Source organism: Corynebacterium sp. HMSC075F02 (genome assembly GCF_001838335.1).
In the GTDB taxonomy this organism is placed as follows: Bacteria; Actinomycetota; Actinomycetes; order Mycobacteriales; family Mycobacteriaceae; genus Corynebacterium; species Corynebacterium jeikeium_D.
The window spans coordinates 68,172-150,014 of sequence record NZ_KV836314.1 but is presented as its reverse complement, the minus strand read 5'-3'; the positions used below and the strand labels follow the sequence as shown (position 1 = coordinate 150,014).

The 81,843-nt window shown below is 58.8% G+C and carries 69 protein-coding genes (1 of these 69 cut by a window edge); 19 read left to right on the top strand and 50 right to left on the bottom strand.

Features of this window, described 5'->3' with window-relative positions; translation table 11 throughout:
• Positions 1-304: 304 nt before the first annotated feature.
• Positions 305-1,717, top strand: a complete 1,413-nt coding sequence (locus HMPREF2920_RS08300) for a hypothetical protein (RefSeq protein ID WP_246816311.1) — start codon at positions 305-307, stop codon at positions 1,715-1,717.
• On the opposite strand, the gene gltX is transcribed toward HMPREF2920_RS08300, so the two are convergent.
• Positions 1,701-3,188, bottom strand: a complete 1,488-nt coding sequence (gene gltX, locus HMPREF2920_RS08295) for a glutamate--tRNA ligase (RefSeq protein ID WP_070546718.1) — start codon at positions 3,186-3,188, stop codon at positions 1,701-1,703. The two genes, HMPREF2920_RS08300 and gltX, sit on opposite strands and share 17 nt — an antisense overlap.
• A gap of 57 nt (positions 3,189-3,245) precedes the next feature.
• Positions 3,246-3,959 (bottom strand): TIM barrel protein, encoded by a 714-nt coding sequence (locus HMPREF2920_RS08290; RefSeq protein ID WP_246815975.1) that lies wholly within the window; start codon positions 3,957-3,959, stop codon positions 3,246-3,248.
• On the opposite strand from HMPREF2920_RS08290, the gene HMPREF2920_RS08285 reads away from it, so the two are divergent.
• A complete protein-coding gene (locus HMPREF2920_RS08285) occupies positions 3,958-4,680 on the top strand; it encodes an SDR family oxidoreductase (protein WP_070601553.1) in 723 nt (240 codons plus the stop codon). The two genes, HMPREF2920_RS08290 and HMPREF2920_RS08285, sit on opposite strands and share 2 nt — an antisense overlap.
• A gap of 56 nt (positions 4,681-4,736) precedes the next feature.
• Entirely contained in the window at positions 4,737-5,969 is a 1,233-nt protein-coding gene (locus HMPREF2920_RS08280; RefSeq protein ID WP_070601554.1) for an isochorismate synthase, read from the top strand.
• A 12-nt stretch (positions 5,970-5,981) separates the two neighbouring features.
• Here the strand turns inward: HMPREF2920_RS08280 and HMPREF2920_RS08275 are convergent, their stop codons facing one another.
• From HMPREF2920_RS08275 to HMPREF2920_RS08265, 3 genes are all read right to left on the bottom strand, one after another.
• Entirely contained in the window at positions 5,982-6,770 is a 789-nt protein-coding gene (locus HMPREF2920_RS08275) for a fumarylacetoacetate hydrolase family protein (RefSeq protein ID WP_048735367.1), read from the bottom strand.
• Between the two features lie 65 nt (positions 6,771-6,835).
• Positions 6,836-7,390 carry a 3'-5' exonuclease gene (locus HMPREF2920_RS08270; RefSeq protein ID WP_246821108.1) on the bottom strand — a complete coding sequence of 185 codons (555 nt, stop codon included), beginning with the start codon at positions 7,388-7,390 and terminating at the stop codon, positions 6,836-6,838.
• Between the two features lie 40 nt (positions 7,391-7,430).
• Positions 7,431-9,305: a DUF294 nucleotidyltransferase-like domain-containing protein gene (locus tag HMPREF2920_RS08265; RefSeq protein WP_049172113.1), complete on the bottom strand. Its 1,875-nt coding sequence runs from the start codon at positions 9,303-9,305 to the stop codon at positions 7,431-7,433.
• A gap of 61 nt (positions 9,306-9,366) precedes the next feature.
• Between HMPREF2920_RS08265 and HMPREF2920_RS08260 the strand changes: the two genes are divergently transcribed.
• A complete protein-coding gene (locus HMPREF2920_RS08260) occupies positions 9,367-10,020 on the top strand; it encodes a mycothiol transferase (protein WP_070601555.1) in 654 nt (217 codons plus the stop codon).
• A gap of 29 nt (positions 10,021-10,049) precedes the next feature.
• On the opposite strand, the gene HMPREF2920_RS08255 is transcribed toward HMPREF2920_RS08260, so the two are convergent.
• The 3 genes from HMPREF2920_RS08255 to HMPREF2920_RS08245 all read right to left on the bottom strand — a co-directional run bounded on the left by HMPREF2920_RS08255 (position 10,050) and on the right by HMPREF2920_RS08245 (position 14,380).
• On the bottom strand, positions 10,050-11,066 hold the full coding sequence (locus HMPREF2920_RS08255) for a 3-isopropylmalate dehydrogenase (RefSeq protein WP_101687711.1): 1,017 nt from the start codon (positions 11,064-11,066) through the stop codon (positions 10,050-10,052).
• A gap of 68 nt (positions 11,067-11,134) precedes the next feature.
• On the bottom strand, positions 11,135-12,664 hold the full coding sequence (locus HMPREF2920_RS08250) for an HNH endonuclease signature motif containing protein (protein WP_070601556.1): 1,530 nt from the start codon (positions 12,662-12,664) through the stop codon (positions 11,135-11,137).
• Between the two features lie 201 nt (positions 12,665-12,865).
• Complete coding sequence (locus tag HMPREF2920_RS08245; RefSeq protein ID WP_070429316.1) at positions 12,866-14,380, bottom strand: acetyl-CoA hydrolase/transferase family protein; 1,515 nt, start codon at positions 14,378-14,380, stop codon at positions 12,866-12,868.
• A 289-nt stretch (positions 14,381-14,669) separates the two neighbouring features.
• On the opposite strand from HMPREF2920_RS08245, the gene HMPREF2920_RS08240 reads away from it, so the two are divergent.
• Positions 14,670-15,746, top strand: a complete 1,077-nt coding sequence (locus tag HMPREF2920_RS08240) for a GTP-binding protein (RefSeq protein WP_070601557.1) — start codon at positions 14,670-14,672, stop codon at positions 15,744-15,746.
• A gap of 151 nt (positions 15,747-15,897) precedes the next feature.
• On the top strand, positions 15,898-17,400 hold the full coding sequence (locus HMPREF2920_RS08235; RefSeq protein ID WP_048735346.1) for an acetyl-CoA hydrolase/transferase family protein: 1,503 nt from the start codon (positions 15,898-15,900) through the stop codon (positions 17,398-17,400).
• 122 nt (positions 17,401-17,522) lie between these two features.
• On the opposite strand, the gene serA is transcribed toward HMPREF2920_RS08235, so the two are convergent.
• The 5 genes from serA to HMPREF2920_RS08210 all read right to left on the bottom strand — a co-directional run bounded on the left by serA (position 17,523) and on the right by HMPREF2920_RS08210 (position 24,881).
• Positions 17,523-19,118, bottom strand: coding sequence for a phosphoglycerate dehydrogenase (gene serA / locus HMPREF2920_RS08230; RefSeq protein ID WP_049190146.1), 1,596 nt, complete (start codon positions 19,116-19,118; stop codon positions 17,523-17,525).
• A gap of 238 nt (positions 19,119-19,356) precedes the next feature.
• Positions 19,357-21,081, bottom strand: coding sequence for a hypothetical protein (locus HMPREF2920_RS08225; protein ID WP_049194074.1), 1,725 nt, complete (start codon positions 21,079-21,081; stop codon positions 19,357-19,359).
• A 281-nt stretch (positions 21,082-21,362) separates the two neighbouring features.
• On the bottom strand, positions 21,363-22,379 hold the full coding sequence (gene ilvC / locus HMPREF2920_RS08220; RefSeq protein WP_038628558.1) for a ketol-acid reductoisomerase: 1,017 nt from the start codon (positions 22,377-22,379) through the stop codon (positions 21,363-21,365).
• A 53-nt stretch (positions 22,380-22,432) separates the two neighbouring features.
• Positions 22,433-22,936, bottom strand: coding sequence for an acetolactate synthase small subunit (gene ilvN / locus HMPREF2920_RS08215; protein WP_048735338.1), 504 nt, complete (start codon positions 22,934-22,936; stop codon positions 22,433-22,435).
• A 34-nt stretch (positions 22,937-22,970) separates the two neighbouring features.
• A complete protein-coding gene (locus tag HMPREF2920_RS08210) occupies positions 22,971-24,881 on the bottom strand; it encodes an acetolactate synthase large subunit (RefSeq protein ID WP_070854142.1) in 1,911 nt (636 codons plus the stop codon).
• Positions 24,882-25,241: 360 nt separating this feature from the next.
• Between HMPREF2920_RS08210 and HMPREF2920_RS08205 the strand changes: the two genes are divergently transcribed.
• The 3 genes from HMPREF2920_RS08205 (at position 25,242) to ilvD (ending at position 29,482) form a co-directional block, all read left to right on the top strand.
• Positions 25,242-26,897, top strand: a complete 1,656-nt coding sequence (locus HMPREF2920_RS08205; protein ID WP_070601605.1) for a mechanosensitive ion channel family protein — start codon at positions 25,242-25,244, stop codon at positions 26,895-26,897.
• Positions 26,898-26,954: 57 nt separating this feature from the next.
• On the top strand, positions 26,955-27,503 hold the full coding sequence (locus tag HMPREF2920_RS08200; RefSeq protein WP_070437865.1) for a PH domain-containing protein: 549 nt from the start codon (positions 26,955-26,957) through the stop codon (positions 27,501-27,503).
• Between the two features lie 134 nt (positions 27,504-27,637).
• Positions 27,638-29,482 (top strand): dihydroxy-acid dehydratase, encoded by a 1,845-nt coding sequence (gene ilvD / locus HMPREF2920_RS08195; RefSeq protein WP_070601558.1) that lies wholly within the window; start codon positions 27,638-27,640, stop codon positions 29,480-29,482.
• 15 nt (positions 29,483-29,497) lie between these two features.
• Here the strand turns inward: ilvD and HMPREF2920_RS08190 are convergent, their stop codons facing one another.
• The gene (locus HMPREF2920_RS08190; protein ID WP_246816313.1) at positions 29,498-30,382 is read right to left on the bottom strand and encodes a hypothetical protein; all 885 of its coding nucleotides are present in this window, start codon (positions 30,380-30,382) and stop codon (positions 29,498-29,500) included.
• Between the two features lie 75 nt (positions 30,383-30,457).
• Positions 30,458-31,852, bottom strand: coding sequence for a DoxX family membrane protein (locus tag HMPREF2920_RS08185; protein ID WP_239271930.1), 1,395 nt, complete (start codon positions 31,850-31,852; stop codon positions 30,458-30,460).
• Between the two features lie 76 nt (positions 31,853-31,928).
• Here HMPREF2920_RS08185 and HMPREF2920_RS08180 point away from each other — a divergent pair, with 76 nt between their 5' ends.
• Entirely contained in the window at positions 31,929-33,005 is a 1,077-nt protein-coding gene (locus HMPREF2920_RS08180) for a glucose dehydrogenase (RefSeq protein ID WP_224783716.1), read from the top strand.
• A 12-nt stretch (positions 33,006-33,017) separates the two neighbouring features.
• Here the strand turns inward: HMPREF2920_RS08180 and gatB are convergent, their stop codons facing one another.
• Positions 33,018-34,526, bottom strand: coding sequence for an Asp-tRNA(Asn)/Glu-tRNA(Gln) amidotransferase subunit GatB (gene gatB, locus HMPREF2920_RS08175; protein WP_016422487.1), 1,509 nt, complete (start codon positions 34,524-34,526; stop codon positions 33,018-33,020).
• A 53-nt stretch (positions 34,527-34,579) separates the two neighbouring features.
• On the opposite strand from gatB, the gene HMPREF2920_RS08170 reads away from it, so the two are divergent.
• The gene (locus tag HMPREF2920_RS08170) at positions 34,580-35,413 is read left to right on the top strand and encodes a class I SAM-dependent methyltransferase (RefSeq protein WP_049194081.1); all 834 of its coding nucleotides are present in this window, start codon (positions 34,580-34,582) and stop codon (positions 35,411-35,413) included.
• 26 nt (positions 35,414-35,439) lie between these two features.
• Here the strand turns inward: HMPREF2920_RS08170 and HMPREF2920_RS08165 are convergent, their stop codons facing one another.
• The 7 genes from HMPREF2920_RS08165 to gatC form a co-directional block, all read right to left on the bottom strand.
• The gene (locus tag HMPREF2920_RS08165; RefSeq protein ID WP_049172094.1) at positions 35,440-36,903 is read right to left on the bottom strand and encodes a membrane protein; all 1,464 of its coding nucleotides are present in this window, start codon (positions 36,901-36,903) and stop codon (positions 35,440-35,442) included.
• 157 nt (positions 36,904-37,060) lie between these two features.
• Positions 37,061-38,092, bottom strand: a complete 1,032-nt coding sequence (locus HMPREF2920_RS08160) for an ATP-dependent 6-phosphofructokinase (RefSeq protein WP_038628534.1) — start codon at positions 38,090-38,092, stop codon at positions 37,061-37,063.
• A 53-nt stretch (positions 38,093-38,145) separates the two neighbouring features.
• Positions 38,146-39,270 (bottom strand): ABC transporter substrate-binding protein, encoded by a 1,125-nt coding sequence (locus HMPREF2920_RS08155; RefSeq protein ID WP_049172092.1) that lies wholly within the window; start codon positions 39,268-39,270, stop codon positions 38,146-38,148.
• Positions 39,271-39,280: 10 nt separating this feature from the next.
• Positions 39,281-40,081: an ABC transporter ATP-binding protein gene (locus tag HMPREF2920_RS08150; protein WP_049172090.1), complete on the bottom strand. Its 801-nt coding sequence runs from the start codon at positions 40,079-40,081 to the stop codon at positions 39,281-39,283.
• The gene (locus HMPREF2920_RS08145; protein WP_370449368.1) at positions 40,082-41,149 is read right to left on the bottom strand and encodes a FecCD family ABC transporter permease; all 1,068 of its coding nucleotides are present in this window, start codon (positions 41,147-41,149) and stop codon (positions 40,082-40,084) included.
• Between the two features lie 115 nt (positions 41,150-41,264).
• A complete protein-coding gene (gene gatA, locus HMPREF2920_RS08140) occupies positions 41,265-42,779 on the bottom strand; it encodes an Asp-tRNA(Asn)/Glu-tRNA(Gln) amidotransferase subunit GatA (protein WP_049172086.1) in 1,515 nt (504 codons plus the stop codon).
• Positions 42,780-42,794: 15 nt separating this feature from the next.
• Positions 42,795-43,088 carry an Asp-tRNA(Asn)/Glu-tRNA(Gln) amidotransferase subunit GatC gene (gatC, locus tag HMPREF2920_RS08135; RefSeq protein WP_005509328.1) on the bottom strand — a complete coding sequence of 98 codons (294 nt, stop codon included), beginning with the start codon at positions 43,086-43,088 and terminating at the stop codon, positions 42,795-42,797.
• A gap of 227 nt (positions 43,089-43,315) precedes the next feature.
• Here gatC and HMPREF2920_RS08130 point away from each other — a divergent pair, with 227 nt between their 5' ends.
• Together HMPREF2920_RS08130 and HMPREF2920_RS08125 are read left to right on the top strand one after the other, a co-directional pair.
• Positions 43,316-43,981, top strand: coding sequence for an ACT domain-containing protein (locus HMPREF2920_RS08130; protein ID WP_048735304.1), 666 nt, complete (start codon positions 43,316-43,318; stop codon positions 43,979-43,981).
• 144 nt (positions 43,982-44,125) lie between these two features.
• Complete coding sequence (locus HMPREF2920_RS08125; protein ID WP_049172083.1) at positions 44,126-46,492, top strand: glycogen/starch/alpha-glucan phosphorylase; 2,367 nt, start codon at positions 44,126-44,128, stop codon at positions 46,490-46,492.
• 39 nt (positions 46,493-46,531) lie between these two features.
• Here HMPREF2920_RS08125 and ligA read toward each other — a convergent pair whose 3' ends face one another.
• Entirely contained in the window at positions 46,532-48,652 is a 2,121-nt protein-coding gene (gene ligA / locus HMPREF2920_RS08120) for an NAD-dependent DNA ligase LigA (RefSeq protein ID WP_141750516.1), read from the bottom strand.
• 96 nt (positions 48,653-48,748) lie between these two features.
• Between ligA and HMPREF2920_RS08115 the strand changes: the two genes are divergently transcribed.
• On the top strand, positions 48,749-49,417 hold the full coding sequence (locus HMPREF2920_RS08115) for a 3'-5' exonuclease (protein ID WP_048735295.1): 669 nt from the start codon (positions 48,749-48,751) through the stop codon (positions 49,415-49,417).
• Positions 49,418-49,557: 140 nt separating this feature from the next.
• Positions 49,558-50,718 (top strand): ATP-binding protein, encoded by a 1,161-nt coding sequence (locus HMPREF2920_RS08110; protein WP_070549670.1) that lies wholly within the window; start codon positions 49,558-49,560, stop codon positions 50,716-50,718.
• Between the two features lie 5 nt (positions 50,719-50,723).
• Here the strand turns inward: HMPREF2920_RS08110 and HMPREF2920_RS08105 are convergent, their stop codons facing one another.
• The 8 genes from HMPREF2920_RS08105 to HMPREF2920_RS08070 all read right to left on the bottom strand — a co-directional run bounded on the left by HMPREF2920_RS08105 (position 50,724) and on the right by HMPREF2920_RS08070 (position 59,424).
• Positions 50,724-51,776 (bottom strand): uroporphyrinogen decarboxylase/cobalamine-independent methonine synthase family protein, encoded by a 1,053-nt coding sequence (locus tag HMPREF2920_RS08105; protein WP_070549671.1) that lies wholly within the window; start codon positions 51,774-51,776, stop codon positions 50,724-50,726.
• On the bottom strand, positions 51,773-52,912 hold the full coding sequence (gene mnmA, locus HMPREF2920_RS08100; RefSeq protein ID WP_049190095.1) for a tRNA 2-thiouridine(34) synthase MnmA: 1,140 nt from the start codon (positions 52,910-52,912) through the stop codon (positions 51,773-51,775). Before mnmA ends, HMPREF2920_RS08105 begins: the two co-directional genes overlap by 4 nt.
• A 63-nt stretch (positions 52,913-52,975) precedes the next feature.
• Positions 52,976-54,127: a cysteine desulfurase family protein gene (locus HMPREF2920_RS08095; protein WP_049190139.1), complete on the bottom strand. Its 1,152-nt coding sequence runs from the start codon at positions 54,125-54,127 to the stop codon at positions 52,976-52,978.
• 253 nt (positions 54,128-54,380) lie between these two features.
• Positions 54,381-55,325 (bottom strand): electron transfer flavoprotein subunit alpha/FixB family protein, encoded by a 945-nt coding sequence (locus HMPREF2920_RS08090; RefSeq protein WP_016422471.1) that lies wholly within the window; start codon positions 55,323-55,325, stop codon positions 54,381-54,383.
• 54 nt (positions 55,326-55,379) lie between these two features.
• Positions 55,380-56,165 carry an electron transfer flavoprotein subunit beta/FixA family protein gene (locus tag HMPREF2920_RS08085; RefSeq protein ID WP_049172072.1) on the bottom strand — a complete coding sequence of 262 codons (786 nt, stop codon included), beginning with the start codon at positions 56,163-56,165 and terminating at the stop codon, positions 55,380-55,382.
• Between the two features lie 337 nt (positions 56,166-56,502).
• Positions 56,503-57,687, bottom strand: a complete 1,185-nt coding sequence (locus HMPREF2920_RS08080) for a THUMP-like domain-containing protein (protein ID WP_049172070.1) — start codon at positions 57,685-57,687, stop codon at positions 56,503-56,505.
• A gap of 54 nt (positions 57,688-57,741) precedes the next feature.
• A complete protein-coding gene (locus HMPREF2920_RS08075) occupies positions 57,742-58,581 on the bottom strand; it encodes an NUDIX hydrolase (protein ID WP_049172068.1) in 840 nt (279 codons plus the stop codon).
• Between the two features lie 6 nt (positions 58,582-58,587).
• A complete protein-coding gene (locus tag HMPREF2920_RS08070; protein WP_048735276.1) occupies positions 58,588-59,424 on the bottom strand; it encodes an ABC transporter ATP-binding protein in 837 nt (278 codons plus the stop codon).
• 140 nt (positions 59,425-59,564) lie between these two features.
• Between HMPREF2920_RS08070 and HMPREF2920_RS08065 the strand changes: the two genes are divergently transcribed.
• A complete protein-coding gene (locus tag HMPREF2920_RS08065) occupies positions 59,565-61,595 on the top strand; it encodes an alpha-1,4-glucan--maltose-1-phosphate maltosyltransferase (RefSeq protein ID WP_049172064.1) in 2,031 nt (676 codons plus the stop codon).
• A gap of 180 nt (positions 61,596-61,775) precedes the next feature.
• Complete coding sequence (gene glgB / locus HMPREF2920_RS08060) at positions 61,776-63,971, top strand: 1,4-alpha-glucan branching protein GlgB (protein ID WP_049190093.1); 2,196 nt, start codon at positions 61,776-61,778, stop codon at positions 63,969-63,971.
• 128 nt (positions 63,972-64,099) lie between these two features.
• Here glgB and HMPREF2920_RS08055 read toward each other — a convergent pair whose 3' ends face one another.
• On the bottom strand, positions 64,100-65,272 hold the full coding sequence (locus HMPREF2920_RS08055) for a serine hydrolase (RefSeq protein ID WP_049190092.1): 1,173 nt from the start codon (positions 65,270-65,272) through the stop codon (positions 64,100-64,102).
• Between the two features lie 333 nt (positions 65,273-65,605).
• On the opposite strand from HMPREF2920_RS08055, the gene HMPREF2920_RS08050 reads away from it, so the two are divergent.
• A complete protein-coding gene (locus HMPREF2920_RS08050) occupies positions 65,606-66,001 on the top strand; it encodes a TIGR02611 family protein (protein ID WP_016422463.1) in 396 nt (131 codons plus the stop codon).
• Positions 66,002-66,052: 51 nt separating this feature from the next.
• On the opposite strand, the gene HMPREF2920_RS08045 is transcribed toward HMPREF2920_RS08050, so the two are convergent.
• Positions 66,053-67,102 carry a co-chaperone YbbN gene (locus HMPREF2920_RS08045; RefSeq protein ID WP_049172058.1) on the bottom strand — a complete coding sequence of 350 codons (1,050 nt, stop codon included), beginning with the start codon at positions 67,100-67,102 and terminating at the stop codon, positions 66,053-66,055.
• Between the two features lie 84 nt (positions 67,103-67,186).
• The gene (locus tag HMPREF2920_RS08040; RefSeq protein ID WP_049172056.1) at positions 67,187-67,492 is read right to left on the bottom strand and encodes a thiamine-binding protein; all 306 of its coding nucleotides are present in this window, start codon (positions 67,490-67,492) and stop codon (positions 67,187-67,189) included.
• A 31-nt stretch (positions 67,493-67,523) separates the two neighbouring features.
• Between HMPREF2920_RS08040 and mce the strand changes: the two genes are divergently transcribed.
• Positions 67,524-67,976, top strand: a complete 453-nt coding sequence (gene mce / locus HMPREF2920_RS08035; protein ID WP_005509354.1) for a methylmalonyl-CoA epimerase — start codon at positions 67,524-67,526, stop codon at positions 67,974-67,976.
• 364 nt (positions 67,977-68,340) lie between these two features.
• Here mce and nucS read toward each other — a convergent pair whose 3' ends face one another.
• The 15 genes from nucS to prfA form a co-directional block, all read right to left on the bottom strand.
• Positions 68,341-69,033, bottom strand: a complete 693-nt coding sequence (nucS, locus tag HMPREF2920_RS08030) for an endonuclease NucS (RefSeq protein ID WP_005509457.1) — start codon at positions 69,031-69,033, stop codon at positions 68,341-68,343.
• Between the two features lie 77 nt (positions 69,034-69,110).
• Entirely contained in the window at positions 69,111-69,614 is a 504-nt protein-coding gene (locus HMPREF2920_RS08025) for a DUF2550 domain-containing protein (RefSeq protein WP_016422460.1), read from the bottom strand.
• 217 nt (positions 69,615-69,831) lie between these two features.
• Positions 69,832-70,203, bottom strand: coding sequence for a F0F1 ATP synthase subunit epsilon (locus HMPREF2920_RS08020; protein WP_049172054.1), 372 nt, complete (start codon positions 70,201-70,203; stop codon positions 69,832-69,834).
• Between the two features lie 11 nt (positions 70,204-70,214).
• Positions 70,215-71,654 carry a F0F1 ATP synthase subunit beta gene (gene atpD, locus HMPREF2920_RS08015; RefSeq protein ID WP_005509621.1) on the bottom strand — a complete coding sequence of 480 codons (1,440 nt, stop codon included), beginning with the start codon at positions 71,652-71,654 and terminating at the stop codon, positions 70,215-70,217.
• A gap of 2 nt (positions 71,655-71,656) precedes the next feature.
• Positions 71,657-72,637, bottom strand: a complete 981-nt coding sequence (locus HMPREF2920_RS08010) for a F0F1 ATP synthase subunit gamma (RefSeq protein WP_005509705.1) — start codon at positions 72,635-72,637, stop codon at positions 71,657-71,659.
• A 53-nt stretch (positions 72,638-72,690) separates the two neighbouring features.
• Complete coding sequence (gene atpA / locus HMPREF2920_RS08005) at positions 72,691-74,334, bottom strand: F0F1 ATP synthase subunit alpha (protein ID WP_005509387.1); 1,644 nt, start codon at positions 74,332-74,334, stop codon at positions 72,691-72,693.
• 54 nt (positions 74,335-74,388) lie between these two features.
• Positions 74,389-75,207 (bottom strand): F0F1 ATP synthase subunit delta, encoded by an 819-nt coding sequence (locus tag HMPREF2920_RS08000; protein ID WP_048735245.1) that lies wholly within the window; start codon positions 75,205-75,207, stop codon positions 74,389-74,391.
• 5 nt (positions 75,208-75,212) lie between these two features.
• Positions 75,213-75,776, bottom strand: a complete 564-nt coding sequence (locus HMPREF2920_RS07995; protein ID WP_005509352.1) for a F0F1 ATP synthase subunit B — start codon at positions 75,774-75,776, stop codon at positions 75,213-75,215.
• A 32-nt stretch (positions 75,777-75,808) separates the two neighbouring features.
• Positions 75,809-76,060, bottom strand: coding sequence for an ATP synthase F0 subunit C (locus HMPREF2920_RS07990; protein WP_016422456.1), 252 nt, complete (start codon positions 76,058-76,060; stop codon positions 75,809-75,811).
• A gap of 141 nt (positions 76,061-76,201) precedes the next feature.
• Positions 76,202-76,996, bottom strand: coding sequence for a F0F1 ATP synthase subunit A (gene atpB, locus HMPREF2920_RS07985; RefSeq protein ID WP_016422455.1), 795 nt, complete (start codon positions 76,994-76,996; stop codon positions 76,202-76,204).
• A 390-nt stretch (positions 76,997-77,386) separates the two neighbouring features.
• Positions 77,387-77,836: a Cg1360 family ATP-synthase-associated protein gene (locus tag HMPREF2920_RS07980; protein ID WP_005509564.1), complete on the bottom strand. Its 450-nt coding sequence runs from the start codon at positions 77,834-77,836 to the stop codon at positions 77,387-77,389.
• Entirely contained in the window at positions 77,833-79,065 is a 1,233-nt protein-coding gene (locus HMPREF2920_RS07975) for a glycosyltransferase family 4 protein (RefSeq protein ID WP_224783720.1), read from the bottom strand. Before HMPREF2920_RS07975 ends, HMPREF2920_RS07980 begins: the two co-directional genes overlap by 4 nt.
• Positions 79,066-79,147: 82 nt before the next feature.
• On the bottom strand, positions 79,148-79,804 hold the full coding sequence (locus HMPREF2920_RS07970; RefSeq protein ID WP_005509411.1) for an L-threonylcarbamoyladenylate synthase: 657 nt from the start codon (positions 79,802-79,804) through the stop codon (positions 79,148-79,150).
• Between the two features lie 37 nt (positions 79,805-79,841).
• Positions 79,842-80,786, bottom strand: a complete 945-nt coding sequence (prmC, locus tag HMPREF2920_RS07965; RefSeq protein ID WP_049172049.1) for a peptide chain release factor N(5)-glutamine methyltransferase — start codon at positions 80,784-80,786, stop codon at positions 79,842-79,844.
• Positions 80,773-81,843: the 3' portion of a peptide chain release factor 1 gene (gene prfA / locus HMPREF2920_RS07960; protein ID WP_005509382.1), read on the bottom strand. The gene runs 3 nt beyond the window's last position; only the last 1,071 of its 1,074 coding nucleotides appear in the window; its start codon lies beyond the right edge, outside the window; it ends in the stop codon at positions 80,773-80,775. Before prfA ends, prmC begins: the two co-directional genes overlap by 14 nt.

Sequence of the window (81,843 nt, the reverse complement as noted above, 5' to 3'; positions counted from 1 at the left end):
GAAACCGTAGTGTTGCCAATTACACCATAGGCCATCGCTGCTGAACGCAACGAGGAATAATATAGCCAATTCGCGCTAACAAGAGCAAATCACCTGGTCAAAGGCTCGTTTAAATTCGCGAGTTCCCCACAGCCCACCTCAGCAGTGCGCATAACCAATGCAGTGCATCTAACTAACGCAGTCCCGGATCGAAAGCCCATTCGATCGCAGCTCAAAGCCGATCCGCCCTTCAGGAGACACTTCGTGGTGAAGCGGCCAGCAAACAGCCGCCGAACATCAAAAACAGACCTGAAAGGCAATCATCATGACTTCCCTCACAACAACGACAACAGCAGCCGCCCCCGTCACGCTCGAGCTGGAGTTCTCCGACATCACGGAGCAAATGAACGGCACCATCGGTCGTGTCATCGGCACTGTCACTATCCGTCAGTTCGCGAAAATCATCTCGGCCCTTAACCTCGACGCCAACCCACGCGTGTCCCGCACCGGCCGCATCACCGATGCCATCATGGAAACCATCGACACCACACCGGAGCTCTTCGCCTACAAATCCAAGGGTGTGCTCCTGGCCTCCACTCAGTTCACCAGTGAAGACAATCTCTACCGCTTCACCTTCAGCAACCGTCGCATCGAAGGCATCCTCGACGGCGGTCACAACTCGCTGGCTATCGCACTGTTCGTTCTGGGCAAGCTCACTCCACCACCTAGCCGCAAAATCAAGACGTGGTCCGAAATGAAGGAGGTCTGGTCGGAGCGTACGGAAGAAATTGAGGAATTGCTTGCCGACGAAAGCCTCACCGAGCTCGATGCCCGTGTTCCGGTAGAGGTACTCGTGCCCGGCGCTCGGGACGAGGACACTGTGCAGGACTTCTCCGATGCACTGCTCGATATCTGTGCCGCCCGCAACAACAATGCGGAGCTCAAGGCGGAAGCAAAGCTCAATCGCGCCGGCTACTTTGACGATCTGAAGCATGCCCTGCCTCAGGGAATTAGCGACAACGTGCAGTGGCGCACCAACGATACTGGTCGACTAAAGGTGGGCGATGTCATCGCTATGGCGTGGATTCCGCTGTCTTGTATTGACCTGCCGAAGGATGCCGACGGGAAGCAGATTGAAGCACCGACCCCCACCAGCCTCTACTCCGGCAAGGCCAAGCTGCTTGACCGCTTCGAGGATGTCATGAGCTCACCGGAGGTCACTAAGCCCAGCACTGAAAGCATCAATGAGCGCACCGAAGAGGTCGTTCTCTACAACGAGAAGGTCCGCAGTGCCTTGAACCTCACGCGTGACTTCATCGATATTTTCGAGCGCATCAACGCGGAGCTACCCGATCTCTACAACAAGAGTGGCGGCAAATTCGGCGGCATTGATGCTGTTGACAAGGCCAACAAGAAGAATCCGCGGACTGGCAAAACTCCACAGAAGTACTCGAAGTTCTACCGCCAGCCCATCGGCTACGCGATTCCGGACGGGTTCATCTACCCACTCGTGTACGCCTTTGCCGCACTGCTCAAGCAAAACGAAGACGGCACGGTCTACTGGGGAACCGACTGGCACGAGTTCTTCAATAACCACATGGGGTCGCTGGTCAAGGACTACCGCGAAACCTCCATGAACATGCTGAACCGCGACCCGCAGAAGGTGGGCAAGGAAGCGGGCTCTTACACGAACCTGCTTCGCTCAGCCCAGCTCGCACTCTTTACTGAGCAGCAGTAAAAGGAGTGACCTCGAGAGCCTTGCGCAGTCGGCTCAGGCTGCGGCTGCGGCCAAGCAGCTCCATGGACTCGAACAGCGGCGGCGATACCTGAGCACCAGTTACAGCCACGCGCACCGGGCCGAAGGCCTTGCGTGGCTTCAGCTCCAGGTCCTCGATGAGGGCCTTCTGAAGTGCAGCTTCGAGCTTCTCGGTGATGAAGTCCTCTTCGCTGAGCGGCTCCACAGCTGCAATGGTGGCCTCCAGGACAGCAACAGCGTCTTCCTTGAAGTTACGGCGTGCCGAGCGCTCATCGAAGGTGAACTCGTCCTCTTCCACAACCAGGAACTTCGAGAGGTCCCAGGCGTCGGAAAGCGTCTTCACACGAGTCTGCAGCAGCGTTGCCAGGAAAGCGAACTTATCCGCCGGGTAGTCGGACGGGAAGTCAAAGTGGCTTTCCAAATACGTGCGCAGACGCTGTTCGAAGTCCTTCGGATCGAGCATGCGGATGTGGTCGGCGTTGATAGCGTCGGCCTTCTTCTGGTCGAAGCGGGCCGGGTTGGACAGCACATCGTGGATATCGAAGGCCTTAACCATCTCGTCCATGGTGAAGATGTCCTGATCGCCGTCCATAGACCAACCCAGCAGAGCCAGGTAGTTCAGCAGACCCTCGCGGATGAAACCGTTATCGCGGTGGATGAAGAGGTTGGACTGTGGGTCGCGCTTGGACAGCTTCTTATTGCCCTCGCCCATAACGAACGGCAGGTGACCGAACTCCGGGGTGAACTTGGCGACACCGATACGCTTCAGCGACTCGTAGAGAGCAATCTGGCGCGGGGTCGATGGCAGCAAATCCTCACCACGCAGGACGTGAGTAATCTCCATCAGAGCGTCATCGACCGGGTTAACCAGGGTGTAGAGCGGTTCACCGTTGGAGCGGGCGATGACAAAGTCCGGAACCAGGCCGGCCTTGAACTCAATGCGACCGCGAACGAGGTCCTCGAAGACAATGTCCTCGTCCGGCATGCGCAGGCGGATCACCGGCTTGCGACCCTCTGCACGGAAGGCTTCCTTCTGCTCCTCGGTCAGGTTGCGGTCGTAGTTGTCGTAGCCCAGCTTCGGGTCACGGCCGGCGGCCTTGTGGCGCTCCTCAACCTCTTCAGCGGTGGAAAAGGCCTCGTACGCTTCACCGGCGTCAATGAGGCGCTGCAACACATCGGCGTAGATGTCCTTGCGCTGCGACTGGCGGTACGGGCCGTGCGGACCACCGACATCGATGCCCTCGTCCCAGTCAATACCGAGCCAATTCAGGGCCTCGATGATTGCCTGATAGGACTCTTCGGAGTCGCGAGCGGCATCGGTATCTTCGATGCGGAAGACCAGCTTGCCACCAGTGTGACGGGCATATGCCCAGTTGAACAGGGCGGTGCGGATGAGGCCAACGTGCGGGGTACCGGTTGGCGACGGGCAAAAGCGTACGCGAACATCTGACATGCTTTCCCACGATACCCGCCCTCCCACCTGCAGGCATGCATAGGGTTTTACATAGGGTTACAGAGTCCATTCCCCAGTCACTTCACCGGCGTATCCAGCGGCGCGCAGCCGCTCAACCCAGCTGCGCAGTGGCGCCTCACCGGTGCCCGGCACGCCGCGGCCTGGGAAATCGGCAATCTGGACGTGCGCCGGCAGGCTCACTCTTCCGGCCTCCACATCGGTGAGCCAGGCATCCACGTCCACGCCATTGGCCGCAAAGTGGTAGAAGTCGGCGAGCACGCCAGCACCAGTCTGTTGCGCTAACTCCTCGGCCTGCCAAGGATCGGTAATGGGGTAATCGTCCATCCCGGACAGCGGCTCAATCAACGCGCGGACACCGCTGAGCTCCAGCTGGGCAGTGATCTCAGTCAGTCGGTGCACTTGCAGGTCCGCCAGTTCCCCAGACCGCCCCAGCAGCACGTTAGAGCATTTCAGCCCCGTGGCTCGCGCGATCTGGCTCACTGCTTCCAGGTGCCCCGTGGGCAGCCCGTCTGTATCGAGCACTCCTCGCTGCCCCGCTGTCATGTCCCCTCCCCACAGGTTCATGGCATAAAGACCAAGGCTGTCGTCAAAGAGGTCACAAAAGGCGGAAACCTCATCGGGTGCGGGCACTGCGAGGTCAAATGGCCACCAGAATTCCACGGCCGCGTAGCCGTCGTCACGCGCGGCGTTGACAGCATCGTGCGGGGACATGTGTGCGTAGACCGTAGAACAGTTAATAATGGTGCTCATGACCAAAACGGTAGTAGTAACTGGTGGCGGCGCGGGCATTGGTCGCGAAATTGCTCTGGCTTTCGCCGCCGATGGCTGGCACGTGCATATCTGCGGCAGGCGTATCGACGCGCTCGAGACTGTTGCCGCCGAAGCGGACAACATCACCTACTCCAGGTGTGACATCACCGACCCCGAACAGGTCCGTGCGATGTTTGAGAACGCGCAGGTGGCTACGGGAACCATCGATGTTGCAGTGCTCAATGCGGGGCTGCCCGGCACGCCCGCGGAGTTCGGAGAGACCGGCATTGAAGACTTCCGGGCGGTCATCGATACGAATGTGGTCGGCTCGTACCTGTGTGCACGCGAGGCTTTTTCGCGGATGAAGGCGGGGTGCGAGGGGAAGACAGAGCAAGCGGGCGGCCGAATCCTGGTCAACTGCTCTATCGCGGCGCAGGTGCCGAGAGCCCATACGGCGGCGTACGCGACGTCGAAAAGCGCGCTTGCCGGAATGACCCATGTGCTTGCCCTGGACGGACGCGAGTATGGCATTACGGCAACGCGCATTGACATTGGCAATGCGCAGACTGACCTGTTGGGGACGTTCACAGGCAGCGAGCCAATGTTCGATGCCAAGCAGGCTGCGGAGACCTTCCTCTACGCCGCGAATCTGCCGGCGAGTGCAGTCATTGATCAGCTGACGATTACCGCTGCGGGTATGCCCTTTTTGGGCAGGGGTTAGCCTGCCCCTTAAACTGGAGCACAACTGGGTTTAGATTGAGGAGGCGGGTTAGGGCTATGTCCATGGAAAACCACCCCTCTCTGGGCGGCGGAAACGAAGAAGAGAAGCCGGAGAATTCTCACCCGTCGAACGACCCTGCAGCGACTCCGAAGCGTTCGACGCGCTGGGATACGTCCCGCCCGACCACCGCTCCGGACTTTTTGCTCTCCCGGGCACACGGCTCCATCCGCACGCAAGGTATTGAAGAGCAGCTTTCCGACCCCTGGCTCGCGGCCGAGGGACTGCACTCGGGCATTCACAAGATGGTGGTCGGCGCATTGCCCTTCGACTTGGACAAGCCCGCCGCCCTGACCGTTCCCCGGGAAGTCATCCGCTCCTCGCAGCCGCTGGAGCCACCCGCGCACTACCGTTGGAACGCACCGAAGCCCCACGCCAACATCGTCGCTTACGATCCCCCGCTCGACGAGCACGCTGAGCGCATCGCCGCAGCCATCCGCACCATCGAGTACTCGGCGCTGGAAAAGGTCGTGCTCGCGCGCGCTGTGGAACTCGAAATCGATCCCCCGATTGACCCGCTCCTACTCGCATCGCGGCTTATCGACGGATCCCCCAACCGCGATGGCTTTGTCGTGGATCTCTCCCCCGCCGGTTCCGATTATGAGGGCAAGTTGCTCATCGGTTCCTCCCCGGAGATGCTGGTCCGCCGTACGGGCGACATCGTTGAGGCATTTCCCTTGGCCGGGTCGCTGCCGAGGTCCCGGAATGAAGAGGTGGACCGAGCGTCCGCTCGTCGTTTAGCGGACTCGCGCAAGAACCTGGACGAGCATGCCTTCGTCGTCGACGACATCGCCGACAACTTGGCGCCACTGTGCAGTTCGCTGGATGTTCCGGACAGCCCCGAGCTGATGAGCACTGCCGAGATGTGGCACTTGGCCACGCATATCCGCGGTCGATTGAAGGATCCGTCGCTGTCCGCGCTGGATTTGGCACTGGTGGTGCACCCAACACCAGCCATTTGTGGCACGCCGACGGAATCCGCCTTCGGCGTCATTCAGGCCGTAGAGACTGACCGCGGCTTCTACTCCGGCGCTGTCGGCTGGTGCGATGAGAATGGCGATGGTGAGTTCGTGGTCTCCATTCGCTGTGCCGAAATCGACACTGAGGGGTCCGTGGCACGACTATGGGCCGGAGGCGGCATTGTGTCGCACTCCGCCCCAGAAGAAGAAGTCACGGAAACCAGCGCCAAAATGGGCACTGTGCTCCGCGCTTTTGGAGTTAAGGGCGCTTAAGCCCCTAGCGGCTTAAGCCCGCTCCACCGGGTTGGCCAGCTTGCCAATACCCGGAATCTCGATTTCGATGCGGTCGCCCGGGAACATCGCAGCGGTACCGGCCGGGGAGCCGGTGCAGATGACGTCACCCGGCAGCAGCGTAATCGAGGCGGTGATGAACTCGATGACCTCCGGGATGGACATAATCATCTGGTTGGAGTTGGAGTCCTGCTTAGTCTCGGTAACACCCTCGTGAGTCAGGTGCGCCTTGATTGGAAGCTCGTTGTAGTCCAGCTCCGTCTGGATCCACGGGCCCAGCGGGCAGAAGGTATCGATGCCCTTTGCGCGCGCCCACTGACCGTCGGCGAACTGCAGGTCACGGGAAGAAACATCATTGACGATGGTGTATCCGAAGATCACATCGTGAGCGTTTTCCTTCTTGACGTTCTTGCACGGCTTACCAATAACCAGTGCCAGCTCGCCCTCAAACTCGACGTTAGTGGCGAAATCCGGAATGCGAATCGGCGCTTCCGGACCAATAACGGCCGTCGGCGGCTTAATGAACATCGTCGGCGGCAGCGATTCTGCCGACTTCTTGAACACCTCGGCGACGTGGTCAGCGTAGTTACGACCAATAGCGATGACCTTCGACGGCAGCATCGGGGCAAGCAGACGTACGTCGGCAAGCGGCCAGGAACGACCAGTCTTATTCAGCTGACCGAAAGGGTGCCCTTCGATCTCGTGCAAAGTAACTTCATTGCCTTCGCCCTCGACGAGCGCGAAGCACATGCCCTCTGGGTGGGCGATTCGAGCAATACGCATAAAAATAGGGTACACGTCACATTGCAATAACTATGCAATGACCCCCACTCTCAAACATGTACGATTTAAACTCCGCGCGATTCCTGCGCAAGCCACACCAACGCACAAGCCAGCGCATCGTTGAACGCATGATGGGCCTTAAAACGGGGAATGCCGTACTTGTCGCACAGTGACCACAACCGCAGCTCATCACGGACCGGCTCGCGGTTGGCTCGCAGAATTGCGTCGTACTCGCGTGTCATCGTGTCCGCCACCGGCACATCAAAGCGCGCATCAAAGTACTTCCGGCACAACGGATCCAGGAAACCAACTTCCATCCGCGCGTAGTGCGCCAGCAGCTTCCGTCCCCGTAGAGCTTCTAACAGCTTGCCGACGGCCACCTCTGCCTCTACCCCGGTTGCGACCATGTCGTCGGTAAGCCCATGCACCGTCGCCGACTCGCCGACGCTCACCTCCTCGCGCTCTGGGCGAATGAGAAGGTGACCCGACTCTTCCAGCACGATGTCGCGGCCTTCGACGGCAACCCAACCGATGGAAAGCAACTGATCTTTGGAGGGATCCAGACCGGTGGTTTCCACATCGACCGCGAGCCAAGCATTGTCGCGGATAGGTGCGTCCAAGAGTTTCTTGCGGGGTTTGAAAAACTTCAACATTGCGCGCTCACGACATCGCCCGGATGGGATACTTCGCCCCGAGGCTCTGCTGCAACTTGCGGATAACACCAAACGCATCGCGCAGGTGCTCGCGTTCCAGGCTGGAGAGACGCTTCGGGTAGATGTGGTTATTCGGCTGCTCGCCAGCGTTGAACTGGGCCTGCTGGTGATGAAGCTGCACCGTGCACAGGAACTCGAACGCATCCGCCAGATCCTGCGCACCCTGACGGCTCACGCTTCCGGCACCCGCACTCGCCGCCAAGCGTTCACGCGTCGACAGCTGTGGCAGGCCGGCCGCCACAGTAAATAGACGCGCCATCTGCACCACAGCAGCAGTTCCCCCCTTTTTGATGTCCAGGGTCTCTGCGTGATCGCCGCCCTTTTCCAGCACTAGGCCCCGGAAGAAGCCGAGCGGCGGCTCCCGCCAGGCCGCGAGCTTGGCCAAGTGCGCATGCAGGCGCTGCGACCCCTGAGCCAGCGGCAGGTAGGCCGCACGAAGGCTCTCTACCAGTTGCACGTCGCCCGCTACCCCACGCATGTCGAAGAAGGTCTGTGCATGTAACAGGGCCTCTGCCTCCGGTGCCGTAATCCACCCGTGGAACGTGCGCAGCCACTGCGACTTGGTCATCCTCCACGCAGGATTGCTGGCCATCATGTCCCCTGGACAGAGCGGATAACCGACTCGGTCGAGGTTGGTGCAAATCTCGTCGCTAAGCGCGGCGAAATAGTCAGCATGAGCGTCGGCGTCGTAGTCGTCGGCGAGAACAAGCGCATTGTCCTGATCGGACGCGAGCCCCATCTCCCCGCGCCCATGCGAACCCAGTACCGCAAAGGCGTAGCTGACTGGTGGCGGCCCAAGCTTTTCCTCCGCCAGCGCAACCAGGCGTCGGGTGACAGCATCGGCCACGGCAGTCAGCAGCTTGGCGACCTCCTCCCCCGAATCACCTCGGTCAATAAACCGGCCGACAATCCGCCGCGCGTTCTGAGCAATCTCCGCAATCTCCGAGATATCGCTCTTCCGCGCCAGCGTCGCCGTCGCGTACACGGGATCGGTGTGCAGACTGCGCAGCAGGTCACCAATGACAATCATGCCGACCACTCTCGTCCCGTCGTGCACCGGCAGATGATGGTAACCGCGCTCAGCCATCAGCAGCATGGCCTCAAAAACCAGCAGGTCGGGACTGATGGTTTCCGGGTTCCCGGTCATCACTTCGCTTACAAGCGTCGCCGCGGGCTTCGCCTCTGCCAGCACTCGACGACGGAGGTCACGGTCAGTGATGATGCCGACGAGCGGGCTCTGGTTGGCGCCTGCAGACTCCATTACGAGCAAACTGGAGACATTCCGCTCCGTCATAATCTGCGCCGCCTCTTGTACTGTCGCATCAGCACTGCAGGTCACCAGCGATGTTTCCATCAGATCCGCAACCCGTGTGCGCAATGACTCCGATGCCGCAGTACTCCGCAGCTTCGATGCCACTGCGCGAATGCGCGCGTTCTCACCGCCGTAATAGCGCCGGACCTCTACGAACTGCTCATTGAGCTGGTCAAAAACCTCCTTGGAGATCACTAGGAATACGCAGTCCTCCACTGCCGTCATCGTGTATAGCGAAGGGTCACTGCTCAGCAGCGTCGAATAGCCGAAATGATCTCCCACATCGCGCCTGTCCAACAGCGTGCCAGCTGGGTCAAAGAGATCCACCATGCCGGAGCGAATAATGAAACAGCTGTTGTTATCCGCACCCGCCCGGATAATCTCCGTTCCACGACGGGCATAGCGCATGGTCAAAAGCGGTGGGATAGTCGCGCGCTCTTCATCGTTGAGGTCCGAAAAGGGGCGAGTATGGCTGAGGAAGTCTGCGATTTCCGCAAGCTCGACGGTCATGGGGTCAATTATCCCCTATTTTTGCTCCCAATAGGACTGATTTGCGGGAATACTCGACCTTATGACCAATTCCACACACAGCGCTTCAATAAATCCCGAATGGCCGCTCGACGCCCACATCCTCGGCAGGATGGACAAGCTCGCGGCACTCGTCGCGACGCTTGACGACGACACCTTCAACGCAACCCTCCCCATCCCAGCCATTAACTCCCTGGCCGTGCTGTTACGACATGTGACCGGATCCGCGAGGTACTGGCTCGAGCGCGTCTGCCTTGGGCGTGATTATGTCCGTGATCGCGATGGGGAGTTTTCTGCTCATTGCAGTGTTTCGGAAGGGCTGGAGATTTACCACCGTGACCGCGCGGCCATTGAATCCGCGCTGGTGGAGTTGCAAGGCGTGGACCGCGCTGGTGCTCCTGCTGTTATTCCTACCGATAAGGACCGTTGGTGGTGCGGCAGCATCGAAGGCGTGATTGTGCATGTCTTCCACGAGGCGGCTCAGCACCTGGGACATGCGGAGATTACGAGGGATGCGCTAGTGGCAGGACTGGGAGGGGATGATTCCGATAACGGCACAGGAAGCTCATCCCCATACCCCCTTGACACCATCATCGATGTACTTCGCCAGGTCGGACATGCGTCGGACTTCATCGAGCACACCGCCGACGGTAAGACTCACATCACTACCGTCGATGGCAAAACTGTGATTGCCTAGCCCTCTCCCCCCCCCTATTTTTTACTGCGCTACTTCAAAGCAGCAGCAATGCGGTCGCCAACCTCAGCGGTCTTGATCGGGCCACTACCGCGAGTAGCCATGTCAGCTTCCACAGCAGCCTCGATGCGCTGAGCGTCTTCCTCACGACCCAGGTGGCGCAGCATCATGGCACCCGACAGAATGGCTGCGGTCGGGTCGGCGATCCCCTTGCCAGCAATGTCGGGAGCGGAGCCGTGAACGGGCTCAAACATGGACGGGTTGGTATTAGAGGCGTCAATGTTGCCGGACGCCGCCAGGCCGATACCGCCCGACACTGCACCAGCCTCATCAGTAATGATGTCGCCGAAGAGGTTGTCGGTGACGATGACGTCGAAACGCGAAGGATTAGTGACGAGGTAGATTGTCGCAGCGTCGATGTGCGAGTAATCGACATCTACCTCTGGGTATTCCTTAGCGACCTCATCGACCGTGCGCTGCCACATACCGCCACCGTGCACCAACACATTGGTCTTGTGGACAAGGGTCAGCTTCTTACGACGGGTCATAGCCAGCTCGAAGGCGTAGCGAACAACGCGCTCAGCACCGAAGCGGGTATTGACGGAGGTCTCGTTGGCAACCTCGTGTGGCGTGCCGACGCGAATCGCACCGCCGTTACCGGTGTAAGCACCTTCGGTTCCCTCGCGGACGACCACGAAATCAATTTCGCCCGGGTTCTTCAGCGGTGACTCGACACCCGGGAAGAGCTTGGAAGGACGCAGGTTGACGTGGTGATCCAGCGCGAAGCGCATCTTCAGCAACAGGCCGCGCTCGAGAACACCCGGAGGAACGTTCGCCGGGTCACCGATAGCACCGAGCAGAATAGCGTCGTGCTCACGCAGGGAGTCGAGATCGGCGTCGGTAAGCAGTTCGCCATTGCGCAAGTAGCGACGCGAGCCGAGGTCGTACTCGGTGGTGTCGAACTCGCCGATAGCAGCCTTGAGCACCTTCAGTGCCTCTGCCGTAACTTCCGTGCCGATGCCATCACCCGGGATGACGGCGATCTTCAGCTTTCCTGCCTCAGTCATTTTTTGAGATACCCTTCTCACTATATGGACACAAATGAGTGTAGCAGAACCTAGCGCTCACCCCCGTCACTGTCTGCGCGATTTTTACCATCTCCATCGTTTTCACAATCCACCCCGCCTACTGCTCTCTCCTTTTCCATATCCCGCCGCACCTTATCCACTAGGCCGCGGAGATTGTCATGCAATTTGCGACGTTTCTCATTGTGCTCAGCCAGCGCAGCGGTCTTCTTTTCAGTCTGCGAGGCAAAGGTGTAACGACCATGCCCAGTGTGCTCTTTTTCCGACTGCGCAAACGGCCCTTCATCACAAGAGAGGAACGTCCAAGCTTCGATCCCATCATCACCTCGAACAACTCGCCACATACCGGCAGTTTTGAGGTTGTGGTGCCTTCGACAGAGACAATGGAGATTATCTGTGTGCGTGACCCCTTCCTTTTGCCGCTCACCACCGGAAAGGCTGTGATCAAATTCCACAATATGGTCGATATCGCACTTTTCCGCGGGGACATCGCATCCAGGAAAACTACACACACCGTCACGGGCACGCACGAATGCACGCTGAGACTCGGAGGGCCGATACCCCTCAACCGCACTATCCCCCAGCACCCGCAATGTCGATACCCGCTTCAGCCAAGACTCGGCCACCAGCGAAGAAAGCCAACCTGCGCCAGCGAGCCACACTGGAGTGTTTTCCGGTTCGCCATCCTCCCCGGGAGAGAGCACTCGGAAGAGTTCCAGATTCACCTCCACCTCACAAGTACCGCGTAACGCATGCATGAAAGCTGCCGCGCGACTCACTTTCATCTTCTTAGCCACTGCGTCGATAATTGCAAGGGCTTCCACTGCATGATGCCGCTCGAGGACAGTAGTCAGTGTCGTAACTCCAGCGTCACCATGTTCATCAACTGCGATAAACTCCTTAGCCGTCATACGATCGCCGAAGTAGTCGAGAGCCGCAGCTTGAACCTCCCGTACCTCCTCCGACTCCACGGGATTATCCGCCGACTCTCCATCCGCCTCGACCTGGTATGCCGCCGCATCAATTGCAGCATCTACGGTCGCCTCCACATTCCGGGCCAGGACCCTATCAGCCTGCAACCCAGCGACATCCACATCACGTGGCCGCACTTCCGGAGCACACTCACCAATCACTCGCTGCACCCGCGTTGCCATCGCACGCACGCCACGGAGTGCCTCCCCGTCGCGCCTAGGCTTAACGACGTCCACGAGACCCGACTCCACTGCGTCAACCTTGTCATCGGCTACAGGTCGGGTATGTTTACCAAGCATTGCTAAATGCCTCATCGACAAATGCCCGCGCTCCTGACACATTTCCGCTAGTTGCGGCATACGTCCAAGCATGTAGCCAATTTCCATATATTTGTTCACTTCGGCGCGTGGGATTCCAAGCACCACCGACCAATAAGCCAAATGAGCTTCGACATCGCCATCATCTGGTGGTGCGACCCGCTGAGCGATAACCATCTGCAGACGATTAATCTCGCGCATCACTTCAGCGAGCGAATGAGCCCTCACCTCATGGCTGAACCGAAATTCCCCACACGATTCCAACTCTGACATTGCACTGTCCCCTCCCTAACGAGGTCCCCTAACGAACAGTTCTTTATCAATTCGCCCACACCATATCCCCCACCCCGGATTCAAACCGCTGCGCACCCCAAAAATCTCCACATTATTCGAACACTATTTCGAACTAAAGCCGAAAGAAAATCCCGCCCTACGACGCAAACTTCGTCGTAAAGCGGGAACCGCACTAGAAACCTAGTCGACCGGCTTCATGGAACCGTTTTCGAGGAAACGACGGTGGAAGTCATAAGAAGTACCCAGGTCATGCGGAGTATGCAGGTACGGGGTGGCCCTCTCAGCACGCTCAACGTATTCGAGCAGCGCCTCCTTGTACATCGGGTGCGCACACTTCTCAATGACAACACGGGAACGCTGACGCGGCGCCAGCCCACGGAGGTCAGCCAGACCCTGCTCAGTGATGATGACCATCACGTCATGCTCAGTGTGGTCAACGTGAGAGACCATCGGCACGATTGCGGAAATGTCGCCATTCTTAGCCAGCGACGGGGACACGAACGTAGAGATGTAGGCGTTTCGGGTGAAGTCACCGGAACCGCCAATGCCGTTCATCATGCGCGAACCAGCTACGTGAGTGGAGTTGACGTTGCCGTAGATGTCAGCCTCAATCATGCCGTTGGTGGTAATCAGCCCCATGCGGCGGACCAGACCCGGGTTATTGGAGATGTCCTGCGGCCGCAGAACGATCTTCTCGCGGTAGTCAGCAGCATTCTCGTTCATACGAGCTGCATATTCAGGAGACAGCGAGAATGCAGTACCGGAAGCCACGGTCAGCTTGCCAGCATCCATCAGGTCGACCATGCCGTCCTGGATAACCTCAGTAAAAGAGGTCAGGTTCTCATACTTGGAGTCGAGCAGACCTGCGAGAACGGCGTTCGGAATGTTACCGACACCCGACTGCATCGGCAGCAGGTTCTCCGGCAGACGACCGGCCTTGACCTCCCCATCGAGGAAGTCGAGCAGGTAGCCGGCAATGGCCTTAGAGTCATCGTCCAGCGGCTTGAACGGCGAGTTACGGTCCTCGGCGTTCGTCTCGACGACAGCGACAACCTTATCGACATCGATCTGAACATCCGGAGTGCCGATGCGGTCCCCCGGGTTCACAATCGGAATCTCCTTACGGTTCGGAGGCAGCCCAACACTGTAGATGTCGTGCATACCCTCGAGATCCTCGGACTGCCAGGAGTTGACCTCAATAATGATCTTCTCTGCAGCATTCAAGTAAGAAATGCTGTTACCAACCGAAGAGGAAAGAATCAGGGATCCATCGGCCTTAATGCGAACAGCTTCGACCACAGCAACATTGACCGGGCCAAAGAAGCCCTGCTCAGTCATCGGGCCAGAGTGCGACAGGTGAATATCACTATAAAAGGCATCGCCTGCATTGATACGGTTACGCATTCCCGGGTCGGACTGGTACGGCATACGCCACTCAACACCATTAGCCTTCGCCAGCGCACCATCAAGTTCCGGAGCGGTAGACGCTCCGGTCAAGACCTTAATCTTGAACTCGTCGCCACGCTCGTGAGCGGCCTCCATACGCTCAGCGAGAGCCGGCGGGACAACCTTCGGGTAGCCAGCACCGGTAAATCCGGCAAAGCCCACCATGTCTCCGTGGTTGATGAACTGCGCCGCCTCCTGCGCGGTCATCACCTTGGATTTGAGACCAGCATGGGCAATACGATCTGACATGAATTCACCTTTCTATATCCCCCAACGCGACTATCGGGGGTAGCACTTCGAACACCAAAGCACACCCCCAACCCTATCAACGAAGCGGTTAGCGCCTTTCATTCAGATGCCCGAAAGCGCCCCCATTTTAGGCACATTCCATACGCCACTAAAGCCGACTACAACACCGTTTTATGCCCTACGTCACAACCAGTCGACAATCAGCCATGCGACACATTTACAACCCCTCACATAGCCCAATTCATGCACTAGTTATTGATAATCATTTTCAGTACGCTAATCTTGTCGGGTGACTTCTACCGAATTTTCTGATAGCACCACCCAGACCACTCCCGTCACCGTCCTGTCCGGATTCCTGGGCGCCGGCAAGACCACCCTCCTCAACAACCTCCTGGCAAACTCACAGGGGCGCAAAATCGCGGTCATCGTCAACGACTTCTCGGAAGTCAACGTCGATGCCGCCCTCATCGAGCAGGGCACATATCTCGAGCGCGGCGAGGACCGTTTCATCGAAATGTCTAACGGCTGCATCTGCTGCACGCTGCGAGATGACCTCGTGGAAAACGTCGGCAAGCTCGCGCGCAGCGGCAAATTCGAACACATCGTCATCGAATCCACCGGCATCTCCGAGCCCATGCCAGTCGCCGCTACCTTCGAGTGGGAATTCGACGATGGCCGTCGCCTCGCCGACATCGCCCCCATCGACACGATGGTCACGCTCGTCGACGCCTCTACATTCCTCGACAGTCTCCGCCAGGGACGCGCACTGCCTGACGACGAACGCACGGTCGCTGACCTCCTTGTCGACCAGGTGGAATTCGCCGATCTCATCCTCATCACCAAATCCGACCTCGCAGGCGAAAAGCTCACCGGCGGTACCGAGGAAACAATCCGCGCCATGAACCCCCGCGCACGCATCGTCCGCGTGACTAACGGCGAAATCGCCACCACTGCCATTCTCGACGCATCGCTTTACGACGAAGGTACCGCGGCCACTTTCCACGGATATGCAGAAGAACTTGCGAATCCCCACACGCCGGAGACTGAAGAATACGGCATTTCTTCGGTTGTTTTCCGAGGCAACCGCCCCTTCGACCGCGAACGACTGATTAAGGCTCTCCGCGGCACAAAGGGGCTCGTACGATCCAAGGGGCACTGCTGGATTTCCGACCGCCTCGAAGTCGCCCACGTGTGGAGTCAGGCGGGGCCGAACCTGAAAATCACCCCTGCCGTCATGTGGGCGCAGACCGATGTCCCACCATCCAATGAGGTCGTACTCATCGGTGTGAAATTTAACCCAGAGGCCACACTGCAGGCATTCGAGGACGCGATGCTGACCGACGAAGAAGTGCGGGAATTGCTGTAACAAAGCCCCTGGAAGAGCGCCGATAAACGACCCGCTGAAGCGATCAGAGTGTCATAAATCACTTCTCAACCTGCGGGTGTGGCAACACACTGTTAGCGCATGCTAGGTTAGGCGACAAAACTAAAGTCGAACAGTCTATCTAGGAGATGACATGTCTGATCGCATCGCACATGCCGGTTTGCGCGGCAAGGTAATGACCGCCGACGAGGCTGCACAGTTTATCAATCATGGTGATGCCCTCGGCATCTCTGGCTTCACCGGTGCTGGCTACCCGAAGGCCCTGCCGACTGCGCTGGCAAACCGTGGCAAGGAACTTCACGCCAAGGGTGAAGAGTTCGCTGTCGACATCTACACAGGCGCTTCCACTGCCCCAGACTGTGACGGCGTGATGGCAGAAGCTGACATCATCCGCTACCGCATGCCGTACCAGGGCGATCCGGCACTGCGTAAGTCCATCAACTCCGGCAAGGCGAAGTACCAGGACATCCACCTCTCCCACTCCGCGCTGTACATCGAGCAGGGCTTCCTGCCGATTGACGCCGCAATTGTTGAGGTCACTCGTATTACGGAAGATGGACACCTCGTTCCGTCGTCAAGCGTTGGCAACAACGTCGAGTGGATGGACAACGCTGACAAGATCATCATCGAGGTCAACTCGTGGCAGTCCGAGGAACTCGAGGGCATGCACGACATCTACCGCATTCAGCACCTGCCTAACCGCACGCCGGTGCCGATCAACGCCCCGGGTGACCGCATTGGTACCCCTTACATCGACATCAACCTGGACAAGGTTGTCGCAGTTGTCGAGACCAACGCGCCGGACCGCAACTCCCCGTTCAAGCCGTTGGATGAGACCTCGAAGGCTATTGCCGGCCATTTCCTCGACTTCCTCGAGGGCGAAGTTCGCGCGGGTCGCCTGGCTTACGACCAGTACATCATGCAGTCGGGCGTCGGTAACGTTCCGAACGCCGTGATGGCGGGTCTGTTGGACTCCAAGTTTGAGAACATCAAGGCCTACACCGAGGTTATTCAGGACGGCATGATCGACCTGATTGACGCAGGTAAGATGACCGTCGCTTCGGCTACCTCCTTCTCCCTGTCTCCGGAAGCGGCCGAGCGTATGAACAACGAGGCTGCTCGCTACCGCGAGAACATCATTCTGCGCCCGCAGCAGATTTCTAACCACCCGGAGGTTGTCCGTCGCGTCGGCCTAATCGCCACCAACGGCATGATTGAGGCCGACATCTACGGCAACGTCAACTCCACCCACATCAACGGCAGCCGCATGATGAACGGCATCGGTGGTTCCGGTGACTTCACCCGTAACGCCTTCGTTTCCTCGTTCATCTCGCCGTCGCTGGCGAAGGACGGTGCGATTTCGACTATCGTTCCGTTCGCTTCGCACATTGACCACACCGAGCACGACGCCATGGTCATCATCACCGAGCGTGGATTCGCTGACCTGCGTGGCCTGGCACCGCGTGACCGCGTGGCGAAGATGATTTCCGTTGCACACCCGGAGTACCAGCCACTGTTGGAGGAGTACTACGAGCGCGCGCTGAAGACCGCTCCGGGCATGTCTACCCCGCACGACCTGCGTACTGCCTTCGACTTCCACGTCAACATGATTGAGAAGGGCTCGATGAAGGGCTAGGCAGTAGGGCTACGGCTGCATAGATCAGCTGGGAAACAAAAATCCCCTCCATGCGGAGGGGATTTTTTCATGCAGTAGAAGCTGCGCTAGAGACTAGCTCTAAAACGCCTAGGCGCTCAGAACTAGTCCAGCTCGAGCTGCAGAGCGTGGGTAGCGGAGATCTCCTCGGTAATCTTTCCGACGAGCTCCTCCGGAACCTCCTTGGAAACGCGCAGCACCAGGATGGCAGTCTGATCTGCTTCCTGCGGAGACAGAGCAGCAGCCTCGATGTTGATGCCGGACTCACCCAGGGTGGTAGCAACGCGACCCAGAGCGCCCGGAACGTCGTTGTACAGCAGGAAGAGGTTACGGCCCTGAGCGCGCATGTCGATGCCGCGGCCATTGATACGGACAATCTTCTCGACGCGGTTCAGGCCAGTGAGAGCACCAACGACGGTAGCGGTGGAGCCATCAGCACCGATGACCTTGACCTCGAGTACGGAGCGGTGGGAGACGGACTCCGGCTCGGTCTCGACAGTGAAGGTCACACCACGCTCTTCTGCGATACGCGGAGCGTTGACGAAAGTGACCGGTTCTTCCACCATGAGAGAGAACAGTCCACGGATTGCTGCCATACCCAGAACGTTAACGTCCTCAGTGTGCAGCTCACCGCGAGCGGTGACCTCAACAGCAGCCGGAGCGCCCTCGAGCAGACCGCCAGCAACCAGACCCAGCTCACGAGCCAGCTCGAGCCACAGGGCCACCTCTTCGCCGACAGCGCCACCGGAAACGTTGACTGCATCCGGGACGAACTCGCCAGCCAGGGCCAGCAGTACGGACTTAGCGACATCGGTACCTGCACGGTCCTGCGCCTCGACGGTGGAGGCACCCAGGTGCGGAGCACAAACAGTTTCCGGCAGGCCAAACAGCGGGGAATCCGTGCACGGCTCGGTCGCGTACACGTCGAAGCCAGCACCGCGGATGTTGCCAGCCTTGATTGCGTCGGCAAGCGCCTGCTCGTCGACGAGACCGCCGCGGGCAGCGTTGATGATGATCTGGCCCTTCTTGGCCTTGCCCAGGAGCTCAGCATCGAACATGCCAGCGGTTTCCTTGGTCTTCGGCAGGTGGATGGTCACGAAATCAGCACGAGCCATCAGGTCTTCCAGCTCAACCAGCTCGACACCGAGCTGAGCAGCACGAGCCGGGTTCGCGTACGGATCGTACGCAATGATGTTGGTCTCGAAAGCAGCGAGACGCTGCGCAAACAGCTGGCCGATGTGACCGAAACCGACGATACCGACGGTCTTGCCGAAGATTTCGACACCCTTGAAGGAAGAGCGCTTCCACTCCCCCTCACGCAGGGACGCGTCCGCAGCCGGCAGCTGGCGAGCGGTGGCCAGCAGCAGTGCGATTGCGTGCTCACATGCAGAGTGAATATTAGAGGTCGGAGCGTTGACAACCATGACGCCGCGCTTGGTAGCGGTATCGATGTCGACGTTATCCAGGCCAACGCCGGCGCGACCGACGATCTTCAGATTCGGAGCAGCCTCGAGGACTTCCTGATCCACGGTGGTAGCGGAGCGGACGAGAAGTGCGTCAGCATCACCAACCGCAGCCAGGAGCTCAGCGCGGTTCGGGCCATCTACCCAACGGACCTCAACGGAATCCCCCAATGCGTCCACAGTGGACTGTGCCAGCTTGTCGGCGATGAGGACAACGGGGCGAGCGTTCTGGCTCACAAGCATCTCCTGGTTTGTCTCGAAAAGTTTATGCAGTATGTGCGGTGTCACTTAAGAAAACTACTAAAGCGTGCACGCGCATTACGTCTCATCATAAACTCTGGGGGTGAGACACGGGGGGACTTACCTAAGCAAAACGGCGCTTACTACCCTTTGTTTAGGGAGTAAGCGCCGTTGCCCCCGACATTCAAGTCGGCAAATATTTCGCGTTATATTTTTATTTCTGCTGGTCTATAACCTACTGGTACGTAACCAACCACGGACGCGGCTCGATGTTCATGGTCTCCTCAGGAGTAAACATCGGCTGATCCTCGTCGATGAAGTTCTTCCACGCCTCGAAAATCTCCGGCTGCAAATCCTGCAGCATGACGTTCCAGGTCTCAAACTTCTCCTGCGCGGTGCCATGGCCGTCGGCATGCAGAACGAATGCGAGCTCCGGGTGCGACAGATCCAGCGTCTCACGGTCGCGAATCATCTGTAGCTGGAACTGGTGCAGCATCAGCATCTTCTGCGGAAGGTTGTTCTTACGAGTCAGCTCAGCCAGCCAATCAGCAACGCGGTTGACTTCTTCAGCCTTAACGTGACCAACCTGGGTCGCCGGAACCTGCCCCGGTTCCATCTTCCACTCCGGGTCCAGCGCCAGACCGACGTTTGGCATCTTCAGCAGTTCTTCGTAGAACTTGGCCTGGTCCAGGAAGTCTGCACTACCCGGCTGCAGGTCGATGATGACGTAGCCGCCGGCCTTGGTCATGGCCTCGACGTACGGCTTCAGAGTCTCAACCGGAGCTGGCTCGGAGTAGTCACCGCGTGGACCCGGGTCAGCCTGCGCGACCGAAGCGATAATCTCGAAGGCCGGCAGTACCGGGTCATCAGCGAACTTCTCGTACTGCTTGACGTAGTCCTTCGCACGTGCGACGGCATCCTCCGGATCATCCTCGCCCATCACGCCCAATGGAGCGACACCTGGGTGACCATACGTTGCAATCAGATGACGACCGGGGAACAGCAGTGTGCCTCCACCTGGCAGCTCCTTAACCTTGTCATCTTTGGCAAGCTCGATGGACTGATCAAACTTGTCCTTATCGCCGAAAACCTTACCCAGAGCAATCAGGGACTCGCCGTCGCGAGCAGCGGAAATCGACTCAGAGGTAGCACGCGCGTCGCCCACCGGCAACCAACTGACCTTCAGGCCAGCGGCACGGGCCGTAGCAATGGAGGCCAAACCGGTACCCGGTGCGGCCAGTGCCAATGTGTCCTTGACCTCCTTCGGAGATCCCTTCGGCAGGGTGACGCTCTCCTGTCCCTTGTCGTCCTGCCCATCGCTGGCGCGATCCTGAGCCTCCTGGTTGGCTGCCCCATCCTTCGTTGCATCGCCCTCGACGACAGTTGGCTTCTCCGGATCCATCTCAACGACAGCGCGAGTCGGCTTCGACTCCGTCTCCTTGAGAACCTTAAACTCGGTACCGACGAGCTCCTTAAGGCCATCGGTCGTACCCGGATCCGCAATGATCTGACGGCCCTCTTCCCCAGTCAGGTCAACTGCCCCCACAGTAAGGACTGTCTTTGCGCCCAGGCGGTCAATCTCTTTTTCCACATCGGCGATATCGGCGCCGGTATCACGGCCACGAGCATCCTTCTTCGGGCTCTTGGCGGTACTGTCATCTTCCGCATCTTCGGCAGAACCAGCCACTAGCATCGGCAGACCAGCAGCAACCGCGATGCCTGCCGCCCTACGCTGCTCAGCAGAGCCTGCCGAGGAAACGACAACCGCTTCCGAACTGTCGATCAGGCTTTCCGACGCTGCGATGTCGTCGCTAAGCACCGTCGATTCAGCGTCCACCTTCTTCGTGGAAACAGCGCTGTCGGAATTTCCACACGCGACCAAGGCGCTTGACCCCAACGCCAGGCTGACCGTCAGGGCAACGGTTGCCGTCACGCGCCGCGTCATTGCGGATACTCGCACATTTACCTCCGTGAAATGATTTGATTTCAACGATTAGACTATCGAACGTCTTTGTTGAGGGAGACCTTTCACCCCAGATTAGAACCCCGGATAGGACTGGGGCTACACCCGTTTGGCAGTAGTTGCTTTTAGCTCAGACGTTTATTCCACACGTCTACCCCACACGGTTCAGTGAAAGAAAACTAGTAAGAGAGATACGAAAAGGGCCTCATCACGGCGGTGAAGCTCAGTGATGAAGCCCTACTTCGCGAACAAGCGAGGGATTCGCTTAAGCAACAAACTTAGGCAGTCTCAGCGCGAGCGTCGACCTTAACCCAGCTCATCAGGTCGCGCAGCTTGGAGCCGACCTCTTCAATCTGGTGGTTGTTGTAGGAAGCGCGCAGGTCCTCGAGCTCCTTGTTGCCGCCCTCGACGTTGGCAATCAGGCGCTTGGTGAAGGTGCCGTCCTGAATGTCAGACAAAATCTCGCGCATGTGCTGCTTGGTATCAGCGGTAATAACGCGCGGGCCAGACAGGTAGCCACCGAACTCAGCGGTGTCGGAGACCGAGTAGTTCATGTTGGCAATACCGCCCTCGAACATCAGGTCAACAATCAGCTTCAGCTCGTGCAGGCACTCGAAGTATGCCATCTCCGGCTCGTAGCCAGCTTCAACCAGAACCTCGAAACCGACCTTGACCAGTTCCTCGGTGCCACCACAGAGAACAGCCTGCTCACCGAAGAGGTCGGTCACAGTCTCTGCCTCGAAGGTGGTCGGGATAACGCCAGCGCGGGCGCCACCGATAGCTGCAGCGTAGGACAGAGCCAGGTCGCGGCCCTCGCCCTTCGGGTCCTGGTCAACGGCAATCAGGCACGGAACGCCCTTGCCATCGACGAACTGACGACGAACCAGGTGACCCGGGCCCTTCGGAGCAACCATACCGACGGTGATGTTGTCAGCCGGCTTGATGAGGTCGAAGTGGATGTTCAGACCGTGGCCGAAGAACAGCGCGTCGCCGTCCTTCAGGTTCGGCTCGATGTCCTCGCTGTAAACCTTTGCCTGGGTGGTGTCCGGAACCAGCACCATAATGACGTCTGCCCATGCAGCGGCATCTGCGTTGGACTTAACCTCGAAGCCAGCTTCCTGAGCCTTCACAGCGGACTTGGAGCCTTCACGCAGACCGATAACAACCTCGACACCGGACTCGCGCAGGTTCTGAGCGTGAGCGTGGCCCTGGGAACCGTAGCCCAGGATGGCAACCTTACGTCCCTGGATGATGGACAGATCAGCATCGTCGTCGTACAGCAGTTCAATAGCCATTAAAGTTAGCCTCTTTTCGAATCGGATTCGTTAAAAATCTTAGCGTTTAGTTGTTAGCGGGCCTGGAGCATCGGCTTCGGCCCACGTGCCATTGCGACGGTACCGGACTGAATGAGCTCACGGATACCAAACGGCTCGAGGACCTCCAGCAGGGCTACAAGCTTCGAGCGCTCACCCGTCGCCTCAATGATGACAGACTCTTGAGAAACGTCCACCACACGGGCACGGAAGAGATTGGCGGCATCGACTACCTGCGGACGATTGGTGTTGTCGCAGGAAACCTTCACCATCAGCAGTCCGCGCGACACCATGGTCTCTGGGGGCTGGCGGACCACTTTCAGCACGGGCACCAGCTTGTTCAGCTGCTTAGTAATCTGTTCGATCGGCAGCGTCTCCGTCTCAACCACGACGGTGATGCGGTTGACTCCCTCGGTCTCAGTTTCACCCGAGGTAATCGACTGGATGCTGAAACCTCGGCGGGTGAACATGCCCGCAATGCGGACCAGAATACCCGGCTCATCGAGGGTCAACACGGATAGAGTGTGCAGTTCAGCCATTTTGGGACTCACTTCCTGTTGCTTCGGATCCCGATTAGCGGGTCTTCATGGACGGGTGGTTAGCGTCGGGCTGCTTCGCGGCGTCCTCGGAGTTGTCCACAACAGTGCCGTGGATGTCAGCCGGGGCCTCAGCTGCTGAATTCTCATCGTTGAACAGCGGGCGCAGACCGCGGGCGTATTCGACCTCATCATTGGACTTGCCAGCTGCCACCATCGGCCACACCTGAGCATCCTCACCGACAATGAAGTCAATAACCACCGGTCGGTCATTAATCTCGCGTGCCTTCTTAATCGCCGCCGCGACATCTTCCTTCTTGGTCACGCGGATCGCCACGCAGCCAAGCCCCTCGGAGAGCTGGACGAAGTCCGGCAGGTAGGAGTTGTCCTCCGGGCGCAGCTTGGTGTTGGAGTAGCGCTGATTGTAGAACAGCGTCTGCCACTGACGAACCATGCCCAGATTACCGTTGTTAATCAAGGCAACCTTGATGGGAAAACCTTCCATTGCACAGGTGGTCAGCTCTTGATTGGTCATCTGGAAGCAACCATCACCGTCGATGGCCCAGACTTCCTTTTCTGGAGCAGCCGCCTTGGCACCCATCGCAGCCGGGATTGAGTAGCCCATCGTGCCGGCACCACCGGAGTTAAGCCAGGTGCGCGGGTTCTCGTACTGGACGAACTGCGCTGCCCACATCTGGTGCTGGCCGACGCCAGCGGCATAGATGGCCTCTGGACCAACGATGTCGGACAGAGTCTGAATTACAAACTGCGGAGCGATTGCACCATCAGCGGGCTCTTCCCACCCGAGGGGGAACTCGTCGCGGAGACCGTCGAGAAGCTTCAGCCAGTCGGCAATCTGCGGGCGACTAAGACCGAGCTTGGTGTAGGACTCGCTAAGTGCGGCAAGGACCTCGCGGGCATCGCCGACGATGGGAACATCAACTTCGCGGAGCTTGCCAATCTCTGCCGGGTCAATGTCGGCGTGGATTACCTTCGCGTTCGGCGCGAAGGAATTCAGATCACCGGTAACACGGTCGTCGAAACGCGCGCCAATAGTGATGAGCAGGTCGGACTTCTGCAGAGCAGCGACGGCTGACACCTTGCCGTGCATGCCCGGCATACCCATGTGCAGCGGGTGCGAGTCCGGGAATGCGCCGCGAGCCATCAGCGTGGTCACGACCGGAACCCCAGTCTGCTCGGCGAACTCGACCAGCTCCTTGGAAGCATCGGCCTTAATGACGCCACCACCGATGTAGAGCACCGGACGCTTTGCCGCAGCAATCATCTCAGCGGCTTCGTCGATCTGTCGCTGGTGCGGGGTTGTCACCGGACGGTAACCCGGCAGGTTGATCTCCGGTGGCCAGGTGAAGTCGATCATCGTGTTCTGGAGGTCCTTCGGGACATCGACCAGAACCGGACCTGGACGACCAGAAGAAGCCAGGTGGAATGCCTCAGCGAGCGCGCGCGGGATGTCCTCAGCTTCGGTGACCATGAAGTTGTGCTTCGTAATCGGCATGGTCACACCGCGGATGTCAGCCTCCTGGAAAGCGTCAGTACCCAGCAGCGGGCGACCGACCTGACCAGTGATAGCGACAACCGGAACGGAGTCCATCTGAGCATCCGCGAGCGGGGTCACCAGGTTAGTAGCACCCGGGCCGGAAGTCGCGATACAGACACCAACCTTGCCGGAAACCTGCGCGTAACCAGTGGCAGCGTGGCCAGCTCCCTGCTCGTGGCGCACCAGGACGTGACGAAGCTTCTCCGAGTCATAAATCGGATCGTAGAGCGGAAGCACTGCACCACCGGGAATACCGAAGGCTACCTCGACACCAAGCTCTTCAAGGGATCGGACAATGGCTTGTGCACCAGAAATTCGCTCGGGGGCGCTGGTGCGCGCCTTAGCCGCGAATTGGGCGGGCGATGGGGTGTGCTGCTCGTGCGCGTTCACGATTTCGCTCCTGGATCATGGTGGGCAACTACTCAACACACATTCACGCAAAGAAGCTACGAATGTGGCGTTGGCTACAACCCTAACGTCCACATAGTGAGAAGTCAATCCCGTCAATTGGACACGCCATCCGTATCACACCCCGAGCACCCACCCGATTCCAACGAGAACCCCGCCCCAACTTTGGGAATCACTCTACCCAGAAACTCCCCGACCACGACCCCGGGGACACCCAAGCCTGCACACCCGAGCCCTACACGCCCGAGCCCCACAAGCCCCAAGTCCAAAGCTCGTCTTTATGCATAATTCTTTACCTTTAAACTCAGCGCATATTAAGGCGAACGACCTACGGTGGATGGCATGGAATTCTTGCAATACATGTTGTTACGGACATGGCAATGGGTGGCCAATAACGGCCTTGCCATCGCATGTCTGGCCATTCTGCTAATTCTTGTTCCCCGTATCCGACGTTTCGTTCTGGCAATTGCGGACGGAAACATCTCCTCTTCAGAGGAGCAGTCCAAGGGACGGCGCGCACTGATTGGCGCTGTGGTTTACATCGTCGAAGTCATTGCATACTTCGTCTTAATCATCGCGATTCTGTCGAAATTCGGAATCTCACTGACCGCCGCCGCTATCCCCGCGACGGTTGTTTCCGCCGCTGTTGGTTTTGGCGCACAGGGAGTCATCGCCGACTTCCTTGGCGGACTGTTCATCATCGCCGAGAAGCAGTACGGCATCGGAGACTGGGTAGAGTTTCACTCCCCTTCGGGCACTGTCCAAGGTGACGTAGTCAATATGACATTGCGCGCCACCACGATCCGAACCCTCAACGGCGAGGAAATCATCGTGCCGAACTCCGAGGCACGCATGTGTATCAACTACTCCTCACAGTGGTCCCGTGCTGTTGTTGAAGTTCCCGTACCGATGACCGCCGGTGGCTCCATTAAGGACCTGGAAGAGCGCACTGTCGCCGCCGCCAAGAGTGCCATCGCACTGGACTCCGTCAAGGATGCAGTTCTCTCCGAGATCAAGCTGCAGTCCTCCACGGAGCTCAATCCGCCGACGGTTATGGGCCTGCCGTGGACCGTCACTATGCGCTTGATTGTCGACTGCAAACCGGGCGACCAATGGCTCATCGAGCGCGCCATCCGCGCCGCAGTCATCGACACTTGGTGGGATGACTACGGCGAGCGCGCCCAACAGACTCCGTTTGCCCCCGCCGAAGAAATCACCGGCCACGTCCGTGATGACACGATGATCGAACAGCTTAGACAGGCCGATGCTAAGCAAGAGAAAAAACAACAGCTTGACGACGGCGACAGTGCTCCAACCGAAATTGTCGAAGCGGTAGCGAACACTACTGTCCAGCCGGATACCGCAGAAACCAAGCTGATGGAAACTCAGACCGTCGACAAGCAAGTCGGGAACGAGCGATCCGACCTGCCACATGCAGGTGCCAACCTCGATGATGCCCGACGCGAGCAGGAAGACAGCGGAAGCAACAATGTCATCCGCAAACTGGCTAGCCACCCTGACTGGAAGACACTCACGACGCGCCAGAAGGTTCGTCGAATCCTCTCCGCAGGTGGCCGCGCTCGCGTTTCGACGATTGTGCTCTTGGTAGCCTTACTGATCCTCTTCATTTTGAACCTGATGACAGTCGAAACTGAGGACGGCCCATCTGGATGGTTGGCACCGAGCAGGTGGAGCGATCGGGTAACGACACAGGAAGAGGACCCGGAAGAGTCGTCAGCTCCGCAGTCATCGAACCAGCCGACTAGCACTACACAGAGTGTGCAGCCCACCGAGACTTCGCAGCAGACTCAGACGCCACAGAATCAGCCGTCCGAGACTTCACAGCAGCCTCAGAGCACGCAGAACCGCGCACCTTCGACCGCCACCTCCACCGAGCCGGACTCTGACCAGAGCAACACCGACAACGAGAGCTCTGGCGGATCACAGTCGACAGACTCCACTAACAACGCGGAACCGAACTCCGCTGATACGCAATAACGCGCAACCGCCCACCGTGCATTGGCGAATCCGAACTACCCGCTACAATCAAAGGCCATGACTGACTCGACTCCACAGCCAAAAATTGCGACGCAGCGATTTCGCCCACAGAAGACGCATCTGTTCATCGTTGCGTTCATGCTCGTGCTGTGTGTAATTGCCACCGGTTTTGCCCCGTGGCTGGCCGTTACCTTCCTGGCACCGTTGATTTATACGCTTTGGATTTTCCGAGTACGCACCACTGTGGGACCACGCGGTATCACCGCGGTGTACCTATTGGCCAAGCGCCGCTCGGTGCCCTGGAGCGAATTTGCGGGCATCTTCTTCAACAAGGGCGGTCGCGCCTTTGCAGTGACCAAGTCCGATGAGCGCATCGCCCTGCCGGCCATCTCTTTTAATTCGCTACCGGAGTTGAAGGAAGCCACCGGCGGTCTGATTCCAGATCCGATTGCTTCGGCTCGCATGGCGGAAAATGACAAGGTCGAGGTTTTCGACCGCGATGGCTACTCGGTAATGAAGAAGGTCAGTGAGGTTGAGGCCGATGCCAAGGCTAAAAGCGCTAAAGCCAAAGGTGCCAAGCCTAAAAGTGACACCACTGCCGAGTAACATATAAGCAGTCCACAAAGCCCCTAAATCTCATTATGCGGACACTAGTGACCACGAAATGAGACATTAGGGGCTTTTTGTGATTAATATGGATAATTAATTACCTTGCACCCTATCTAGGAAGGGCAGCCCCCATGATTCCCCTTCGCTCTAAAGTCACCACTGCCGGCCGTAATGCTGCAGGTGCGCGTTCCCTATGGCGCGCAACTGGCATGACCGATAGCGACTTCGGCAAGCCGATTATCGCAATTGCAAACTCTTACACTCAGTTCGTTCCGGGGCACGTGCACCTGAAGGACGTTGGCGACATCGTCGCAGAAGCTGTGACCGCAGCAGGCGGTGTCCCCCGTGAGTTCAACACCATTGCTGTCGATGACGGAATTGCGATGGGGCACGACGGCATGCTCTACTCGCTGCCGTCCCGTGAGATTATTGCTGACTCTGTGGAGTACATGGTCAACGCTCACACCGCTGACGCATTGGTCTGTATTTCCAACTGTGACAAGATCACGCCGGGCATGCTCAATGCGGCTCTGCGTCTGAATATCCCGGTGGTCTTCGTTTCCGGCGGGCCGATGGAATCGGGATCTTCGGTTGTTATCGATGGCGTCGTCAAGCCCGGCTCTGACCTCATCTCGGCTATTTCTGCATCCGCGAACGACAAGGTCGATGACAAGAATCTGCTCGACATCGAGCGCTCGGCGTGCCCGACCTGCGGATCGTGCTCGGGTATGTTCACCGCAAACTCGATGAACTGCCTGACCGAGGCCCTCGGCCTGTCCCTGCCGGGCAACGGTTCTACCTTGGCGACTCAGCAGGCCCGTCGCGATTTGTTCACCCGCGCCGGTGAACTGATTGTGGACTTGGCGAAGAGCTACTACCACGATGGTGACGAGTCCGTGCTGCCGCGCAACATCGCCAACCGCGATGCCTTTGTCAACGCAATGACGCTCGACGTTGCCATGGGCGGTTCCACCAACACCGTGCTGCACATTCTCGCTGCCGCACAGGAGGGCGAGATCGACTTCAATCTCTCTGACATCGACGCCATTTCCCGCCGCGTGCCTTGTCTGTCCAAGGTGGCACCGAACTCGGACTACTACATGGAGGACGTCCACCGCGCCGGCGGTATTCCAGCCATCCTCGGCGAACTGCGCCGCGCGGGCCTGCTGCAAATGAATGTCCGCTCCGTTCACTCCCCATCTCTGGAGGAACACCTGGACAACTGGGATATCCGCGGCGGCAAGGCCACTGACGAGGCGATTGAGCTGTTCCACGCAGCCCCTGGCGGTGTCCGCACCACCGAGCCGTTCTCCACGTCCAACCGCTGGGAGAGCCTAGATACGGACTCCGTAAATGGTTGCATTCGCGACTTCGACCACGCCTACACGAAGGAAGGCGGTCTGTGTGTCCTGCGCGGCAACATCGCCGAAGACGGTGCTGTCCTGAAGACCGCGGGTATCGGCGAGGATCAGTTCCACTTCGAAGGCACCGCTCGTGTCGTAGAGAGCCAGGAAGAGGCTGTCTCGGTCATCTTGAACCGCACCTTGCAGCCGGGCGAAGTTCTCTTTGTCATCTACGAGGGTCCTTCCGGCGGCCCGGGCATGCAGGAGATGCTGCACCCGACCGCATTCATCAAGGGCGCTGGCCTGGGTAAGGTCTGTGCACTGGTCACCGATGGTCGCTTCTCCGGCGGTTCCTCCGGACTGTCTATCGGCCACGTTTCCCCGGAGGCCGCCGCCGGCGGCGCAATCGGTCTCGTCCGCAACGGCGACCCGGTGTACATCGATGTCGCTGAACGACGGCTCGAGATTCAGGTGTCCGACGAGGAGCTGGCCGCTCGCCGCGATGAGGAGCTCGAGCGCGACAAGCCATTTACTCCGCACAAGCCGCGTCCGCGCAAGGTGTCCAAGGCGCTGCGCGCATACGCCAAAATGGCGTCCAGTGCGGATAAGGGCGCGATCCGCATTGTCGACTAGCTAAATCAACCCCGTTTAAAGGCCTGTGCTTACCGCACGGGCCTTTGGCGTTTCTAGAGTGGCTTTGCGCCCAGTCTTCTGCGTGGGCTTCACCAAATCCCGGTACTCGACGTCGGCAATCCCCTCAGCGACGTCCTCGGTGTGTGCATATTTGCCGCCCTCGGTAATGGCAGCCATTACATATCCGGGGCCAAAAACAACGGAAGAGTGCCACGAACGCCGGTTGGACCAGCCCATCTTCGCGCCTTCAGAACCGGGCAGGCCGGCAAGACCAAAATTCTGTCGATAGCCATCGGCAGCAATCGGCGACCAGTGTCGCATCGCCTCAAGCACCTCAGAATTAGGATGCTTCAGACGGAGCTGGGAAATAAAAGACACCACATCTTCCGCGGTGGTCCTCGATACTCCCCACTTTTCTCCGCCGGAGGTGTTGAACAGGCCGTACTCGGTCGCAACGGAATCGACCGATTCCGGGTACTTCCGGTAGAAGTCGGCTGCCAAATCGTCGTCGGAACGCGAAATCATCTTTTCGACGCGCTCGGCATCGTCGGCAGTGCCGTGTTCGAGCACATACTGACCGATATACAACTTAATCAGGGATAGCGCCGGCAGCGGGCGTTGCGATGCCTGGCTGCTGTACCCCACGCCCACCGGTTCGTAGCTCACCGCCATTTGCGTGCGTGGGTCAACCTCAATCAACCCTTCGGCGTTGAGGTCCATGCGTGGCAGACTCACCTGATGTGTCGGCCAGACGCTTGCCGACGAGACGGAGGCTGCAACCTCACTGTGCTCGTCGGCAGCAGCTGTCGACGGTGAGTGGATCGACGTTGTCGCGCCTATCGAAGACATGAAAAAGACCACCGCGAGGGTGGTCTTTAGTGCGTGTCTCGACTTTGGCATAGGGGGCATTGTACCCCGCCCCTAACCGAGAACCTAGTTTAGGCCGCTCGACTGTTTGTGTAGCTGCGAACTGCCTTAGCCAACAAACGGCAGCGTGCTGGTCGTCAGCCACCACAGGCCAATTGCTGCAGCGATGGACAGAATTCCGAAGATCCAAGACGATGCCAGTGGGCGACGAGCCCAGCCGCGTCCGAAGTCGATACCGATGCGGCCCGGACCGGTGAACTGCAAGCCAAGTGCCATGGCGGTCATCAACAGTTGTAGCTGAAGGTTGCTGGAATCCTGGCCGACGATATTCACGCCATTGGCAGAGGTAGCCACATCAAACATGCTGAGGTAGGCGGACAATGCCAGCGCCAATGCTGCGGCCAGCGGTGTCGCAAGCCCTAAGATGAGCAGGGCACCCGCGATGAGCTGAACCGTTGGGATGGCAGTGGCCATCACAGGGCCGAGGGCGAAGTTGTTCTGGCTAAACTGTGTCTCCAGCGCAGTGGTGCCACCGGAGTTACCCCAGCCGAGCAGCGTTGTCAGGCCATGGACCAACAACAGCGCACCCAATCCAAGACGCAGCAGCAGAAGGCCGAAATCGGTGGTGCCGCGACGGTGCTCCGGTTCGTTGTCGTCGTAAAAGTCCGTGTCTTCATCGTCGTCAGCAGCGGCGGTAGTCGTAGCAGCAGTTGCCCCGGCGGCCCCTACGCCTGCTCCTGCAACACCAGCGGCACCAGCGGTATCGCGAGAGGCAGCCGGTTCAGCGAAATCCGATTCATCGAAATACTGAGTCTCAGCTGCGGAATTGCGTGCAGAGCCATAGGTTGACTCCGCCTCATCGTCGAATGCTGACTGTGCTTCCGACTTATTTGCGGCAGTTCCCGCTGCGGACGCTGCTGCTGCTTCAGAAGCCGAGAAGGCTTGCGTCGGCTGACTGAAATCCTCATCTGAATCAACGCGCTCGCTACGGGCCGGCTGCTCAAAGATTTCGGTCGCCTCCGACTCCGGGGCTACCTCCGACTCTTTATCGGCCGCGGGTGCCAATTCAGTTTCGGCCTGTTCATCCCGCGGCGAAGGCTTACCGGCAGGGCTAATCACCTGAGGTGCCGTGCGGCCTGCAGCGGCGTAGGCGTCGTAGCGCTTCTTCGGGGCTTCCTGAACTTCAGGCTCCGGCTCGGGGCTCGGCTCAGTCACTGTTTCTGTTTCAGACTCGGTTTCCACCTCGGCTTCAGCACCGCTATCGGTCTCGGCTTCCGGCGGCAGGTTTTCTTGGTCTACCTCCGCCTCCGACTCCTCCTCTACGCGCTTTTCCGGCACACCCGGAAAAATCTGCGTTGCGGTGTTGTCGCTGTCGTCACGGTTTGTTTCTTCGTTCATTGGCTCAGCGAGCTTGCGGTAGGTCGGGACGTCGAGATCGTCATCGAATCCGTCCTCCACATTCTCGAGGGCGCGGTCGTTCGGGTACTTCTCTGAGTCGCTCACATCGTCCACATTAAAACTACTGCCTCACTTTTGGTCGCAGGCGTGGCCGGGAAACGAGGCTGTATTGTGTATGCCTATGGGATTCCACCTCGTCCACACCAGCAGTGCACAGGCTCGCGCTCGCGGGCGGCGTCGTCGTGCTGCGCTCGCCGCTGGTGTCGTCGGGATGGTCTCTCTTTCCGGCTGCATGAGTGCCTCGAGCGCGCTTGAGTCACCGTTTACTGAAGACAAGTCGGAACCGACAGGCATTGCCATGCCGAAGTTTTCCTCCCCTGATTTGCCCTCTACCCCGGTCCCAACCACGGAAAGCAAAGCCAAAGACAAAGGTCCCTGCGACCTCGACGATGTCACTCTCGCGGCCTGCCTACCGCTTACCACCGCGCTAGCCTCAACCGGCCCTGGGGAGGCTCTCGTCGCCACCGACGACGGTGCACTCACCGTTGTCGCACCGGGTAAGACACCGCGTGAGGTCGCACGGCTCGGCGCCCCTGCAAAACAACTGCTGCCCAGTCCCTCGGTTGAAGAGGACCGTCAGGTCTTTGTTTTGCGTAACGACGACACCATTGCGCGCGTCACCCTCGTGGAGGGCAGCACCGCTGATGTGCGCGAACTTCCGGACCTCAGCGAGCCCGGCATTCTCGGAATCTATTTTGACCGAACTTCGGACACCCTGTCCCCGCGCAAATTGCTCGTGGGAGATCCAGGCATTGAGTTTCAGCAGTTCTGCCATGGTCCGGACGGAATGCCGCCGTTGGCAACCGCCATTCTCGACGGCACCCCACAGCTGGTTCAGCTCACCGGCCCTGTGATTAATCCCCTCGGCGGTGTGGACCTGAACGATTCCATCGGTGGATGCGCAGTGATGGGTGACCGCGTGGTCATTGCCATCCCAGACGCGCAGAAGGTCATCTCCATGCCGGTGGGTCCGAAGTCAAGTGGGCCCGACGCGGCGTGGGAGGTCAAGGGTTCCCCTGAAGTGCTTGTCGACGGCGACTTCGGCCACATCTCGTATGTAGCGGCTGTCGCAGCAAATCAGGGTATTGAAGTTTGGGGTGCCACGACCAACAAAACCGCCGGGGCACAACCGTCGGAGTCCGACGAGCGCGTCGTCAGACTGCCGAGCGATGGTGCCGCCGGCGGTTCCCCGGATTAGCTTTCAGGGAGGCTAGCTCAGCTTCTTCGCAATCAGCTGGTTGACCTGAGCCGGGTCTGCCTTGCCGCGGGTGGCCTTCATGACCTGCCCCACGATGGCACCGACGACCTTCTTGTTGCCAGCTCGGTACTTCTCGACGATGTCCGGGTTAGCAGCCAATGCATCGTCGACGGCCTTCTCAATAGCACCGTCGTCGCGAACGACCTCCAGGCCACGGGCAGCAACGACCTCATCAACATCGCCCTCGCCTGCGAGCACGCCGTCAACGGCCTTACGGGCCAGCTTGTTGGTCAGCTTGCCCTCTTCAATCAGTGCAATCACACGTGCAACCTGTGCCGGGGTAATCGCGAGCTCAGCCAGCTCCACGCCTGCCTCGTTGGCCTTCTGCGCCAGGTAAGCGACCCACCAGGAACGAGCCTCAGCCGGGCCGGCACCAGCCTCAACGGTGTCGACAATCAGGTCGAGAGCGCCGGCGTTAACCAGGTCGCGCATTTCCTCGTCCTTCAGACCCCACTCTTCCTGAATACGGGCACGACGCACCCACGGCAGCTCCGGCAGAGTTGCGCGGATTTCCTCCACCCACTCACGCGGCGCAATCACAGGTGGCAGATCCGGGTCGTTGAAGTAGCGGTAATCCGACTGCGATTCCTTCGGGCGGCCCTTGGAGGTCGTGCCGTCGGTCTCCTGGTAGTGGCGGGTTTCCTGAACGATCTCCTCGCCATTAGTAATCGCAGCAGCCTGGCGCTGCATCTCGTAGCGAACAGCCTGTTCAACCGACTTCAGGGAGTTGATGTTCTTAGTCTCGGTACGAGTGCCGAACTCCTCCTGGCCGATTGGGCGCAGGGAAACGTTGGAGTCCACACGCATCGAGCCCTGGTCCATGCGGGCATCGGAGACACCGAGGGACTTCACCAGGTCACGCAGCGCAGAAACGTACGCACGAGCAACCTCTGGGGCACGCTCCCCTGCACCGAGAATTGGCTTAGTAACGATCTCAATCAGCGGAATACCTGCGCGGTTGCAGTCCACCAGCGAACGCGTGGCGCCGTGAATACGACCATCGGCACCGCCCAAGTGCGTCAGCTTGCCGGTGTCTTCTTCCATGTGAGCGCGCTCGATTTCGACACGGAACTCCGTGCCGTCGTCAAGCTGAACGTCAAGATATCCGTCGTAGGCGATTGGTTCGTCGTACTGCGAAATCTGGTAGTTCTTCGGCTGGTCCGGGTAGAAGTAGTTCTTGCGCGCGAAGCGGGAGGACTCAGCAATCTCGCAGTTCAGCGCCAGGCCAATCTTGATGGCCCACTCAACGCCCTGACGGTTAACCACAGGCAGCGCGCCAGGTAGGCCGAGGCTGCAGGGATCGACGTTGCTATTCGGCTCGGCACCAAAGTGCGCCGAGGAGGAGGAGAACATCTTGGTATTCGTCGAGAGCTCGACGTGAACCTCCATGCCCATTACCGGGTCAAAACGTTCGAGGACCTCATCAAAGTCCATCAAGTCATCAGCGTATGCAGCGGTCATGTTTGTAGAGTCTACTAGCGATGGCCCCGCAGGCGTGCCCTAGGGTATAAGTCGTGCCCGGAGTTAACGAACACCCACCGATTCCACCGACGTCAGCACGCGATACGCCAACGTTCCGCGACGCCGCTGACCGCCACCGCGCAGGCGCTACTTTCGACAACGACCTGCAGGAAAGCGCCGACGGAGCCACGGGCTACCACCGCGTGCGCCCCGGATATCCTCCAACCGTCATCGAAGCGCTTACCCGTCTCGCACCGCACCCACAGGTAGTCGCCGATATCGGCGCCGGCACTGGGAAGCTCACCGCCTCGCTTGCCGACGTCTACCGCGATGCCACCCTGCTGGCACTCGATCCCTCCACCGCGATGCGGCAAGCACTGATGCACAATGTGCCAGCGGCGGAATGCCTGGAAGGCACTGCGGAGCGCACGGGACTGGAGTCCAACAGCGTCGATGTAGCAACATGTGCGCAGACATGGCACTGGGTGGACCCGACAGCTGCAAGTAAAGAACTCACTCGGGTGCTACGCGCGGATAGCGTGGCTATGTTGGTGTGGAACACCTTGGATGTTTCCGTACCGTGGGTGCATCGGCTCAGCCGCATAATGCACGCCGGCGACGTGTTGCGTCCCGGCTTCTACCCCGAGGTTGGCCCGGAGCTGGAGCTAGTCGATGAGGTGCGTCTGGCCTGGGAGCAGACACTGACCATCGAGGACATCGTGCTGCTGGCACGAACCCGTTCCTATTGGCTTCGTTCCAAGCCCGCCACTCGCGCCAAGGTGGAGGCGAACTTGCATTGGTATCTCCACGAACACTTGGGGCACACATACGAAGAAGGCATCGCCCTTCCCTACCGGTGCGATGCCTTCTATTTTCGAGCTGCCTAAATTTTCGAGCTGCCTAGTCGCGCTAGTTACTTTTCTTTCTTCGGCTTAGGGTGAGCCACGCGCTTGAATGCATTCTTAGTCTGTCCGGCAAGCTTCTTCGGCGCAGTGGCTGTGGCCTCGCCTGGGAAGGAGTCCCTCGCGGTCTCGCGAGGATTGTCATCATCGGAGGCTTCCTCGATTTCGGAAAGTTTCTCCAGGCGCTCATTATCCTTTTCTACGATGCGCTCGGCGTCATCCTCGGTGAATTCAACATTATCGTCGCTGACCAGTTCCTCGACGATGTCGTCGCGGACGCTCTCCTGAAGATCGACGTTGGAAATGTTGGAGTTGGCCAAAGCGCGGTCGAGCTTCTTCTGATCGGCGGTGGTGAACTTCTTGTTCGGGTGCATCTTCCGGCGTGCGAGCTTACGGATACGGCCGCGACGCTTCGACTCCTCCATCAGCTTGTTACGTCCAGCCAGGTACGCACCACACAGAATCACGATAAGAGCGATACCGACGTAGCCAAGGGCCGGGTAGATGGAGCCAACCAGGGCCTTGAACCCAAAGAAACTTAGGCCAAAACCAATCAGCACCGTCACGATGAATACCAGGCGGAAACGCTGCGGGGTATTGCGTGTTAGGCGGCGGCCCAGCGCGTAGAACATGCCAATGGCCGTGTTGAAAATCATGGCGTAGATGATGATTGCCATCACGGTACCCAGGACCGGGTGGATGTCATTGACGATTGCCAGGGTCGGCATATCTTCGTGGCCAACATCCTTGACCTTGAAGAAGAGGGCAAAGGTCACCAGCGTCAGCAGACCTGCATAGATGCTCCCGCCCATGAGACCACCGATGCCAGCTTCACGCGGGTTCAGGTAGCTACCGCCGATGACAATCGACATCGATACGGCCACCATCACACAGAAACCGACATAGTTCAGGGCAGAAATAGACCAGTGTGGCAGCGATGTCGACAGTTCATTGGTGTACTGCGCGGCCTCCGACATCGACGTGTCGGTGGTGAACAAAGTGTAGATACCGGCTCCAAGCAGGAACACGATAATGAATGGAGTGATCATGCCAATCACGCGGCTGACCTTGTCGGCATCCAGCATGCCTACACCCAAAGTCAGGGCAACCATGATGACGGCGCCAATCCACACCTCAAGTCCGAACTGCTGGTTCAAGTTCGCACCGGCACCGGCGAACATGACGAAGCCGGTACAGAACAGCGTGATCATCACGGCGATATCCAAAATCTTCGAAACCCAACTGCGGGTGATTACGTCGAAGACCTCGGAGTGCTCATCAGCCTGCAAGTAGCTGGCAATTGACAGCACTGCCAGGCCACTGGCAATCATCACGACGGAGGCAAGTACCACGCCCCACAAGCCGTTAGTGCCAAATGCCACGAAGTACTGCATCATTTCCTGGCCGGATGCGAATCCGGCACCGACAGTTAGGCCGACAAAGGCCATCGCGATTGTTGTGGCTCTTTTCCACATAACGAGAAAATCCTAAATATAAGTCTATTTTTCAAAAACCGGAACCTTACAAAGCATACTGCCCGAGCTGGTGATTGATACACCAGCTCGGGCAGTATGCCTATTTTGTTACGAAGATGTGCCTAAATGTTTAGCAACGCGTGCTTAACCGACGCGTTTAACCAAACAGCGCAGCAGCTGCGCGGTAACGGCCATCCGGCACAACCTTCAACTCAGCAACCGCATCGTCGATGTCGATACGCTCGATGTTCTCACCGTGCAGAGCGACGATCTTGCCGAAGTCCCCCTCGTGTACTGCTCGGGTGGCGTGGACACCGTAGCGGGTAGCAAGCACGCGGTCGTACGCAGTCGGCGTACCGCCACGCTGAATGTGACCCAGCACCGTGGTGCGAACGTCGTACCCGGTGCGCTTCTTAATCTCCGCACCAATAACCTGACCAATGCCGTTGAAGGTTTGGTGGCCGAACTGGTCGACACCGCCCTCTTCGTACTCCATGGTGCCCGGCTTCGGGGTGGCGCCCTCAGCGACGACGATAATGCCGTACTTCTCACCCATCTGGAAACGGCGCTCCATCGACTTCACAATCTCGTTGATGTCGAATGGCTTTTCCGGAATGACAATGTGGTGAGCACCGCCGGCCATACCCGCATGCAAAGCGATCCAGCCCACGTGTCGACCCATGACCTCAACAATCATGACGCGCTGGTGGGATTCCGCAGTGGTGTGCAGACGGTCAACCGCGTCGGTGGCAACAGCCACAGCCGTGTCGAAACCGAAGGTGTAGTCCGTACCGTTGACGTCATTATCAATAGTCTTCGGAACACCGACGACCGGCACCCCATTGTCCGAAAGCCACTTGCCGGCCTTCAGCGTACCTTCGCCACCGATTGGGATCAGGGCATCGATGCCCGCATCAGAGAGATTTTCCTTGATGCGGTCGAGGTTAGACATGAGAATGTCCGGATGCACGCGGCCGGTGCCCAGCATCGTGCCGCCACGCAGCAGCATACGGTCAATCCGCTCATCGTCGTAAAGCTGGACCCTACGGTCTTCCATAAGACCAATCCAACCGTCCTCAAAACCGACGACGGTTGAGCCGTACTCGCTCGAGCTGGTACGGACAATTGCACGGATAACGGCATTCAGACCGGGACAATCTCCACCGGAGGTAAGGGTCGCAATTCGCATGATGCCCACCTTAGTCGCGTTAGTCAGTTCGTGCTTGACGGCCTTGGTCGAAACTACTTCTGCAGGTACTCCTGCCCTGGTAGCTCAGACGGTAGCTCCATCTTCGTCGTCACCTCCGACGCCGGCACAAGACCATATTCCTCGAGCGCCTTGCGCACGTACTCTGCGGCATCGACGTTCAGCGGAGACTCCGTCCACAATGCAATCGGCAGGTTAATAAAGCGGTTCTCCTTGACCGCCTCGAGATCCTTCGTTGCCGGATTCGTGCGCAAAACCTTGATTTTCTCTTCGAAGGTCTGACCTGGGTAGTCCACAAGCGCGATGAAGTCAGGATTCATCTCCGCGACATGCTCCCAGGAGGTCGTAGTCCAAGTGTCCTTAATCGACTCGGTCGCATTGATTGCACCGGCCTTTTCCAGGATGCCCTGCGGTGCGCCAAAGGAACCCGAGGTAATTGGTGCTTCACCGACAGAATCAAAGAGGAAGCCCACTGGCTTCTTATCTCCCTTTGGCGCGGCATCCAGGGCTTGCAGTCGGTTATCAATATCTGCAATAACCTTGTCGCCCTCACCGTCGTGTCCGGTCAAGGTAGCGATATTCTTCAAATCAATTTTGACAGCTTCCCACGGATCCACCAGACCACGAGTATGCCCCGGGTCGCCACTGCCTTCCTTGCCCGCCGAGGCTGCGTCACCAGTACGGCAAGATTCCGTCAGGGTGTAGGCACCGATACCGTGCTCGGAAAGCGATTCCGGGGTAATGCCCTTGTCTTCACTAAAGCCATAGCCCCAGCCCGCCAGCATCACATCCGGTTCGGCCGCAATGACCTGCTCCAGATTCGGGTATTCCTTCGCAACTTCTGGCTTCTGCGCAATTGCATCGCCATAAGCTGCGGTCAACACCGGCAGATGCGAGGCCATAGAGCTCACCGCTGTGATCTCATCCGCAGCACCGACAGCCAGCGCCAGCGAAGCAATATTGCCGTCATTAATCAGCAGCTTTTTAGCTACACCCGGGTAGCTGACTTCTTCACCGCAGTTGGTGAGGGTAAGGCCTGACGACGAGGCCTGCGTTCCCTCATCAGAGCCACAGGCGGCGGCTCCGAATGCCAGAGCAGCCACAGCGATACCAGCTGCTGAGGCACGAAGGGGACGTCGGAAAGCATGTGCGTTATTCAAGGGAGTACTCCTAGTTGATGGTGGCAGCATCCAGCTCGCTATCGATTGCGAGGTGGCGGCGGCCAGCGGGGGAATTGAGCTGACAGGATTCAACCTGAAAGATTTGGGCGACAAAGTCGCGGGTAAGCACTTCTGCGGGAATGCCGTCGGCCGCGATACCGCCGTCCGCGACCACGATGACGCGGTCGAAGTGGTTCATCACCAGGTCCAAGTCGTGGATCGCGGCAATGACACACGCTCCGCTGGAGCGGGCCAGACGGAGGACGGATTGTTGATGGCGCACGTCGAGGTGGTTAGTGGGCTCGTCGAGAAGCATGATTGGCGAGTCCTGGGCGATGGCACGCGCCAGACACACGCGACGACGTTGCCCACCCGAGAGTTGCCCACACAGGCGTTGCGCAACCGCTTCCAACCCCACGAGCTCCAGCGCACGGTCGACGTGGGAATTGTCCTCGGCGGTGTTGCCACCAAAAAGGCGCTGGTAGGGCAAGCGCCCCAGGGAGACAAAGTCGCGCACGCGCATTTCGGCGGGTGGAACCTCGTTTTGCGCGACGAAAGCCAGATCGCGGGCGCGGTGCTTCGAGCTGATTGAGCTCATCGATTTGCCGTTAATCTCGACCTCGCCCGTGGCCGGTTTCGTGATTCCACCGAGCGCACGCAGCAACGTGGATTTACCCGCGCCGTTAACACCAATGATGGCGGTCATGGGTTCTGCACCGAAGTTGAGGTTGACTCCGCTGACAATGGTGCGCCCAGCGATATCACAGCGCATATCTTTAGCGGCGAGTACAGATTTTGGTAGAGCGCTCATTTACTCAGCACCTCCGTAGCTGTAGTGCGAGCGGCTCATGAGGTAGAGGAAAAGTGGTGCGCCAACCAATCCCGTGACTACTCCCAGCGGCATTTCCTGGCTTCCGCCCACTACGCGCGCGATGATGTCCACCCAGATGAGAAACAGTCCACCCATGAGGGCAGCAACCGGTAGGACAACGCGGTGCGTGGCCCCTACCAAGATGCGGGTCAAGTGTGGAATCACCAGGCCGACAAACCCGATGCCGCCAGAGACCGCAACGAGCGTGCCAACGAGGACAGCCTGGAGCACAAATACCTGTGTGCGTAGCCGAGAAACATCAATACCTACGGCCGCTGCGGTGCTCTCACCAGTTGCCAGCGCATCCAGATGACGGGCTTTGACCAGGAAAAACAACAGTACTGCGATGAGGACAATGAGCGGGAAGAGCGTCTTCAGCCATGTCGCACCGGCAACAGAGCCCAGCATCCAAAACATCACGGACTGCGCGGCCCTCGGGTCTGGCCCAGCGAAGACCATGAAGCTACTCAGCGCGGAAAACGCAGCGGAGAGCACAACGCCGGAGAGCACCAAACGCAGCGGAGTCAGCCCACCGCCTGCAGTGGCGAAAGCACCGACCGCGAGGGTGGCCATTACTGCACCGAGGAGTGCACCGAATGTCAGCGGCGCGATGGGGCTACCGGAGAAAGCACCAAAGATAATCACCGCGGTCGCACCGGCACCGGCGCCGGCGGAAATACCTAGCAGATATGGGTCTGCCAACGGGTTACGGACCAATGTCTGCATAGCCACACCGGAGACAGCTAGCCCCGCCCCTACAATCGCTGCGAGAATACCCCGGGGAGCGCGGAGATTCCAGACGATGGTGTCCGAACTGGCGGGCACAGATTCATCGAGCTCAATGCCGAAGATGTGATGCGAAATGACCTGTGTCGTGGTGGACCAGGTGATATCCGCCGAGCCGAAGACCACCGCAGCGACCAGACTGACGGCAATGGCTATGACAATGACCAGCCCATAGATCCAAGGCATAAACCGCGGTGGGTTTTTAAATCTAACTCTCTCCATGTTTGCGTTCCTGCGTATGTATGAAACTCTCCCCGACACGACAACAACCGCCGCTCTCCCACTTCAGTGAGAAAACGACGGTTGCAGAAAACCGACTAAGGCTTATTGAGCGTCTTTATGCAATCGAGCCGCGAACCTTTTCGTAGGCAGCGCCGACCTTGTACAGACGATCGTCACCGTGGCGCGGAGCCATAATCTGCAGGCCTACCGGCAGGCCGGTGTCTTCAGCCAGGCCCGACGGCACGGACATGCCACACATGCCGGCCAGGTTGAGCGGCAGAGTACACAGGTCGAACATGTACATGCTCAGCGGGTCGTCAACCTTCTCGCCCAACTTAAACGCAGTGGTCGGAGTGGTCGGCGAGATCAGGACATCTACCTGTTCGAAGGCCCGCTCGAAGTCCTGCTGAATCAGGGTACGGACGCGCTGTGCCTGGATGTAGTAGGCATCGTAGTAACCGACCGATAGCGCGTAGGTACCAATGATGATGCGTCGCTTAACCTCATCGCCGAAACCAGCGGCACGGGTCATAGCCATGACCTCATCGGCCGAGTGCGAACCGTCATCACCAACACGCTGGCCGTAACGCATGCCGTCGAAACGAGCCAGGTTGGAGCTGACCTCACACGGCAGAATCAGGTAGTACGCGCTCAGTGCGTGGTCGAAGTTCGGGCAATCGACCTCGACCACCTCTGCGCCAGCTTCCTTAAGCTTGTCGACGGCCTCGTGGAAGCTGTCCAGTACGCCGGCCTGGTAACCCTCGGTGCGGTCGAACTGCTTGACGATGCCGACCTTAACCCCCGTGAGGTCACCGGTAGCACCTTCCTTGGCAGCAGCAACCACATCGGCAATCGGCTGCTCCGTGGAAGTCGAGTCATTCTCGTCGTGACCAGCAATGATTTCGTGCAGCAGCGCGGTGTCCAGAACGGTTCGCGCGGTCGGCCCACCCTGATCCAACGAGGAGGCGCAAGCGACCAGGCCGTAGCGGGATACCGTGCCATAGGTCGGCTTCACGCCGACCGTTGCGGTCAGAGCTGCTGGCTGACGAATCGAGCCACCGGTGTCAGTACCGATAGCCAGCGGAGCCATACCGGAGGCCAGCGCCGCGGAAGAGCCACCACCGGAACCGCCTGCGGTGCGCTCAACATCCCACGGGTTGTGAGTCGGGCCGTAAGCGGAGTTTTCAGTCGACGAGCCCATGGCGAACTCATCCATGTTGGTCTTACCCAGAATTGGGATGCCAGCTGCACGCAGCTTGGCAGTAACCGTTGCGTCGTAAGGGCTCATGTAGCCCTCGAGCATCTTGGAAGCGCAGGTGGTCGGCGCATCGGTGGTAGTGAAGACATCCTTCAGCGCCAGCGGAACACCGGCCAGCGCGGAGGCCGGCTCCTCGCCAGCATCCAGCGACTCATCGACCTTGCGAGCTGCAGCCAGGGCCTCTTCGGCACCGACGTGCAGGAATGCGTGAATGTCCTCATCAATTGCCGCGATACGGTCGAGGAACGCCTGGGTGACCTCTACCGAGGTCAGCTCACGAGCGTGAATCTTCTGTGCGAGCTCAAAAGCGCTCAGCCCCAGAATCGGGTCCTCAGCAACAGCGGCATGCAGGTTCGGGTTAGCTGCAATCATTTCTTCCACGTACTCCTACTCGCCGAGAATCTGGGGAACTTCGAAGCGCTGGCGGTCCTGCGACGGCGCCTGGTCCAGCGCCTGCTCCGCAGTCAGCGTCGGCTTGACGACGTCCTCGCGCATCACACCGGACAGCGAAGAGGGGTGACTCATCGGTTCCACATCATCCGCAGCCACCTTTTGAACGGCCTGGACGTGGTTAATAATGCCGTCGATCTGACCGGCGAACTCGTCGAGTTCCGCGTCAGTCAGAGCCAGACGGGACAATCGCGCTAGGTGTGCGACCTCATCGCGTGAGATAGCTGGCACGCTAGTACCCCTTTCATTTCTTCGTACGAAGCTAGTGCACAGAAGTTTAGTTGAAACTGATTTTGAACCGCGCGAGCGGGCTGTACTTGCCAACAGTAGTCGTTGTCGCCAAGCAGTTGTCCGCAGGGTCTTACATTTCAAAGGTTTACCCTGTAGCCTAAATCACTACTTCTATAGTTACACCGCAAGAATCACTCTCAATTATTCGAAAGGTTGTACACACAGCCATGAGTTACCTCCTTCGCATCCAGCTTCCCGACGAACCAGGCGCACTTGGCTACGTCGCGGCTGCCCTGGGCGAAGTAGAGGGTGATATTCGCAGTGTCGATGTCGTAGATTACGGCGCTAATGGCGTTGTTGTCGACGACATCGTGGTTGACCTGCCCATGGGCCTGCTCCCAGACACACTGATTACGGCGGCTCAGTCCATTAGCGGAGTGGAAGTCGATTCAATTAGGCCTTTTTCCGGCTCGGTCGACCGCCGCGGACAGATTGCGCTGCTGGCCAAGTTCTCACAGCACACGAAGAATTTGGATCGTGCCCTCGGAGATGTCGTCGACGGCCTGCCTCAGACTATGACTGCCGGCTGGGCTATCGTCCTCGGCGAACAGAGCGATGGCCGGTGGGTACGTCGCGCTTCCTCTACCGCTGCTCCAGAGGATAACGGCCGGACTCTGCCGGAAGCCCCGATTGACTCGCCACGAAACCTGGATCCGGACGAAGAAACGTGGCTTCCGGAGGACTGGACGGTTATGGACTCCTCCATTGCCGCTACCCCAATGGGCAAGGGCCTCGTTCTCGTTATTGGCCGGCCCGGCGGGCCAGACTTCCTGCCAAGTGAGGTTGAGCACTTGGGACGTATTGGCACGATTGTCGGTGCGATTATCGACTAGCAGCGGCTAGTGGGCTGCTCCCTTCTGTGGGCTGCTCCCTTCTGCTCGAAGCTCTTACCCTATGGCTCCTCCCCTATGGAGCGCAGTGATTCACGCTTAGCGGTAAAGTCTGGAAATGATACCAGTCAATAAGGAGCTTCTTTGATGTCGAACTTGAGTGACCTCGTCGGATCCCACGTGCGTGCCGAATCCGGCCGTGTCCCCCAGTCGTCCACTGAGATGGAATTCTGGTCCGGTCTGTCACGGGTTGTTGTCGATGACCTAGCGGACAACTGGCAGCGCACCACGGAGGCATACGCTGCTACCCGCCAGCAGCACTACTTCTCCGCCGAGTTCCTCATGGGTCGCGCCCTGCTGAACAACCTGCTCAATGCAGGCCTCGTGGATGAGGCCTCCGCTGCGGTGGAAAAGTACGGCAAGAATCTGACAGACGTGCTCGAGGCCGAACACGACGCCGCTCTCGGTAACGGTGGCCTGGGGCGTCTGGCCGCCTGCTTCCTGGATTCCTGTGCCACGCAGAATCTGCCGGTGACCGGTTATGGCATCCTCTACCGCTACGGTCTGTTCAAGCAGAGCTTTGAAAACGGCTTCCAGGATGAGCACCCGGATCCGTGGATGGAAGAGGGCTACCCCTTCGTTATTCGTCGCGAGGAACTGTCCAAGATTGTCACCTTTGATGACCTGGTCGTGCGCGCTGTTCCATATGACATGCCAATTACCGGCTATGGCACCGATAACGTCGGCACGCTGCGCCTGTGGCACTCGGAGCCAATGCGTGAGTTCGACTATGACGCCTTCAACTCACAGCGTTTCACCGACGCCATTGTCGAACGGGAGCGCGTCCATGACCTGTGCCGCGTGCTCTACCCGAATGACTCGACCTATGACGGCAAGGTCCTGCGCGTTCGCCAGCAGTACTTCTTCGTCTCGGCTTCGCTGCAGACGATGATTGATTCTTACATCGAGAATCACGGCGAGGACCTGCGCGATTTCCACAAGTACAACTCCATTCAGCTCAATGACACCCACCCGGTGCTCGCGATCCCAGAGCTGATGCGTCTGCTCCTGGATGAGCACGATATGAGCTGGGACGACGCCTGGAACGTCGTGTCCAACACCTTCGCCTACACCAACCACACCGTTCTGGCAGAAGCGTTGGAGACCTGGGAATACTCCATTTTTGACCGTCTCTTCGGCCGCGTTCTGGAGATCACCCGTGAGATCGACCGCCGCTTCCGCGAAGACCTCGCGGAGCGCGGCTTCGACCAGGGCAAGATTGACTACATGGCGCCGATTTCCCACGGGCGTATCCACATGGCATGGATTGCCTGCTACGCCGCGTACTCCATCAACGGTGTTGCCGCTCTGCACACGGAAATCATTAAGCGCGAAACGTTGAAGGACTGGCACGATATCTGGCCGGAGCGCTTCAACAACAAGACCAACGGAGTCACCCCGCGCCGCTGGCTCAACCAGTGCAACCCGCGCCTGTCGGCACTGCTGACTCGCCTGTCGGGTTCGGACGCCTGGGTCACCGACCTGGACAAGCTCGCTGAGCTCGAAAAGTTTGCTGACGACGAGGCCGTGTTGCGTGAGATTCTCGACATCAAGCACGAGAACAAGAAGGACTTCGCCACCTGGCTGGAACACCGCCAGGGTATTTCGGTGAACCCGGACGCCATCTTCGATACCCAGATTAAGCGTCTGCACGAGTACAAGCGCCAGCTTCTCAACGCGCTCTACATCCTGGATCTCTACTACCGCATCAAGGAAGACCCAGCGCTGGACGTGCCACCGCGCGTGTTCATCTTCGGTGCCAAGGCCGCCCCAGGCTACGTTCGCGCGAAGGCCATCATTAAGTTCATCAACGCTATCGCGGACAAGGTCAACAACGATCCGGACATGGACGGTCGCCTGCAGGTCGCCTTCGTTGAGAACTACAACGTCACCCCGGCAGAGCACATCATCCCAGCCACCGACGTCTCCGAGCAGATTTCCACTGCCGGTAAGGAGGCTTCGGGTACCTCGAACATGAAGTTCATGATGAACGGCGCACTGACGCTGGGCACCATGGACGGCGCAAACGTCGAAATCGTCGACGCCGCCGGCGAAGAAAACGCCTACATCTTCGGTGCGCTGGAAGAGGAACTGCCGGAGCTGCGCCGCACCTACAGCCCGCGTGGCACTTACGAAACGGTGCCGGGTCTCAAACGCGCGGTCGATTCGCTTGTCGACGGCACTTTTGCTGACGGTGGCAGCGGAATGTTCCACGACCTGCACTTCTCGCTGCTGGAGTCCAACGGGTACGAGCCAGCCGATGTCTACTACGTCCTCGGCGACTTCGCTGACTACCGCGAAACCCGCGACCGCATGGCCGAGGACTACCGCGACGAGCTGGCGTGGGCCAAGAAGTGCTTCCTGAACATCATCCGTTCGGGCCGCTTCTCCTCCGACCGCACCATCCGCGATTACGCCAATGAGGTCTGGAAGCTGGAAGAGACCAAGATTTAGGCCCCGGCTGGGCCAAATCCTGGCTGGGCCAAGCCCCAGCTAGGCCTGCCCAGTTTCCAGCAACCGCTTGAACCCATCCTCGTCGAGGATGGGCAAGCCCAGCTCCTCGGCCTTTGTGGCCTTGGAACCGGCGTTTTCGCCAACCACCACGTAGTCGGTCTTCTTCGACACCGACCCTGCGGCCTTACCGCCACGGGAGATAATGGCTTCCTTCGCGCTGTCGCGAGTGAAGTCCTCCAAAGAGCCGGTGACTACCACGGTCAATCCCTCTAGCACCTGATCTGGACGATCGGCGACCTCATCGGCCATACGCACACCGGCAGCTTCCCAGCGCTCGACAACCTCGCGGTGCCAGTCCACCTCGAACCAGTCAGCCACGGAATCGCCGATGATCTCGCCGATACCGTCGATGGCCGAAATCTCTTCGCGGCTCGCAGCGCGCAGCGCCTCCATCGAGCCGAACTTCTGTGCCAAGGTCCGCGCCACCGTTGGGCCCACATGACGAATGGACAGGCTGACCAATACGCGCCACAGCTCTTTATCCTTAGCTGCCTCGATATTGGCCAACAGCTTCTTACCATTGGCATTCAGCGTTTTCCGCGAAGCCGTAGTGTAGACCTCAGTGCCGAGCAAATCTTCCTCGGTGAGGTCGAAGAGGCGGGACTCGTCGTCAAGCACGCCGCGATGAATCAAATCGGCAGCGCCCCTCTCCCCCAGGTTTTCGATATCAAACCCGGAGCGGGAGGCGAGGAATTCAATTCGACGACGCAGCTGGCCTGGGCAGTAGCGGGTATTGGGGCAACGCCAATCGGCATCGCTGTCCTTTGCCGGAGCCAAACGAGTACCGCACTCGGGGCAGAGAGTCGGGTAAATGTACTTTCGCTCGCTACCATTTCGGAGATCGGCCACGGGACCGAGCACCTCTGGAATCACGTCACCGGCCTTGCGGATAGTCACACGGTCCCCGATGAGCACACCCTTTCGGTGCACTTCAGAAGGGTTATGTAGCGTCGCCATCTCGACAGTTGACCCGGCCACGAAAACCGGCTTCATCACGGCATATGGCGTCGCACGACCAGTTCGTCCAATGGAGACTCGAATATCCAGCAGGTCCGTGGTGACCTCTTCTGGCGGGTACTTATACGCGATCGCCCAGCGCGGCGCCCGCGAGGTCGCGCCCAGCGCGCGCTGCTCGGAAAGGGAGTCAACCTTGACCACAAGCCCGTCCATCTCGTGGATGGCGTCGTGGCGGTGCTCGCCCCAGTACTGCATCTGCTTGACGACGTCATCCGCGGAATGAACCTGCTTTGTATACGGCGACACGTGGAAACCCCACTCGTCCAAGGCACGATAGGCCTCGTGCTGAGACTGTGGACGCCAGCCCTCGATATGACCAATTCCATGGCAAATCATGGACAACCGGCGCTTGGCCACTTCTGCAACATCCTTCTGTCGCAGGGAACCGGCGGCGGCGTTACGGGGGTTGGCAAACGGCTTCTGACCCGCTTCGACGCGATCGGCGTTGATGCGTTCGAACTCTTCCAACGAGATAAAGACTTCACCACGCACCTCGAGCACGTCGGGGATGTTCTCGCCGCTGATTTCATGCGGAATATCTTCGATAGTGCGCGCATTGGCGGTGACGTTCTCCCCCACGCGGCCGTCTCCGCGGGTGGCCGCCCGGACAAGGCGGCCATTCTCATAGACCAGATCGATAGACAGGCCATCGATTTTCAGCTCGGTCAGATACGTGCTGGCCGGGGTGCGGGCCAGCCAGCCGCGCAACTCCTGCTCATCGAAAACATTGTCCAAGCTGTAAAGGCGTTCGAGGTGCTCAACAGGCTCGAACACTTCCCCGTCGGCAGGCGTGTCGACCTGCGCACCGACCTGCTGCGTGGGGCTGTCCGGCACCACCAGATCGGGCCACTGCTCCTCTAACCGCTGCAGTTGACGGAACATCTCGTCGTATTCAGCATCGGAGATAACCGGCTGCGCGGTGTAGTACAGCGCAGCGTTTTCACGAATGCGAGTTGCTAGATCTTGCCACTTCTCCCGGACGTCCGCCGGCGCTGGCTCGGAGGCGGGGGCGCTGGAAAACGAAGACAAATCGGAGGTTGACAGGTCGGAGTTCTCATCGGTCGAGGAAGTCACGTCGCTCATTCTATGTCATTGCCCGGATGCGCCGGAGGACACGGAAATTCTCTTGACCTTGTTCCTGCCCCTCAGCGAATCCGCACTCTCCGCTACAGTTGAGACATGCATAATTTCGATCCGCGACGCATGCTCGCGTTTGATCTGGAGACTACCGGCACGGATCCTCGCACCTGCAAGATTGTCACTTCCGCACTGGTCCGACTGACTGAGCAGGGCAAAGATTCCACCATCATGCTCGCTAATCCCGGTGTCGAAATTCCGCAAGCTGCGTCTGATGTGCATGGCATCACCACTGAAAAAGCTCGCGCGGAGGGACGCCCGCACGATGAAGTGCTAGCGGATACCATTGCCGGCCTTCGAGCTGCCTGGCGCGATGGTCTGACCGTAGTGGCCTATAACGCGGCCTATGATCTGACGGTACTGCGCTCGCAGGATCCCAGTTTTACCGTTGACGGCCTCGTCGTCGACCCCTTTGTGCTGGATAATTACTTCGACCCGGAACGTCGCGAAAAACGCACATTGACTGATGTCTCCCGCCATTATCAGGTGCGCCTGGACGGGGCACATGATGCCACCGAAGATGCTCTGGCGGCTGCGCGCATCGCATGGGTGATGGCGCGCCACTACCGGGAGCTAACCGAAAAATCGGGAGAAGAGCTGATGGAGCTGCAGGCCGTCGCGTACTACCAGTACAAGAAGAACCTGCAGCAGTACCTGACCGAAAAGGGTAAGGATACGTCGGACTTCACCTTTGGGTGGCCGATGGACTGAGCAGCGACCCCCTCACCCTCCCCGGCCCTCCCAATATCCAGAGTTTTGTGATTATCCAACGAAAACCGAATATCCAAAACATCGGCGGAATATCCAAGTTATCCAAGCCGATGTGGATTATCCATTGCTATGATTGATGCGTGACCACTCGCAGCGACAAGGCCATCTCCATCCCACGCAATCCTTTCCACCCCACATTCGGCCGATCCCCGGCCATCATCGGTGGGCGCGATGTCGAGCTGGACTCGTTTGAGCTGGCCCTGGCGGAAGGCCCCGGTAATCCCTGGCGAACCGCGCTAATTTCCGGTACCCGCGGAATCGGCAAGACGGTACTTCTCAACGAGTTTGAAACCGCAGCAAAGCAACTGGGATGGATTGTGCTGCGTGCTCACATCGGCTCTGAAATGATTTCTGAGCTCACCGATGTCACCATTCCGCGCGCTTTCAGTGCCATTGACAGTGCACCGACGGGCAAGGGCCGTCACCTCACCGGCCTGTCCATCGCCGGCATTGGCGGGTTTAAGACGGAAGTCAGCACTTCTCAGCCCGAGCCCGGCAGGAATCTGCTCAGCCAACTTCAGGATCTCTCGGCTCTCCTCATGCCGCAGGAATCCGGCATCTTGCTCACTCTCGACGAGGTGCAAAGTGCAGACCCCGCACAGCTCAACGAAATTGCCCATGCAATCCAGGACCTAAATCGCGACGATGCGGAGATTGCCTTTGTCGCAGCCGGGCTGCCCAGCGGTATCGAAGACTTGCTCCAGCTAGAGGGCGCAACATTCTTACGCCGTGCCGAGCGCGTGTCTCTGGGCCGATTGGACGTGGAGACCACCAAGGACATCATTCGCAGAACTGCAGAACTCGGCGAACGCGCGATGACTGAGGATGCCGTCGAGCTGGCCGCTGAACTCAGCCACGGCTACCCGTATCTCATACAGACCATTGGCTCAGTCGCTTGGGCTAAGGCCAGGTTGGCCCACTCGGACACCATTACCGCTCAGCATGTCTCGGATGCGGCAGCGGAATCCATCCGCCGCATCGGGCTGCAAGTTCATGCGCCCAGCCTGCGAAAAGTACCACCTCGCCAGATTGATTTTCTCAAAGCGATGGCGCGCCTCTCCCCCAATGGAAAGCCCGTGGCCACGAGCGCCATCGCAGAGACCATGGGACGCAAACTCTCTGGCATCTCACAGCTTCGCCATGACCTGATTTATCGCGAGCTGATTGTGTCAGCGTCGACCGGATACGTGGAATTCACACTTCCCTACTTCGCCGACTACCTCAATACGCTGGTGGAATAAGGTCGCTATTCGTCGCGAGCCAAGTCACCGGCTGCCCGACGAAGAAGCTCCGTGGCATTGCGGCCTGCGCCGAGTTGCGCCTGTGCTTCTTCATTGGAGCTGGCAGCAAAGCCGCCCATCGGCGCCAGATTCAGGCTCTCAGCAATCTGTAGGCGCGAATAGCCCAGCTCATCCCAGAACAGCGCTGCTTGCTCAGCGAGTGCTCGAGCCGGTGTCGCCACCGGGACGCCCGTGTGCTCTTCTCGCTCCGTGACCGTCACTGGCACAATACCCAGCTCCAGGGACATATCGGCACCGACCACGGCAGCCGCAAAATCCAGTTGCTGCGTGGTGGTCAGTTCTTTGCGAGGTAGCCACACTCCGGCCGCACCGGAATCCGCCAAGGCCTGAACAGCCAGGCCATCGGGGCTCGACAGCGCGATGGTCACTTCGATGTCGTCGTCACGCAGCGGCCCCGTGACCTCGAGGAAGATCTCCGCGATCTCGCGGTGCCCCTGGGCGGGGAGATAGCCCGCGTTGCCCATCAGCATGGACGGAGCCTTGATCTTGCCCTGTACGACTGCGCCGAGTGCGGGTTCTGCCAGAAGTACCTCGATGTCGCTGTCGAAACGCCGACGGACATCGGCGATGTGGGAAGCCAATCCCGCGGCCAGCGACTGCGCGAAGTACTTCACGGCGCCGCGGTCAACGGCGATGAGATGGCCTGCGGCATTTTCCACCGAAGTCGCCATCGTCCATGGGCCGAGAGCGGTCAGGCGAATCTTCTGCGGGGTGCGTCCCCACGCTTCCTCGCACGCGTCGATGTCTCGGTGGAGATAATCAGTGGCCAAGGCACTCGCGCGACCACGACGGTCGGCGACTTTCCAGGAGCGCGCTCCCCTGTCCACGACGAGGTCAGCCATGAGGGCGGCCGTGCGACCGACGGCATCGGCGCCGAACCCACGGGCGGGCAACGTCGGTAGCGTGACGTGACCTTCCAGGCATTCGCCAATGACAATCTCTGCCGCCTCGTGTGGATTGCGGCCCGGCATCGGGCCAAGGCCGACAAAGGAGGTCACGACAAGTCCTCTTCACGGGCGGTCGAGACAATCGTGCCGGAGCCCAGCACGTAGTCGCCCGCAGTGTCAGTGTGGTACAAAACAGCGGCCTGACCAGGAGCGACACCACGAAGCGGATCGCTCAGGCGCAGCCGGAAGGCGCCACCGCGTCCGGTGACGTCATCGTCAGGTCCTGCCAGCACTTCAATGCGGCAGTCGATGGGGCGACCGTGCGCACGCACCTGCACCTGCAGCTTGCCGGCCTCCGAGGCAGCGAGTACCTCATCCGGGTTGGCCAGCCAGATGGCACGGTCAGCCTCGAGCACGTTGACATTCAAGTCCGCAGCCGTGCCGATTGTCACCGTGCCGGTCTCTGCGTCAATGCCGGTGACATAGCGCGGCTTGCCATCAGGCATCGGCCCCGCCAGGCCAATCCCCTTGCGCTGACCAATGGTGAAACCGTAGACACCGTCGTGCTCAGCGACAGTGTCGCCAGTTTCCTTATCCACAATGGTGCCCGGGCGACGGCCAATCTTCGCGCCCAGGAACGCCTTGGTATTGCCATCCGGGATGAAGCAGATGTCGTAAGAGTCCGGCTTGTTGGCAGTGCCTAGTCCCATCCCGCGGGCTTCTTCACGAATCTCTGGCTTCTCGGTGTTTCCTACCGGGAACATCGAGCGCTGCAGCTGCTCGCGATCCAGCACGCCCAGGACATAGGACTGGTCCTTCTTCGCATCGCGGCCGCGGCGCAACAGGCCGTCGTCGCCAAGCAAAGCGTAGTGCCCCGTGACCACAGCGTCGAAGCCGAGCGCGATGCCACGCTCTAGTAGAGCGGCGAACTTGATGCGTTCATTGCAGCGCAGGCATGGGTTCGGCGTCTCGCCGCGCTCGTAGGAGTCGTAGAAGTCATCCATGACCTCTTCTTTGAAGCGCTCGGAGAAATCCCAGACGTAGAAAGGAATGCCCAGCTCATCGCAGACGCGGCGGGCATCGCCGGAGTCCTCTAGCGAACAGCAGCCGCGGGATCCAGCGCGAACGGACTGCGGATCTTTCGACAGCGCCAAGTGCACGCCGACGACCTCGTGACCTGCGGCCAATGCACGCGCCGCAGCCACGGAAGAATCCACACCACCGCTCATTGCTGCAAGAACTCGCATTGCGTTGCAACCTTTCCCCTCTAGATTTTGTGCACGTGTCACCGTACCACCACGGGGCAAAAACTAAGCCATGCCAGCACGCCGCGCCCGCTCGACCGTTTCCGGCAGCGCCGAAATGACGGCGTCGACATCCGCCTGCGTCGAGGTGTACCCCAGCGTAAAACGAATCGACGATCGCGCTTCCGGCTCCGAAACGCCCATCGCCATCAGCACGTGCGAGGGACGGTTAACGCCCGCGCTACATGCCGATCCCGTAGAGCAGTCAATTCCCGCCGCATCGAACAGCATGATCAAACTATCGGCCTCCGCGCCCGGGAAGCTAGCGTAGACGTGCCCCGGCAAAGCGAGCTCGCTGGTGTGGATAATCGCACCGTCGATGTGCACGATTGCCCTGATGAGCTGCTGCGTCAGACCGCGGATTCGCTCATTGTCCGCCGCCATCGCGTCCACCGCCGCGCGCAGTCCTGCCGCCATGCCCGCCGCCGACGCCACGTCCTGCGTGCCCGAACGCAGTCCGCGTTCCTGCCCGCCGCCGTTGTTATGCGGGGTAAGTTTCGCTTCACGACGAACAAGCAGCGCCCCAATCCCACGGGGACCGCCGAACTTGTGCGCGGAGATGGCCATTGTAGTGGCGCCACTTGCGTGGAAATCAATTGGCAGATGTCCGGCTGCCTGCACAGCATCGATATGGAAAGGCACGCGAGCCTCCTTCGCCCGCTTGGCAATCTCCTCCACCGGCTGGATAGTGCCGGTCTCATTGTTCGCCCACATGCACGTCACCAGCGCGGTGTTCTGCCGACTCATCGCCGGGAACTGCACCATGTCAACGCGACCATCAGCACCTACAGGAGCCTCAACAATCTTGGCCCAGTGTTCCTTTTCCAGATGGTGGCATGTCTTCAACACTGCATCGTGCTCGATTGGTGGAACCACAATGTCCGAGCCAGAGGCCTTGAAGTACAGGCCTGAAATCGCTAGATTGTCGGCCTCAGTTCCACCGGAAGTAAAAACTACCTCGATGGGATCGGCACCGAGCAGCTCTGCAATTTCCTCTCGGGACTCTTCCAGAACCTTTTTCGCAATGCGTGCGGTGGCGTACTGCCCCGAGGGGTTGGCCAGACCTAGGTTCTCGACCATTGCCGTGCGCGCTTCTGGGCGCAATGGCGTAGTCGCGGCATGATCCACAAAGTGACGGGTCTTCGCAGCAGACTTCATTTCACTCTTCTCGTCCGGAGCGGCAACGATGTGGTCATTAAGCATGCAGGCAGTATAACGCTGCGTGCGGCTTATGCTCACTATCCGCCATAGTTAAACCTCACTGTCTGCACGAACAGATGAGTAGGACCAAAAAAATGCTCGGAGCGGGAACAGACAGGAAATCTGTGCCCACCCCGAGCGGGTAGTTGCTAGCCGAGTTGACTCTCGGCCAGCAGCCTTACGCAACTAGCAGCCTTAAGGCAAGTGCGTATTACTTCAGGTTCTCGATAGCCTGCGGGACAACGTCGAACAGGTCACCGACGACACCGAAGTCAGCAATCTCGAACAGCGGAGCCTCTTCGTCCTTGTTGACCACAACGATGGTCTTGGAGGTCTGCATACCTGCCTTGTGCTGGATAGCACCGGAAATACCCAGAGCAACGTAGAGGTCCGGGGAAACGGTCTTACCGGTCTGGCCAACCTGGAACTGACCCGGGTAGTAGCCAGCGTCAACAGCAGCACGGGAAGCACCAACAGCTGCGCCGAGAACGTCTGCCAGCGGCTCAACAACGTTCTTGAAGCCATCCTCGGATGCGACACCGCGGCCACCGGAAACAACCAGCTTAGCCTCGGTCAGCTCCGGACGGTCGCCGCCCTCAGCCGGCGCAAAGGAAACGATCTCGACAGCGTTGTTGCCGATCTCTGGGAATGCAATCTCGGTAACGTCAGCGGAACCGGACTTCTCCTCCGGGTCAACGGAGCCCGGACGCAGAGCGTAGACCGGGGATGCGCCGTAGCCGACACCGTCAACGATGTACTCGCCACCGAAGATGGAGTACTTAACGGAAGCGTCATCGTTGATAGCAACAACGTCGGACAGCAGACCGGAACCGGTCAGCGCAGCGACGCGGCCAGCGATTTCCTTGCCGGTTGCGGAAGCGGAAACCAGCACCGGAACCTCACGCTCGGAGGCCAGGCCGACGAGAACGTCAACCTCAGGGGTGATCAGGTACTTGTCGGCATCGTCGGACTCAGCAGCGAGAATCTCGCCAGCGCCGTAGGAGGCCAGGGTGTCTGCGAAGCCAGCAGCGGTACCCGGGGTACCCACGACAACTGCGGCCGGGGTGCCGAATGCGGAAGCAGCGGTCAGCAGTTCAGCGGTGGTGTTCTTCAGCTCGCCATTTGCGTGCTCGACGAGAACGAGGACGTCGGTCATAGTGATCTTTCTCCTACTTGTATCTCTATTTGTCTTCTATTCGCGTCAAGCGCCTTAGATGAACTTCTGGGCCTTGAGGTACTCGGCCAGCTTGGCGCCGCCGTCTCCCTCATCGTTAATGCGCTCACCAGCGGTCTTAGCCGGCTTCGGAGTGGAGCCAGTGACACCGGTAGCAGCGTTTTCGAGACCAACCTGCTCTGCCTCAGCAGCAACATCGTCCAGGGTCAGCTCGGTGACCGGCTTCTTCTTAGCGGCCATGATGCCCTTGAAGGATGCGAAGCGCGGGCTGTTTGCCTTCTCAGTGACGGAGACGACTGCCGGCAGGGATGCCTTGAGCTGGTAGATGCCGTCTTCAACCTCGCGCTCACCGGTGATGGAGTCACCGTCGATAGCGACGGAACGCAGGTGAGTCAGAACCGGGAGGTCGCGGTAAACACCGAGGACAGCCGGAACGGAGCCGGTACCACCGTCAGTGGAGGCGTTGCCGGTGATGATGAGGTCAACATCCTCGAGGGTGTCAATGACGTTGGACAGAGCCCATGCAGTCTGGACTGCGTCAGAGCCCTCAAGTGCGTCGTCCGAAAGAATGACGGCATCGTCAGCACCCATGGACAGAGCCTTGCGCAGTGCCTCGATGGCACGATCCGGGCCTACAGTTGCGACGGTAACGTTTCCGCCGTGCTCTTCCTTCAGCTGCAGGGCAGCCTCAACAGCGTTCTCATTAATCTCGTCGAGAACTGCGTCTGCAGACTCACGATCGAGGACAAACTTGTCGTCGGTGAGCTTACGCTCGGACCAGGTGTCCGGAACCTGCTTGACCAGAACCACAATGTTCGGCATTTTTCTGTCGTCCTTACTGGTTGATTACTGGTGAACGTTTATCTGACCTTACTTCGCAAGCCACCTCACAATAAAGTGAACCAGGCCACGCTCTAGGTCGTCTGTGTTGAAGATAACAGAACCTGTCGCCAATGCGAAGGTGATCCAGATAACAATGTCGTTATTTTTTTAAATTTTTTCTCACGTCACGAGCCCACCCCACCCGCTAACATGCCATTTCCGCATGTCAGAGGTTAATAATACGCAACCGATCGCAGTTGCCTCCGTGGTATTCGCCAACAGCAAACACCGATCCCCAACAGGCTACCCCCACCAATTTTCCGTCGTAACGCGGTCCTTAACCGATCTCTCGAGGCTCACAGATAAACGCCGTCGCGCTCCGCCCAATACGCGTGATCACCACCGCCAATGCCCTGGCACCTTTCAGCTTCCACTGCTTGCGCAACACGTCCGGGTTCACGTCCACACCGCGCACGAGAATCTCCGCCGCCCCGCAATCCAACGCCGCCAGCGCCTTGCGAACCTGCTTCAAATTCACTTGCTCAATAACTTCAAACCCGGCAATGCCCTGTGGCAACGCATCACCGCTAAGATGCGCAATCCGTTCATCGAGCTGCCACAGCCCATGTGCCGCCGCAAAATGCCGCACCAGCCCGGCGCGCACGATTGCTCCGTCCGGGTCAATGATGTACCGACCGGCCGCCCGTACGTCGATGTCGTCAGGCATGGTGTCGTCGTATGTCTGCACGTTCACCGCCGACAACTCTAATGGCCTGTGCTTATCGACGGTCTGGACAACCATCGCCGACCGCGTTACGGATTGCCCCTCGGTAACTCTGACCAGCCCCGGCGTATATAGACACGCCTCCTTGACCGCACCGTCGACCGAAGTGACAGCTACTTCCCCGCTCCACTCGCTGAAGTCGAGGCCCGGCGCACATTTGATAGCTAGTTCTTTGTCGGGCCAGGCGGCTATGAGCGCCGACAGTGGCGGAAGCAGGTCCTCCGGGTTGGTGATCCTGCGACCACCGGAGCGGCGTGCAGGGTCAGCGACAATGACGGGTGCGTCAAAGGCCGGTTGCAAAGCATCGGCCTGCGCGAAGATGTTCTTGCCGACGTTATGCCGCGCCATGGCCAGCCGCGCAAGGTCGAGATCAGACCCGACAACGGTCAGGCCCTCGTGGTCAATTGCTGCCACTTCAGTACCAATGGAGCAGGTCACATCGGCCACTGCTTCGACACCGAGATCCGCAAGCCTACGGGCGCGAGCCATCGCGACGACAAAGGGCGTGGCCTGTTGCGCTGCTTCGGAAGAGAAGATCCAGTCCCCTGGCAGTTTGCTGACCGCCGAACGCCGAGCTGCCGCAACTTCAATGACCGCGCGACCAAACTCGCCACAGTGTTGGCGTAGATGCGCGGAGTCTGCAATCAGAGACTTTTTAGTGAGCGCGAGCTGGTCGGCCTCATCTAGCCACTCCGGGTGAGCAGCAACAGCGGCCACCTCTGCAGCGGACAGGGACACTCGTTATCTCCTTCCAACTAGGGATCAACCGGTTAACGGGGGTTGAGTAGTCGGCTAACGGTTCATACGTTTGCGCAAATGCCCCATGTGGGTGGCAACGGCAAAGTACTCATCCATAAAAGGTTCCCCGAGGAAGTCACTACTGGTGCGTCGCACCGGAGTGTTTCTGGCCGCCTCGAGAGCCTCGGCCACAGTACTGACGCCGTCCAAGCGAGTTAGTTGCGCCCAGGTCGGAGGCATGAGGCCAAGTAGCCCACGGCGCCATCCATCCAAAATCGTAGTCGGTCGGAACCAACCTGAAGATGATGCCTCAGAGGTGTCACCGTCGGCCCTTTGACCGTCGGGAAGCGCGGCGAGGAAGAAATAGGTGTCGTAGCGAATGGGGTTGGATTCGGGTGTCACCCAGTTAGCCCAAGGACTGACGAGTTCGGCATCGAGCGCCAGATTTTCATTGCTAAGGAAATCCGTCAATGACAACTCGTGGGCTTCCAACTGTCGTCGCTGACGGTGGAAGCGGTGACCATCTGCGACAATCTCACCGCCAGCATCGCGAACCAACAGAGTGCCTGTTTCCTCAAAGGTCTCACGCACGGCCGCGCAGGTGAGCGCGTGCGCCCGCGCGCAGTCGACGTTAAAAGCCTGCGCGATCCGCGACTCGGGGTCGGCCTCCAACAGCTCGGTCACGGCCATGACCTCATTCGCGACAGCGGGGAAATCACGCTGGTCTACTCCACCGCCGGGGAACACGGTCATGTTGGCCGCAAAGCGCATTGAGGATACGCGTTCTTGAACGTAGACCTCGAGCCCGCAGTGGGTGTCGCGGAGCAGCAACACAGTCGCAGCCAGTTTCGGCGACGCGGGTGTATTCGGGGTTTCAGGTGTCGGAACCGCCATGAGCGTCTACTTCTTCCGGTGCTTTCCAGCAGGCCGTGCCCGGCGCGCAAAGTAGCGATCATCGATGCGATCGACGACGATTTCCTGGTGGAAAGCCTTGGTCAGGTTCTCACTGGTCAGGACGTCGTCAATAAGCCCCTGTGCGATGACATTGCCTTCGTCGAGGAGCATCGCATGGGTGAAGCCGTACGGAATTTCTTCCGGGTGGTGCGTAATCATCACCATCGCCGGCGCATCCGGGTCGAGTGCGAGTTCGCCTAAGTAACCGACGAGGTCCTCGCGACCGCCGAGGTCGAGTCCGGCTCCCGGCTCGTCGAGAAGCAGCAATTCGGGGTTGACCATCATGGCTCGTGCGATGAGTACGCGCTTGCGCTCTCCCTCACTGAGAGTGCCCCAGGTGCGGTCTGCAAGATGCTCAGCACCCATGCGCTCGAGAATCTCGGAGAGCTGTTCGAAATCCATCTCTTCATAGGTCTCACGCCAGCGCCCCAGGACGGAGTAACTGGCGGAAATAACAAGGTCCGCGACCTTTTCGTCATTGGGAATGCGGTGAGCAATCGACGATGATGTCAAACCAATCATGGTGCGCAGATCACGCATGTCGGTGCGCCCAATCTGCTCGCCCATCACATGGGCCACCCCTGAAGACGGGAACTCCTCCGCTGCAGCAATGCGCATCAAAGAAGTTTTGCCTGCACCGTTCGGCCCCATGATGACCCAGCGTTCGTCAAGTTCTACTTGCCAATCGACCGGCCCGACCAGCGTACGGCCACCACGGATGAGGTTTACGTCGCGAAAGTCGAGTAGCAAATCTTCGTTAAAGTCTTCTTCCAATTCAGCCACACATCCATGGTGCCCTAACTTTGCCCAAATGTGCGCTTGGACATTCTCATCTATCCTCGGTAGAGAGCAAATCGAGTTCACTCGAGATGGTTTTGCTTCGATTTTCACCTAGCTCGCCGACAATTAGGAGAACGTCTTTTATGACTGGTCGAATCGGTATTGATGACATCCGTCCTCAAATCAACGGTGGTGCAACTCCATCGAAGGCCGTAGTGGGTGAAGTCGTCCCAACCTTTGCCGTCATTTGGCGAGAAGGCCACGACGCGATGAACGCCACGCTCAACGTCAAGGGGCCGAAGGAATCAGCTTTTGCTTCCCGCTCACAGCGCATCCCAATGCACTTTTCTGACCATGATCCAAATCAGGTCAATGCCACCTTCGTCCCAGATGTTCCCGGGCTGTGGACCATTCGCATTGATGCCTGGTCCGACCCGATGGCAACGTGGCGCAACGCTATCACCAAGAAGTTCGAGGCCGGTCAGAGCGAAGCTGAACTCGCTAATGATCTAGAAATTGGCGCCGCTCTCTTCGACCGCGCCGCCGCTGGTGCCGCTGCTATCCACCGCAACCACCTACGCTCCATCGCCGCAGGTCTGCGCGGCGACGGCGATCTTCGCGCCCGCATTGCAGCCGCGCTTTCCGACGAGACCCGCGCCATTTTGCAGGCGCACCCGGTGCGCGACCTTTTGACCCGCGGAAAGACCCGCAAGATCAAGGTTGACCGCCGCGAAGCCCTGTACTCCTCTTGGTATGAGTTCTTCCCTCGTTCCAACGGTGGTTACGGCGAAAATGGCGAGCTGCTGCACGGCACATTCAAGACTGCGGTTGCACAGCTTGATCGCGCTCAGCGCATGGGCTTCGACACGGTCTATCTGCCCCCGATTCACCCAATCGGTGAAATCAATCGCAAGGGTCGCAACAACACCCTGACCCCGGAACCGGGCGATGTCGGATCTCCGTGGGCTATCGGCTCCGCAGAAGGTGGCCACGACGCCATCCACCCGAGCCTCGGTGACGAAAAGGACTTCAAGGAATTCATCAAGGCTGCTAAGGAGCGCGACCTCGAGGTCGCTATCGACCTAGCGCTCCAGTGTGCACCGGACCACCCCTGGGCTAAGGCTCACCCGGAGTGGTTCACCGTGCTGCCGGACGGCACCATTGCCTACGCCGAGAATCCGCCGAAGAAGTACCAGGACATCTACCCGCTGAATTTCGACAACGATGCCAAGGGCCTGTACGCAGAGGTTCTGCGTGTAGTGAAGTTTTGGGTCAAGCGTGGAGTCAAGGTCTTCCGCGTGGATAACCCCCACACCAAGCCGGGCAACTTCTGGGAATGGCTGATTGAAACCGTTCACGAAACCAACCCGGAGGTCATCTTCCTCGCCGAGGCCTTCACCGCCCCAGCCCGTCTCTACGGTCTGGCCAAGGCTGGCTTCACTCAGTCCTACATCTACTTCCCGTGGAAGACTACGAAGGAAGAGCTGACCGAATTCGGCGAGGAGATTACCCGCCATGCGGACATCGCTCGCCCATCCCTATGGGTCAATACCCCAGATATTCTGCATGACTTCCTGGTCAAGGGCGGCCGTGGAGCCTTCGCCATCCGCGCCGCGCTGGCTTCCACCCTATCTCCGCTGTGGGGCATGTACTCCGGCTTCGAGCTGTTTGAAAACGTTCCGGTCAAGGAGGGCTCCGAGGAGTACCTCGACAGCGAGAAGTACCAGCTCCGCAGCCGCGATTACGACCAGGCACTGGCCACCGGCAACTCGCTGGAGCCGTTCATTGCCACGCTGAACAAGATTCGCCGCGAGCACCCGGCTCTGCAGCAGCTGCGCAACCTGCACTTCCACGACATCGACAATGACAACCTGCTGGCTTACTCGAAGCTCGATCCGGTCACCGGCGATGCCATCCTCGTTGTTCTCAACCTCGATCCGTGGAATGCCCAGGAAGCTACCGTGCACCTCGACATGGATCGCATTGGGCTCCGCAACCACGACCGCATGGATGTCACTGACCTGATTACCGGCAACCAGTTCAACTGGGGCAAGGACAACTACGTCCGCCTGGCACCGTGGGAAAACGTCGCGCACATCATCAAGCTGCCGGAAATCGATGTCAAGCTCCGCCACAAGTTGGCTTGGCGCGACGTCCCCGACTACGAGGGCTAGAACGCTTGCTGGGAACTTTCGGGGTTAGTGGGCCGCTGACCTGACCACTGTCGCAACGATTCGTCGTTAGGCTGGCGGGTGAGTTAGCAGCCCACTGTCCCCTACCTCCCTCTATTTCTTTAGAACTGAACTCAACAACTTCACATTCACCTACCTAGAAACGCTTCGGAAGGACCTTCCATGGGAGCCCACACAGATCCCCGCCTCGCAATTGATTCCGGCGATATGGATCGCCTGCGCTACTGCACCCATCACGATCCGCACAGCATCTACGGCGCACACGTCGTGGACGGTGACACGGTTATTCGCACGAGGGTCTTCGGCGCTCAGGCAGTTACTGTCGTCAGCACGCGCGGCGAGTTTGAAGCGGAGAACCTGGGCGACGGTTTCTTCACCGCCCTCGTCCCAGGCGGCGATGACTTCGACTACCGCCTGCGCATTACGTGGGACTCCGGCGAAACCGTAGAGCGTGCCGACGGCTACCGTTTCCTCCCCACTATTGGCGCTGGTGACCTGCACCTAATCGGCGAAGGACGTCATGAGGAACTGTGGAAGGTTCTCGGTGCTCACCTTCGCAGTTACGACACAGAGCTGGGTACGGTCGAAGGCACCTCGTTTACGGTCTGGGCTCCGAACGCACGTGGCGTAGCCGTGGTCGGTGACTTCTGTATGTGGAACGGCGCGCAGTACCCAATGCGCTCTATGGGTGGTGCAGGTATCTGGGAGCTGTTCATCCCGGGTGTGGGTGAGGGCGAAGTCTACAAGTTCGCCATCACGACACCGGAGGGACAGCGCCGCGATAAGGCCGACCCGATGGCGCGTGCTGCTGAGCTCCCACCGGCTACCGGGTCGATTGTCGCGACCTCCGACTACACCTGGGGTGACCAAGCGTGGATGGAAAAGCGCGCCAACACAGACTGGACCGAAGAGCCCATCTCTATCTACGAGGTCCACTTGGGTTCCTGGAAGCAGGGCCTGAGCTACGAAGTTATGGCGGAGAAGCTGGTGCGCTACGTGGTCGACATGGGCTACACCCACGTGGAGTTCATGCCAGTATGTGAGCACCCGTTCACCGGTTCCTGGGGTTATCAGGTTTCCGGCTACTACGCTCCGACCAGTCGCTTCGGCACCCCAGACCAGTTTCGCGGTCTAGTTGATGCCTTCCACGCCGCTGGCATCGGTGTCATCATGGACTGGGTTCCGGGGCACTTCCCGAAGGACGAGTTCGCACTTGCCCGCTTCGATGGCACGGCTTGCTACGAGCACCCGGACTGGCGTCGCGGCGAGCAGCGCGACTGGGGCACCTACGTTTTCGACTTCGGCCGCAACGAGGTACGCAACTTCCTCTACGCCAACGCACTGTACTGGGCAGAAGAGTTCCACATCGACGGTCTGCGCGTCGACGCAGTGGCTTCCATGCTGTACCTGGACTACTCCCGCAATGAAGGCGAGTGGCTGCCGAACCAGTACGGTGGCCGTGAAAACCTCGATGCTGTTCAGTTCCTGCAGGAATTCAACGCCACTGTACACAAGCACAACCCGGGCTTCCTCACCGTGGCCGAAGAATCCACTTCTTGGCCGGGAGTGACCGCACCTACCGAACACGGTGGCTTGGGCTTCTCTATGAAGTGGAACATGGGCTGGATGAATGACACGCTGGAGTACTTCAGCAAGGAGCCGATTTACCGCTCCTACCACCACCATGAGCTCACTTTCGCTATGGTCTACGCCTACTCGGAAGAGTTCATTCTGCCGATTAGCCACGACGAGGTCGTGCACGGCAAGGGCTCGCTGTGGGAGCGCATGCCGGGCGGCGATTGGGATAAGGCCGCAGGCCTACGTACTTTCCTGACCTTCATGTGGGCGCACCCGGGCAAGCAGCTTCTATTCCAGGGTCAGGATCTTGGCCAGAACCACGAGTGGAACCACGATGAGTCCGTGGCTTGGGACAACCTCGAAGGTTGGAGCGGCGAATTCCACCGCGGCATTCAACTGCTGGTTAAGGACATCAACGCCATCTACAAGGAAAACCCAGCGTTCTACACCCAGGATGACCGCCCAGAGGGCTTCCAGTGGATTAACGCGGATGATTCCACAAACAATGTTGTGTCCTTTGTCCGTTACGGCACCGATGGCTCGGTCGTCGCCTGCGTCTATAACCTGTCGGGAACCACGCAGGAAATCTACAAGATTGGCGTACCGCGCGGTGGCCAATGGACGGAGATTCTGAACACAAACGCATCGCGTTACGAGGGCTCCGGCTACGGTGAAAACGGTACTGTGACCGCGGTCGAGCACGGTTGGAACGGCCAGGCTCACTCGATTGATTTGGTGCTGCCGGCCAACACCGCCGTTTGGCTGAAGTGGCAGGGCTAGTCCCGAATCCAGCCAAACAAAAGACAATCACATAGGAATTGCCCGTGCTGCACGGTTTTCAGTGATCTGAGTTTCAGCCTGAAAACCTGACTCACGGGCAATTTTGTTTTGGGGAGCGTATCCAGGTCCTATCCACGGAACGGATTGAACCAGTCAGGTTCCAAAGATTCGTTGTAATTCGCAGAATCTGAATCATCGATGTACCCGGATCCATCCATGCTGTCGGTTCCGATACGATCAGGAATGCCGTCGCCATCCTCATCCGCGCTCCACGTCGCAGCCTGCTTAGCAGTCAGTGGCTTGCCATCCTTACCAAGGCGATTGTAATCCGGCAGAAGCTGGGCTATTTGGGAACCCAGCTGGCCGAGCAGGCCGTCGGTAAGCTCATTGAGCGGCACCTCATCAAAGCGCGTCGTAATGGCGTAAGCGATGGGGCCGGCTGCGGTGTACAAAATACCGTGGTCATTAACGCCCTCGGCAGTGTCACCGGTCTTCTGGACTGCGGAGCCGACGTACATCACAAACTTCTGCGAACCACCGTAAGTGAGGTAGGTCAATGCAGTTTGTGCCGTGTCCTTGGTAATGAAGTTGTGCTTTGAGGTGCCATCGGCCACTTCCTGGAGACGTGCCATGAACAGCGCAGCTTGAGAGGGAGTAAACCAGGACCGATCACCGCTGGGATTGGGGATGTTGAACTTGTTGCCCAGGTGGTAGCGCTTGTCATCAACACCGGCTTCCTTGATGGTTTTGTTGACCTCGTCGAAACCACCGACAGCGTCAATCAACCCATTCGCCGCGGTGTTGTCCGAATACCGCATCACGTACTGCAACAGCCCGTCGAGCGTGTATTGGCCAGGGCCAATCACGCTTCCGCCAACACCATTGTCCCAATCGACCGTCACCGTCTTGTCTAGGTCATCGCCGAATTTCTTCAGCGCAGTAACCACTAACGGAGCCTTGATGGTCGATGCGGAGTACTCCTTCGTATCCTCGCCTACCGACGCCGTGAGCCCTTTGTATGGACCGTCAATGACACGCAAATAGACACCTAAATCAATGCCATAGTTGTCGGAGAAACTCTTAGCCGCAGTATCGAGGACGTCCTGTGCATCAGACCAGGTGACTTCCTCGGAAGCATCCCAACCGTTATCTGGAGCATTAGGTTTTGTGGTAGCAGTGGTGGCCTTGGACCCGGTGGTGCTTGGGACATCGATGGTGCACCCCGCCAACAGAGTCGAGGCCGAAAGCGCAACAATGACCGAGGCGGAAGTAGCGCGAAGGGCTTTGGGGCGAAGTCGCATGCAAAACTCCTGGCTGCAGAAAACTGAAGACCAAAGGCACCTAGCGCAGTATGAACTGTCTGAGGTGAACAGGTGGATGAGATGCAGTGGTAACTGCTGTAAACCACTGAGAACTGTTGGAAGATTACCACCTTCCGAAAAATCTCGTTGCACTGGGGCGCAGCTTTTGTGCAACAATGGATTAAATATAGACATGATTAAAAGAATCAATGTCCAACGGTACACCCAGGCAGTTGAGCTGCACATTTGATGCTTAATGCTTCAACGATGCCTCGTCCGAGACCGCTGCTAGAAATAGCGCACGGCACCGAAAATCGGAGGAAGTGAATCGCAATGAAGGAAAAGGTACATCGCTTGATGGACCGCATGCAGATTCGCCATGCCCATATGCGCAACACCTGGTATGGGCCGGTACTCTCCCCGGTTCTTCTCGTCGCAGGCTTCGTATTGCTCATTGTTGGCATTATCATTTTGCCAACTCCTGCTCCCGGATGGCTCTGCATCTTTGTTGCACTGGGAATTCTCTCGTTGGTGCATCCGCCGACACGTCGCCTGAACATCTGGTTGGCAGCAAAATTGGACGCCTTTTACGCCTGGTATGCGGAGCGTCATGTGGCAATGAAAGCAACACTTTTCCTGTTGCTAATGGCGTTTATGGCCGCTGTAATGGGCAGCGTCTACTACTTCATGGCTCCGGATGACTGGCCATACACCGACGCTTCAAGCTAGGAGCCTGAGCGCTTTCCAGGCTCCTAGTACAGTGCCCCTAGTCCAGTACTCCTAGTACAGTGCGCTAGCCATCCTCCGGCGTGCATCCAATGCCACTGGATCTGCGGTATCGAATAGCACAAGCAGCTCTAGTAGACGCGACTTGATGGCCTCACGGTCATCGCCAAACACCTGCGGGAGCAACTTCAACAAACGATCGAGCGCCTTCGCTGGATCGTCGACAAGCATCGTGACATCCGCGGCATCGAGGGCGAGCGCGACGTCCTTCGGCGCAGCGTCGGCCTTTGCAATTGGATCTGCGCTGCGATCGATTTTGGCAGCGCGGGCGAAGAAGGACACATTCGCGTGAGCGCGCTTCAGCCCCTGATTTGCGGGCTCGGACTGCAGCATAGCGTCATACAGCTCCAACGCTCCGTCGAAATCGCCCTCCTCGAGCAACTCTTCAGCCTGCTCCAAACGCGGGTCATCGGTGGGTACGGGATTGCCGAAGAAGTCAGTCGGCTCCGGAGCCTCCGGCCCGCTGCCCTCCCCAGCCATACGAGTTCCCGCCGGCAACCCCTTGAGACGACCCCGAGTGGCCTTCATAACCTGCGCCAGCCACTGCTCCAGCCAATCCCTGGTTTTCTCGCCGACAAACATGCCAATGGGACTGCCCATAGCCACAGCCGTGACTGTCGGCACTGCCTGCACACCGAATGCCTGGGCCAGCTGCGGATGCTCCTCAGCATCTGCCCACGCCAGGATCCAGTTCAAATTAGCCTCACGGGCCATGCCTTCTAGCTCAGCCCGAAGACGCAACGAATCAGCTGCTCCAGCCATGCCGATCAAGACAATAACCGGGACCTGCTCCGAGCGCAGAACGACTTCTGCCTCAAGGGTCTGCGGGACAATCTCAACTACAGGAGGAAGCCCATTTCCCTGATCACTGGTTGCCCGCTCGATCTCCTCTCGGCGCTTACGTTCGGCTTCGGCGCGCTGGTGGAGCTGCTCCAAATCAACCGTGCCGGGTGGTGGCGGCGGAGTCGAGCACTCGCGGTGACCGTGTGCTCCATGCGAGTGACCATGAGAATGGCCATGTGCGTGACCATGTCCAGCTGGCATCGTCAAAGGGGTTCCTCTCCAGTGTCGTCGTAAAGCCTATGTAAAGACCTATGTAGAGCCTACGTGTCCAATCCGAACAAGAGACTAGTCGGTGGCTTTCAGCGCATCCTCGACCGCATCCACTTTCGCACGCAGCTGCCCGGTGTATCCGTTGCGAATGTCCGCTTTGATGACCAGAGAAGTACGCGGACTGACACGGCTGACTGCTTCCGTGGCTCGCTTAATGACATCCATCACCTCATCCCATTCGCCTTCAACAAGGGTGAACATGGCATTGGTCTCGTTGGGCAGGCCAGATTCGCGCACAACACGCACGGCTTCAGCAACGGCCTCAGCCATTCCCTGCTCAGGATCGGAGAAAGTGGGGGCAACAGAAAATGCGACAATCATGGCGCCGATAATAGCGAGTACCCTGGAAACTATGAGTGAGACACAGATTCCCGTTCCCCATAAGTACGTAGTCGCTGTTGATCACGTCGGCGTCGCAGTCCCGGATTTTGATGCCGCTATTGAGTGGTACCGCGCAAACCTTGGTTTCATCAACTACCACGATGAAGTCAATGAAGAGCAGGGTGTCCACGAGGCCATGGTCGGCCCGGCCGACAAGGTTGAAGGTGGCACTCTGGTTCAGATTCTCGCGCCACTGAATGACCAGTCCACGATTGCAAAGTACCTGGACAAGAAGGGTCCAGGAATCCAGCAGTACGCAGTTCGTGTCACTGATCTGGAGGCGCTGATGGCGCACCTGAAGGAGCAGGGCACCCGGGTGCTGTACCCGGAGCCGAAGATCGGTACCGCAGGTTCGCGCATCAACTTCATCCACCCGAAGGATGCCGGCGGCGTCCTGCTGGAGCTCGTTGAGCCGGCTAAGTAAATCTATCCCCAGCGGCGCGTGATAGTGCGGTGAGCTCTATTGCGCCAGCAGTTAGTGTGCCAATGGCGCCGGTCATCGGCGCCTGCACCATAATCCTGCGGCCAAGCTACGATGTGCGAGGTCCCGGGCATGATTTCCTGGTCGCACCCTGGACAGCGATAAACCTTGTTCGACTGTCCAGCGCTGATGTTACGCACCGCAAAGTCCACGTCCTGCCAACCGGCAGGCCCAGATTCAGTGCGGGTGTTTTGGAAAGAACTGCCAAATGTGGGCAGGCTGCCGCGATTCTGGCCGTGGTTATTACGCCCGCCGCGTTGGTTGCCTCGTTGATTACCGCGCCGCTTGTGGTTTCGCCTAGGCATGGCTAGAACAACCGCAATTCATTGGACTCCAGGCCACGCAGGGCGTCGTAATCCACGGTCACACAGCGAATCCCACGATCCTCTGCCAGAGTCTTGGCCTGTGGCTTAATCTCCTGGGCAGCAAAAATCCCTTCCACCGGTGCCAGCAGCTCATCGCGGTTCAGCATCTCCAAGTAACGGGTTAGCTGCTCAACGCCATCGATACCGCCCCGACGCTTAACCTCGACTGCAACGGTGGCGCCGTTTTCATCGCGGCCAAGCAGGTCCACCGGTCCGATCGGGGTTGGGTATTCGCGCCTAATCAGGGTGTAGCCCTCGCCAAACGTTGTGAACTGATCTGCAAGCAGTTCCTGTAGATGCGCTTCTACCCCGTCCTTCTCCAGGCCAGGGTCCTCTCCCAGTTCGTACGTGCTATCAGCCAGCACCTTGCCGATAGTTATACGAAGCTGCTCGCCCTTCTTATTCTCGACGACCCAGAGCTTTTCACCAGTGTCTTCACCCGACTCGTCGAGAATATCCTTCTCCGTCAGCGTGCACGGCGGTGTCATCCAGTTTAGAGGCTTATATGCACGGTCGTCGGCATGCACAGAAACAGACCCATCGGCTTTCACCAACAGCAAGCGCGGGGCATGAGGCAGATGGGCATTCAAGCGACCGACATAGTCAACGGTGCATTCAGCAATCACAAGGCGCATTCCCCTACCCTAACGTGACTGCCGCGCGGGAGAAAACAATACCCACTAGAGCCTTAGCAATAGCCTGTCGTCCGAGGCTAATACTGACTTCCTCGGCCACGGTTATAAGCCGAACGGAAACGGCGCTCAATGTCTGTAGGAAACTCACGAGTCTGGCGTGACGACGGCTTCGACTCCACCCACGCCACCAGCGCAGTGTCCGAGGACGAGTCCACAGCAAACTCCCATTCGGTATTTTTCCCCGTTTTAATCCTGACTACCCGAAGCCCGGGCGCGAAAAAACCCGCCTCGATGTCAGTCGGATCTCGGCGATCCACAATAGTGACATCGTGACGGGCAAATTCGGCATCACAGCCAGGACGCAGCGAACGTAGCTTGTACATCTTCAACGTCGACTCGGAATAAACAATGACACCATGGCGCCAATGACTGCCATCACCTGCAGGAAGGCGACGAGCAATAACAGGAGTACCTTTTGCATGCAGGCTGGCGAAACGCCACAGGGCAAGGACCCCGCCGACGATCAACATCGCACCGATAATCATGAACATGATTGACATCATGGTTACGCTTGAAAACACTATCTGCCAGCCTCGCATCCGGGTGAATAGACGACGAACCTTGGTTCAAAAGCGCATTAGAGGCTTTTTACAAACCCTACCCGATTGTTGCACTGACATGAAAAATAACTAAGAAAAACGGGGCGGGAAGCTGGCAAGATTTCTCTTGCGAGCTCCCCGCCCCGTTTAAAGAAGCAGGAAGAATACGGTCGTGCGACCGGATGTTCAGGCGAACAGACTAGTTGGTGGAAGCGCGACGAGCCGCGCGGACCTCCGACTCAGCCTGAGCCTTTACTGCAGGGTCATCCGAAGTCAGGTTGGACTCGGCCTCGGAGAGGTTAACCTCGTCAGCCCAGACTGCCTTATCCGCGAGGATCGAAACCTTCGAGGTAGACACGGAAATGAACCCACCCTGTACCGAAGCGACAAGAACCTTGCCGTCTGCGGTCTTGATGGTCACCGTGCCGTTGTTGACCAGCTGGCCAAGCAACGGCTGGTGTCCGGGCAGCACGCCGATCTCACCCTCGGTGGTCTGGGCAGAGACCAAAGTGGCCTTGCCCTTCCAGAGCGGTCGCTCAACGGCAACCAGTTCAGCGGTGATTTCAGCCATGAGGATGCCCCTTACTTCTTCTGCATTTCAGCGTACTTCTTCTCGACATCGTCGAGGCCACCCAGGCCGTCGAAGGCCATCTCCGGGTAGTTGTCGAAGTCGCCCTTGCAGATGCGGTCGAAGGCAACGATGGTGTCCTTCAGCGGGACGTACGAACCAGGCAGACCCGTGAACTTCTCAGCAACGAAGAAGTTCTGACCCAAGAATCGCTGGATACGACGTGCACGCTGCACGGTCACCTTGTCCTCCTCAGACAGCTCGTCCATACCGAGGATGGCGATGATGTCCTGGAGTTCCTTGTTCTTCTGCAGGATGTTAATAACCTGCTGAGCAACTCGGTAGTGCTCCTCACCGACGATCGACGGCTCGAGGATACGAGAAGTCGAAGTCAGCGGGTTCACTGCCGGGTAAATACCCTTCGATGCAATCGAGCGGTCGAGCTCGGTGGTTGCATCGAGGTGGGCGAAGGTCGTTGCCGGAGCCGGGTCGGTGTAGTCATCGGCAGGCACGTAGACGGCCTGCAGAGAGGTAATCGAACGGCCCTTGGTGGACGTAATGCGCTCCTGCAGAACACCCATCTCGTCAGCCAGGGTCGGCTGGTAACCCACGGCGGAAGGCATACGACCCAGCAGGGTCGAAACCTCAGAACCGGCCTGGGTGAAACGGAAGATGTTGTCAATGAAGAGCAGCACGTCCTGGTGCTGAACATCGCGGAAGTACTCCGCCATGGTCAGACCCGACAGCGCGACACGCATACGGACTCCCGGCGGCTCGTCCATCTGGCCGAAGACGAGGGCGGTGTCCTGGAGAACGCCCATCTCTTCCATTTCCAGGAAGAGGTCGGTGCCCTCACGGGTACGCTCACCAACACCGGCGAAGACCGAAGTACCGGAGAACTCGCGTGCAATACGAGTAATCATCTCCTGGATCAGAACGGTCTTACCGACACCGGCACCACCGAACAGACCAATCTTGCCGCCCTTAACGTACGGGGTCAGCAGGTCGATGACCTTAATACCGGTTTCCAGAATCTCGGTCTTGCCCTCGAGCTGATCGAAGGCCGGCGGCTCACGGTGGATGCCCCACTGCTCGCCATCGCGACCCAGGCCCGGCTCGTCCAGGCAGTCGCCCATTGCGTTAAAGACGTGACCCTTGACGACGTCACCAACCGGAACCGAAATCGGCTTACCGGTGTCCTTGACCTCTGCACCGCGGACCAGGCCGTCGGTCGGGGCCATAGCAATGGTACGAACCATGTTGTCGCCGAGGTGCTGTGCAGTCTCGAGGACAATGGTCTTGGCGACCGAAGGAAGGGTAACTTCCACGGTCAGCGCGTTGTAAAGTGCCGGCAGTTCGTTACGCGGGAACTCCACGTCGACGACGGCACCGATGACACGCACAACACGGCCCACAGCCGTGGTGGTGTTCTGCTCACTTAGAGCTGTGCTCATATCTAGTCACTTTCTCCGCTGTCGTCGAGCGCACCGGCGCCACCGACGATTTCTGTGATTTCCTGGGTAATCTGTGCCTGACGTGCCTGGTTAGCAACACGCGAGAGGTCCTTGACCAGCTCGGTAGCGTTGTCCGTCGCGGACTTCATAGCGTTACGACGGGCAGCGGACTCAGAGGCAGCGGCCTCGAGCATCACTGCGAACAGGGTACGGGACACGTACTGCGGCAGAAGCTCTGCCAACAGGGTGTCTGCATCAGGCTCGAATTCGTAGTCCGGCTTGAGGTCATCTGATCCATCGGACAGCATGTCCTCGCCCTGAGCAATCTCGACATCCTCGTACACAGGCTCAATCGGGAGCATCTGGTGTGCACGCGGAATCTGAGAAAGCATGGACACGAATTCCGTGTAGACAACGTGGACCTGGTCGAAGCCCTGAACGGCCTCGCCGTTGGTGCCACGCAGGCCTTCGCGGTACTTGGCAGTGCCCTCGGCCGTAGCGTTGAAACCATCAATGAGGTGACGACGCACGTCGTGGGTTGCGGCGTAGTCCGGATCCTGGGAGAAGCCCTCCCACGTACCGGCGAGCTCGACACCACGGAAGTCGTAGTAGTCGGTGCCCTTACGGCCAGTCACGTAGAGAACGACCTCATGCCCCTGCTCTTCCAGAGCGGTACGCAGCTCTGCAGCCTTCTTCAGGACGTTGTGGTTGTAGCCGCCACACATGCCGCGGTCACTGGTGACAACCAGGACTGCAACACGCTGGTTACCCTCACGCTTTACGAGCATCGGGTGATCCAACGACGAAGCCGATGCGAGACGTCCGATGACCTTCTCGATTTCGTCGGCGTACGGCTGGGAGTCTGCTACGCGACGCTGCGCCTTGGTAATGCGCGAGGTTGCGATAAGCTCCTGGGCCTTGGTGATCTTCTTGGTCGAGTTCACCGACTTGATTCGGGCTCGAAGTTCACGAAGATTCGCCATGTCCTATTCCCTCCCTTCAATTGCGAAAACGGTCATTGAGTAGCTCAACCTGCCTAGTTCTGGGCAGTCTTGCGGGAGACCGTAATCTGCTGCTTCTTGAGCTCGCCCTCGTCGAGTGCCTCGACCGGAGCCTCGGAAGCCAGCGGTGCGCCCTCAGAAGTCTGGAAGGACTTCTTGAAGTTAGCGGTAGCGGACTTCAGAGCAGCCTTGGACTCGTCAGAGAAGGCGACGCCGCCGTCAATCTGCTCGAAGACTGCAGGCTGAGTGTCCTGCAGGTGCTCAAGCAGCTCGGCCTCGAAGCGACGGACGTCCTCAACCGGGACATCGTCGAATTCGCCCTCACCAGCGAGGTAGATGGAGGTCATCTGGTACTCGACCGGCTGCGGGTGGTTTTCCTTCTGCTTCAGCAGCTCAACCAGACGCTGACCGCGCTCCAGCTGACGCTTGGAGGCATCGTCCAGGTCGGATGCGAACATTGCGAATGCTTCCAGGTCGCGGTAGGACGCGAGGTCCAGACGCAGGTTACCGGAAACCTTCTTCATGCCCTTGGTCTGTGCGGCACCACCAACACGGGAAACCGACACACCGACGTTAATAGCCGGGCGGACACCCTGGTTGAACAGGTCGGACTCGAGGAAGACCTGGCCATCGGTAATGGAAATGACGTTGGTCGGAATGAAGGCCGACACGTCGTTTGCCTTGGTCTCGATGATCGGCAGTGCGGTCAGCGAGCCTGCACCCATGTCGTCGGAGAGCTTCGCAGCACGCTCCAGCAGACGGGAGTGGAGGTAGAAGACGTCACCCGGGTAAGCTTCGCGTCCCGGCGGGCGACGCAGCAGCAGCGAGATGGCACGGTATGCCTCTGCCTGCTTAGTCAGATCATCGTAAATGACCAGGACGTGCTTGCCCTGGTACATCCAGTGCTGACCCAGTGCGGCGCCTGCGAATGGTGCAAGCCACTTGAAGCCTGCGGCATCCGACGCCGGGGCAGCAACGATGGTGGTGTACTCGAGTGCGCCCTGCTCCTCGAGGGTCTGGCGCACACCAGCAATGGTGGAGCCCTTCTGACCGATAGCAACGTAGATGCATCGCACCTGCTTGCTCGGGTCACCGGACTCCCAGTTAGCCTTCTGGTTCAAAATGGTGTCCAGGCAGACCGCGGTCTTACCGGTCTTACGGTCACCAATGATCAGCTGACGCTGACCACGACCAATTGGGGTCATTGCGTCGATGGCCTTAATACCAGTAGCCATCGGCTCTTCAACCGGCTGACGCTGCAGCACGGTCGGTGCCTGCAGCTCGAGGACGCGGTCCTCTTCAGCCTCAATGTCGCCCAGGCCGTCAATCGGCTGGCCCAGGGGGTTAATTACGCGACCGAGGAACTTGTCCCCGACCGGAATCGAAAGGACGTCACCCGTCCGCTTTACCTCGTCACCCTCTTTAAGCGACTCGAAGTTACCCAGCACCACAACGCCGACCTTGTCGGTGTCAAGGTTCTGAGCGACGCCAATAACGCCGCCCGGGAACTCCAGAAGCTCATTCGTCATGACCGACGGCATTCCCGAAACCTGGGCGATACCATCAGCTGCACTGATAACAACGCCAACCTCCTCACGGGAGGCCTCCGGGGAGTAGCTCGAGGTGTAGTTCGCAATCGCGCTACGGATCTCGTCGGAGGAGATCGTCAGCTCCGCCATGTTCTTCCTGCTCTCGGTAATATTCTTCCAGTGATTAATCGTCTAAACCATCCGTCAGCCGAGGCCGACGCGCAGCTTCTCAAGCTTTGTTGAAAGGCTACCGTCGATGACCTCGTCGCCAACCCGGATGACCAGTCCACCGAGAATCGACTTGTCGATCACGGTGTGGATGGACATCGCCTTGCCGTAGACTCGGCCGAGCTTGTCCGCCAGTGCTCGCTCTTGCTCGTCAGAGACGGCCGTGGCACTGGTCACGCGAGCGACGACGTGGTTCCGCAGGCCGGCGGCTAGCCGGGACAGGGAGTCAATGTCGTCCGCGGGGCGCTTGGATGGGCGGCCAACAGCCTGCAGTGCCAGGGTTTCGGTCACGGAAGTGACCTTGCCGTACAGCACAGAGGCGAGGAGCCCACGCTTGGCTTCGGGGGTTGCGGCCTTGTCGGCCAGCAGCTGTTCAAGCTGCGACTGCTCAGCCAGGATGTGTCCCAGTTGGAACAGCTCAGACTCAACAGTCTCAAGCTGTCCCTGGCCTTCGGCAGAGCGAAGGAGGGCTCGACGGCCCAGCTCTACCAAACCCTCACGCATTTCACGCGGGGTGGACCATACCTGCGCGGCAGCATCCACGACGAGGTTAAGAGTCGTCTCAGATACCTTGCCCGCGAACAGGCTCCGGACAAGGCCGGAACGCTGTTCCGCAGTCGCCGAGGTGTCGGCGACAGCGACACGCAGGCCGCGGTCGGAGTCCAGGACCTCGACGATGTCGAAAAGCTCGGAACCAGTCTGAGCAGCCTGAGCAACAGCGACATTGTCGCCACCGATAGCGGCGTCCAGTCGCTGGCTAAGGGCTGCCAGGGATTCGCGGCTTGCTGCGTGCATGTCGCCTACTTTCCGGCCGGGGCCACGGTGTCAAGGTTGGACAAGAAGTTGTCAATCGTCGACGAGTTACGAACGTCGTCGGAAAGCTGCTCGCCCAGAAGGCGCTCAGCGAGATTGATGGAGTTCTGGCCCATTTCCTTACGCAGCTCTGCGACTACCTGCTCACGCTGGGCAGCGAGCTGCTTCTCACCGGACTCGATGATTCGTGCGCTCTCGTCATTAGCCTTGGTCGTAGCGTCTGCAATGATGCGCTGACCCTGTGCACGGGCTTCGTCGCGAATCTTTGCTGCTTCAGTACGGGCCTCTGCGAGCTGACTGTTGTACTTTTCCAGAGCGGCCTTGGCTTCAGCCTGTGCAGCTTCAGCGCGTTCAATGCCGCCCTCAATCCGGTCCTCCCGCTCGGTCAGGACCTCCTGGAACTTCGGAAGAACGAGCTTCCAGAAGAGAACCAGGATAACTACCAGCGGGACAACGGACCAGACGATGTCATAGGTCTTTGGCAGCAGCGGGTTAATGGACTCTCCCATCGGGAGGTCACCCGCCGCTAGCAAAAAGGTGAAATCTGTCATGGTTTACGTGTTCTCCGCTTGAAGGTCCGGACTTAGAAAACGAAGCCTGCGACCAGGCCGATCAGGGCGAGAGCCTCAGTGAAGGCGATACCCAGGAACATGGTGGTACGCAGCTGGCCGGCCATCTCAGGCTGGCGTGCCATACCCTCAACGGTCTTGCCGGCGACGATACCGATACCGAGGCCCGGGCCCAGGGTGGACAGACCGTAACCGATGGTCTTCAGGCCAGCGTTGGTGTCGACAGCCTGGACAGCGTCCTGGGCGGAGAGGATGACGTCGTTCATTATGAACCGTTCCCTTTCTTAAAGGATGGCCCCGGATTAAAGATTGTTCTAAGTAGGCCCGGGGCTTTTGTGGGTCAAGTGGGTCTTGCTATTAAATTTGCGAGGCCTTGTTGCCGAAGTTGCGGCCTCATTAGTTATGGGTTAGTGCTCGTCTGCGTGCAGCGACAGTTCGATGTAGACGGCGCTCAGCAGGGCAAAGATGTATGCCTGCAGGAAAATCACCAGCATCTCGAACAGCGTGAATGCTACCGCAGCGACAAGGGTCAACCCGGACAGGGCGGTCCAACCATTCAGCTGCCAGAAGAAGAAGTTCGTGGCACCGAAAAGCAGGACTAGAACCATGTGGCCCGCCAGCATGTTGGCCATCAGACGGATGGTCAGCGTAACTGGGCGGAGAACGAAGTTGGAGAAAATCTCGATCGGCACCACGATGAGGTGGAGTACCGGTGGCAAGTTCGGAATAACGACTGCCGACTTCACAAACTTGAAGAAGCCCATCTTCTTCGAGCCCGCGTAAATGAAGGCAACGTATGCGAACAGGGCCAGAACCAGTGGCATACCGATTCGGGCGTTCGGCGAAATATTGAGGCCAGGAATAATAGCCGCAATATTCATCGAGATAACAAGGAAGAAGATGGTGGCCAGAACCGGAAGGAAACGACGCCCCTCCTTCTTACCCAGAATCTCCTCCGCGATGTGGATGCGGACGAAGTCCAGCATCAACTCCGCAACGTTCTGCAGACCAGTCGGCACGAGCTTCGGACGACGCATTGCGACGACGAAGAACACGGCGACGATCACGGCCATCAAAAGACGAACAATCATCAGGCGGTCCATGGCGTACCAGTCGCCACTGCCACCTAAAATGAAGTCGCCAAATTGTTCACCCGGGAAATACTCCTCCTGCAAGTTGGGTGAGTGAAACTCACCCCGCATCTCGGCAAGTGTTGTAACGCTCAGCGTTCTCTCCCGTGATTGGGCCGCTAGAACTATTGTCAAGCGGTGCGAAGGACGTCATTTAACGTGTCGCGCCGCGGATTCCATTCGCTCATCAGCACGGCGCTCACGGGGACCGTACCTGTGGAAATGATAGTTATTTCGCTACAGGCCGTCTTACCCGAAACTCAGGATAACAGTTCTGACTCATTTTCCCCACCCGGTACACCCCCGCGTTTCCGACCCCGAAACCAACAAAGAGGCCGACCCCCGCTGTGGGTTTCGGCCTCTATTTGTGGCATCTTCTGCACAAACTGGACAATATGCTTATTACCTGCGGTTTTAGAGGCGCATTGCAGCCTCTCAGCAGGTCAACAAGTTATTAACGAGCTATTCGTCCTTCATTGGTTGCACATAAGTGAGGTTAGATTGCGACATTCCCCACACTTCTGCACCCAGCGTCACCATCAGCGTGAGTACAACAGTGACGAAGAAAGTCATGTTGTCATAAAACTCAAGATTTCTAATAACAACCAGGACACCGATCAATACGACAATCTTCAACAACCAGCCACCCAGTACAACGGCAAGCGTGACGGACGGCGAAGTTCGAGCAGTAAAGAGGATGCCTAGAACGGTAAGCAATACGAAGCTTCCGCTAATGCCCGCACCAAGGAGTACGCCCCAGACACCGGGCATACCGTTTTTGCCACCCCAGACCAGCAGCGAAAGCACGGTAATCACAGCGAGCGCGATTGCGCCCGAGCGAGCAGCAGCCAGCAGCGGTCGCCGCGAATCGTCGTATTTAGACTCGGGCTCCGGAGTTGTTTTTTCAGTCACGGTCGAAGATTGTACCTTCTGCGTCCACGTCGACGTCTTATAACCTGCCGGACCCCACTTCCACTTCTGGGACGCGCTCCCGTTGAACGGTCGTCGGCAAGCGCATTGCGACGGCGGAGGGTGAAGACAACCGCGATGATAAGCAGGATCCCGAAGGTGAGAGCGACAAATTCAAAGGGGAAAATGGTGGTGGCAACGGCGGCGTACGCGACGACCGACACCCATAGGTAAAGCACTAGCACCACGCGGCGATGACTGTGTCCCATCGACAGGAGGCGGTGGTGAATATGCATTTTGTCGGGTGAGAAGGGTGACTTGCCCTGGCTGACGCGGCGAACGACAGCAAGCAGCAAGTCGAGCATTGGCACGCTAATTGCTGCGATGACGACCACAACCGGCGAGATTAGAGCGATGACGTCAGCGGTGCCGTACATGGAGGGCGCGATGCGTCCCGACGCCGACACCGATGCCGCTGCGAGCAGCAAGCCGATCATCATGGCACCGGAATCGCCCATGAAAATGCGTGCGGGCTCGAAGTTGTGCGGCAAGAAGCCCAGGCAAGCGCCGAGGAGGCACGCGGAAATCATCGCGGGTGGATAGGCAGACACGGTTCCGCCTTGGTCGTGAAGCATGACCATCGAATAGACAAGGATTGCAGCTGCGGCGATCATGCCGAGTCCAGCTGCGAGACCATCGATGCCGTCAACAAAGTTGAAGGCGTTAATCAATGCCACAGTAAATAGGACAGTCAAGACTGTGGACATGATTGGATCGAGAATGAGCGTGGCGCCGCCACTGAACGGGATATAGAGCAGATACCAATTGACGCCCATAAATGACATCAAAAGTGCCGCCGCGACCTGCCCCACCAACTTCGTGAGGGCATCTAAGTCAAAGAGGTCATCCCAAATACCGACGATTAGCAAGAGCGACGCGGCCGCCACAACTGCCCTCATATCTGGAGTCATGGGCGGAAAACCACGGTTGAGAGCCGGCATCACCGAGGCAAGGGCGATAGCTGCGACCACCCCGGAGTACATCGCCACGCCTCCGAGCCTGGGCTTCGGAATATCGTGGACATCGCGCGTGCGGGGCGCATCCAACCAGCCCGAGCGGACCAGCACATAACGCACCACTCCAGTGAGCAAATAACTGACAGCAGCGGAAACTAAAACGAGCATGGCGAGCTCGCGGATGGGCACACCTGCCCCACCCGACTGGGCTGCCAATAAGCTCATGTCCGCCACTAGGTACTACTCACCCACACAATCGCTGCAGATACTAAACAGGAAAAGCCTTAGGTAGACAAGACTACTGCCCCAGCAGTCGCTCGGGCGTAGTACTCAAAACCTCGGCAACCGCCGCTGCTGACACAGCGCCTTCGCGCAGAATCCGCGGCACTGGAGTCGAGATATCGACAATCGTCGATGGGGTGCCAATCGTGGCTTCGCCGCCGTCGACGTAGACAGCCGCTTCCCCACCCAACATCTGCTTGGCACGCACGGCATTGGTGGCCGGTGCCTGGCCGGAGATGTTCGCACTGGACACGGCCATCGGACCGGTGCGGCGCAGAATCTCGATAGCAATTGGGTGCAGCGGCATGCGCAGCATGACCGTACCCGCGGTATCACCAAGGTTCCACGGCAAGCTCGGCGCCTGGTTCACAACCAGCGACAGTCCGCCCGGCCAGAAAGCCTCCACCAGCGTGCGAGCAGCTGGCGAGTATTCGCGGACGAGCCCCTCAATCGTGTTCCAGGAACCCACGAGCACCGGTACCGGCATATCCGGGCCGCGGTGCTTGGCACGCAGCAAGGAGGCAACGGCCTGGTTATCAAAGGCATCGCAGCCAAGGCCGTAGACGGTATCGGTAGGCATAACGACCAGCCGTCCTGCCTTCACTGCATCTACTGCTGCTGCAATTGCGCGTTCGCGGTTTTCATCTGTGCTGCAGTCCATAATCCTGCTCATCAGATTTGTGCTCCTGCTTCAAAGTTTGCTTTTAAGATCAATTTTTGCGTCCCACCGTAAAACGGTCACGGCCCGCAAAGTCACGGTGGACCTCTACATCAGCGTAATCCCAGGTGTCCTTTAGCAGTGAACTGACATCGTCTCCTGAAGAGTCATCGTGCTCGATGCCGATGACTCCACCCGGCCGCACCAGCGCATCCACTAGGTTCATCATAGGTCGAATGACATCTAGCCCATCGTCGCCGCCGAAGACCGCAGAGTGCGGATCAGCTCTCACTTCGGGGTCAACTTCGGTGTCTTCGGGCACATATGGAGGGTTGGACACAACAATGTCGGTCTCGCCTACCCATTCTGCGAGCTCAGCGCCATCATCAATCAGCTGAACATCCGTGACATCGCCAGCAATCAGACGCACACGCCCATCGCCGTACGTCTCGATATTCTTCGCAGCCCACGCCCGTGCCCGCTCAGAGAGCTCCACAGCCACCACGTCCGCTTCGGGTACGGCATCGGCGATCGCCAACGCCAACGCACCGGATCCAGTACACAAGTCAACGATTTTCGGCTTGACGACGCCACTTGCGACCAGTTCACGGGCTCGATCGATTGCCCACTGCGCGAGCAGTTCCGTCTCCGGCCGGGGTACAAAAACACCGGGCCCGACCTGTAGTTCCAGGCTCATCATCGGCGCCGTACCGAGGATGTGCTGCAGTGGCTCACGAGCCACTCTGCGGGCCAGTATCTCGGCCAGATACTTGCGACCGTCCTCATCGGTGTACGGTTCGTCTCCGCGGAAGATAATGTCTGCCGATCCCGCATCGACTGCGGCTGCAAATAGCGCCCGTGCGTCGGCATCCGGAGAAGCCAGCGCCGCGTCGTCAAGCGTGCGACGCGCATAGCGAAACAGCTCGCCGAGAGTACGGACGGAATCCGGTAACGTCGGCGAGCTATTTTCTGCGGGCGTGGGGCTACTCGGCTTCAAGACGCTCAGCGCGCTCCGCGTCGTGGAGGGCCTTGAGCAGGTCATCCATGTCGCCGCCCAGCACCGAGTCCAGGTTGTGAGCCTTGTAACCGATGCGGTGATCGGAAACGCGGTTCTCCGGGAAGTTGTAAGTGCGGATGCGCTCGGAGCGATCCATGTTGCGCACCTGAGACTTACGCTGGTCAGAGGCAGCCTCGGCGATCTCCTCTTCCTTCATCTGCTGCAGTCGAGCAGCAAGGACCTGCATAGCGCGGGCCTTGTTCTGAATCTGCGAGCGTTCCTTCTGACAGGTAACAACGAGACCAGTCGGAAGGTGCGTCAGGCGAACGGCGGAGTCAGTCGTGTTAACACCCTGACCGCCCTTACCGGAGGAGCGGTAGACGTCGACACGCAGATCCTTTTCATCAATCTGGATGTCTTCGACCTCGTCGGGCTCCGGGTAGACCAGCACACCAGCGGCGGACGTTTGAATACGGCCCTGAGATTCGGTAACCGGCACGCGCTGCACGCGGTGGACGCCACCTTCAAACTTGAACACGCTCCACGCACCGTCGCGGGACGGAGTCTTGGCTCGGATGGACATAGTCATGTCCTTCACGCCGCCGAGATCAGACTCGGACAGACCGAGAATCTCGGTGGTAAAGCCGTGCTTTTCTGCATAGCGCTGGTACATGCGAGCGAGCTCACCTGCGAAGAGCGCAGCCTCCTCACCGCCGGCACCGGACTTGAGCTCCATAACGATGTCATCGCTGTCGTGCGGATCGCGCGGAGCCAGCAGGTCGGCGAGCTTCTCCTCGAGTTCCTCTGCCTCGGCAGCGAGACGCTCAGCCTCAGCTGCGAACTCGGAGTCCTCGTATGCCATCTCGCGAGCTGCCTCCAGGTCATCCTGGACCTCAGTCAGCTTCTTGTGAGTCTGAATGACCGGCTGCAGCTCATTGAAGCGCTTGCCGACCTTACGGGCAGCCTTCGGGTCGTTGTGCAGCTCGGGGTCAGCCAGCTGCGCCTCGAGCCCGTGGTATTCGGAGAGGATGTCGTCAACTGCGGAAACCTGATTAGC

Coding starts and splice junctions, on each gene's coding strand:
- HMPREF2920_RS08075 (WP_049172068.1), bottom strand. CDS start 58,581: ATGGCGGTTCCGACACCTGAAACCCCGAATACACCCGCGTCGCCGAAA.
- HMPREF2920_RS08040 (WP_049172056.1), bottom strand. CDS start 67,492: ATGATTGTCGCATTTTCTGTTGCCCCCACTTTCTCCGATCCTGAGCAG.
- HMPREF2920_RS08160 (WP_038628534.1), bottom strand. CDS start 38,092: ATGCGAATTGCGACCCTTACCTCCGGTGGAGATTGTCCCGGTCTGAAT.
- HMPREF2920_RS08050 (WP_016422463.1), top strand. CDS start 65,606: ATGAAGGAAAAGGTACATCGCTTGATGGACCGCATGCAGATTCGCCAT.
- HMPREF2920_RS08125 (WP_049172083.1), top strand. CDS start 44,126: ATGTCGAACTTGAGTGACCTCGTCGGATCCCACGTGCGTGCCGAATCC.
- ligA (WP_141750516.1), bottom strand. CDS start 48,652: ATGAGCGACGTGACTTCCTCGACCGATGAGAACTCCGACCTGTCAACC.
- HMPREF2920_RS08055 (WP_049190092.1), bottom strand. CDS start 65,272: ATGCGACTTCGCCCCAAAGCCCTTCGCGCTACTTCCGCCTCGGTCATT.
- HMPREF2920_RS08180 (WP_224783716.1), top strand. CDS start 31,929: ATGGGATTCCACCTCGTCCACACCAGCAGTGCACAGGCTCGCGCTCGC.
- atpA (WP_005509387.1), bottom strand. CDS start 74,334: ATGGCGGAGCTGACGATCTCCTCCGACGAGATCCGTAGCGCGATTGCG.
- HMPREF2920_RS08165 (WP_049172094.1), bottom strand. CDS start 36,903: ATGTGGAAAAGAGCCACAACAATCGCGATGGCCTTTGTCGGCCTAACT.
- atpD (WP_005509621.1), bottom strand. CDS start 71,654: ATGAGCACAGCTCTAAGTGAGCAGAACACCACCACGGCTGTGGGCCGT.
- HMPREF2920_RS08150 (WP_049172090.1), bottom strand. CDS start 40,081: ATGAGCGCTCTACCAAAATCTGTACTCGCCGCTAAAGATATGCGCTGT.
- HMPREF2920_RS08300 (WP_246816311.1), top strand. CDS start 305: ATGACTTCCCTCACAACAACGACAACAGCAGCCGCCCCCGTCACGCTC.
- HMPREF2920_RS08000 (WP_048735245.1), bottom strand. CDS start 75,207: ATGCACGCAGCAAGCCGCGAATCCCTGGCAGCCCTTAGCCAGCGACTG.
- HMPREF2920_RS08090 (WP_016422471.1), bottom strand. CDS start 55,325: ATGACCGACGTCCTCGTTCTCGTCGAGCACGCAAATGGCGAGCTGAAG.
- ilvD (WP_070601558.1), top strand. CDS start 27,638: ATGATTCCCCTTCGCTCTAAAGTCACCACTGCCGGCCGTAATGCTGCA.
- HMPREF2920_RS08045 (WP_049172058.1), bottom strand. CDS start 67,102: ATGCCAGCTGGACATGGTCACGCACATGGCCATTCTCATGGTCACTCG.
- ilvN (WP_048735338.1), bottom strand. CDS start 22,936: ATGGCTGAACTGCACACTCTATCCGTGTTGACCCTCGATGAGCCGGGT.
- HMPREF2920_RS07995 (WP_005509352.1), bottom strand. CDS start 75,776: ATGACAGATTTCACCTTTTTGCTAGCGGCGGGTGACCTCCCGATGGGA.
- HMPREF2920_RS08190 (WP_246816313.1), bottom strand. CDS start 30,382: ATGCCAAAGTCGAGACACGCACTAAAGACCACCCTCGCGGTGGTCTTT.
- HMPREF2920_RS08020 (WP_049172054.1), bottom strand. CDS start 70,203: ATGGCTGAAATCACCGCTGAACTGGTTGCCGTTGAGCGACCGCTCTGG.
- glgB (WP_049190093.1), top strand. CDS start 61,776: ATGGGAGCCCACACAGATCCCCGCCTCGCAATTGATTCCGGCGATATG.
- HMPREF2920_RS08145 (WP_370449368.1), bottom strand. CDS start 41,149: ATGGAGAGAGTTAGATTTAAAAACCCACCGCGGTTTATGCCTTGGATC.
- HMPREF2920_RS08130 (WP_048735304.1), top strand. CDS start 43,316: ATGAGTTACCTCCTTCGCATCCAGCTTCCCGACGAACCAGGCGCACTT.
- gltX (WP_070546718.1), bottom strand. CDS start 3,188: ATGTCAGATGTTCGCGTACGCTTTTGCCCGTCGCCAACCGGTACCCCG.
- nucS (WP_005509457.1), bottom strand. CDS start 69,033: ATGCGCCTTGTGATTGCTGAATGCACCGTTGACTATGTCGGTCGCTTG.
- HMPREF2920_RS08265 (WP_049172113.1), bottom strand. CDS start 9,305: ATGACCGTCGAGCTTGCGGAAATCGCAGACTTCCTCAGCCATACTCGC.
- HMPREF2920_RS08085 (WP_049172072.1), bottom strand. CDS start 56,165: ATGCCGAACATTGTGGTTCTGGTCAAGCAGGTTCCGGACACCTGGTCC.
- HMPREF2920_RS08245 (WP_070429316.1), bottom strand. CDS start 14,380: ATGTCAGATCGTATTGCCCATGCTGGTCTCAAATCCAAGGTGATGACC.
- HMPREF2920_RS08200 (WP_070437865.1), top strand. CDS start 26,955: ATGACTGACTCGACTCCACAGCCAAAAATTGCGACGCAGCGATTTCGC.
- HMPREF2920_RS07990 (WP_016422456.1), bottom strand. CDS start 76,060: ATGAACGACGTCATCCTCTCCGCCCAGGACGCTGTCCAGGCTGTCGAC.
- HMPREF2920_RS08235 (WP_048735346.1), top strand. CDS start 15,898: ATGTCTGATCGCATCGCACATGCCGGTTTGCGCGGCAAGGTAATGACC.
- HMPREF2920_RS08285 (WP_070601553.1), top strand. CDS start 3,958: ATGACCAAAACGGTAGTAGTAACTGGTGGCGGCGCGGGCATTGGTCGC.
- HMPREF2920_RS08250 (WP_070601556.1), bottom strand. CDS start 12,664: ATGTCAGAGTTGGAATCGTGTGGGGAATTTCGGTTCAGCCATGAGGTG.
- atpB (WP_016422455.1), bottom strand. CDS start 76,996: ATGCGGGGTGAGTTTCACTCACCCAACTTGCAGGAGGAGTATTTCCCG.
- HMPREF2920_RS08280 (WP_070601554.1), top strand. CDS start 4,737: ATGTCCATGGAAAACCACCCCTCTCTGGGCGGCGGAAACGAAGAAGAG.
- HMPREF2920_RS08095 (WP_049190139.1), bottom strand. CDS start 54,127: ATGAAGTCTGCTGCGAAGACCCGTCACTTTGTGGATCATGCCGCGACT.
- HMPREF2920_RS08065 (WP_049172064.1), top strand. CDS start 59,565: ATGACTGGTCGAATCGGTATTGATGACATCCGTCCTCAAATCAACGGT.
- gatA (WP_049172086.1), bottom strand. CDS start 42,779: ATGATTGCAGCTAACCCGAACCTGCATGCCGCTGTTGCTGAGGACCCG.
- HMPREF2920_RS08290 (WP_246815975.1), bottom strand. CDS start 3,959: ATGAGCACCATTATTAACTGTTCTACGGTCTACGCACACATGTCCCCG.
- HMPREF2920_RS08010 (WP_005509705.1), bottom strand. CDS start 72,637: ATGGCGAATCTTCGTGAACTTCGAGCCCGAATCAAGTCGGTGAACTCG.
- gatB (WP_016422487.1), bottom strand. CDS start 34,526: ATGACCGCTGCATACGCTGATGACTTGATGGACTTTGATGAGGTCCTC.
- ilvC (WP_038628558.1), bottom strand. CDS start 22,379: ATGGCTATTGAACTGCTGTACGACGACGATGCTGATCTGTCCATCATC.
- HMPREF2920_RS08260 (WP_070601555.1), top strand. CDS start 9,367: ATGACCAATTCCACACACAGCGCTTCAATAAATCCCGAATGGCCGCTC.
- HMPREF2920_RS08205 (WP_070601605.1), top strand. CDS start 25,242: ATGGAATTCTTGCAATACATGTTGTTACGGACATGGCAATGGGTGGCC.
- mnmA (WP_049190095.1), bottom strand. CDS start 52,912: ATGCGAGTTCTTGCAGCAATGAGCGGTGGTGTGGATTCTTCCGTGGCT.
- mce (WP_005509354.1), top strand. CDS start 67,524: ATGAGTGAGACACAGATTCCCGTTCCCCATAAGTACGTAGTCGCTGTT.
- HMPREF2920_RS08275 (WP_048735367.1), bottom strand. CDS start 6,770: ATGCGTATTGCTCGAATCGCCCACCCAGAGGGCATGTGCTTCGCGCTC.
- HMPREF2920_RS07970 (WP_005509411.1), bottom strand. CDS start 79,804: ATGAGCAGGATTATGGACTGCAGCACAGATGAAAACCGCGAACGCGCA.
- HMPREF2920_RS08115 (WP_048735295.1), top strand. CDS start 48,749: ATGCATAATTTCGATCCGCGACGCATGCTCGCGTTTGATCTGGAGACT.